This window comes from Pseudomonas sp. G1002 (genome assembly GCF_013385455.1).
Taxonomy (GTDB): domain Bacteria; phylum Pseudomonadota; class Gammaproteobacteria; order Pseudomonadales; family Pseudomonadaceae; genus Aquipseudomonas.
Genome location: NZ_JACAPY010000028.1, coordinates 157,119 through 272,461, shown reverse-complemented (window position 1 = coordinate 272,461; position 115,343 = coordinate 157,119). Strand labels below are relative to the sequence as shown.

Genomic DNA, 115,343 nt, shown 5'->3' with positions numbered 1-115,343 from the left:
TGATTGCGCACGTCAAAAGACTCAAGGGTCTTTTGCTGGACGTCAGGCTCGCGGTTGGTCAGCAGGCGATACGACAGCACCCGCAGGCGCAGGGTCAGTTGAGTGAACTCGTCCAGGGCGCGAATGCTCGGCACGCTGCTAAGGGTGATGTCTTCCGTCGCCGCACGGATCTTGCTCATCTGGTTCAGGGCGAACACACCGAGAAACAACATCAGCGCGCCAATCAACGCGAAGCCGAGAAAGGCCCGCGGCGCGATATTCATATTACGAAGAGACATGTTGTGATCCTGGGGAGAAGCGCGATCCATGCGGGGTTTGAGCGGGGTGTCCATGACCTATCGGTCATACGACTAAAGTCTTGAGGGGGTGCGCGCTTTTGTCGCAGATCGGGGCGGGCCGACGGGATTCAGGAACCAGATGCCATAAATGCAGTCACTAAGGCTCGAAAGCGTGGCCTGCCCTGTAAAATCAAGGCCCCGCGCCAGGGATAACCCTGGCATCCGAGGTGAATTTTCTTTATCGTCACCGCCCTTTGAAAAAGCCCGAGAAATCAAAATGTTAGAAGCATCCCTCAGCCAATTGGAACAACTGGTCAGCGACCTGGTACAGCAGAACCAGGATCTACTGGGCACCAACGAATCCCTCAAGGCCGAACTGGCTCGCGCCAAGGATGAAAACGACAGCTTGCAGCTGAACCTGATGGAACAGGAAGAAAAGCAGGGCGCCACCGCTGCCCGTATCCAGGCGTTGGTTGAGCGTGTGAGCGCAGGTCCTGTCAGCGCATGAATGAAGGGATAAAGGTCGTTTCGATTCTCGGTGAGGATTACTCGATCAAGGCACCGGAGGGGGAAGACAACACCCTGATGAGCGCCGTGACGATGCTCAAGGCATCCTTGGCCACCACCAAGAAAAAGTACCCGACGCTGATCGGTGACAAGCTATTGGTGCTGGCGGCGCTGAACCTGTGCGCCGAGCAGATCGAAATGCAAAAGCACCACCAGCAGGAACTCGACCGTTACCAAGAGCAAGTCAGCGCCACGGTCGAGGTGATTTCCAAGGCAATCGGAACGCCTTAGAACCACTCATCCTGCATCCCCAGGCACGTGTCATCGCGTGCCTCGAGAATCGCCAGTTCATGATGGCAGCCCGGTATTTCCCACGTCAGGAAGTACCGGGCGGCCTGGAGCTTGCCCTTATAGAAGGCGACATCGGCAGCATTGCCCCTGGCCAGCCCTTCCTCGGCGCGAATTGCCTGTTCCAGCCAGCGCCAGCCGATCACCGTATGCCCGAACACCTTCAGGTACAGCGCCGAATTCGCCAGGCTGCTGTTGACCTTGCCCTGGGCGAGATCCGTCAACAGGCCGAGGGTGACCTCTTGCAGGCGCACCACCAGTTGTTCCAGCGGTTCCCGCAAGGCATTCAGCGACGGATACTCCTGTGCCCGTGCGCCGGTCTCGGCGATCAGGCGGATCAGTTGCTTCAAGCCCGCACCGCCGTTCTGCGCCAGCTTGCGCCCGAGCAAGTCCAGCGACTGAATGCCGTGGGTGCCTTCATGGATCGGGTTCAGACGGTTGTCGCGGTAGTACTGCTCCACCGGGTATTCGCGGGTATAGCCGTGGCCGCCGAGTATCTGGATCGCCAGTTCGTTGGCCTTCAGGCAAAACTCCGATGGCCAGGATTTGACGATCGGCGTCAGCAGGTCCAGCAGTTCGTGGGCCTGTTTGCGCGCAGCTTCGGTTTCCAGGGTGGTGGTGTCGTCGAACAGGCGCGCGGCGTACAAGCCAAGGTCGAAGGCGCCTTCCACGTAGGCTTTTTGGGTCAACAGCATGCGTTTGATATCGGCGTGCTGGATGATCGACACCGGCGCGGTGTTGGGATTCTTGCTGTCGGGCAAGCGGCCTTGCGGACGTTCACGGGCATATTCCAGGGAATACAGGTAGCCGGCGTAACCCAGCATCACCGCGCCCATGCCCACGCCGATCCGCGCTTCGTTCATCATCTGGAACATGCAACTCAGGCCCTGATGCGGCTGGCCCACCAGGTAGCCGACGCACTCGCCGTTATCGCCGAAATTCAACGCGGTCGAGGTGGTGCCACGCCAGCCCATCTTGTGAAACAGCCCGGCCAGCAGCACATCGTTGCGCTTGCCCAGGCTGCCGTCGTCGTTGACCAGGAACTTGGGCACGATAAACAGCGAAATGCCCTTCACCCCGGCAGGTGCGTCCGGCAGCTTGGCCAGCACCATGTGCACGATGTTCTCCGACAGCGAGTGATCTCCGCCGGAGATGAAGATCTTGTTGCCCTTGAGGCGGTAGCTGCCGTCAGCCGCCGGCTCTGCGCGGGTACGAATATCCGACAGCGATGAGCCCGCGTGGGGCTCGGTCAGCGCCATGGTGCCAAAGAAGCGGCCTTCGATCATCGGTTGCAGGAAGCGTTGTTTCTGCTCCTCGGTGCCGAAGCTCTCGATCAGGTTGGCGGCGCCCATGGTCAGGAACGGGTAGGACGTGGATGCGGCGTTGGCCGACTGGAAGTGGGCGAAACACGCCTGGGAGAGCAGGGTGGGCAGTTGCATGCCACCGGCTTCGAAGCTGCGGGCGGCGTTGAGAAAACCGGCTTCGAGGAAGGCATCTACCGCCGGTTTCACCTCGGGAATCAGAATCGCCTGACCGTTTTCGTAGCGGGGCTCGTTCTCGTCGCCCTTGCGGTTATGCGGGGCGAAGAACTTCTCGGCAATGCTGCGGGCGGTGCCGATGGCGGCGTCGAAGGTTTCACGGTTGTGTTCGGCAAACCGCTCGCGCTGGGTCAGGCCCTCGGCATCGAGGACTTCGTACAGCTCGAAAGCCAGATTGCGGGAACTGAGCAGCGTCTCGGACATGGCGGCTTACCTGTGTGGGAATGGGCCTGAGTCTAAGTGCGCAAATAGAGGCTGGATAGCAAGATTGATCTGGGTGATGGAGGGGCAAAACAACAGCGGTGAGTTGCAAACACGGTCAGTGTGGGAGCGGGCTTGCTCGCGAATGCGGTGGATCAGTCAGTACATCTGGCGACTGACACTGCGCATTCGCGAGCAAGCCCGCTCCCACATTTTGACCGCGTTTCGTCAGTTAGCCGATAGTCATCAGGCTGGCGTTACCGCCCGCCGCAGCAGTGTTGACGCTCAACGCCCGCTCGATCACCAGGCGCTCCAGGGCAATCCCGGTTTCGCCCGAAGACAAACCGTGAACCCCGACAATCGCCCCGCCACGCTTGGCCACTTGCTGGCAAACCCCGCGCAGTTGGTCGGAATCACCGTGATGCAGCACGGCATCAAACACGGTTTCATCCTTGGTCCAGTCAGCCACCCGCGTGATCTTCGCCTGAATATCCTTCGGCAAGCGTGCGAACACGGCCTTGGTCAATTCAGTTTCCGGCCATACCGCCGAGCCGCCGACTGCCAGCACGGCCGCCAGTTGCGTCAGCAGGTCGCCTTCCACTTCCGCCAGGCACAACACGTGCTCGCGGGGCAGGATGGCATAGCTGTTGCGCTCGCCGGTCGGGCCGGCCAGTTGGCGGGTGATACCGCTTTGGGATTGCGCGGCGAACTGCACGCACAGGGCGCTCAAGTCGCTGAGCTTGCTGCTGTCGGCCCAGGCTTTCAGGGCGGTCAGCGGCTTGCTCATGGCATCCCGCAGGCGAACATCCGGTGCGGCCAGTGCATCACCACGAACGAAGGATTGCTCGATGGCGTCCGTAGGACGGGTCGACAGCAGACGGTACAGATACAGCGGGCCGCCAGCTTTCGGGCCAGTGCCCGACAAGCCTTCGCCACCGAACGGCTGCACGCCGACCACGGCGCCCACGATGTTGCGGTTAACGTAGACGTTACCGGCATGGACGTTGTCGATCACCTTGGCGATGGTCTCGTCGATGCGGGTGTGCACGCCCAGGGTCAGGCCATAGCCGGAGGCATTGATCTGGCCGATAAGCTGGTCGATCTCTTTGCGCTTGTAGCGCACCACGTGCAGCACCGGGCCGAAGATCTCCCGTTGCAGTTCGTCGAAGCTTTCCAGTTCGATCAGGGTTGGCATCACGAAGGTGCCGCGCTTGATCTCTTCGCTATCGGCAATGGCGACCTGGTAAACGTTGCGGCCTTTGTCGCGCATGGCCTGGATATGTTTCTCGATGCCAGCCTTGGCTTCGGCGTCGATCACCGGGCCGATATCCACCGACAGGCGCTCCGGGTTGCCGAGGCGGCATTCAGCCATGGCACCTTTAAGCATTTCGATGACGCGGTCAGCGGAATCTTCCTGCAAGCACAGTACGCGCAGGGCCGAGCAACGTTGGCCGGCACTGTCGAAGGCCGAGGACACTACGTCGATCACCACTTGTTCGGTGAGCGCCGAGGAGTCGACGATCATTGCGTTCTGGCCACCGGTTTCGGCGATCAGCGGAATCGGACGACCCTGTGCATCCAGACGGCCGGCGACACTGCGTTGCAGCAAGCGCGCAACCTCGGTGGAGCCGGTGAACATCACCCCCTTGACGCGATCATCACCCACCAGGCGCGCACCGACGGTTTCGCCCTGGCCCGGCAGCAGTTGCAGCACGCCTTCCGGAATCCCGGCTTCCAGCAGCAGGCGCACGGCTTGTGCGGCCACCAGCGGTGTTTGCTCGGCAGGCTTGGCCAGTACCGGGTTGCCGGCGGCCAGTGCAGCGGCGACCTGGCCACTGAAGATCGCCAGCGGGAAGTTCCACGGGCTGATGCACACCACCGGGCCCAGCGGGCGGTGAGCGTCGTTGGTGAAATCGTTGCGAGCCTGCACCGCGTAGTAACGCAGGAAGTCCACGGCTTCACGCACTTCGGCGATGGCGTTGGCGAAGGTCTTGCCGGCTTCGCGGGCCAGCAGGCCCATCAGCGGCTGGATCTCGCCTTCCATCAGGTCGGCGGCACGTTCCAGGATCGCGGCGCGTTCGGCGGGCGGGGTGGCCTGCCAGATTGGCGCAGCGTTCAGGGCGCACTGGATGGCGTTGTCGACGTCTTCGACAGTTGCTTCCTGTACGTGGCCGACGACGTCACGCAGATCCGACGGGTTCAACACCGGTGCAGCCGCTTCATTGCTGGAAGCGCAACCGAGCATCGGCGCGGCTTTCCAGTTGTTATGCGCGGTAGCCAGCAAGGCGCAGGACAGCGACGCCAGGCGGTGTTCGTTGGCCAGGTCGATACCGGCGGAGTTGGCGCGCTCGGCACCATACAGGTCACGCGGCAGCGGGATACGCGGGTGCGGCAGGCCGAAGCCGCCTTCCAGCGTCGCCATCTGCTCGATGCTGGCCACTGGATCGGCCACCAGCTCCTGGATCGAGATGGATTGGTCGGCAATACGGTTGACGAACGAGGTGTTGGCGCCGTTTTCCAGCAAGCGACGCACCAGGTAAGCCAGCAGTGTTTCGTGGGTGCCGACGGGTGCGTACACGCGGCACGGACGGTTCAGCTTGCCTTCGGAGACCTTGCCTACAACCTGCTCGTACAGAGGCTCGCCCATGCCGTGCAGGCATTGGAACTCGTACTGGCCGGGGTAATAGTTCTGACCGGCAATATGGTAAATCGCCGACAAGGTGTGAGCGTTGTGGGTGGCGAACTGCGGGTAGATAACTTCCGGTACCGAAAGCAGTTTGCGTGCACAGGCAATGTAGGAGACGTCGGTGTACACCTTGCGGGTGTACACCGGATAGCCTTCCAGGCCTTCGACCTGGGCGCGCTTGATTTCGCTGTCCCAGTACGCGCCTTTTACCAGGCGGATCATCAGGCGGTGGCGGCTGCGGCGTGCCAGGTCGATCACGTAGTCGATCACATACGGGCAACGCTTCTGGTAAGCCTGGATCACGAAACCGATGCCGTTCCAGCCGGTCAGTTGCGGCTCGAAGCACAGGCGTTCCAGCAGGTCGAGGGACAGCTCCAGGCGATCGGCTTCTTCGGCGTCGATGTTCAGGCCGATGTCGTACTGCTTGGCCAGCAGGGTCAGCGACAGCAGGCGCGGGTACAACTCGTCCATCACCCGCTCGTACTGCGCACGGCTGTAACGCGGGTGCAGCGCCGAGAGCTTGATGGAAATGCCCGGGCCTTCATAAATCCCGCGACCGTGGGACGCCTTGCCGATCGAGTGGATGGCTTGTTCGTACGAGGCCAGGTACTTCTGGGCGTCATGTTCGGTGAGTGCGGCTTCACCGAGCATGTCGTAGGAATAGCGGAAGCCCTTGGCTTCGAACTTGCTCGCATTGGCCAGGGCTTCGGCGATGGTTTCGCCGGTGACGAACTGCTCGCCCATCAGGCGCATGGCCATGTCGACGCCCTTGCGGATCATCGGCTCGCCGCTCTTGCCGATGATGCGGCTCAGGGATGAGGTCAGGCCGGCTTCGTTGTGGGTCGCGACCAGTTTGCCGGTCAGCAACAGGCCCCAGGTGGCGGCGTTGACGAACAGCGACGGGCTGTTGCCCAGGTGCGGGTGCCAGTTGCCGGTGCTGATCTTGTCGCGGATCAGTGCGTCGCGGGTGCCCTTGTCGGGGATGCGCAGCAGCGCTTCGGCGAGGCACATCAGCGCTACGCCTTCCTGGGACGACAGGGAGAATTCCTGCAGCAGGCCCTGGACGATGCCTGCACGGCCGCCGGCGCTTTTCTGATTGCGCAGTTTCTCGGCGATCGAAGAGGCGAGCTTGTTGGTGGCCTCGGCCATTGCCGCGGGCAGGCGAGCCTGCTCGATCAGCATCGGCACCACTTCCGGCTCCGGGCGACGGTAGGCGGCGGTGATCGAGGCGCGCAGTACCGATTGCGGCAGGATGCTTTCGGCAAATTCCAGGAAGCACTGGTGGGCGTGGTCGGTCTGGACCTCGCCGGCTTCTTCCGCGTCCTTGCTGCCCAGGCCGTTGAGCTCGGCCAGGGTTGCACCACCCTCGAGTTTCTCCAGGTAATTGAAAATCGCCTGCTTGATCAGCCAGTGCGGCGTGCGATCAATGGAGGTCGCGGCCGCCTTCAGGCGCTCGCGGGTCGGGTCGTCAAGTTTGACCCCAAGGGTGGTCGTAGCCATCTTTTTATCCTCATGGGTGCCACTACTGCGTGGCATCAGCTGGCGGCAAGATTAGCTTTGCGCCGAGAGAGGTGCAACCGGGTGCAACCCTTTTTATCCATGAATTTTTTGATGCTGATCGGGAAAAATTATCGCCGCAGCCGAATCGGCTGCGCCTTGGTGCATTTGCTTATGACTTTGGCTGCTCTTGCTCCGAAAAGGAGCAAAAACACGGTGTTTTCCACAAAAAACATCGAGGTGCAACTTATTCTCAAGAAACTGGTTGCACCTTATTTGCTTTGTTGAATAGCATTCGCGCCCAAGGTGCAACCTCTTACTGACGGTTCATCGGCTGATGGCTTTCCTGGGGAAACGTCAGTCATAAATGCGCGGCGCCAGGCTTCGTCTATCCACTAGCAAAGTGGATGGCCGTCCGGACAGACCGCCGCTACATAAAAACAAAGCCAGGGCGTAACTCAATGAGCGTAAGTAATCCTACCCTGATCACATTTGTGATCTATATCGCTGCCATGGTGCTGATCGGCTTCATGGCCTATCGCTCCACCAACAACCTTTCCGACTACATCCTCGGCGGTCGCAGCCTCGGCAGCGTGGTTACCGCGCTTTCGGCCGGTGCCTCGGACATGAGCGGCTGGTTGCTGATGGGCTTGCCCGGCGCGATCTACATGTCTGGCCTGTCGGAAAGCTGGATCGCCATCGGCCTGATCGTCGGTGCCTACCTGAACTGGCTGTTTGTAGCCGGCCGCCTGCGGGTGCAGACCGAGCACAACGGCGACGCCCTGACCCTGCCGGATTACTTCTCCAGCCGTTTCGAAGATAAAAGCGGCCTGCTGCGAATCATCTCTGCGGTGGTGATCCTGGTGTTCTTCACCATCTACTGCGCTTCCGGCATCGTGGCTGGCGCCCGTCTGTTTGAAAGCACCTTCGGCATGTCCTACGAGACCGCGCTGTGGGCCGGTGCTGCCGCGACCATTGCCTACACCTTCGTCGGTGGTTTCCTGGCCGTGAGCTGGACCGACACCGTGCAGGCCACGCTGATGATCTTCGCCTTGTTGCTGACCCCGATCATCGTGCTGCTGGCCACCGGTGGCGTCGACACCACCTTCCTGGCGATCGAAGCGCAGAACCCTGACAACTTCAACATGCTGAAAAACACCACCTTCATCGGCATCATTTCGCTGATGGGCTGGGGCCTGGGTTACTTCGGCCAGCCGCACATCCTCGCGCGCTTCATGGCGGCGGATTCGGTGAAATCGATTGCCAAGGCGCGCCGCATCTCCATGACCTGGATGATCCTGTGCCTGGGCGGCACCGTGGCGGTGGGCTTCTTCGGTATCGCCTACTTCTCGGCGCACCCGGAAGTCGCCGGTCCCGTGACCGAGAACCACGAGCGTGTGTTCATCGAGCTGGCCAAGCTGCTCTTCAACCCATGGATTGCCGGTGTGCTGCTGTCGGCCATCCTGGCGGCGGTAATGAGCACCCTGAGCTGCCAGTTGCTGGTGTGCTCCAGTGCCCTCACCGAAGACTTCTACAAAACCTTCCTGCGTAAAAACGCCTCCCAGGTCGAGCTGGTATGGGTCGGTCGCGCCATGGTGCTGTTGGTGGCGCTGATTGCCATCGCCATGGCCGCCAACCCGGAAAACCGTGTACTGGGCCTGGTGAGCTACGCCTGGGCCGGTTTCGGTGCTGCGTTCGGTCCTGTGGTACTGATCTCCGTACTGTGGAAAGGCATGACGCGTAATGGCGCATTGGCCGGCATCCTGGTGGGTGCGATCACCGTGATCGTGTGGAAGCACTTCAGCCTGTTTGGCCTGTACGAAATCATCCCGGGCTTCATCTTCGCCAGCCTGGCGATCTACTTCGTGAGCAAGCTGGGCGCTCCGACGGCTGGCATGCTTCAGCGGTTTGACGCAGCCGAGGCGGATTACAACCTCAACAAGTAATCGGCGGGGGCTTGAATGCCCGCTGAAGTGAAAACGGCCCGCATCTTTTGGATGACGGGCCGTTTTTTTTGCCTTCCAGATCTCGCAGTGTTGTTTTCACAGGTTCAGATGATCACTGAAGTAAACGGCCAATGTAAGCGCTCGCCTGGTGGCTGTGAGCGTTGAATGTGAGGCGGTTTTTATACTTTGGGAAAAGGGCTACAAACTACCGTCAGCTATCTGACAGTAGTTTGTGAAAGGGCATCCACCGATTTTGAATTCGTGGTTTTTCAGTCGTGGTCAGTGTCCGGCTGGTTGAGAAAAATCAGCACACCCAGGATCGCCATATAGAACTTGAACGCCGCTTCCTGGCCGTTCCACTGATGGGATTGCCACATCAGGAACCACTCGCCGCCGATCACCATAAAGCCGAAGAACCACACCACGAAACCCAGGGTCAGCCCGACGATTGCGCTTTTCTTGGCGCGATTGAAGTCGATACCTGTGGCACGACGAGCCCGCCACAAGGCCAGTGCTCCACGCGCCAGCAGCACGGCCGTCAGTGCTTCACCGGCGATGATCAGCCAATACGCACCGTGCCACAGCCATGGGGTGGTGATGGCGCGATACATCGCGGCGTTGCCGGGGAAGGTGGTGTCCATGCTCAGCACATGTTTGACGAAGGCAAAGTTGGAGCCGTAGTCGGTGATGTTGCTGAAGGCCACGAGTGTGGCGAAGGCTGCCAGGGCAAGGGTCAGGACGATTTTTGCGTAGCGGGTGGCCATGTTTTTTCCATTGTCATGGGGCGACGGGGGACGAATACGCTAGCACGCTGGTGGTAGGGCTTCGATGCCTGATACATGAAGATTAAAGCGCCTGCGATGTAGGGATTTACTGATTTGCCTGAAGCGCACTCAGCTCGGCAAACAGCTGGTGCAGAATCGGCCACCCACTACTCGCAGAGAAACACCGGATGTTCGCTCCTGCCAATCAAAGTGCCTTTAGCCTGACCCTCGACGGTGTGCCAAGTGTTCTCAAGGTACGTGAGTTCACTGGCGATGAATTCATCAGCCTGCCCTATCGTTTTGACCTTGAACTGGTCAGCGAGCAACCCGACCTTGACCTGGAAAGCTTGATGCATCGCCAGGCGTTCCTGGGGTTTGATGCGCATGGCCATGGTATTCATGGCCAGGTCTATCGGGTGGCGCAAGGCGACTCGGGCAAGCGCCTGACGCGTTATCAGATCACGCTGGTTCCGCAGTTGGCTTATCTTGAGCACAGCGCTCACCAGCGGATTTTCCAGAACCGGACGGTGCCGCAGATCATTGCACTGGTGCTGGAAGGGCAGGGTATCCAGGCGGATGCCTTCTCGTTTCAACTGAGCGGGGTGTACCCCGAGCGTGAGTACTGCGTTCAGTTTGGCGAAACCGATCTGGCGTTCATCCAGCGCTTGTGCGCCGAGTCGGGCATTCACTACCACTTCCAGCATCACCCCGAGCGCCACCTTTTGGTGTTCGGCGATGACCAGAGCGTGTTCGCCCAGCCTGAGCAAGCCACTCAATACGCGGCGGGTTCGGGGATGGTTGCCGACACGCCGGTGATCAAGCGTTTTACCCTGCGGTTGAAGACCCGTACCACCGATGTGAATCTGCGGGACTACGACTTCAGAAAGCCACGCCTGAGCTTGGAAAGCACGGTGTCCGGCGGCCAGCGTCCCATGCTGGAGGAACAGTGTTATCCCGGGAATTTTACGGATCGCGCTCATGGTAAATACCTGGCGCAACGTAGGTTGGAGCGCCATCGCGTTGACTTTCGCCAGGCCAGTGGCCATAGCGACCAGCCGTCCCTGGTCAGCGGGCAGTTCCTGAGGATGGAAGGGCATCCTCGCCAGGAATGGAATGATTTGTGGCTGGTCACCCAGGTGACGCATGCAGGGCGCCAGCCTCAGGTGCTGGAGGAGTCGGCCATCGACGCCTCAGGTGATGAATCGGCTCAGGGCTACAGCAATCACTTTGTCGTAACGCCATGGGAGGTGCCGTTTCGAACACCGCTGCTGGTATCGCGACCGCCGGTGTCTGGCTATCAAAACGCCGTGGTTACAGGGCCGGCAGGCAGCGAGATCCATTGTGACGAGTATGGCCGGGTCAAGGTGCAGATGGCCTGGGATCGCGCCGGGGAGCACGACGAACATTCCAGTTGCTGGCTGCGGGTGGCCAGTGGCTGGGCCCATGAGCACTACGGCTCGGTGTTGATCCCGCGGGTGGGCATGGAGGTGCTGGTGGGTTTCGTCGACGGCGACGCCGACACGCCGCTGGTGGTCGGTTGCCTGGCCAATGCCGCCACGCCGGTGCCGCTGGACCTGCCAGCCGACAAGACCCGCAGCATCTTCCGTAGCCAGACCAGCCCCGGCGGCGGTGGCTACAACGAGCTGCGCATCGAGGACCGCAAGGGTGCCGAGGAAATCTACCTGCGCGCCCAGCGCAACTGGACCCAGCATGTATTGCACGACCAGCACGTGCAGGTCGACAACCAGCGCGATGTGATCGTCAAAGGCCTTGATCGTCACGAGCTTCAGGGCGAAGAACAGCGCACCACCCACGGCAACCGCCTGACCGAACTCAAGCAGGACGATCACCTGATGGTCGCGGGCTCCCAGCAGGTACGTGCCGGGTTGACCATTCACATCGGTGCCGGGCAAAACGTCGTTATTGATGCGGGTGCCAGCGTGACCCTCCAGGCCGGTGGGCAGTGGATCAACGTTTCGGCGGGCGGGATTTTCAGCAGCACGCAAATCCAGCTTGGCGGCTCCCCGGCACCGGCGGGAGCGCCGCTGACGCCGGGGCTGCAGGAAAAGTTGCTGGCGGTAATACCTGCACCGTTGAGTGCCGTCCAGGTGTTAAGCCTGAAGCGCAGCGCACCCTTTTGCGAAGAGTGCGAGCGCTGCAGGAATGGCGTGTGCAATACGCCCCTGCATCGCAATACATCACTGCCCGCGGGTGCGCCATGATTTCTCCCGGGCAGTGGCTTGAGGCTGCGCCGTTGCAGGCGGGCGAGCAGTTGTTTGTGGTGATGGGCAATGCCAGCGACTGCAAGCCGCTCGATGCGTGGCGGCGTACCGACGGACGTGCACTTAGCCCCATCTGGGCGGGCAGCGAGTATGCAGCGTGGGAGGAGGTCATGCCCTACGTCGCGGTGGTCGCCGTCGACAGCGCTTTTTTGAAATGGGCCGCTGAATGTGAAGGTATCGACTGGGGTTGGCTGGCGGTGTCGTCCTGTTCCTTGCACACCGTCGTCGAGCATCTGCGCAGCCTGACCAAGGTACTGTTGCCGGAAGGGCCGGCGGTGTTCTTTCGCTTCTGGGACGGTGCTTATGTCCTGCCTGTGTTGCAGGCGCTGGGGCCACAGGCGAAGGAGTTGCTCCCGGTGTTCAGTCGCTACTGGATCAATGGTCGCCAGCATGAGGTAGCGGTTACGGCAGCGGGAGCGGCAAAGCCCGGCCCATGGTGGCAAGTGCCGCCGCATGTTCTCCAGCACCTGGGTGAGCAATCGAGCGTTACGCAGGTGGACAACCTGTTGCAATGGCTGGAAGAACAGCGCCCGGACCTATACAGCGCCTTTGTGCCAGCGACCTTGAAGCACAAGGTCGCCTACTTCGTGCGCCGGCCGGATGTCAGCCATCAGGCGCTGGCCGCCTGGCTGGCCTCAGAGCTGGGTTGAGGCCAGCGACTGCTGCAAGTCTTCGATCAGGTCCTCAATCGCCTCAATGCCCACCGACAGGCGAATCATCTCCGGCTTCACCCCGGCCTTCGCCTGCTCCTGTTCATTCATCTGGCGATGGGTGGTGGACGCCGGGTGGCAGGCCAGGGACTTGGCATCGCCAATGTTCACCAGGCGCTTGAAGATCTGCAGCGAATCGTAGAAACGCACGCCCGCCTCATAACCACCCTTCAGGCCGAAGGACAGAATCGCCGACGGTTTGCCCTGCATGTATTTCTGCGCCAGGTGATGGTGGGGGTGATCCGGCAGGCCGGCGTAGCTGACCCACTCCACCAGTGCGTGGTCTTGCAGGAAGTGGGCAATCTTCAAGGCGTTTTCGGTGTGGCGCTCCATGCGCAGGGCCAGGGTTTCCAGGCCTTGCAGCAGCAGGAATGCATTCATCGGCGCCAGGGCCGCGCCGGTGTTGCGCAGCGGCACGGTACGGGCGCGGGCAATGAACGCCGCCGGGCCGAATTTTTCGGTGTAGACCACACCGTGATAGGCCGGCTCCGGCTGGTTGAGTCCGGGGAATTTCTCCGGGTACTGGGTCCAGGGAAAGGTGCCGCTGTCGACGATCACGCCACCCAGCGAGTTGCCGTGGCCGCCCACGTATTTGGTCACCGAATGCACGACGATGTCCGCGCCGAACTGGATCGGCTTGCACAGGATTGGCGTGGCCACGGTGTTGTCCACCATCAGCGGCACGCCACGGGCGTGGGCGACGTTGGCCAGGGCTTCGATATCGATGATATTGCCTGCCGGGTTGCCGATGCTCTCGCAGTACACCAGTTTGGTGTTGTCATCGATCAGCTCGGCGATGGCTTCGGCGCAGTCGTCACGGGCGAAGCGCACGTCAACGCCGAAGCTCGGCAGCAAATGGGCGAACAGGGTGTAGGTGCCACCGTACAGCTGCGGGGTGGTGACGATGTTGTCACCGGCACGGGTCAGGGTCTGGATCGCGTAGTGGATCGCCGCGCTGCCGGCCGACACCGCCAGGGCCGCGATGCCGCCTTCCAGTGCTGCGATGCGTTGCTCCAGCACGTCGTTGGTGGGGTTCATGATGCGCGTGTAGATATTGCCGGGCACGTCGAGGTTGAACAGGTCGGCGCCGTGCTGGGCGTTATCGAATTCGAAAGCGACGTTCTGGTAGATCGGCACGGCGACGGCCTTGGTAGTCGGGTCCGACTTGAAGCCATGGTGCAAAGCGATGGTGGCGTCTTTCATGAGTTGTTATGACCTCCATGGATAATTGCTCGCCACAATAAATCCGCTTTCGCACCGCCAATTAGACTATTTTCGGCAGCGCCCCTGTGTTTGCGGCATAAGCGCCACCTGACGCGCAGCCCTGCACCTTTGCCTGCGTAAAAGGTAAACTTCGCCCCCTGCGCAGGAGCAACCATGAATTATCGTCACGCCTATCACGCCGGCAACCACGCCGATGTCTTCAAACACCTGACCTTGACCCGCCTCATCGCCCTGATGTCGCGCAAGGAGCAGCCGTTTGCCTATCTCGACACCCACGCCGGCATTGGTCTGTACGACCTGCAGGGCGACCAGGCGAACCGTACCGGTGAATACCTGGAAGGCATCGCCCGCCTGTGGGGCCAGGCCGACCTGCCGCCGCTGACCGCCGATTACATGCGTGTGCTGCACGAGATGAACCCGGATGGCGAATTGCGCTACTACCCGGGTTCGCCGGAGCTGGCGCGACGCCTGACTCGTCCTCAGGACCGCGTGCTGCTCAACGAAAAGCACCCGGAAGACGGCCTGCTGCTCAAGGACAACATGAAGGGTGATCGTCGGGTGAAAGTCCACCTTGGCGAAGGTTGGCACGTGCCGCGGGCATTGCTGCCGGTGCCGGAAAAGCGTGCGTTGATGTTGATAGACCCGCCGTTCGAGAAGCTCGACGAGATGCAGCGCTGCGCCGCGTCCCTCAAGGAAGCCGTGAGCCGGATGCGCCAGACAGTGGCTGCGATCTGGTACCCGGTGAAGGACCAGCGCATGCTGCGCCGCTTCTACCAGGACCTGGCCGGTACCGGTGCGCCGAAGTTGCTGCGGGTGGAATTGCTGGTGCATCCGCTGGACACGCCCAACACCCTGACCGGTTCGGGTCTGGCGATTGCCAATCCGCCGTGGGGGCTGGAGGAGGAGTTGCGTGAGCTGCTGCCGTGGTTGTCCAAGCAGCTTGGGCAAACCCAGGGTGGCTGGCAGATGGACTGGCTTATCGCCGAGTAAGCCAATCGCAAGGTATTGAAGACCCAATGTGGGAGCGGGCTTGCTCGCGAAAGCGGTGTATCAGAAACACATTCAGTGACTGACACTCCGCTTTCGCGAGCAAGCCCGCTCCCACATTTTTATCGGTGTCGCTCTTAGATCGGGCAGGTCACGCCGGTGCCGCCGATTCCGCAGTAACCCTGCGGATTCTTCGCCAGGTACTGCTGGTGATACGCCTCGGCGAAGTACACCGTCGGTGCTTCTTCGATTTCTGTGGTGATGGTGCCCAGGCCGGCCTTGGTCAGTTCAGTCTGATAAGCCTGTGCACTGGCCTTCGCCGCTTCCAGATGCTCCGGTTTGACCGCATAGATCACCGACCGGTACTGGCTGCCGATGTCATTGCCCTGGCGCATGCCCTGGGTCGGGTTGTGCAGTTCCCAGAACATTTTCAGCAGCTCTTCGTAGCTGATCTTGTCCTGGTCAAACACCACCAACACCACTTCGCTGTGGCCGGTCAGGCCCGAGCAGACTTCTTCATACGTCGGGTTCGGCGTATAGCCGCCGGCATAGCCCACCACCGTGCTGACCACACCGTCGCGCTGCCAGAAACGACGCTCTGCACCCCAGAAGCAACCCAGGCCGAAGATCGCAAACTCTACGTTGTCGACAAAGGGGCCCAGTAGCGGGTTGCCGTTGACGAAGTGCGTCTCGGGCAGCGACATCGGGGTTTCACGGCCAGGCAAAGCTTGTTCTTGAGTGGGAAGCACGTTTTTATTCACCAGGATTTCCGAGCGCAAGACCATGATCAGTCCTCTCAGTCAGATTGAGTTACAAGTAAGAGTTCAGACTGCCAGTGTGCCCGAGTGTTACCGCGCTGTCAGGCGATTGGCCCGCGAGGATAGCGTTTAAGCATCGTCATCAGCTCGGCCCCCGGGATTGGCCGGTCGAACAGGTAGCCCTGGCCGACGTCGCAACGGTGGCGGCGCAGGAACGCCAGCTGCTCGGCGGTCTCGATGCCTTCGGCCACCACCTTGAGCTTGAGGTTGTGGGCCATGGCGATCACCGCCGAGGTGATTTCCATGTCGTCCTGGTTGTCCGGGATTTCATGGATGAAGCTGCGATCAATCTTGATGATGTCGATCGGGAATTTTTTCAGGTAGCTCAGCGACGAGTAACCGGTACCGAAGTCATCCATCGCCAGGGTCAAGCCGAAGCTCTTCAGTTGGTCCAGTTGCAGGCGCGTGTCTTCGGTGGCTTCCAGCAGCAGGCCTTCGGTCAACTCCAGTTCCAGCAGGTTGGCCGGCAACTGTTCTTCCTTGAGGATCGTGGCAATCGAGGCCACCAGGTCCGGGTCGGAAAACTGCTTGGGCGACAGGTTGATCGCCACTTGCAGGTTGCCCATGCCGGCGGCGGTCAGCTGTCGGCTCATGCGGCAGGCCTGGCGGGCGATCCATTTGCCGATGGGGATGATCAGCCCAGTCTCTTCAGCCACGCTGATGAATTGATCGGGGCGGATCATGCCCTTTTCCGGATGGTTCCAGCGTAACAACGCTTCCATCCCCAGCAGACGACCGCTGCGCAGGCACAGCTTGGGCTGGTAGAACACGTCCAGTTCGTTCTGGGTCAGGGCGCGGCGCAGGTTGTTTTCCACGAACAGCTTGTAGCTGGCTTCGGCATTCAGCGCTTCGGTAAATACCTGCACCTGGTGTTTGCCGTTGGCCTTGGCCTTGTGCAGCGCCAGGCCGGCGTTGCGCATCAGGGTCTGCGGGTCGCGGCCATGCAGCGGCGCGCAGGCGAGGCCCACGGAGCCGGTGACGCTGATCAGCTGGTTGTCGACGAACATCGGCTTGTCGAGGGTCGCCAGCAACTGGCTGGCGACCTGCTGGCCGGTTTCAAGGTCGGTATCGTCCAGCAGCACGGCAAATTCGTTACTGGCAAACCGCGCCAGGCTGCCACTGGCGGTCAGGCTGTTGCGCAGGCGCCGGGCCAGGCTGATCAGCAGCTTGTCGCCGGTCTGGTGGCCGAGGCTGTCGTTGATCCGCTTGAAGTTGTCGATGTCCACCAGCAGCAGGCTGATGGGGCTGTCGCTGTCCCGGGCAAAGCGTTCGTCCAGGTTGCGGATGAACGCCGGGCGGTTGCCCAGGTTGGTCAGGTTGTCGGTGTAGGCCAGCCGCTCGATGCGCTGCTGGGCCAGCTTGGTCTGGGTGATGTCTTCGTAGATGCCGATGTAATGGGTCAGCTCACGGTTGTCGCCATAAACCTTGGAGATCGACAACTGGCCCCAGTAGGGTTCGAGGTTCTTGCGCCGGCTCTTGAACTCGCCTTGCCAACTGTTGCTCTTGGCCAGGCTTGAAGGCGCGTCGAACAGCAGCTCGCTGAGGTTCTCCAGTGCCGGCAGTTCCGACAGCTGGTGGCCGTGGACTTCTTCGGTGCTGTACTGGGTGATCGCGGTAAAGCTGGGGTTGACGTATTCCACCACGCCGTCGCAATTGACCAGCAGGAACGCATTGGCGCTTTGCTCCACGGCTCGCTGGAACAAGTGCAGGGCACTGGTGGCGGTGCGGCGGTTGTGGTTGTTGATCACCTGGGCGAACTGGTCGGCCAGCTCGCCGGCAAAGGCGATCTCGTCGGACTGCCAGACGCGGGTGCTGCCACTTTGCTCCAGGCACAACACGCCGACCACGTTGCCATCGACGCGGATGCTGGCGTCGAGCATGGCGTGGATGTCCCGCGGGCGCAGGCTCTCGGCCATTTCACGCGTGCGTGGGTCGCGCATGGCGTTGGTGGCGTCGATCGCACGGCTGGTTTGCAGGGCTTCCAGGTAATCCGGGAAGCCACTGGCATCGATAGACTCTGGCAGGTGGTGCTGCTGATCGGCGCGGTGATAAGCGGAAATCGGCACCAGATGCTGGTTTTCGAGGTTCCAGATGCTCGCGCAGTCGATCTGGTAGATATCGCAGGCACTGCGGGTGATCAGCTCGGCGGCTTCCTGCAGCGAGTTGTTGGTGCTGTAGCGCTGGCGGGCCAGCAGCAGGATCAATTCCTGCTGGGCGCGTACCCGCTCAAGGTGTTGCAGTTGTTCTTGCTGGGCGCGCTGGTTGAGTTCCAGGGCAATCTGCAAGCGGCTGTTCTGGCTCTCCAGGTCTGCCGCAGGGGCTGGTGGGAGATCACTGAACAGGCCGTCGACCACCATCAGGTAGCCGCGCAGCAGGTGACGATTGTGTTGTTTGTAGGCTTCACCCAGTTCCAGCAGGCTCAACGGGCCGTCGTTGGTGTGCAGGGTGTAGCGCACCAGGTAATGCGGGCTGATGGTCAGCTGTTCCTGGATCGCATCATGCAGCTGATAGCGCGCCTGGGGCTCCATCAGGCTGGCGTAGGGCGAGCCGATCAGGGCGCACAGTTCCATCGCGGGCAGGCCGAACTGGCGTTCGCAATTGGGGTCGAGGTACAGCAGGGCCCAGCTAGCCTCATTAAGCCGCTCGAAACGCAGCATACCGAGGCGCGAAGGCACCGGTAATTGCGTCACTACCTCGGCCGCCGTACGGGCGACATCGGGTTGGCTTTTCATGGGGAAACTCGCTTGGAAAAATGCGCATCGCGCCGGGCTCACGCCCTCTTTACTGTTGCCTGCGGCAAGGTTGCATCATGCAGCACAGGCTGACAAGAGAGGATGAAGGCTAAGTGCTATAAGTGGGTTATCGGCCAGCGAGCGGTTTTCTGCAACCGGGGTGATGGGCGGTGTACAACCTCGATTTCCGTGTCCAGGTTTTCCCTGGAAAGCAGGCAAAAAAAGCCCCGCCAATTGGCGGGGTTGAGGTACGAGCGTGGCGCTCGGAAATCGTTGAAGCCAGGTCTTCTGCATGGGCAGAAGACCTGTTGTGGCTTAAAGCAGGATGGTGCGGATGTCGTTCAGCAACTGGCTCAGGCGCTGGGTGAAGCGTGCGGCAGCCGCGCCGTTGATCACACGGTGATCGTAGGACAGCGACAGTGGCAGCATCAGCTTCGGCTGGAACGCTTTACCGTCCCACACAGGCTGGATAGTGGCCTTGGAAACACCCAGGATCGCCACTTCCGGCGCGTTGACGATTGGCGTGAAGCCAGTGCCGCCAATGTGCCCGAGGCTGGAGATGGTGAAGCACGCGCCCTGCATGTCGTCCGGGGTGAGCTTCTTGTCGCGGGCCTTGGCAGCCAGTGCAGCAGCCTCAGCGGCAAGCTGCAGCAGGCTCTTCTGGTCGACGTTCTTGATGACCGGTACCAGCAGGCCATCCGGAGTGTCGACGGCAAAGCCGATGTGCACGTACTTCTTGCGAATGATCGCCTTGCCGCTTGGCGCCAGCGAACTGTTGAAGTCCGGCAGCTCCTTGAGCAAATGTGCGCAAGCCTTGAGCAGCAGGGGCAGCACGGTCAGCTTCACGCCGGCCTTCTCGGCCACGGCTTTCTGCGCAACGCGGAATGCTTCCAGGTCGGTGATGTCGGCCTGGTCGAACTGGGTCACGTGCGGGATGTTCAGCCAGCTGGCGTGCAGGCCGGCCGCGCCGATTTGCATCAGGCGGGTCATCGGCACTTCTTCGATTTCGCCGAAGCGGCTGAAGTCGACGGTGCGGATCGGCGGAATGCCCGAGCCACCGGTAGCAGCGCCGGCAGCCGGAGCTTCCTTGGCCTTCTGCATCATGGATTTGACGTAAACCTGCACGTCTTCCTTGAGCACGCGACCGTGAGGACCGCTGGCGGTTACCGCGCTCAACTCGACGCCGAATTCACGGGCCAGTTGGCGCACGGCAGGGCCGGCATGAACCTTGGCACCGCTTGGCGCAGGTGCAGCCGCCGGAGCCGGTGCGGCCTCGGCTTTTGCAGCAGGCGCAGGTGCAGGCGCGGCGGCAGCCGGTGCGGCTTCAGCCTTGGCGGCCGGAGCAGCGGCGGCCGGAGCGGCAGCAGCAGGAGCCGAAGCGCCCGCTACTTTCAGCTTGAGGATGAAGTCACCAGTGCCGACTTCGTCTTCCAGCTTCACGGCAATGCTTTCTACCACGCCGGCTGCCGGCGAAGGGATTTCCATGGAGGCCTTGTCGGACTCCAGGGTGATCAGCGATTGATCGGCTTCGACGGTGTCGCCGACTTTAACCAGCAGTTCGATGATCTTGGCCTTGCCCGACGAACCGATGTCCGGAACATGAATGTCCTGGACTGTTTCGGCGGCAGGTGCAGCCGCCGGAGCCGCAGGGGCCTCGGCAGCAGCGGCAGGCTTCTCGGCGGCAGGAGCCGGGGCAGCAGCAGGAGCGGCCGCCGCAGGGGCCGCATCAGCGGCACCTTCGATTTCCAGCTCAAGCAGTTCGTCGCCTTCTTTCAGGCGGTCGCCCAGCTTCACTTTCAGGCTTTTGACCACGCCGGCCTTGGGAGCAGGGATTTCCATGCTCGCCTTGTCCGATTCCAGGGTCAGGATGCTCTGGTCGGCTTCGACGGTGTCGCCGACCTTCACAAACAGTTCAATTACTTCACCTTCACCGCTGCCGATGTCAGGTACGCGAATGAGTTCGCTCACAGAAAGTCTCCTCAGCAGTCCAGTGGGTTGCGTTTTTCCGGGTTGATCCCGAACTTGACGATAGCGTCTGCTACCACCTTGGGTTCGATTTCACCACGGTCAGCCAAGGCTTCCAGGGCTGCCAACACCACGAAGTGACGGTCGACTTCGAAGAAGTGACGCAGCTTCTTGCGGCTGTCACTACGGCCGAAACCGTCGGTGCCCAGGACTTTGAATTCCTTGGACGGTACCCACTGACGAATTTGTTCAGCAAACAGCTTCATGTAGTCGGTAGAGGCGATAACCGGACCCTTACGGCCAGCCAGGCACTCTTCGACGTAGGTGCGCGCAGGCTTCTGGCCTGGGTGCAGGCGGTTGCTGCGCTCTACGGCCAGGCCGTCGCGACGCAGTTCGTTGAAGCTGGTAACGCTCCATACGTCAGCACCGACGTTGAACTCTTCACGCAGGATTTTTGCAGCTTCACGCACTTCGCGCAGGATGGTGCCGGAGCCCATCAGTTGCACGTGGTGAGCGGCTTCCTTGGTGTCTTCTTCGAGCAGGTACATGCCCTTGATGATGCCTTCCTCGACACCGGCCGGCATGGCTGGCTGCTGGTAGGACTCGTTCATCACGGTGATGTAGTAGAAAACGTCCTGCTGCTCTTCGGTCATCTTCTTCATGCCGTCCTGGATGATCACCGCCAGCTCATAGCCGTAGGTTGGATCAAAGGTGCGGCAGTTCGGGATGGTGCCCGCCAGGATGTGGCTGTGACCGTCTTCGTGTTGCAGGCCTTCGCCGTTCAGCGTGGTCCGCCCGGCAGTACCGCCGATCAGGAAGCCACGGGTACGGCTGTCGCCTGCTGCCCAAGCCAGGTCGCCAATACGCTGGAAACCGAACATCGAGTAGAAGATGTAGAACGGCAGCATCGGCTGGTTGTGGCTGGAGTACGAAGTACCGGCAGCGATGAAGGAGCTCATGGCGCCCGCTTCGTTGATGCCTTCTTCGAGGATCTGGCCCTTCTTGTCTTCCTTGTAGAACATCACCTGGTCTTTATCGACTGGCTCGTAGAGCTGGCCGACGGAGGAGTAGATGCCCAACTGACGGAACATGCCTTCCATACCGAAGGTACGGGCTTCGTCCGGGATGATCGGCACGATACGCGAGCCGATTTCCTTGTCCTTGACCAACTGCGCGAGGATCCGCACGAAGGCCATGGTGGTGGAGATTTCACGGTCGCCCGAGCCGTCCAGGATCGCCTTGAGGGTATCCAGTGGCGGAGTCGGGATGTTGAAGCTCTTGGCGCGGCGCTGTGGCACGAAACCGCCCAGTGCAGTGCGACGCTCGCTGAGGTAGCGGGCTTCGGCGCTGTTTGGCTCCGGCTTGAAGAACGGCAGGTTCTCCAGCTCTTCGTCCTTGACCGGGATGTCGAAGCGGTCGCGGAACAACTTCAGGCTGTCGACATCGACTTTCTTGGTGTTGTGCGCAGTGTTCTTCGCTTCGCCGGCACCGGTGCCATAACCCTTGATGGTCTTGGCCAGGATGACGGTCGGTTGTTCTTTGTGGTTGACCGCTTCGTGGTACGCCGCGTAAACCTTGTACGGGTCGTGGCCGCCACGGTTGAGTTTCCAGATCTCGTCGTCGGACAGGTCTGCAACCATTGCCTTGAGTTCAGGCGTGTTGAAGAAGTGTTCACGTACGAACGCGCCGTCTTTGGCCTTGTAGTTCTGGTACTCGCCGTCGATGACTTCGTCCATGCGGCGTTGCAGGATGCCGTCGACGTCCTTGGCCAGCAGTGGGTCCCAGAAACGGCCCCAGATGACTTTGGTCACGTTCCACTGAGCACCACGGAACACGCCTTCGAGTTCCTGGATGATCTTGCCGTTGCCGCGAACCGGGCCGTCGAGGCGCTGCAGGTTGCAGTTGATGACGAAGATCAGGTTGTCCAGCTTCTCGCGGCCAGCCAGGGAAATGGCGCCCAGGGATTCCGGCTCGTCACACTCGCCGTCGCCCAGGAAGCACCAGACTTTCTGCTTGCCTTCAGGGATGAAGCCACGGGCTTCCAGGTACTTCATGAAGCGTGCCTGGTAGATCGCCTGGATCGGGCCCAGGCCCATGGATACCGTCGGGAACTGCCAGAAATCAGGCATCAGCCAAGGGTGCGGATAGGACGAGAGGCCCTGGCCGTCGACTTCCTGGCGGAAGTTGTTCATTTGTTCTTCCGTGATGCGGCCTTCCATGAACGCACGGGCGTAGACGCCTGGCGAGGTATGGCCCTGGAAGTAGATCAGGTCGCCGCCATGTTCTTCGGTCGGGGCCTGGAAGAAGTAGTTGAAGCCGATGTCATACAGGGTTGCGCTGGAAGCGAAGCTGGAGATGTGACCGCCCAGGTCAGAATCTTTCAAGTTCGTGCGCATTACCATCGCCATGGCGTTCCAGCGTACCAGCGAGCGAATGCGGCGTTCCATGAACAGGTCGCCAGGCATGCGTGCTTCGTGGGTTACCGGGATGGTGTTGCGATACGGCGTGGTGATGGCGTAGGGCAGTTGCGAGCCGCTGCGGGTCGCGAGTTCGCCCATACGGGTCATCAGGTAGTGAGCACGGTCTTCGCCTTCTTTGTCGAGAACCGATTCCAGGGCGTCCAGCCATTCCTGGGTTTCGACGGGATCGAGGTCTTGCATGGCTTGCTCCAGGGCGGAAAGGCTACCAGAATCGGTTGCCTGAAGTTTGCGACTGGCCTTGTGGGCAGACGACATAAATTCTTGGATGGCCGAAGGTTGCTTCGGCGTCCTGTAGTTTTACTACAAATCGTCGGCCATTTCAGCCTTTCGAATGTATATACGAGTAGTAAAACTACACAAGACTGAGCGGATTGCTCGGTCTAGCTGGCGAGCATAATCGTTATTGTTGATCTTTTGCGAACAAGAAAGGGTAGAGATTTGATGTTGACTGCCAAAAAAGAAAAATTTTCAGCTATTTCTAACCTTTGTTCGACAGTCCTTCACCGAGCGTGGTTCTTGCGTTCACAGCTACAAGCCCTTTACGCGCCGATCAAGGATAGACCATGAGCCTTCCAATGCAGGCCGAACTCCCGGCCATCCTGCTTCCATTTGCCAAGCGGGCCGAGCAGTCATTTCGTGACGCCGTGGCCGGATTGGACGGCGATAATGGCCTTTCTGAGTGGACGCCGCAACGTTGGGCTGACTTCGCCCGTGTGTGCGCCGCCAGTGATTTCGTCATTGAACAGAGTGTTCGTGACCCTTTGATGTTGCTCGAGCTGGTGGCCTGGGGCGAACTGGACCGCAGCTTTGCCCCCGGCGAGCTGTGCGGACAGATTGCAACGGCCGTGCAACAAGCCGAGACAGAAGACGAACTGGGCCGGGTTCTGCGCCGCCAGCGCACCCGCCAGCAGGTGCGGATCATCTGGCGCGACCTGACCCGACAGGCGGACCTGGTGCAAACCTGCCGCGACCTGTCGGACATGGCCGACGCCAGCATCGACCAGGCCTATCAGTGGTTGTACCAGCGCCACTGCGTGTTGTTCGGCACACCCACGGGCCGTCGCAGCGGCGAACCGCAGCACATGGTCATCCTCGGCATGGGCAAGCTCGGCGCAGTGGAGCTGAACCTGTCGTCCGACATCGACCTGATCTTCGCCTACCCCGAAGGCGGCGACACGGTTGGCGTGAAGCGCTCGCTGGACAACCAGGAGTTCTTCATCCGCCTTGGTCAAAAACTGATCAAGGCCCTGGACCCGATGACCGTCGACGGCTTTGTGTTCCGGGTCGACATGCGCCTGCGACCTTACGGCTCAGCCGGGGCGCTGGTGCTCAGTTTCAACGCGCTGGAGCAGTACTACCAGGACCAGGGCCGCGACTGGGAACGCTACGCCATGATCAAGGCGCGGGTAGTGGCCGGTGACCAGGTGGCCGGTGCGCAACTGCTCGACATGTTGCGACCGTTTGTCTACCGGCGTTACCTGGACTTTTCCGCCATCGAAGCGCTGCGCACCATGAAGCAGTTGATCCAGCAGGAAGTGCGGCGCAAGGGCATGGCCGAGAACATCAAGCTCGGCTCGGGCGGCATCCGTGAAGTCGAATTTATCGCCCAGGCGTTCCAGCTGATCCACGGTGGCCGTGACCTGAGCCTGCAGCAGCGCCCACTGTTAAAAGTGCTGGGTACCCTGGAAGGCCAGGGTTACCTGCCGCCGGCGGTGGTCGCCGAGCTGCGCGATGGCTATGAATTCCTGCGCTACACCGAGCACGCGATCCAGGCGATCGCCGATCGCCAGACGCAGATGCTCCCGGATGGCACCGAAGACCAGGCGCGGATTGCCTTCATGCTGGGCTTTCCGGACTGGACCGCGTTTCATGAGCGCCTGATGTACTGGCGTGGCCGGGTGGACTGGCATTTCCGCCAGGTGATTGCCGATCCGGATGAAGAAGAGGGCGAAGAGAGCGAGTTGGTGGTGGGCGGTGAGTGGTTGCCGTTGTGGGAAGAGTCCCAGGACGAGGAAGCCGCCTGCCGTCAGTTGCAGGAAGGCGGTTTTACCGACGCGCCCAAAGCCTTGAAAACCCTGGCCGGCCTGCGCAGCAGTCCGCAATTGCGTGCCATGCAGCGCCTGGGTCGCGAGCGTCTGGATGCATTTATCCCGCGCTTGCTGGCCCAGGCCGTCGAACATGCCAACCCGGACCTGGTACTGGAGCGCGTCCTGCCCTTGGTCGAAGCCGTCGCCCGGCGTTCCGCTTATCTGGTGTTGCTGACGGAAAACCCCGACGCCCTGCGTCGCCTTCTGACCCTGTGCGCCGCCAGCCCGTGGATTGCCGAGCAGATCACCCGCTTCCCGCTGCTGCTGGACGAACTGCTCAACGAAGGCCGCCTGTTCAAGCCGCCGCTGGCGCCGGAACTGGCCGCCGAATTGCGCGAGCGCCTGACGCGCATCCCCGAAGATGACCTTGAGCAGCAGATGGAGGCCCTACGGCACTTCAAGCTGGCCCACCGCCTGCGGGTGGCCGCCTCGGAAATCGCCGGCAGCCTGCCGCTGATGAAAGTCAGCGACTACCTGACCTGGCTCGCCGAAGCCATCCTCGAACAAGTGCTGGCCCTGGCCTGGCGCCAGACGGTTGCCCGCTACGGCTCGCCGCAACGGGTGGACGGCACCTTGTGCGATCCTGGCTTCATCATTGTCGGTTATGGGAAAGTCGGCGGCATCGAATTGGGGCATGGTTCGGACCTGGACCTGGTGTTTATCCATGACGGTGACCCCCAGGCCGAAACCGACGGTGCCAAGCCGATCGATGGCGCGCAGTTCTTTACCCGGCTGGGGCAGCGAATCATTCATCTGCTGACCACCCAGACCAACTCGGGCCAGTTGTATGAAGTGGACATGCGCCTGCGGCCTTCGGGCGCATCCGGTTTGCTGGTGAGTTCTCTGGGCGCATTTGCGCGTTATCAGGAAAACGAAGCCTGGACCTGGGAGCACCAGGCGCTGGTGCGTGCGCGAGTGCTGGTAGGCAGTCAGGATGTGGGCCGTGCTTTCGAGCAGGTACGGGCGCAAGTGCTGGGCCGCGCGCAGGACCTGGACAAGCTGCGCCAGGAGGTCAGCGAGATGCGCGCCAAGATGCGCGACAACCTCGGCACCAAGTCCACGGCGGCGGGAACGGCGGCGAATGCCTTCGAACCCACGGCGTCGTTCGACCTCAAGCAGGACGCCGGAGGTATCGTCGATATTGAATTTATGGTGCAATACGCGGCTCTGGCGTGGTCTGCGCAACATCCATCGTTGCTGCGCTACACCGACAATATCCGCATTCTGGAAGGCCTGGAGCAGGTCGGGCTGATGCCCGCCGCCGATGCCCATTTGCTGCGCGAGGTGTATAAAGCCTACCGTTCCGCCGCTCACCGCCAGGCCCTGCAGAACGAGGCCGGTACGGTGGCAGGGGACCAGTTCGCTGACGAACGGCGCCAGGTGCAGCGAATCTGGCATGAACTGGGGTTAAGCTGAAACACTATATAAGGCGGGGAGGCATGAGCCTCCCCGTATCGTTTGTGGAAACTACATGAATATTCTGATCGTTGGGCCCAGTTGGGTCGGTGACATGGTGATGGCGCAGACACTGTTCCAGTGCCTCAAGCAACGTCATCCCGACTGCCAAATCGACGTGCTCGCCCCCGAGTGGAGCCGGCCGATCCTTGAGCGCATGCCCGAGGTGCGTCAGGCCTTGAGCTTCCCGCTCGGCCACGGCGCGCTGGAGCTGGCGACCCGTCGACGCATCGGCAAGTCCCTGGCCGGCCAGTACGATCAGGCGATCCTGTTGCCCAACTCGATGAAGTCGGCACTGGTGCCGTTCTTCGCCGGTATTCCCAAACGCACCGGCTGGCGTGGCGAGTTTCGCTATGGCCTGCTCAACGATGTGCGCAAGCTCGACAAGGCCCGTTACCCGCTGATGATCGAGCGCTTCATGGCCCTGGCCTACGCGCCGGGAGCCGAGTTGCCGACGCCTTATCCGCGCCCGAGCCTGCAAATCGACCCGGTCACCCGCGACGCCGCCCTGGCCAAGTTCGGCCTGGAGCTGGACCGTCCGGTGCTGGCGCTGTGCCCTGGCGCGGAGTTTGGCGAGTCCAAGCGCTGGCCTTCGGAGCATTACGCCAAGGTTGCGGAGATGAAGATTCGCGAGGGCTGGCAGGTCTGGTTGTTCGGCTCGAAAAACGATCATTCGGTGGGCGAGGATATTCGCCAGCGCCTGATCCCGGGGCTGCGCGAAGAGGCGGTCAACCTGAGCGGCGACACGTCCCTGGCCGAGGCTATCGACTTGCTGTCCTGTGCCGACTCGGTGGTGTCCAACGACTCCGGCCTGATGCACGTGGCCGCGGCGCTGAACCGCCCGCTGGTGGCAGTGTATGGCTCGACGTCTCCCGGGTTTACCCCGCCGCTGGCCGACAAGGTCGAAGTGGTGCGCCTGGGCCTGGATTGCAGCCCGTGTTTTGATCGCACCTGCCGCTTCGGCCACTACAACTGCCTGCGCCAGTTGCTGCCGCAACCTGTCAGCGACGCGTTGCAGCGGTTGCAGGGCACTGTGGTCGAGGTTCGTTAAGTTGCGGGTTCTGGTAATCAAGACCTCATCCCTGGGCGATGTGATTCATGCCTTGCCGGCGTTGACCGACGCGGCGCGGGCGATCCCGGGCATCCGGTTTGACTGGGTGGTGGAGGAAGGCTTCGCCGAGATTCCCACCTGGCACCCGGCGGTGGACAAGGTGATCCCGGTGGCGATCCGCCGCTGGCGCAAGAACCTCTGGCAGACCTTCAAGAGTGGCGAATGGCGGCGCTTCAAGAAGAGCGTGCAGTCGACCAAATACGACCTGGTGATCGACGCCCAGGGCCTGCTGAAAAGTGCCTGGCTGACCCGCTACGTACGTGCCCCGGTGGCCGGTTTCGACAAACAGTCGGCTCGCGAGCCATTGGCGGCGCACTTCTATTCCCGGCGCCTGGCCGTGGCCCGTGGGCAGCACGCGGTGGAGCGCTTGCGCCAGCTGTTTGCCGTCGCCCTCGGTTATGACCTGCCAAAAGGCCTGGGCGACTACGGCCTCAGTGTCGACAAGTTGCTGGGCCTGCCGCCGAAAAAACCGTTTGTACTGCTGCTGCACGGCACCACCTGGGACACCAAGCACTGGCCGGAAGCCTACTGGCGCGACCTGGCCGAACGCATGGACCGCTTTGGCGTGGACGTGAAGTTGCCGTGGGGCAATGCCGCCGAAAAAGCCCGGGCTGAACGCCTGGCCCAGGGCCTGAAAAACGCTGAAGTGCTGCCCAGGCTGAACCTCGCGGGGGTGGCCCGAGTGCTGGCGGGGGCGAAGGCGTGTGTTGCGGTCGACACCGGCCTTGGCCACTTGGCCGCAGCGCTGGATGTGCCAACGATTTCTCTGTTCGGCCCTACCAATCCTGGCCTGACCGGGGCTTATGGCAAGGCGCAGATTCACCTGGCCAGCGACTTCCCGTGTGCGCCATGCCTGCAAAAGAAATGCACTTATCAACCGACTGCCGAAGACCAGCGTCGGTTCGATCTCAAGCGCGAGTGGCCCCTGTGCTTCACTCGCCTGAACCCTGAGCGTGTCGCAACGCGATTAAGCACGTTGTTATTGGCTGAGGAACACTGATGCAACTGGCTTTTGTCCTCTACAAATACTTCCCCTTTGGCGGCCTGCAGCGCGACTTCATGCGTATTGCCCTGGAGTGCCAGCAGCGCGGGCATCAGATTCGCGTCTATACGCTGATCTGGGAGGGTGACGTGCCGCCGGGCTTTGAAGTACTGGTGGCGCCGGTCAAGGCGCTGGTCAACCATCGGCGCAATGAAAAGCTCTACGCCTGGATCCAGGCCGACCTAGCCAAGCGCCCGGTCGACCGCGTGGTGGGCTTCAACAAGATGCCGGGGCTGGACCTGTACTTCGCCGCCGACGGCGTGTTCGAAGACAAGGCACAGAACCTGCGCAACCCGATGTATCGCTGGTTCGGCCGGTACAAGCACTTTGCCGAATACGAGCGTGCAGTGTTCGACAAAGACGCCAAGACGCAGATCATGGTGCTGTCCGAACACCAGCAGCAACTGTTCACCCAGTATTACGGGACCCAGGCCGAGCGTTTTCATTTGTTGCCGCCGGGCATCGCCCGCGACCGCCGCGCGCCGCCCAATGCTGCCGAGATCCGCGCCGAGTTTCGTCGCGAATTCGGCCTGGCCGACGATGATTTGCTGCTGGTGCAGATTGGCTCGGGCTTCAAGACCAAGGGCGTCGATCGCAGCCTCAAGGCCGTGGCCGCGCTGCCGTCGAGCCTGAAGAAACGCACCCGGCTATTTGTAATCGGCCAGGACGACCCCAAAGTATTCCAATTGCAGAGTGCTGCGCTGGGCCTGGGCGACCAGGTGCAGTTCTTCAAGGGCCGCAGCGACATCCCGCGCTTTCTGCTGGGCGCCGACCTGTTGATCCACCCCGCGTACAACGAGGCGGCCGGCATGGTGCTGATCGAAGCGGTGGTCGCCGGCCTCCCGGTGCTGGTGAGCAAGGTCTGCGGCTACGCGTTTTACATCGACAAGGCCCAGAGTGGGCGGGTGTTGGACGAACCGTTCGAGCAGGCCCAGCTCAACCAGTACCTGGTGGATATGCTCGACGATCCACAAGCGCGCGCGGCCTGGAGCCGCAATGGTCTGGCCTTCGCTGAGAAGGCCGACCTCTATAGCATGCCGCAGTACGCTGCGGACCTGATTCTGGCGGAGCCAAACCGATGAAGTTGATTCTTGCCGAACCGTTCAAGACCCTGTGGGCCGGACGCGATGCGTTCGCCGAAGTCGAGAAGCTGGACGGCCAGGTGTTTCGTGAGCTGGCCGCGCGCCGTACCCTGCGTACGGAAGTGGAAGGCCGCCATTATTTTGTAAAGATCCACCGGGGAATTGGCTGGGGTGAAATCCTCAAGAACCTGATCACGGCCAAGTTGCCTGTCTTGGGCGCGGGCCAGGAGTGGGACGCGATCCAGCGTCTGCAGGAACTCGGCGTGCCCACCATGACCGGCGTGGCCTTTGGTGAAAAGGGCAGCAACCCGGCCGACCAGCACTCGTTCATCGTCACTGAAGAGCTGGCGCCTATCGTCAGCCTTGAAGACCTGACCATGGACTGGGTCAAACAGCCGCCCGTGCCGGCGATTCGGCATGCCTTGACCGTTGAGCTTGCGCGCACCCTAGGCACGATGCACCGGGGGGGCGTGAACCATCGTGATTGCTACCTGTGCCACTTCCTGTTGCACACCGACCAACCGGTTACCGTGCACAACATCAAGCTCTCGGTGATCGACCTGCACCGTGCCCAGGTGCGTTCGAAGATTCCCCGGCGCTGGCGTGACAAGGACCTGGCGGGGCTTTACTACTCCGCCCTGGAGATCGGTTTGACCCGGCGCGACAAACTGCGGTTTCTCAAGGCGTACTTCCAGCAACCTTTGCGCCAGATCCTGGGCGAGCAAAGCGCGCTGCTGTCGGCGTTGGAACGTATGGCCGCCAAGCTTTACGCACGCAAGCAACGATACGGGGATGCGCTCTGATGGCGGGTTGGAACCTGGAACCCGCTTACGCCGCCCTGGCGGATGACTTTGGTAGCCTGGAAGCCGTGTTCGCCCTGCAAGGCGAGCGGCTGACCCGCGATCCGTTGTCCGAAGTGATTCGCGTGGAGCGCGGCGGGGTCAACTATTACGTCAAGCGCTACGTCGGTGCAGGCAAGGGGTTGCGCCGCTATCTGGGCAAGCCACGAGTCAAGTCCGAATGGCAGAACCTCAAGCGCTTCGCCAAGTGGGGCATACCCACCGCCGATGTGATCGCCTGGGGCCTGGAGCGTAAAGGCCTGGCGTATCACCGCGGGGCGATGATCACGCGCGAGCTGCCGAAGACTGAAGACTTGTCGGCATTGGCCGAGCGCAATGCCCCGCAACTGTCAGACCCGGTGTGGGTCAACAAGATCAGTCGCCAGCTCGCTGAATACACGCGGACCATGCACGACCACCGGTTTACCCACAACGATTTGAAGTGGCGCAACTTGTTGGTGGACGACCAGCAAACCCTGTACCTGATTGATTGCCCCAACGGCGATTTCTGGCGCGGGTTCTGGCTCAAATACCGCATCACCAAGGACCTGGCCTGCCTGGACAAGGTCGCCAAGTATCACTTGTCGGCCACCCAGCGCCTGCGCTTCTACATGCAATACCGTCAGCGCAAACACTTGAGCGCGGCGGACAAACAGCGAATTCGCCACGTGGTGAAGTTTTTCGAGGGGCGAGAATGAGTGATTTCCTGGCGGCCGAAGATCGAGCATTGCTTGAGCGCAACGGCCTCGGCACTTTCGACGCGCTGTGGGCCAAGCAACTGGATGCGGTGGACGAGCCCAATACCAGCCGCGGCGGCTGGAGCAGCGTGTTTCGCCTCGAACTCGAAGGCCAGGGCTACTACCTCAAGCGCCAGAGCAACTACCTGACGCGCACCTTGCACCGCCCGTTTGGCGAGCCGAGTTTTGCCCGCGAATTTCGTAATATCAGCCGCTATCGGCAATTGGGTATTCCGGCATTGCAGGCGGCGTTTTTCGGTGAGCGCAAAGTGGCCGGAGAGCATCGGGCGATGTTGCTGACCCGGGCGCTGGATGGTTGGAATGACCTGGATTCATTGCTGGAGCAATGGTCTGAGTTGAGCGACGTGCAGCAGCGGGCAATCCTGCTGGCCTGCGGTCAGCTTGCTCGTCAGTTGCACAGCGTGGGCCAGGTGCATGGCTGTTTTTATCCCAAGCATATTTTCCTGCAGGCCACCGGCGACGGGTACGCGGCGCAGTTGATCGACCTGGAGAAAACCCGCCCGCTGCTGTTCGGCTGGCGTGACCGGGTCAAGGACCTGGAACCGCTGTTGCGCCGTGCGCCGCAATGGTCGGACGATCAGGTTCGCCAGCTGTTGGCGGCCTACCTGGACCAGCCGCAGGACAGCGCATTGGTTGCCACCTGGCACCAGCGCCTGGCGGCCCGGCGCAGTCACAAGGAGAACCGCTGATGCGTTTGTCCGAACTGAAAAATGCCGGCCGCACGCCAAGCCTGCCCCTGAGCATCGAACTGGCAGACGCTGCCGGGCCTGGGCAGTTGCAACTGCTGAGCCTGCTGCGGGTATTGCCGGGCCAGCGTTATGTCGGCGCAGCTGTGTGGCGCGGGCGCCCGGTGCTGGCCAAATTGTTGGTGGGCAGCAAGGCGGCGCGGCATTTTCAGCGTGAACTCAAGGGCGTGCGGCTGTTGGCCGAGCAAGGCCTGACCACGCCGCTGTTGCTGGCCGATGGTCTGCAAGAGGGTGAGGGCGGTTGGCTGCTGTTCGAGTTTCTTGAAGGCGCCGATAGCCTGGCTGATGCGTGGCAGGCTGTTGAACACTTGCCGCCGCTGGCTGACCAGCAGCAAGCGGTGCTCGCCGAAGCGCTGGGTGCGATTGCGCAGATGCACGCCAAGGGCCTGTGGCAGGAAGACCTGCACCTGGACAACCTGCTGCGTCAGGACGGCAAACTGTATTTGATCGACGGCGCCGGGATCTGTGTCGAAGAGGCGGGCAAACCGCTGTCGCGTAACCGGGTCCTGGAAAACCTTGGGGTGTTTTTCGCGCAGTTGCCGAAAAACCTCGAGCCGTTTACCGAAGAGTTGCTGGTGTATTACCTGCTGAGCAATGGCGAACACGCGTTGCCGCTCGAAGCGTTGCAGAAGCAGGTACGCAAGGTCAGCGTCTGGCGCTTGAAGGATTTCCTGAGCAAGGTTGGCCGGGAGTGCACGCTGTTCAGCGTCGTGCGCGGGCCGTTCGCCTTGCGCGCGACTCGTCGTGAGGAAGAAGCGGCCATGCTGCCGGTGCTGGAGCAGGCTGACGCGCTGCTGGATCAGGGCCACCTGTATAAAACCGGCGGGGCGGCCAGTGTCGCCAAGGTCGAGGTGGGTGGTCGGCCGCTGGTGATCAAGCGCTACAACATCAAGGGGGTTGCCCATTGGCTCAAGCGCTTCTGGCGCCCGAGCCGGGCCTGGCATTCGTGGCGCGAAGGCAATCGCCTGGCGTTCCTCGGCATCGCCACGCCCAAGCCGCTGGCGTTGCTGGAAAAGCGCTTCCTGTGGCTGCGCAGCCGCGCGTATCTGGTGACCGAGTACCTGCCGGGGCCGGACATCATCGAGCGGTTCGCGCCGTATGTTGAGAGTGGCGAGGCACCCGAGGCCGAATTGCAGGCCCTGGATAATTTGTTCGCAGAGTTGATCCGCGAGCGCATCAGCCATGGGGATTTCAAGGGGCATAACCTGTTCTGGCACACGGATCGCTGGGCGCTGATCGACCTGGATTCGATGTGTCAGCACACGTCCTTGAGCAGCTTCGCTCCGGCATATGCCAGGGATCGGGCAAGGTTTATGCGTAACTGGCCTGAGAGCAGTGCGTTGTATCGGGTGATTGATCAGCGGTTGCCAAAGGCAGTGGGCTAGGGGTTTAGGGCCGCTGCGCGGCCCAACGGGAGCAAGCTCCCTCGCCACAAGTTCGATGGTCAGTTTCTAAAATGTGTACTCGGCGCCTGCGCCGGCGTACCAGGAGCGTCCCGGCGCTGCTTCGTAATAGCGGCCGTTGCCGTCTCCGACAATCACCGACCCCACATATTGGCGATCCAGCAAGTTATCCAGGCGCAGGGTCTGGTGGAACGTCCAGTGCTCCACCTTCTGCTCAAAGCGTGCACGCCAGTTGAACACGCTGTAGCCCGGTGCCGCGTGTTGCTGGTTGGTGTCTTCGACGTAGACCTTGCTGCGGTACATGCCTTCCACGGCGGTGCTGACCCAGTCCCGGGGTTTCCAGTTGAGCTCTGCGAACAGTGTGGTTTGCGGCACACCGGGGAGGTAGTTGCCTTTGTCCACCGGTTTGCCGCCGCCAATGAAGTCGCTGTCGTAGGTGGCTTGCAGGCGGGTGTAGGCGATGTTGGTGCTCCACTGCTCGCTGAGCTGGCTTTCGATGCCAAGTTCGAAGCCGCGGCGCAGGGTGCGGCCGGCGTTCTGGTAGCTGGTGCGGCCGCCGATCGATTGGTCCACCACCAGCTCGTCCTCGGTGGTGATCTGGAAGACAGCGGCGTTGACCCGGGTGTCGTTCAACTGTGCCTTCAAGCCCACTTCATACTGCGTGCTTTCCGACGGCTTCAGGCCGAAGTTGAACCCTTCGATGTTGCCCGGCGCGTACGCCAGTTCCGCCTGGGTTGGCGTCTCGAACCCCTTGCCGGCACTGACGTAGCCGTGCAGGTCGGGCGTGAAGGCGTACATCACGCTCACGGACGGTGTGTTCTTCTGATAGGTCTTGTTGCCGCTGGAGTCGCCGTTGCTCAGGAACTGGTCGTCGACATCCAGTTCCATGGTGCTGTGGCGTACCCCGGCTTGCAGGGTCCAGCGATTGATGGCCCAGTTGGCCTGGATGTAGGGGTCGAGGCTGCGGGCGGTGTCGATTTCATCCCGGCGCAACTGGCCTTTTACGCCAAGGGTGTTGCCGCTGTAGTTCTGGTAGCCGTGGCGGCTGTCTTCGCTCTGGTCGAAATCCAGGCCGGTGATGATCATCAGCTCGCCCGGCACGCTGTCGACCGGTTGCATCCAGCGCACGGAGCCGCCGTAGAACTTGCGGTCGAACTGCACCACGCCGCCGCCGCGTTCGTTGGCGGGCGTTCCCTTGGGAATCGACAGGTACTGAATCACGCTCCGTCGCCCGGTATAGGCATTCACCTGCAGTGTGGCGTCACCGAAATACCGCTCGTAATTCATCCCCAGTTGCTGGTGGTCGATGCTTTTGCGGGTGTTGTACAGCTCGGCGGCGCTGCTAACTGAGCGCGGGTCGGCCTTGTACGCATCCCACGCCTGCCCCAGCGGATCCTGCGTGCCGTTCTGTTCCAGGCTGCTGTAGATCAGCGCCAGTTTGCTGTCTTCATCGGGCTCGAAATTGAGCTTGGCAAAGGTCTGGTCGCGGCGGGCGCTGCTGTGGTCGCGATAACCGTCGGTGTCCATGCGCGAGGCGTCCAGCACGAAGCCTGCGCCGTCTGCCGCGCCTTCGGCGGTGAGGTGGTTCTTGCTCAGGCCGTCACTGCCCACCAGCGTCTCGGCACCGATGCGCGGCGGGCCTTCGCCGTTGCGGGAGAACATCTGGATCACGCCGCCGGCATTGCTGCCATACAGCGTGGCGGCCGGGCCGCGCAGGACTTCGATGCGCTCGGCGGTGTCGAGGTTGAACGTCGCCGCCTGGCCCTGACCGTCCGGGGTGCTGGCGGGTATGCCGTCGGCGATCAGCTTGATACCGCGCACACCAAATGCCGAGCGGGCACCGAAGCCACGGGAGGAAATCTGCAAGTCCTGGGCGTAGTTCTGGCGATTTTGAACCACCAGGCCGGGCACGCGGGACAGTGCCTCTGAAGCATTGATGCCCAGTTGGCCATCGCTGATTTGCTCGCGGCTGATGCTGTCCACCGAATACGGCAGGTCAAACGACGGGCTGGCACTGCGCGAACCGGTGACCACGCTGGGGTCGAGGACCAGTGGCGCTTCATCGGCCTGGGCGCTGCTGTACAGGCCAAGCAGTCCGGGAAGCAGCATCGCAAATCGAGTGGGTACAACAACTTTCATGAGTAAACCAGCATCCATGGCGCACAAAAGTGCGCGAGTTTAACGATTCAGCCAGCTTTTGCCATTTCGGAATCTTCTTACATGGCGCGGCGGTGCGTGGGGTCTGGGTCACCAACAGGGCCGATGTTAGCGTTGCTGGCCATTCAGAGGGCTTGCCATGACGCTAAAAATGACTGCTGCGCTAAGCATTGGAATCCTTGTGTTGAGCGGCTGCGGAACGGCCAATACGCTGTTGCGCGAAGACGCGGCGGCGGCACGTGAACTCAGGAAGCAAAAAACCTACTGCCAGTCGATTCCCCGTGTCTACAGCGGGGTTGCCTTTGATTTCTGCCTGCTGCACGCCGCGCCGGACCTCACTGGCGTGCTGATGCCATTCGTTCTATTGGATATAACGGTCTCGGGCATTGTTGATACAGTGGTCCTGCCCTATACGGTCTACAAGCAAGGTACCGATGGCAACATCAGTATCTATTGGCGCCCGGGTTCATAAACGGATCCGGCAAGGTTGTATGGGGCAGGGATGAATGCCCACACTTATGCCAAATGGAGTTGTCCGTGAGTCTTGCAACCAGAGTCCTTCTCGCCGCTGTACTGGTATCCACCACCGGTTGCGGCACCATCAACACGGTGTTTCGCCCGGACGCCGTTGCCAGCCAGAACCTCAAGGAATCGCGCAGTTATTGTGAAAACGTGCCGCGTATCTACAGTGGGGTGATCTACGGTTTCTGCACCTTGAACGGCGCGCCCGACACCACCAAAGAGCACACGCGCGATGCCTCCGGCTCCCTGCCGATCTTCGCCGCCGAGCTCGTGGCCTCCGGCTTGCTCGACACCCTTGTGCTGCCCTACACGGTCTACCGCCAGAACAGGGACGGCAGCATCGAGATTTTCCGCTAGGCCTGCAGTGACAACCGGTCGCCACAATCCCTAGATCATCCCGCGCCGTGTTTACGCTATAATCCCGCCCTTTAGCTGTTTCTCGCCCAGGCGGGGAGCACACTTTTTTCAGGCGTGACGCGCCTGCATGCAGACTAAAAGAGGCTAGACCCCTGTGGCATTGACGATTCTTGGCCTGTCCGGCGCCCTTAGCCATGATCCTTCCGCAGCCTTGTACATCGACGGCAAGCTGATCGCGGCCGCCGAAGAAGAGCGCTTCGTGCGCGACAAACATGCAAAGAACCGCATGCCCTACGAGTCGGCGAAGTTCTGCCTGGAACAAGCCGGTATCAAGCCTTCCGACGTTGATGTGGTGGCGATTCCGTTCGCCCCCATCAGCCTGTTCGGCGAGGCCCGCTGGCACTACGCCAAGCGTTACTGGTACGCCCCGGACCGCGCCCTCGACGCGATCCTGATGGGCAACCGTCGCTACAAGCGCTATCGCAACAAGATCGTCTGGTGCCTGGAGCAACTGGGCTTCGATCCGAAGAAAATCAAGATCGAACCGGTTGAACACCACCTGGCCCACGCCTCCAGTGCCTACCATTGCTCGGGCTTCCAGGAGAAGACCGCGATCCTCGGGATCGACGGCAAGGGCGAGTACGCCACCACCTTCTTCGGCTACGGCGAAAACGGCAAGATCCACAAGATCAAGGAATTCTACGATCCGGACTCCCTCGGCGGCCTGTATGGCGCGATCACCGAGTTCCTCGGTTTCGAGATGCTCGACGGTGAGTTCAAGGTCATGGGCATGGCGCCGTATGGCGATGCCAGCAAGTACGATTTCTCGCGCCTGGCCTCCTTTGAAAACGGCGAGCTGGTGATCAACACCGACTACGCCAACGTCATCGGCCTGCGCCGCTACAAAGAGAAGGGCAAGGGTTTCTACTTCTCGCCAAAACTGATCGAGTGGCTGGGTCCGAAGCGCGAAGGCGATATCGCCGACGAGCCGTACATCCACTACGCGGCCAGCATGCAGGCGCTGTTCGAGAAGCTGGCGTTGCAGATGATCGACCATTACCTGGGCGACATCCTCAAAGACACCGGCAAGCTGGCCTTCGCCGGCGGCTGTGCGCTGAACGTCAAGCTGAACCAGAAGATCATTGCCCGCGACGACGTCAAGGAGCTGTTCGTGCAGCCGGCGTCCGGCGATGCCGGTACTGCGGTGGGTGCAGCCGCCTACGTGTCTCACGCCCGTGGCGTACCGGTTGAGAAGATGGAACACGTCTATCTCGGCCCGTCCTACAGCAACGAAGACGTGATCGCGGCGTGCGCCAAGCACGAGAGCAAGCCGGTCTGGCGCAAGATTGAAAACATGCCCAAGCGCATCGCCAGGATCATGGTCGACGGCAACCCGGTGGCCTGGTTCCAGGGCCGCATGGAGTTTGGCCCGCGTGCCCTGGGCGGTCGTTCGATCATCGGTTGCCCAAGCGCCACCGGCGTGGCTGACCGGATCAACCACCAGATCAAGTTCCGCGAGCGCTGGAGGCCTTTCTGCCCGTCGATGCTCGACACCGTTGCGCCACAGATGATCAAGGTCGATCACCCGGCGCCGTTCATGACCTTCACCTTTGAAGTGTCGGAAGAGTGGAAAACCCGCGTGCCGGAAGTGGTCCATGAAGATGGTACCTCCCGTGCCCAGGTGCTCAAGCGCGAATACAACCCGCGCTACTACGACATGATGAAAGAACTGGAAGTACTGACCGGCAATGGTGTGTCGCTGAACACCTCGCTCAACCGTCGTGGCGAAGCGATGATCTGCTCGCCGACCGACGCGCTGAACATGTTCTTCGGTTCCGACCTGCAGTACCTGATCATGGAAGACATCCTCGTGGTCAAGGACGGCGTGGACCCTTATGACGCCGTGGTCTAAATGCTGAACCGCTTCCAGGGCTGGCGTGAACGTGGCTGGACGCCTGTCGAGGCCGAGGTTTACGCCCAGGCCTGGCAGCGTTTTGGCGGCAGCGTGGCGACTCATCCGCAGATCGTCGAGCGGCTGGCGCACCTGGCGCAGATTCCGGTGCGCTACCTGGGCTGGGAGCAGGACGGTGAGCTGAAGGGCGCAATTGCTACCTGGGGGCGCGACCTGGCCCTGTCCAAGGACGTGCTCAAGCGCAAAGGCAAAAAAGGCCTGTTTGATCTGGGTAACGCCGAGATCATCCTGCCGCTTGCCGCCGATGCGCAGGTGCCGTTGCGCCATCGCGCGCGCTATCTCTCTGCACTGAATGAAGGGCGCGTGAGCACCCTCAAGCCCCAGGCTGAGCAGTTGGCCATGGCGCGCACACCGGAAGAGCTGTCGAAGAAGTTTCGCTACAACCAGCGCCGCGAACTGCGTTTGCTGGAAGAGGCGGGCGGCGTGGTAAGGGCGGTCGGCGAGTTTTCCAGCAGCGAACTGGCGGCGATTTACTGCGACCTGTTCCAGCGGCGCTGGGGTTTCCCGGCGGCGGGTGCCGAGCGCTTGGCCGAGGTGCTGGAGTTGCTCAAGGAATTCCTGTTCGGCTCGGTGCTGTTTCTCAATGACGCTGCGATTGCCGTGCAACTGGTGTATCAGGTGCAGGCACCGCAGTGGGTCAGTGCCGAGTACGTCAACGGCGGTGTCGACCCTGAAACCAAGGCGTTCAGCCCCGGCAGCGTGCTGAGTTTCCTCAATACCCAAAGTGCCTGGGAGCAAGCGCGGGCGAGCGACAAGCCGCTGCGTTTCTCCTTCGGGCGTTCCGACCGTGAATACAAGGAGCGCTGGTGCAACCCGGTGCCGGTGTTCAGCGTATGAGTCGCAAACAGCAATTGCTCAAGCAGCACCGGCGTAACAAGCGTATTGCGCTGTTGGTGGGCCTGTTGCTATTGGTGGCTGTCGGTGTGCTGGTGGCCTGGTGGTTGCAACTGGTGCTGGCCGTGGTGCTGTGGGCCGCACATGAGGCCTGGTTTGCCGATCATCTGTTCTACTCGCCGAAAGACGATTATGAGTACGCGTTTCCTGAAGGGAGCGAGTGCGCGGGCCTGCGTCTTGAAGCCGGGCGCCTGCTGTTGGACACGCCTCTGGTGGGCGATGAAACCCTGATCGTCGGGGTTGAACTCAAAAGCTCTTGGCTCGGGCGTTTTCTCGATCCTGCGGTGGAGTTATCGGGCCTGGATGCACCAGACCGGCAAGTCTTCGAGCGGGGGGTTGCAGGACGGCGCTACCTCAACCTGACAGGCATGGGCGAAGCGCTGGCCAGCGGTAAGCTGCGCTTGCGCGGGCGCTTCTGCCGGATCAAGGGGCAGCCGACGCTCTGGTTGTTCCGCCAGCCGGACTACCGTCGCCAACGGGTGATGGTCATCGCGCCCCATGCCGACGATGCCGAATTGGCCGCTTTCAGCCTGTACAGCCAAGCCGACGAGAGCTGGATCGTCACCCTGACGGCGGGCGAAATCGAAGCCGATCACTATCAGCAGATGGGCATGCCCAAGGCCGATGCCGCACGACTCAAAGGCCGCCTGCGTGCCTGGGACAGCGTCACCGTGCCGCGTTGGGCGGGCGTTCCCGAAGCGCAGTGCGTGCAGTTGGGTTACTTCTGCATGCAACTGCCGGCGATGCAGGCCGCGCCAGATCAGCCCCAGGCTTCCCGGGAAGCCCAGTTGGACGATACGCGGCTGTTTCGCCAGTTCAATGCCCTGGCCTTGCCCGGGGATGTGGACGGCGCCCCGACCTGGAATAACCTGATTGCCGACCTGCGGGCATTGCTGCTCAAGGCGCGCCCGCAGGTGATCGTGTTGCCGACGCCGTTGCTGGATCCGCACCCGGATCACATCTGCGCCCACGCCGCGATTCTCGAAGCCTTGCAAGGCCTGGAGTGGCAACCGGGCACGTTGCTCGGCTACGCCAACCACCTGCATGATAACGATCGTTGGCCCATGGGTGATTCGGGCGCTGGCGTGGCCTTGCCGCCGCGTTTTGATGCCTCCGGTAAACTTGTGCCTTGCAGCTTGCCGCTGACGCTCAGCCAGCAGCAGGACAAGGCCATGGCCCTGGGCATGATGCACGACTTGCAGCCGCGGGCGCCGTTCAAGCGCCGCGTGCGCAGGTGGTTGCAGCAATTACTGGCGGGCCGTAGTCCATCGCCTTACGGAGAGAATGAGTTCTTCCGCAAGGCGGTGCGCCGTCATGAGTTGCTCTGGGTGTTGAAGCAGGATTGAGACCTTATTGAAGGCAGGCTTGCAGCGCCTGCCGCCCCTTTTCGCCGGGCTGCGCGCCCGCAGCCAGATTGCAGCATGGAGAGTTATGAAACCTCGTTTCAAGGTTTTGCAGTTACAGCCGGACTACAACGTCAAGACCCACGACTTCGCCGACCTCGGCGAGCAGATCGTCAAGGCCTTGCCGGCTGAACGTTTCGAGGTCACATCCGGGTTCCTCAGCGGCCGCCCGCTGCCCGGCCAGCCCCTGAGCGTGGCTGAGCACTCCCATTATTTCGAGTTGCCGGAAAAGTCCCTCAAGGGCATTCGTTTCGGCGCGATGTGGCAGATCTACAAATATTGCCGCGAGCAGAAATTCGACGTGGTCATCTGTAACCGCTTCAAGTCGGTGAACATGATGCTGTCGCTCAACCGCTGGTTGAAGATCCCCCTGTGCATCGGCATCTCCCACGGTTTTGGCGAGTACGCCCGGGGCTACCGCCGGCGCCAGACGCAGAAGTGGGTCAGCCCGGCGTGGCGATTCGTCGGGGTGTCGGCAGCGGTCAGGGATTACCTGGTGGACCTCAACTGCGGGTTCACCCGCGAAAACACCACCTTTGTCACCAATGCCATCGACATCCCCCAGGCCGAAGCCTTGCAGTTGCCACGGGATGAGGCGCGCAGGGCCCTGGGCTTGCCGCTGGATGCACGGATGATTGGCGCCCTGGGCCGCCTGGTGCCGATCAAGGGCCACACCCATTTGTTGCAAGCGTTCGCCACCCTCAAGGACAAATACCCTGAGGCCCAGGTGGGGATCATCGGCTCCGGCCGCGCCGAAGCAGACCTGCGCGCCGATATCGAGCGCCTGGGCCTGACCGGCCGTGCGCACCTGCTGGGCTTTCGCGAAGATGGCATGAAGTATGTGCGCGGTTTCGACATCTGGACCATGCCGTCGTTGTTCGAAGGCCTGGGCCTGGCGCTGCTGGAAGGCATGAGCGGCCATCTGCCGGTCATCGCCTCCAATGGCCCGGCGATGCTGCCGTTGGTGCAAGGTGCCGGCGGCCTCTCCCATGATCCGGGCAATGTCGAGCAGTTGGCGGCAGCACTGGACACTTACCTGGCGCTGAGCGACGAAGAGCTGCGTGCCAAGGGTGAGCAAGTGTTCCGCTACCTGGAAGAAAACCACACCTTGGACGAGTTCCGGCACAAGTATTTGAACCTGATCGAAACCGGTCTGCGTGAAGTAGGTAAAGCATGAGTCTGCAGCAACCCCTGGTCACTGTGATCATCGCCTCCTACAACCACGGGCCGTACATCGAGCAGAGCATTCTCAGTGTGCTCGGCCAGACCTACCCCAACATCGAGTTGCTGGTGGTAGACGATGGCTCCAGGGATGACAGCGTGGAGCGCATCCAGCGCTTGCAGGCCGAACACGGGTTTGATTTCCAGGTGCAGCAGAACCAGGGCCTGACCAATACCCTGAACGGTGCCATCGCTCGCGCCAAAGGCAGCCTGATCGCGCCATTCGGCTCCGATGACATCATGCTGCCCGAGCGCATCGCCACCCAGGTTGCCTACATGGAAGGCAAGCCGAAGGTGGGTATTTGCGCCGGCAATATCGAGTTGATTGATGGGGACGGCAAGCCATACCCGGAGAAGAAGCAGCGCCGCGACTTGCCGTTTCGCAGCCTGGATTTCGATGACCTGTTCCTCGATCGCAAGCCCTTTCCGCCGGCACCGACGCTGATGATCCGTCGGCAGGCGCTGGAAGAGGTCGGAGGGTTCGATCCGCTGATTCCGCTGGAAGACTTGCTGATCGAATTGAAGATCACCCACGCCGGGTACACCATCGACGTGTTGAACGTGGTGATGGCGCGCTATCGCCAGCACGCGACCAACACCTACAAGAATCACCGCTACATGATCCAGAACATCCTCAAGACCTACGGGTTGTTCAGCGATCATCCAGCCTACGATCAGGTTCGCTACAACTTCCTGAACTCGATGTTCCTCAAGACTGCCGACCGTGACCGCCCACTGGCGCGGGAGATCCTCAAGCAGATTCCGTTGAAGTTCTGGGGTCGCAAGACCTTGCGTGGGTTGGTGCGGCTGTACCTGGCGCCGCAGCGCAGCTCATAGGGCTTCGGCCGGGCCATTGCGTTCATCGCAATGGCCCGGGGCCTGCAACCCCGGCGCTTCAAACCATCACTTGGCCGGGTTCGCTACCTGCGCAACCGGACGATTGAGCCTGGACACCTGGTCACGGATCTTCGCCGTGGCGCTTGGCGATGCAGCCGAAGCGTAGCCAGCGGCGAGTTGTTCAAAGTGGGTTTCGAACAACCAGTTGCGGTCCTGGGGATAACGCTGCATGTGCCGCAGGTTGCGCTGGCGCAGGGCGTTACGCAGCGGCGATGGGTAGATGCGCATGTCTGCCACGTCAATCAGGCCGAACTCGCCATCATCCATCAAAAGTACGTTGCCCAGGTGCAGGGAGCGGAAGTACACGCCGCGCTCGTGGAGCTGGGCCATGAACCGGCCGAAACGTTCGATCAGCGATTCCCGCAGGCTGCTGTCCAGGCTTTGCAGGGCCTGGCGCAGGGTCAGGCCGGGCAGCGGCTGATAACGTACGGCGCTGCTCGCATCCTTTAACTGATAGAGATTGAGGATGACCGGTGATGGAATCCCCAATGCACGCAGTTGCTCGCTGTTGCTGGCAAAGCGCTCTGAATAGGGATTGAAGCTGCCTGAGGTGTACCAGCGACGAGGGCGGAACAGCTTGAGGAAGCTGCCATCCTCCAGGCGCAGGACCTTGGGCCCCAGGCCATCGGCTTCGATCACGTGGGCGTTGGCGCACAGCTGTTCGAAGTCTTGCGATTTCAGGCGTTGAACCGGCATGCGCAGCAGGCTGCGGCGACGCTGGGCGATGCTCAGGCCGGCGATCAGTGCCAGCGGGATCCACAGCAGGAACCAGTGCTCTTTTGGTCGCGAGAGAATGCCGCCGCCTTCGGTCAGGCCGGCACCGATGCCATAGGCCAGCAGGGAGGAGGCCAGGATGAACAATGGCTGCGCACGTTCCTTGAGGCTTTTGTACAGGCCCCAGCCGAGCATGAATATCCACGGGATGAAGCCGATGATGCCGACGTAATAGAGCACGCCGAGGGCAAAGCTGTGGGGTTCGCGCAGTTGATTGCCGTCGGCGAGTGTCAGGTACAACTCTGAGTCGTAGCTGTGGCCGATCCAGGGGTGTTCGGCAATACGCTCAAGCGACATGCTCCAGAGTTCGAAGCGGGACGAGCTGCCACGATTGGTGATCAGTTCGGGATAGAGCAGCAGCAGCGCCGCGGCCCCCAGCGCCATACAGGCGATCAGCAGGGCCGAGCGCCGATTGCGAGTGATGAAACTTAGCCAGAGCACGGCAAGGAGCAGGGCAACCAGCGGCGTTCTCGAGCCGGTGGCCATCACTGCAGCGCCCATGATTGCCAGTGCCGGAACGCTGAACCAGAGTACGTGCGCACGCTTGGTGGTCATGCATACGTACAGCCAGTAAATGCAGAAAAAACCGAATACGTGAGAGCTCAACAGCGGATTATCAAGAGCGCCACGCCCGCCGATCATTCGCGAGCCATCCGAGAGGTGGGGAGCAAAAGCCACCAGGCTGCAGGCGCTCGATATCAGCGCAATCAGCGCGGCACAGAAGAAGATCGGCTTGAACAGTTCGCTGCGGTAATGCAGCAACAGTCCTAAGCCGACAAACAACGTGAAGGTATTCGGTGGCCGCTTGAACAGGTCGGAGTCTGTCGTGGCCTCAGGGCTCCAGAGCAGGCTGGTGAGCGCCCAGCCCGAGAAAACCAGGAAGGCAATCGCCAGCGGCTCGCGCAATACCTGCTTGAATTCCGTCGGGCGCAGGCACAGCAGCAACAGTGTCGGCGCTGCGAACAGCAGGTAGTAGAACCTGTGCAGCACGTTTCGATTGGTGACGAAGAACAGCGAACTCAGGAGCAACAACAAGCCGATGGGCAGAATCCACAAACAGAGGAAGTCGAAAACGCGATTTGAGCCATAGGTAAGGCGCTTGGAGTGCATACAGAAAAGCCGTTCCAGAATAAAGAAAGCCGACCATACTAAAGTAGTGGCTATATAATGTCGTCCGTTGGATCCAACGGGGCTGCGGTTGTGCCGCGTGCAAGTACAACAGAGAAGCTGTGCTAAAGTCAGCCTCCTTTTTCAAAACCGCCGCGTGATATGACCGACTCCAGTCCGAGCGCAAGCCCTTCGAGCTTGAAAATATACTTCCGCCTGCTCAGCTACGTTAAGCCCTATGCCGGCTTGTTCGCGTTGAGTATCGTCGGCTTTCTGATTTTCGCTTCGACCCAGCCGATGCTGGGCTACATCCTCAAGTACTTTGTCGATGGCCTGTCCAACCCTGAAGCGGTGTTGTTTCCCACGGTGCCTTTCCTGCGTGACCTGCAACTGCTGCAGGCCGTGCCGTTGCTGATCATCCTGATCGCCGCGTGGCAGGGCCTCGGTTCGTTCCTGGGCAACTACCTGCTGGCCAAGGTTTCCCTGGGCCTGGTCCACGACCTGCGGGTGCAGTTGTTCAACAACCTGCTGACCCTGCCGAACCGCTATTTCGACAATCACAACTCCGGGCACCTGATCTCCCGCATCACCTTCAACGTGACCATGGTCACCGGTGCTGCGACCGATGCCATCAAGGTGGTGATTCGCGAAGGCATGACGGTGATCTTCCTGTTCGCCTCGCTGCTGTTCATGAACTGGCGGCTGACCCTGGTGATGATCGCCATCCTGCCGTTGATTGCCGTGATGGTCAGCACCGCAAGCAAGAAATTCCGCAAGCAGAGCAAGAAGATCCAGGTTGCGATGGGCGATGTGACCCACGTTGCCTCGGAAACCATCCAGGGCTACCGCGTGGTGCGCAGCTTCGGCGGTGAGGTGTATGAGCAGAAGCGCTTCCTCAAGGCCAGCCTTAGCAACACCAACAAACAACTGCGCATGACCCGCACCGGCGCGATCTATACGCCGGCGCTGCAACTGGTGATCTACAGCGCCATGGCAGTGTTGATGTTCCTGGTCCTGTACCTTCGCGGTGATGCGTCGGCGGGTGACATGGTGGCCTACATCACGTTGGCCGGCCTGTTGCCCAAGCCAATCCGCCAGCTGTCCGAAGTCAGCTCGACCATCCAGAAAGGCGTGGCCGGTGCCGAAAGTATTTTCGAGCAGTTGGACGAAGACGTGGAAATCGATCGCGGCACCATCGAGCGCGACAAGGTCAGCGGCCGCCTGGAAGTGCGCAACCTGAACTTCACCTACCCGGGCACCGAGCGTCATGTGCTCAAGGACATCACTTTTACCGCAGAGCCCGGGCAGATGGTTGCCCTGGTGGGGCGTTCGGGTAGCGGCAAGTCGACACTGGCCAGCCTGATCCCGCGTTTCTACCACCATGAGAGCGGTGAGATCCTGCTCGACGGCGTGGAAATCGAAGACTATCGCCTGCTCAACCTGCGTCGGCACATCGCCCAGGTGACCCAGCACGTGACCCTGTTCAGCGACACGGTGACCAACAACATCGCCTACGGTGACCTGGCCGGCGCACCGCGGGCCGATGTCGAGGCGGCAGCGGCCGATGCCTATGCCAAGGACTTCATCGACCAGTTGCCCAAGGGCTTCGACACCCAGGTCGGCGAAAACGGCGTGCTGCTGTCCGGCGGCCAGCGCCAGCGCCTGGCAATCGCCCGGGCCTTGCTCAAGAACGCGCCATTGCTGATCCTCGACGAGGCCACCTCGGCGCTGGACACCGAATCGGAGCGCCATATCCAGGCCGCCCTGGACAAGGTCATGCAAGGCCGCACGACCCTGGTGATCGCTCACCGCCTGTCGACCATCGAGAAAGCCGACCTGATCCTGGTGATGGACGATGGCCGGATAGTCGAGCGCGGTACCCACGGCGAATTGCTGGCGCAAAACGGTTACTACGCCCGGCTGCATGCCATGGGCCTGGACGCGCCGATCCCGGCCGACATCACCTGATCTGCAGGAGCCGGCTTGTCGGCGATGGCTACCGCGGTTGCACTGAAAAACCGCGGTGGCCGCATCGCCTGCAAGCCGGCTCCTACATTGCACAAGCCTTTGACAACCCTGTGGTAATATCGCGCCCCTGTTCATTTTGTATGTGGGTTGCTCCATGAAGTTGTCCATGCCGCGATTCGATCAAGCCCCTGTCTTGGTGGTCGGCGATGTCATGCTCGACCGTTACTGGCATGGCGGTACCTCACGGATTTCCCCTGAGGCACCGGTACCGGTAGTCAAGGTCGAGCAAATCGAAGACCGTCCAGGTGGCGCTGCCAACGTTGCCCTCAATATTGCCGCCCTCGGCGCCCCGGCATCCCTCGTGGGTGTGACCGGCGACGACGAGGCTGCCGACAGCCTGGCCAACAGCCTGAAGGGTGCGGGTGTGCGTGCGCTGTTCCAGCGTATTCCCCACCAGCCGACCATCGTCAAGCTGCGGGTCATGAGTCGGCACCAGCAATTGCTGCGTATCGATTTTGAAGAACCCTTCGCCACCGACGCCCTGGTGCTCAGCGCCCAGGTCGACGAGATGCTCGAAGGCATCAAGGTGCTGGTGCTGTCCGACTACGGGAAAGGCGCCTTGAAAAACCATCAGGTACTGATCCAGGCCGCCAAGGCCCGGGGCATTCCGGTGCTGGCAGATCCCAAGGGCAAGGACTTCTCGATTTATCGGGGCGCCAGCCTGATCACGCCGAACCTCAGCGAATTTGAAACCATCGTCGGCGGTTGCGTCGATGAGCACGAGCTGGTGACCAAGGGCGCCCAACTCATGGCCGACCTCGACCTGGGTGCCTTGCTGGTGACCCGTGGCGAACACGGCATGACCTTGCTGCGTCCTGATCACCCGGCCATGCACCTGCCGGCGCGGGCTCGTGAAGTGTTCGACGTGACCGGTGCCGGTGATACCGTGATTTCCACCCTGGCCGCGGCAATTGCGGCGGGCGAGGAACTTCCCCATGCGGTGGCCCTGGCCAACCTGGCAGCAGGTATCGTGGTCGGCAAGCTCGGTACGGCGGCCATCAGTGCCCCTGAGCTGCGCCGCGCCATCCAGCGATCCGAAGGCTCGGAGCGCGGTGTGTTGAGCCTTGAGCAACTGTTGCTGGCGATTGACGATGCCCGTGCCCATAACGAGAGCATTGTCTTTACCAACGGTTGCTTCGACATCCTCCACGCCGGTCACGTGACCTACCTGGAGCAGGCGCGGGCCCAGGGCGATCGCTTGATCGTGGCAGTCAACGATGATGCGTCGGTCAGCCGCCTCAAGGGGCCAGGCCGGCCGATCAACAGTGTCGACCGTCGCATGGCGGTGCTGGCAGGTTTGGGTGCGGTGGACTGGGTGATCAGCTTTGCCGAGGCGACCCCGGAAAACCTGCTGGCCCAGGTCAAGCCGGACGTGCTGGTCAAGGGCGGTGATTATTCCGTCGACCAGGTGGTGGGTGCCGATATCGTCAGTGCCTACGGTGGCAAGGTCAAAGTGCTGGGGTTGGTGGAAAACAGCTCGACCACGGCGATTGTCGAGAAGATCCGCAATAACTGATGGTGGGAGCGGGCTTGTGTGGGAGCGGGCTTGCTCGCGAAAGCGGTGGGTCAGCTGGCTGATGCAGTGACTGATACACCGCATTCGCGAGCAAGCCCGCTCCCACACAAGCCCGCTCCCACATTTGACCGCCGCGACCTGATGTCCGGTTACGGGTTGGCTTTTTTCTTCGGCACGATCTTGCGCAAGATCTGCCGCGCCTTACCCGTCAAGCGCTTCAATTTCGATTCTTTCTCCGGCGCACTCAGCCCTTGCTGGCGCAGCCAGTCCTTCCAGCGGATCCGCTCATCCCGCACGATCCAGCCTTCCTGCTGGGCAAAGCTTTCAGCCAGATACAACCCTCGCGTACTCGCCGGATACAGCTGATCCTTCTTCAAGGTATACAGCTCCGCACACGGCTGCCCGTCCTTCAGCGGCATCAGGTACAGGTCCGGGCGCTGGCGGTCCAGGCGGGCCACCAATTGGTCGCCCTCCAGGCGCTCGTCCACATGAAACAGGCTCAGGGACTTCGCCTCCTTGGGCACTTCCAGGCGCAAGTCATAAATCAACTGCAACGAAGCCGTGGGCAGGTGCACGTAGGCGCGTGGTCGTTCAATCAATTGCATGGTGGCGCAGCGCACCGGGCGCGCGGCCCCGGACAGCGGTGAGAGGCGGAACGGCAACGCTTCGCGGTAGTGCAGGGCCGACGAGTAGGGCGCCGGCAGCCAGGTGTCATTGAAACGACCGCCCAGCCAGCCTTCCGGGGTTTCCAGCAGGCATTCCTCGGCGATTTCCTGGATGGCGGTGTGCAGTGGCAGGTTCAGTTCGTGGGCCGGCACATAGCCGGAGATCAGCTTGAGCACGACGTCGCCACGGTCTTGTCGGCGCTGGCGCACCAGCACCCAGTAATCGCGGTTCTGCCAGTGCAGCGTCAGGCGCACCGAGACCCCAAGGTTGGCCAGCTCCAGCACGAAACGCTCGGTGTCTTTCACCTCCACCGGCTTGCGCCGTTGCAGGGTCTGGGCGAAGTTGAGCGGCATGCCGACGCTCTGGTAGCTCAAGCCTTCGGGGGTTGCTTCGACGTGCAGCGGCAGTGTCTTGAAGTTGCTGGGGTTCTTTCTTATGAGCGTTCGCGGCATGTCGGCTCCTTCTTGCGTCGGGGTCGGCCGCGTCGGCGGCATCAGAGTTGGCGAATGACCTTGGCAGCGGTCGCCACGTTGTGGGCGAGGTGCAGCGGATTAATGGTCCCGACAATAGCACTGGCAACGCCAGTTTGCGCAAACAACAGCATGAAACTGGCGTGAATTGGATCCACTCCGGATTCCAGGCAGACATGGCCACTGGCTAGTGCCTTTTTCACCAGGATGCCCTTGCCGTGTGCGGCGGCATAATCAATGACGGCTTTCTCGGCCTGTTCGTTCAAATTGTAGGTGACCATGGCGCAATCACCTTGCTCCAGAGCCTTTACACCGCCCTCGACGGTTTTGCCGGAGAAGCCGAAACCACGGATCTTGCCCTCGCGCTTGAGGTCTTCCAGGGTCTGGTAAACCTCGCAATCATTGAGGATATGCAGGTCGTTGCCGTCGGAGTGCACCAGCACCAGATCGATAAAATCCGTTTCCAGTCGTTTCAGGCTGCGCTCCACCGAAAGCCGGGTGTGGGCTGCGCTGAAGTCGTGATGGGATACGCCTTCGGCAAATTCTTCGCCCACCTTGCTGACAATTACCCATTCCTGGCGCTGGCCGCGCAACAGCGGGCCCAGGCGCTCTTCGCTGCGGCCATAGGCGGGCGCAGTGTCGATCAGGTTGATGCCCAATTGCCGGGCCTGGCGTAACAGCATCCGCGCCGCATCGTCATCGGGAATCTGGAAGCCACTGGGGTATTTCACCCCTTGGTCGCGGCCCAGCTTGACGGTGCCCAGGCCCAGCGGCGAGACCAGCAGGCCGGTGCTGCCCAGTGGGCGGTGGAGGTCGTGCAGAGTCGGCAGGGTCATGGCAGCAGTTGCTCCCAGGCAGGTTGGGCGATAGCGGGTTTCGGCAGCTCGGGCAGTTTTTCGGTAGTTCCGGGCTTGATGCCGTCACGTTCCAGTGCGTTGATCACTCGATCGGCGAAATCCGGTGCCAATGCCAGCTTGGTCGGCCAGCCCACCAACAGGCGATCCTGTTCGGCGAGGAACGCGTTGTCCGGGCGGGTCAGGCCTGACTGCAATGGTTCGGCGCGGTCGACGCGCAAGGTGGCCCATTGGGTCTGGCTCATGTCGATCCAGGGCAGCAACTGCCCCAGCTCTTTTTGGGCGGTGGCGATCTGTTGCTCCGGGGTACGGGCCACACCTTCGGCTTCGGCGATATCGCCGCCCAGGTACCACACCCAATTGCCGTCGGCGGCGGGATGCGTGGTCACGGTGATGCGCGGCTTGGTGCCGCCCCCCAGGCAGTGGGCGTACAGCGGCTTCAGGCCGGGGCCCTTGGCGATGATCATGTGCAGAGGTCGGCGTTGCATGGCGGGCTGGCTCAGGCCCAGGGCGCCGAGAAGGTCAGCGGTGCCGCCGCCGGCGCTGATGACGATACGCTGGGCGCGGATCTCACGGCCATCGACCTTCAGGCCGACCAGTGTGCCTTGTTCCAGCAAGGGTTCGATCTGTTTACCCGCGAGCAAACCGTCGCCGGCCAGTTGGGCCAGGCGTTCGATAAGGCTTGGGACGTCGATCACCAGTTCGGCCAGGCGATAGACCTTGCCCTTGAAGCGGCGATCTTGCAGGGCCGGTGGCAGGTCATCGCCCTTCACTTGATCCACGCGGCCACGCACGGCCTTGCTCGCGAAGAAACTGGTGAGGTTGCCGGCGATGGTGCCCGGCGACCACAAATAGTGGGCTTCGGACAGCAGGCGCACGCCGGAGAGATCCAGTTCACCGTTGCCCGCCAGGGCTTCGCGCCAGCGGCGGGGCATGTCGGCGATGGCTTCGGAGGCACCGGTCAGGGCGCCGTGCAGTGCGTATTTGGCGCCGCCGTGGATGATCCCCTGGGACTTCACGCTTTGCCCGCCACCGAGGGTGGCGCTTTCCACCAATACCGTGGAAAAGCCCTGGCGGCGCAGGCGCGCATTGAGCCAGAGGCCGGCAACCCCGGCGCCGACAATCAGAACGTCGGTGGAAATAACGGATGGCATGCAGCGACCTCAGTGTTCAAGACAGGCTGCGCAGTATACAGGCTCATGAAGTGAATCTTCGCCCCAACGCTCCCGGATGACAGACGCACCGCGGGAGCTGTCGAGTGGAACGAGGCTGCGAGTTTCAGCCTCAATTGAATCTCACGTGAACGCTCAGTGCCCGGCCGTTTTCGAGAACAACTGAATCACCACCACGCCCAGCACAATCAGGCCCATGCCCAGCATCGCCGGGATATCCAGTTTCTGCCCGTAGATAAACAGCGCGGCGATGCTGACCATCACGATGCCCATCCCGGCCCACACTGCATACGCGACACCCACCGGCACGGTGCGCACCACCAGCGTGAGCATCCAGAAGGCCACGCCGTAGCCGACGATCACCAGCAATAACGGGATTGGCGTGCTGAAACCCTTGATCGCTTTCATGGAAACGGTGGCGATCACTTCCGAGCAGATGGCAATGGCCAGGTAATAGTAGGCGGCGTTCATGGGGTAAATCCTCGGTACAGGGTCGCTTGATAAGGTTGGCATTTTAGAGACTTGTCAGATGCGGTAAAGTCATTACCTATCCGAATTGAAGATGGGTTGAGCCATGAGCGTGCAGTGGAGTCTTGAGCAAATGCGCCTGTTTGTCAGCGTCGCCGAGCAGCGTTCATTTTCGGCGGTGTCGCGGGACCAGCGTCGGGCACAATCGGCAGTCAGCAATGGGATTGCCCTGTTGGAGGCGGACCTGGGCGTATCCCTGTTTGACCGCAGCAGCGGCCGCCAGCCCCGTTTGACCGAGGCGGGCACGGCACTGCTCGAGGAGGCGCGGGAAGTCTTGCGCCAGTGCGAGCGCCTGAATGGCCGTGCCTTGTCATTGATGCGCGGTGAAGAGGCGCGCCTGCGCCTGGCCCAGGATGAAGCCATGCTCTATCAGCCGGTGCTCGATAGCCTCGAAGCGCTGGCGGGAAAATTTCCCAGCCTGGAAGTGCAGTTGTCCAGCGCCGCCCAAGGCGATGTCGCGCGCAAGCTGGTGGAGCGCAAGGCGGATCTGGGCCTGCTGTTCTATCACGATCAGATCCCCGAAGCGTTGGAGCGCCGCGTGCTGGGCAGTGTGGAGATGGTGACCGTGTGCGGTATCGGGCATCCCATGGCTAAGGAACAGTTCGTGGATTGCCAGCGCCTGGCGCAGTTTCGCCAATTGCTGATGGCGACCCAGACCAGTGTGTATCCCGGCAGCGAGGCCGCCAGCCCGCAAGTGTGGCGGGCTGACAGTTTCTACGTGCTGGCCGAATGGCTTGCGCGCGGCCTGGGTTGGGCCTGGTTGCCGCGGCATGTGGTGCAGTATCCGGCCTATCAGAACCAGATGGTCGAACTGAACAGCGAATGGACCCCGCCGGCGCTGGTGGTGGAGCTGGTCTGGCGCCGCGACGAGCCCCTCGGCCCGGCCGCGCGTTTCCTCGCCGAACGTTTTGCCGAGTGCTTGCAGGCGATCGACTGAAAAAGCCGATAAACTCCGCCGCCATGAATAGAACTCTCTACAGCTGTCTGTTTTACCTGGCGCTGCCGTTGGTGGCTTTACGTCTGTGGCTGCGGGCCCGCAAAGCGCCTGCTTACGCGAAGCGCGTGGGTGAACGCTTCTCCTGGGGCTTGCCGGTGATGCAGCCCGGCGGGATCTGGGTGCATGCGGTGTCGGTGGGCGAAAGCATCGCCGCTGCGCCGATGATTCGCGGGCTGCTGGAACGTTATCCACAGCTGCCGATCACCGTCACCTGCATGACGCCCACCGGTTCCGAGCGCATCCAGGCGTTGTTCGCCAATGAGCCGCGCATCCAGCACTGCTACCTGCCGTACGATTTGCCCTGTGCGGCCAAGCGTTTTCTCGATCGCGTGCAGCCGAAACTGGCGGTGATCATGGAGACTGAACTGTGGCCCAACCATATTCACCAGTGCGCCAAACGCGGGATTCCCGTGGCATTGGCCAACGCGCGGCTGTCGGCTCGCTCGGCCAAGGGCTACGGGCGTTTCGCCAGGCTGACCGCGCCGATGCTGGCGGAAATGAGCCTGTTCGCCGTCCAGACCGAAACCGAGGCCGAGCGTTTTCGCAGCCTGGGTGCACGGCCCGAGACTGTCGAAGTCACCGGCTCGATCAAGTTCGACCTGGCCATCGACCCGCAACTGCTGGCGCGCGCCGCCGCGTTGCGTGAACAGTGGCACGCCAGTGAACGCCCGGTGTGGATCGCCGCCAGCACCCACGAAGGCGAAGACGAAGTGGTGCTCGCTGCCCATCGCCAGTTGCTTGCCAGTTATCCCAATGCGTTGCTGATCCTGGTGCCGCGCCATCAGGAGCGCTTCAACCCGATGTTCGAGCTGTGCCAGCAACAGGGTTTCGCCACGGTGCGTCGCTCCAGCGGCGAGGCGGTGACGGCGCAAACCTCGGTGCTGCTGGGCGACACCATGGGCGAGTTGCTGTTTCTGTATGCCCTGGCCGACAGCGCTTTTGTCGGCGGTAGCCTGGTTGCCACGGGCGGGCATAACCCGTTGGAGCCGGCGGCCTTGGCCAAGCCGGTGATCTGCGGGCCCCACGTGTTCAACTTCCTGGAAATCAGCGCAATGATGCGCGACGCCGGCGCGTTGCAGGAAGTGGACGATGCCGAGGGTTTGGCGGTGGCGGTGCAGCGTTTGTTCGAGCTGCCGCAGGACGCGCAGAAGATGGGGCAGGCGGGGCTGGCGGTGATGCGCGCCAATCAGGGGGCATTGAAGCGTTTGCTGGACGGATTGGGCAGACTGCTTAACGTCTAACAACACAAATCAAATGTGGGAGCGGGCTTGCTCGCGAATGCGCAGTGTCAGTCAGCGAATAAGTCGACTGATACACCGCTTTCGCGAGCAAGCCCGCTCCCACATTGGGTTAACGGGCGGTCTTAGTAACCCGGGTTAGCCTTCAGCTGCGCCGCGGCGGCCTTGGCCAGGTCCGGCGGCAGGAAGTCCTTGTCCGGGTTGTAGTCGGCCTTCAGGTAACGCGCCAGATCCTGCAAGTCCCCCGGGTTCAACGTGCCCGCCGCCTGCTTCAAGCGCAGGTTGTCGAGGATGTAGTCGTAGCGGCTGTTGTTGTAGTTGCGCACCGAGGTGTACAGCTGGCGCTGGGCGTCCAGCACATCGACGATATTGCGCGTGCCCACCTGGTAACCGATTTCCGTGGCTTCCACCGCGCTCTGGTTGGAGATGATCGACTGGCGGCGCGCCTGTACCTGCTCCACATCGGTGTTCACCGCGCGGTGCAGGTTGCGGGTGTTTTCCACCACCTGGCGACGCAGGCCTTCGCGTTGCTGCTCGGTCTGGCCCAGGCGGGAATAGGATTCGCGCACTTGCGAGCTGGTCAGGCCGCCGCTGTACAGCGGGATGCTCAACTGCAAGCCTACGGTGCGTTGCGACACGTCACCGTGATACGGCTGGCCAAAGGCGCTCGGGTTGCTGAAGCCCAGGGCGTCGTTGTCACCTTTTTCATATTGCGCCACGGCATCCAGGGTCGGCGCGTGGCCGGCCTTGCGTTGCTTGAGGGTTTCTTCGGCGGCGGTGACGGCATAGTTGCTGGCCAGCAGGTTCAGGTTCTGGCGGCCGGCGGTTTCGACCCAGGCCTTGGCGTCGTTCGGCGCCGGTGGCAGCACCGGCAGCGTGTGGACGATGCCCTGGATCGAGTTGTACTGGCGGTTGGTCAGGGTGATCAGCGCTTCGAAGGCGTCGTCCACCTGGCGCTGGGCCAGGATGCGATTGGCCCGTGCGGTGTCGTAGCTGGCCTGGGATTGCAGCACGTCGGTCTTGTCCGACAGGCCGACGTCAAAGCGTTCGTTGGACTGGTCCAGCTGGCGCTTGAACGCGGCTTCTTCGGCCTTGGTGGACGCCAGGTTGTCCTGGGCTCGCAGCACGGCGAAGTAGTTTTCGGCGCTTTGCAGGATCAGGTTCTGTTCGGTGGCCGAGAGTTGCAGCGCGGCCTGCTCGTTGATGGCTTCAGCGGCTTGCAGCTGGAACCAGCGATCAGCGCGGAACAGCGGCTGGCTCAAGGTCGCGCGCCAGGAATGGGCGTCGCGGTTGACCGTGGCGGCGGGCTGGTCCAGCTGGGTGCGCACATTGTTGATGTCGGCACCGGCCGACAGGTTCGGCAGCAACCCGGCGCGGGCCTGGGGCACCACTTCTTTCTGCGCGCCGTATTGGGCGCGGGCGGCGGCCAGGTCGGCGTTGTTGTCCACCGCTTCCTGGTAGACGCTGACCAGGTCGGTTTTGGTCGTCAGGGGCGCTTCAGCTGCCCAGACCAGTCCGTTGGTCGCACAAGACACGGCGAGAGCCAGTGAAAGTTTGCGCAGCATGAGGCGATCCCTAGATTAAATATTACGGCGATAATTTGGTGCCCAAGGCTAAGGCGGCCCATTCCTGGCGTCAAGACCTCAGGCAGTCACCGAGTGTAGTGGCGCTATCACGGCACAACAATCCTGTAATTACGCCATTCATCACGATGAATGCACCGCCGTTGGCAATTTGCCTGCTCCATGGTCTAGACTGGCCGCGTTCTTGTCGGGGTGCCTTGTTGGAAGGCTGAGATCGGTAAATACCGGATCCCGTTGAACCTGATCAGGTTAGCGCCTGCGTAGGGAACAAGATTTCTCGTCACCCGGCGAGTCCTCTTGTGCTTCGTCCGGGATGTTGTTCGACAATCGAACAGCCCGTGCGCCAAGCACAGCACTGTCACAGTGCGTCCATCCGTCACAGGTTCACTCCGACAAAAATCCACCGCCTGGATAGTTGGAGAGCCCGTGATGAGCATCGAATTAAAAAGCCAAAAATTAAAAAACACCGTGCACTTGAGTGAATCGGCCAAGGTCGACTCCGGTTCCGTGCAGCCGTTTACCCGCTCGCAAAAAATCTACGTTCAGGGCACCCGTCCGGATATCCGCGTGCCGATGCGCGAAGTCAGTCTCGACGTGACCCCCACCGACTTCGGCGGCGAAATCAATGCGCCCGTAGTGGTCTACGACACCTCAGGCCCCTACACCGACCCGAACGTGATCATCGACGTGCGCAAAGGCCTGGGCGATGTGCGCTCGCCGTGGATCGAATCCCGCGGCGACACTGAGCGCCTGTCGGGCTTGAGCTCGCACTTCGGCCAACAGCGCCTGAGCGATGCCGAGCTGACCGCGCTGCGTTTTGCCCACGTGAAAAACCCGCGCCGTGCCAAGGCCGGGGCCAACGTCACCCAGATGCACTACGCCCGCAAGGGCATCATCACCGCCGAGATGGAATACGTCGCCATCCGCGAAAACATGAAGCTGGAAGAGGCCCGCGCCGCCGGCCTGCTGGACCAGCAACACGCCGGCCACAGCTTCGGCGCCAGCGTGCCGAAAATCATCACCCCGGAATTTGTCCGCGAAGAAATCGCCCGTGGCCGCGCGATCATCCCGGCCAACATCAACCACACCGAACTGGAACCGATGATCATCGGCCGTAACTTCCTGGTGAAGATCAACGGCAACATCGGCAACAGCGCCCTGGGTTCGTCCATCGAAGAAGAAGTGGCGAAACTGACGTGGGGCATTCGCTGGGGGTCGGACACGGTGATGGACCTGTCCACCGGCAAGCACATCCATGAAACCCGCGAGTGGATCATCCGCAACTCGCCGGTGCCGATCGGTACCGTGCCGATCTACCAGGCCCTGGAAAAAGTCGGCGGCGCCGCTGAAGACCTGACCTGGGAGCTGTTCCGCGACACCCTGATCGAACAGGCCGAGCAGGGCGTCGACTACTTCACCATCCACGCCGGCGTATTGCTGCGCTATGTACCGCTGACCGCCAAGCGCGTCACCGGCATCGTGTCCCGTGGTGGTTCGATCATGGCCAAGTGGTGCCTGGCGCACCACAAAGAGAACTTCACCTACACCCATTTCGACGAAATCTGCGAAATCATGAAGGCCTACGACGTCAGCTTCTCCCTGGGAGACGGCCTGCGCCCGGGCTCGATTGCCGACGCCAACGACGCCGCGCAATTCGGCGAGCTGGAAACCCTCGGCGAGTTGACCAAGATTGCCTGGAAGCACGACGTGCAAACCATGATCGAAGGCCCGGGCCACGTGCCGATGCAGTTGATCAAGGAGAACATGGACAAGCAGCTGGAGTGCTGCGACGAAGCGCCGTTCTACACCCTCGGTCCGCTGACCACCGACATCGCCCCGGGTTATGACCACATCACCTCGGGCATCGGGGCGGCGATGATCGGCTGGTTCGGTTGCGCGATGCTCTGCTACGTCACGCCGAAGGAGCATTTGGGCCTGCCGAACAAGGACGATGTGAAGACCGGGATCATCACCTACAAGATCGCGGCCCATGCGGCGGACTTGGCCAAGGGGCATCCGGGGGCGCAGATTCGTGACAACGCGTTGAGCAAGGCGCGCTTTGAATTCCGTTGGGAGGACCAGTTCAACCTGGGCCTGGACCCGGACACGGCGCGTTCTTACCACGATGAAACCTTGCCGAAGGACTCGGCCAAGGTCGCGCATTTCTGCTCGATGTGCGGGCCGAAATTCTGCTCGATGAAGATCACCCAGGAAGTGCGTGAGTACGCGGCCAACCAGCGCATTGAAGCGGTGGATGTGGACGTGGCCAAGGGACTGGCGGAGCAGGCGGAGCGGTTCAAGCAGGAAGGTAGCCAGCTGTACAAAAAGGTCTGAATCAGAACCTGTGGCGAGGGAGCTTGCTCCCGCTGGAGTGCGCAGCGCTCCCGGAATCTGGATCGGTGTCTTGACTGACACTCATCGGTTGCAGGTTTTGGGGCGGCTTCGCCGCCCAGCGGGAGCAAGCTCCCTCGCCCCAGGGGACTTTGCTGATTCAAATAATAGTGTCCTTCTGAGATAACACCCTTGAGCATTCAACCCAGCACCTATTCCCCAGACATCGCAGTCCCCTTGGACAAACGCGTCTTCGGCGCCCGCGATCTCTTTTCCCTGTGGTTCTCCCTGGGCATCGGCCTGATGGTCCTGCAAACCGGTGCACTGTTGGCGCCGGGCCTGGGCCTCTCCGGTTCCTTACTGGCAATTTTCCTCGGCACTTTGGTCGGCGTGCTGTTGCTGGCCGCCGTCGGCGTGATCGGCAGCGATACCGGCCTGTCATCCATGGCCGCCCTGAAACTCAGCCTCGGCACCAAGGGCGCAAGCCTGCCGGCGCTGCTGAACCTGCTGCAGCTGATCGGCTGGGGCTCATTCGAAATCATCGTGATGCGCGACGCCGCCAGCCTGTTGGGCGCCCGCGCGTTCAGCGAAGGCAGCCTGCTGACCAGCCCATTGTTCTGGACCCTGGTATTCGGCGCCCTCGCGACCTTGCTTGCCGTCAGCGGTCCGCTGACCTTCGTGCGGCAGATCCTGCGCAAGTGGGGCATCTGGCTGCTGCTGGCCGCCTGCCTGTGGCTGACCTGGAACCTGTTCGCCAAAGCCGACCTGGCCGCTCTCTGGGCCCAGGCTGGTGACGGTTCGATGCCGTTTGCCGTTGGCTTCGATATCGCGATTGCCATGCCGCTGTCCTGGCTGCCACTGATTGCCGACTACTCACGTTTCGGCAAACGCGCGAAAAACGTGTTCGGCGGCACGGCACTGGGTTTCTTCATCGGTAACTTCTGGCTGATGAGCCTGGGCGTGGCCTACACCCTGGCGTTTGCGCCGAGCGGTGAAGTGAATGCGTTGCTGCTGGCATTGGCCGGAGCCGGCCTGGGGATTCCTCTGCTGCTGATCCTGTTGGATGAATCAGAAAACGCGTTCGCCGATATTCACTCGGCGGCGGTGTCCAGCGGGATTCTGTTGCGCTTGAAAGTCGAGCACCTGGCATTGGCCATTGGCGTTATCTGCACGCTGATCGCCTGCTTTGCACCGTTGGCGCAGTACCAGAACTTCCTGCTGCTGATCGGCTCGGTGTTCGCGCCGCTGTTCGGCGTGGTGCTGGTGGATCACTTCATCCTGCGCCGTCGTGGCCATGGTGTTGCCGCCAACCTGCGCTGGCCGGCACTGCTGGCGTGGCTTGGAGGGATCAGCACCTATCACTTGTTGGCGAATCTGTACCCGGATGTCGGCGCGACCCTGCCGGCGCTGGTGCTGGCAGGGCTGTTGCACTTTATCCTGGGCCGGGCCTTCAGTGGCGTGCGGGCACCAGCTCAGGCTTGATCACGCCGGTCAGGCGCGCATAGGGGATGGTCATTTCGATCAGCCCCAATGCGTACGGCGCGATGGTGGTCACGTTGTACTTGAGCACCACGCCATTGCTGGTCAGCGCCACATTCGGGGTTTTCTGGAACGGCCAGTTCTTCACGAACTCCGGGTCACGGTCCATCTGCGAGTTGATCAGCCAGTTGTTGTGGGCGACTTTCGCGGTCTTCCAGAATGCATCTTCCTGGCCCGGCAACAGCATGTCGGTCAGGCTCAGCTCTTTGTGCAGCAGGCGTGAATAGTTGATGAAGCCGCGGCCCGGCTCGCCGTGGGCGGTGCCGGTGTCCAGGTAGCTGGACACTTCGATGATCACCAGTCCGTCATGCTGCTCACGTACCTTGGCCTGCAAGTACATGCTGTTGCGGTCCGGGGACTCACGCAAGAACTTGTCGCGGTAGGCGTTCAGGGTGGCGGGCATGGCCTGGCCAGGTGAAGTGCGGGCCATCTGCAGCAGGCGCTGTTCGATGATCTGGTCCAACTGCGGCTCGGACGGGAAGTGCACGGTATCGATGTTTACCAGCGGGCAATCCGGACTGCTGCAGCCGGGTTTGATCTGCTCGGAGGCGTCGGCGGTGGTGTCCAGCGGCTTCAGATAGGCCGGTTGGAACAGGCTCTGGCAAGCACCCAGGGTCAAGGCGATACAGGCCACGGAGGCGATTTTTAAAAGCGACATGTGTGTCCTTCATAAATCGAGGAAAGGTGAAAATGTGGAGCTTCGACTCCCGACAAGGCAGTCAGTTCGCCACTAAGCTGATTAGAGTGAGTTTGACGCCCGCCGTCTATCCCGGCAACCGGAAAGGGGCTGCATCAAGGGGCACGAGCGCGTTAGGATGGCGCGATGTCGAGGCCGCCTCGACACCGCAAGGCAATAAACGAGGGTTGATATGACGGACACAGCGAAATCGACGCCGAGCAAGGTCGAGATTGTTCAGCGCGACAATGCCTACAAGGGCTTCTACAAACTGGATCGGCTGAAACTGCGGCACGAGAAGTTTGATGGCGGCATGAGCCGTGAGCTCAATCGCGAAGTCTTTGTGCGTCATGACGCCGTGTGTGTACTGCCCTACGACCCGCAGCGCGATGAAGTGGTGCTGATCGAGCAGTTTCGCGTCGGCGCCATGGGGCGTACCGACAACCCGTGGCTGATCGAAATGGTCGCTGGCCTGATCGACAAGGATGAGCAACCGGAGGAGGTTGCACACCGCGAAGCCGAGGAGGAAGCTGGCCTTACATTCTCCGCACTCTGGCCGATCACCAAGTACTTTCCGTCGCCGGGTGGCAGCACCGAATTTGTCCACTTGTTCCTGGGCCGTTGCGAAAGCGCCGGGGCCGGTGGCGTCCATGGACTGGAAGAGGAAGCCGAAGATATCCGCGTCACCGTCTGGGCCTTTGAAGACGCTCTGCAGGCGGTACGTGACGGTAAAATTTCCAACGCAGCGAGCATTATTGCCCTGCAATGGCTTGCGCTTAATCGCGCGGAAGTGAGGGGGTTATGGCAGTAAAGGCACGGGAGCGATATCGGGTTGACCTGATCGGGCTGCAAGCAGCCTGCGAGGCCAACTATGCACGGCTGATGCGGCTGCTGCCGGACATGCGCCACACCCCCGAGGCGCGGCGCATTGCCGTGACCCACGGCGACCAGATGCTCGGCGTGCTGACCCTGGAAGTGATCGTGAACTGCCCGTACACCACCACTTTGCGGGTGCGTCAGGAGCACAGCCTGCCGTGGCTGCCGGTGCCGCAGCTGGAAGTGCAGGTGTACCACGACGCACGCATGGCCGAAGTGATCAGCGCCGAACATGCACGACGCTTTCGCAGCATCTATCCTTACCCCAACGTGTTCATGCACCAACCCGATGAGAAAGCACAGCTCAATGTGTTCCTCGGTGAATGGTTGAGTCACTGCCTGGCCCTGGGCCACGAGTTCGAAGTCGTTCGATAGATGTGAACTGCGTCCGCTTCACGGGTTTCCTCTTTGTGTCCTGCCCCAGCATAATCGCCTCAAATGTCCATTCCTGTGATCACGCCCTGGGAGAACGCCTTGCCGAGCGTATCCACCTTGAACCCTGACGCTTCGGCGTTGCTGGTGCAGTTGTCCGACAGTCACCTGTTTGCCGAGGCGGACGGCGGCCTGCTGGGCATGAATACCCGCGAGAGCCTGCAACGGGTGATCGACACGGTGCTGGTGCAGCAGCCGCAGATTGATCTGGTGCTGGCCACCGGGGATTTGTCCCAGGACGGTACGCTGGAGTCGTATCAGGCGTTTCGTGACATGACGCGGCAGATTCAGGCGCCGGCGCGCTGGATCCCGGGGAATCACGATGAGCCGCAGGTGATGCTGCAAGCGGCGATCAACAGTGCGTTGCTGGAACCGGTGGTGGATGTGGGTAACTGGCGGATTACCCTGCTGGACTCGGCGGTGCCGGGCTCGGTGCCGGGGTATTTGCAGGACCAGCAACTGCAACTGTTGGCGCAATCGTTGAGTGAGGCGCCGGCTCGGCATCATCTGGTGTGTTTTCACCATCATCCGGTGTCGATTGGGTGCGCTTGGATGGAGCCCATCGGTTTGCGCAATCCTGAGGCGTTGTTTGCGGTGCTGGATCGGTTTCCGCAGGTGCGGGCGGTGCTTTGGGGGCATGTGCATCAGGAAATTGACCGGGAGCGCAATGGGGTGCGTTTGTTGGCTTCGCCTTCTACCTGTATTCAGTTCGCTCCCGGGAGTGAGGATTTCAGCGTGAGTGAGCAGGCACCCGGGTATCGCTGGCTGCGGTTGCATGCCGACGGGCGGTTGGAAACCGGTGTGGAGCGGGTGCAGGGCTTCGCGTTTCAGGTGGATTACGGTAGCAACGGCTACTGAGATTTCCCTGTAAACTGCGCCTCTTTGGCAGACCCACAGAGGACCCGGAATGTCCGCATCGATCTTGTATATCCACGGTTTCAACAGCGCACCAGCCTCCAACAAGGCCAGCCAGTTGATCACCGTGATGGACAGCCTCGGTCTGGCCGACCAACTGCGCGTGCCGGCCCTGCATCACCACCCCCGCCAGGCGATCCCCCAGTTGGAGGCGGCTATCCGTGACCTCGGAAGGCCACTGCTGGTAGGCAGCTCACTCGGCGGCTACTATGCAACCCATCTTGCCGAACGCCATGGCCTCAACGCCTTGCTGGTCAACCCGGCAGTCAGCCCTCATCGGATGTTCGACGGTTACCTGGGCACCCAGAAGAACCTCTACACCGATGAGACCTGGGAGCTGACCCACGACCACGTCGCGGCCCTGGCCGAGCTGGAAGTGCCGGCGCCCCAGGACGCCCAGCGTTATCAGGTGTGGTTGCAGACCGGCGATGAAACACTGGATTATCGCCTCGCCCAGCAGTATTACCGGGCCTGTGCCTTGCGCATCCAGGCCGGTGGCGATCACGGTTACCAGGGCTTCGCCCAACAGTTACCGGCGCTGTTGAGTTTTGCCGGCATAGGCTCCGATCAGTACCAATCCTTCGATTTCACCGCATTGTGAAACCGCAGGTTACTTTTTAATCGAACGACTCACGACGAGACCCCATGGCCACTCCCAGCGCTAGCTCTTATAACGCCGACGCCATCGAAGTCCTCTCGGGCCTCGACCCGGTGCGCAAACGCCCCGGCATGTACACCGACACCAGTCGGCCGAACCACCTTGCCCAGGAAGTCATCGACAACAGCGTCGACGAAGCCTTGGCCGGGCACGCCAAGTCGGTACAAGTCATCCTTCACGCCGACCATTCCCTGGAAGTGTCCGACGACGGTCGTGGCATGCCGGTGGACATTCACCCGGAAGAGGGTGTGTCGGGCGTCGAGCTGATCCTCACCAAGCTGCACGCCGGCGGCAAGTTCTCCAACAAGAACTACCAGTTCTCCGGTGGCTTGCACGGTGTGGGTATTTCCGTGGTCAACGCCCTGTCGAACCACGTACGGGTCAAGGTCAAGCGCGACGGCAACGAGTATCAGATGACTTTCGCCGATGGCTACAAGGCCACCGACCTGGAAGTGATCGGCACCGTCGGCAAGCGCAACACCGGCACCAGCGTGTACTTCGCGCCGGACCCGAAATACTTCGATTCACCCAAATTCTCCATCAGCCGCCTCAAGCATGTGCTCAAGGCCAAGGCTGTGCTGTGCCCGGGCCTGCTGGTCAGCTTTGAAGACAAAGGCACCGGCGAAAAGGTCGAGTGGCATTACGAAGACGGCCTGCGTTCCTACCTGGAAGACTCTGTCAGCGAATTCGAGCGCCTGCCGAACGAGCCGTTCTGCGGCAGCCTGGCGGGTAATAAAGAAGCCGTGGACTGGGCCTTGTTGTGGCTGCCGGAAGGTGGCGACAGCGTCCAGGAAAGCTACGTCAACCTGATCCCGACGGCCCAGGGCGGTACCCACGTCAACGGTTTGCGCCAGGGCCTGCTGGATGCCATGCGCGAATTCTGCGAATACCGCAGCCTGCTGCCGCGCGGCGTGAAGCTGGCGCCGGAAGACGTCTGGGAGCGGATCGCGTTCGTCCTGTCGATGAAAATGCAGGAGCCGCAATTCTCCGGCCAGACCAAGGAGCGCCTGTCGTCCCGTGAGGCAGCGGCGTTTGTCTCCGGGGTGGTCAAGGATGCCTTCAGCCTGTGGCTCAACGAACACCCTGAATTGGGCCTGGCCCTGGCGGAGTTGGCGATCAACAACGCCGGCCGTCGCCTGAAGGCCAGCAAGAAAGTCGAACGCAAGCGCATTACCCAGGGGCCGGCACTGCCTGGCAAGCTGGCGGACTGCGCCGGGCAAGACCCGATGCGCTCCGAGCTGTTCCTGGTGGAAGGTGATTCTGCCGGCGGTTCCGCCAAGCAAGCGCGGGACAAGGAATTCCAGGCGATCCTGCCCCTGCGGGGCAAGATCCTAAACACCTGGGAAGTCGATGGCAGCGAAGTACTGGCCAGCCAGGAAGTGCACAACATTGCCGTGGCCATCGGTGTCGACCCGGGCGCGGCGGACATGAGTCAGCTGCGCTACGGCAAGATCTGCATCCTCGCCGACGCCGACTCCGACGGCTTGCACATTGCGACCTTGCTCTGTGCACTGTTCGTCCAGCACTTCCGCCCATTGGTGGATGCCGGTCACGTCTATGTCGCCATGCCGCCGCTGTACCGCATCGACCTGGGCAAAGAGATTTTCTACGCCCTGGACGAAGCCGAGCGCGATGGCATTCTCGACCGCCTGGTGGCCGAGAAGAAACGCGGCAAGCCACAGGTCACCCGATTCAAGGGCCTGGGTGAGATGAACCCGCCGCAGCTGCGGGAAACCACCATGGACCCGAACACTCGGCGCCTGGTGCAGTTGACCCTGGAAGATTTCGCCGCCACCTCGGAAATGATGGACATGTTGCTGGCGAAGAAACGCGCGCCGGATCGCAAGAACTGGCTGGAGTCCAAGGGCAACCTGGCCGAGGTTCTGGGCTGATGCGCAGCGGTTTCGCCCTGGCGATACTGTTGTTGAGCGGGTTGGCGGCCACCTCGGTGGTCGCAGCGCCCGTGGCTGAGCTGAAGCTGTTGTCGGAACACCCGGTGGAAGGCATGCGCGGCGGTAACCTGTCGGGCCTGGCCTTATGCGGTAGCGAATTGTGGACAGTCTCCGATCGCGATGACGACCAGATCTACCGGCTCGATACCGCCGGTGACGTCTGGAAAGCAGAGACATACGGGATTGATGTGCCGCCGGTGCCGGCGTCGGGTTTGCCCTTTGGCCTGCGCTCACGCACCAGGGCAGCTGCGTTGATTCGTGGTGGTGATCTGGATTTTGAAGGCATCAGCTGCGATGCGGCGGGTAACCGTTACATTGTCAGCGAAGCCCACGCGGCGGTTCTCAGGGTGCCTTTCTCCTCAGAACACGGTGAAACGGAGTGGCTGAAGATCGCCCCGGGCATGGTTCGCGAAGCTCGGGCCAGTGGCATGTTGCTGCACTTCAACGCGCTGTTTGAAGGCATCGTGGTGAACCCGGAAGGCAATCAAATCTGGCTCGCAGCAGAGCGTGAGCGGCGCGGGTTGATCTCCATCAAGCGCCCGCAAACCCTCTGGGATTGTGACGGCCCTTGTGTATTGCTGAGCGAGGCCGGCCAGGAGATGCAGCCGGCGCAGTTTCCGGGCGCCAAGGCGGTGTCCAAGGACTTTGCCGACCTGGCGCTGTTCAATGGCAAGCTGTTTACCCTGGAGCGCAATGCGTTTCAGGTGTGTCGCCGGGATGCGGTCACGGCCCAGGTGGAGTTGTGCTGGTCGTTTGCCGATGAAGCGCTGACGCCGAATCGGCGTTATGCCCAGGCCTATGGATTGGCCGAAGCCTTGGTGGTGGACGCTGACGGTGCCTGGATCGGCATCGACAACAACTTCGGCGCCCGCGCCGATGGCGAAAAGCGGCCGGTGGTCTATCGTTTCGCCGCCCCTGCGGGTGGCTGGAGCGCCAAGCCATGAGTGCGCAACCACCCGGCAAGCGCGCCGGGCGTGTGTTGATGTTCGTCGCGTGGGGCGCCGGCCTGTTTTTGGCGACACGATTTTTTGGGCAGTGGGAAGCGCGACAGGAAAACCCCAATGCCGTGGTGACCTCGGAGCAGCACGAGGGTTATATCGAAGTAAAACTGCTGGGCAACGGCCAAGGGCATTTTGTCGCCACTGGCCAGATCAACGGCAAGCCGGTGCAGTTCATGCTCGACACCGGGGCCACCGACGTGGCGGTTCCGGCTGAATTGGCCGACCGTCTCGGGCTTGAACGCGGCATGCCGGTTGGCGTGAGTACGGCCAACGGGCGAACCCAGGGCTTTCGGACCGAGTTGGGCCGCCTGCAACTGGGCGATATCGTCCTTCGGGACGTGCGCGCCATCGTGGTACCGGGTTTGGGCGATGAACAGGTATTGCTGGGCATGAGTGCATTGAAACAACTTGAATTTACCCAGCGCAGCGGCACTTTGCTGCTGCGCCAGACCAAACAATGATGAGGCCCGCATGAGTGACATCCTTGCAGACAGCTTAGATGGCGTTGAACGCCGGTCGCTGGCTGACTTCACCGAAAATGCCTACCTCAACTACTCCATGTACGTGATCATGGACCGTGCCTTGCCGCATATCGGCGACGGCCTGAAGCCCGTACAGCGGCGCATTATCTATGCGATGAGTGAGTTGGGCCTGGACGCTGACTCCAAGCACAAGAAGTCGGCGCGTACCGTCGGTGACGTGCTCGGTAAATTCCACCCTCACGGCGACTCGGCGTGCTACGAAGCCATGGTGCTGATGGCCCAGCCGTTCAGCTACCGCTACACGCTGGTGGACGGCCAGGGTAACTGGGGTGCGCCGGATGATCCGAAGTCCTTCGCCGCCATGCGTTACACCGAAGCGCGTCTGTCGCGATATTCGGAAGTGCTGCTCAGCGAACTGGGCCAGGGCACGGCCAACTGGGGCCCGAACTTTGACGGCACCCTCGACGAGCCGCTGGTGTTGCCGGCACGTTTGCCGAATATCCTGCTCAATGGCACCACGGGTATCGCCGTGGGCATGGCCACTGACGTACCGCCCCACAACCTGCGGGAAGTGGCCAGCGCCTGCGTGCGCCTGCTGGATGAGCCGAAGGCTACGGTCGAACAGCTCTGCGAGCATATCCAGGGCCCGGATTACCCGACCGAAGCAGAAATCATCACGCCTCGCGCCGACCTGCTGAAAATCTACCAGACCGGTAAAGGCTCGGTGCGCATGCGCGCCGTGTACCACATCGAAGACGGCGACATCATCGTCACCGCGCTGCCGCATCAGGTATCCGGGGCCAAGGTGCTGGAGCAGATTGCCGCGCTGATGCAGGCCAAGCCGTCGAAGCTGCCGCAAGTCGCCGACCTGCGTGACGAGTCCGACCACGAAAACCCGTGCCGCATCGTGATCATCCCGACCAACAGCCGGGTCGACCATGAAGTGCTGATGCAGCATCTGTTCGCCAGCACCGAGCTGGAGTCCAGCTATCGGGTCAACATCAACATCATTGGCCTGGACGGCAAGCCGCAGTTGAAGAACCTGCGGGCTTTGCTGGTGGAATGGCTGGAATTCCGGGTGCAGACCGTGCGTCGCCGCCTGCAATTCCGCCTGGACAAGGTCGAACGCCGCCTGCACCTGTTGGACGGCTTGCTGATCGCTTACCTCAACCTGGATGAAGTGATCCATATCATCCGTACCGCCGAGCACCCGAAGGCCGAGCTGATCGCGCGCTTCGAACTCAGCGAAATCCAGGCCGACTACATCCTCGACACCCGTCTGCGTCAGTTGGCGCGACTGGAAGAGATGAAGCTGCGGGACGAACAGGACGCGCTGCTCAAGGAACAAGCCAAGCTCCAGGCCCTGCTGGGCAGCGAGGCCAAGCTGAAGAAGCTGGTGCGCACCGAGCTGATCAAGGACGCCGAAACCTATGGCGACGACCGCCGCTCGCCGATTGTCGAGCGCGCCGAAGCCAAGGCCCTGACCGAAACCGAGCTGCTGCCCAACGAGAAAATTACCGTCGTTCTGTCGGAAAAGGGTTGGGTTCGCTCAGCCAAAGGGCATGATATTGACGCCACCGGCCTGTCTTACAAGGCTGGCGACGGTTTCAAAACCGCGGCGGCGGGGCGTTCCAACCAGTTTGCGGTGTTTATCGACTCCACCGGTCGCAGTTACTCGGTGCCGGCGCACACCTTGCCATCGGCGCGGGGGCAGGGCGAGCCGTTGACCGGGCGCCTGACACCGCCGCCGGGTGCGAATTTTGAGTGCGTGCTGCTGCCGGACGATGACTCGTTGTACGTCATCGCTTCCGATGCGGGCTATGGGTTCGTGGTCAAGGGTGAAGACCTGCAGGCCAAGAACAAGGCGGGCAAGGCGTTGTTGAGCCTGCCGAACAACGCCAAGGTGATCCTGCCGCGTCCGGTGGAAGACCGTGAAGGCAACTGGCTGGCGTCGGTGACCACCGAAGGGCGCCTGCTGGTGTTCAAGATCAGCGATTTGCCGCAGTTGGGCAAAGGCAAGGGCAACAAGATCATTGGTATTCCCGGGGAGCGGGTGGCCAGTCGCGAAGAGTACGTGACCGACATCGCCGTGATCGCGGAAGGCTCGACCCTGGTGTTGCAGGCCGGCAAGCGCACGTTGTCACTGCGCCCTGACGACCTCGAGCACTACAAGGGTGAGCGGGGTCGTCGTGGCAATAAACTGCCGCGCGGCTTCCAGCGAGTGGACGCTTTACTGGTGGAAACGCCCGTTTAAGGCGATATAGAGCGCCCGATCTACGATTTAACCCGTAGATCGACGCTTTCGCGCTGGAGTCATGGCGCATATTCACGGATGATATGGCCTTTCCAGCGCCGGCGTGGCTGAGCGCGTACAGGTTATTTTTGAGTATTACATTGTGGTTCGCCTTGTGGCAGCCACCTGGATGGGATGATGACTGCTCCGCGCCTTCCTTTATTTTTGTTGCTCGCTGGCCTTTTGGGCCTGGCGGGTTGCAGCACACACCAACCGGTGTCGCTGTATCAGCTGGACAGTGGAAGTCCGGCTCAGCCTGCACAAAGTGCCGGCATGGCTGTATTGCTTGGCCCTGTTGTGGTGGCCGACTATCTGCAACGTGAAACCCTGCTGCAACGTCAGAACGACGGCAGCCTGCAAGGTTCCACCGATGGCCGCTGGGCCGGTAGCCTTTCGTCCGACATCAATCAGTTGATGTTGCGCCAGGTGGCTGGCCACCTGGACAGCCAGCGTGTGGTATTGGCGCCGGCGCCGTTGGGTTTTGCCCCGGACGTACAGGTGCTGCTGACCATTACGCGACTGGACTCGGGCGTTTCGCAGCCCGCTATCCTCGACGCGCAATGGCGCCTGATCGACCGTCGTGGCCAGGTGCGGGATAACCGCATCGTGCACTTGCAGGAAGAGCACAGCGGCAGCACCGCGTCCCAGGTCCAGGCCCAGGGTGTGTTGCTGCAACGTTTGGCTGACCAGCTGTCGGTGGCCCTCAAGCCATTGGCCAATCAGCCAGCGGTGGCAGAAGCGCCACGCAAACAAGCCCCGGCGCAGCCCAAGGCTGCGGCACCGGAGAAGCCGAAGATGCCGATGGCCGTGCCGATTCGCACCGATATGGAAGTGTTCAGGTTCTGACCTGAATACAGACCAACAAAAAGGCCCGCTGATGAGCGGGCCTTTTGTTTGTGCGGGATTTGAGCGGTACGCAGATCTAATGTGGGAGCGGGCTTGCTCGCGAAGGCGGCGGATCAGTCGATACATAGGCTGACTGACAGGCCGCTTTCGCGAGCAAGCCCGCTCCCACATTGATTTGCGTTGTTCTTTAGTTCTTCGCCCGCGTCTCATGCATCCGCGCCAGCTGGCGCTCCAGCATCGACGGGTAAGGCTCCATCAACCGCTCCACACAGCACGCACCTTCAGGGCTGGCAATCGGGCGGATCCGCGCACGCTGGCGAATCAGCACGTCGTCACTGATCTTGCGTTCCACCAGCAGCAGGTTGCGGCTGTGTTGCGACAAGGCCAGCGCATCCTGGGCAATCTCGGTCAGGAGCAGATCGATCTGGCTCATGCCATACAGATCGTCGCCCACCGTCAGGCCCAATTGCAGTTGCAGGGTGATGCCGCTGTCGGCCACTTCGATTTGCAGCGCATGGCCCAGGGCCCGCAGCAGTTCACCGCAGCAGATGGCGTTGGTCAGGTAGTCTTCGCCGCTGTCTTCGCTGTGGAACAGCATCAAGGTGCTGCCGTCGTTCAGGGTGTGCAGTTCGCTCTGATACAGCGAGGCCGCCTGGTCGAGGCAGTCACGATAACGTTCCAGCAGCTCGGTCAGGCGTGCCCGCGGCAAGCGACGCAGTTGATCCTGTGCGCCCAGTTGCACGGCCAATACGGCGCTGTGCTGGGGCTGGGTGCTGCGCACCGGAGCAGGCTGCACAGCAGGAGCGGTTGGCACTGAAGTATCGCGAAGATCGGCGAACGGGTCTTCTTCGTCCAGTTCGTCTTCTTCTGCCTTGATCACATGACGGGTCGCCGGCTTTTGGGCCGCTACCGGCGCAGACTCGTCGAAGCTCGGGTCCCGCAGGTTGCGCACTTCAAACTCGGGCTCGTCGTCTTCGTAGTCGGTGTCGTCGAACTCGGGCTCGGGTTCAACCTCGGGCACTACGGGCTCCGGCGCGAAGCTGGTGTGCAGTTGGCGGGCGAGGTCGCCGATTTCGTCCTGGCGGTCGGTGGCCGGGGTGTGTTCATCGATATCCCGCAGCCAGATGCGCAGTTGCATCAGTGGCGTGGAGATATGCCGGCCCAGGCGCAGGCTCAAGGCCAGGGACAGTGCCAGCAGGATCGCACTCAAGATACCCATGCTTTGCAGGCTGATGGTCATCGGCTGCTGGAACTGTTGCATGTCCAGGCTGATGCGCAGTTGGCCGGCCTTCACGTCCTGAAACGTGATATTGCTCTGGTACAGGCCTTCGGCTTCACCCAGCAGGCCGTTTTTCGGGCGTTGCCCGGCTTCGGCCATGATCCGGTTGTCCACGCTATAGATAGCGGCGTGGGCCACCAGCGGGTTCTTGGTCAGGTTGTTGAGCAGCACGTTGAGGCTGAGGATGTCGTTGGACACCAACAACTCAGTCGCCGAGGTGGCGGTCTGGGTGGTCAGGCTCTCGCCCAAAGCGTCGGCTTGCTCGTGCATGGCCTGCTTGAACTGCAAACCCATCACGCAGGCGTAGATGACCAGGGCCAGGGCGACCAGGATCACGTTATGGCTGGCGATGCGTAATGCGATCGGTACACGGCGGTGGCGCAGTGCCCGGAAGATCAGCAGGAAGAAGTTATCGGTTTTTACTGGCGTGGGCCGGTTCACTTAAGCTCGGCTCTTTAGTCCGTGAAGTTGACGCGCAGTATAGCGACAGGCCCAAGACCGGCAAAGCGCTGGCTGTGCCCGATGGTCACTGAAAGTGGGTAGAATGCGGTTTTTTTCCAGCTCGGGGGTGCGCTTTGCGCGAAATTGTCCTGATTAACATCACAGGTGAGGACCGTCCGGGTCTCACTGCAGCCATTACCGGTGTTCTGGCCCAGGGTGGTGTGAACATTCTCGACATCGGCCAGGCGGTGATTCACGACACGCTGTCGTTCGGCATCCTGGTGGAAATTCCCAGCACCGAGCAGGCCTCGTCCGTGCTCAAGGACATCCTGTTTACGGCGTATAAGCTCGATCAGCAGGTGCGTTTCACCCCGGTGTCCGAAGAGGATTACCAGAGCTGGGTGGCCGGCCAGGGCAAAAAACGCCACATCGTGACGCTGTTGACTCGCAAGGTGACGGCCGAGCAACTGCAGCGTGTCAGTTCGATCACGGCTCAGTACGGTTTGAATATCGACCATATTGACCGTCTGTCGGGTCGTATGCCGTTGGACACGCCGGCGGACAAGGGCAAGGGCTGCATTGAGTTCTCCGTACGCGGTGAGCCGGCAGATCCCCAGGCCCTGCGTGCCGAATTCCTGAGCGTTGCCCAGGAGCTGAATGTCGATATCGCCTTCCAGGAAGACTCGCTGTTCCGCCGCAATCGCCGCCTGGCGGTGTTCGACATGGACTCGACGCTGATCGAAGCCGAAGTCATCGACGAATTGGCCAAGGCTGCCGGTGTAGGTGAGCAAGTCTCGGAAATCACCGAGCGTGCCATGGCCGGTGAGCTGGATTTCCGTGCCAGCTTCAAGGAGCGCCTGGCGCTGCTCAAGGGCCTGGATGTGAGCGTACTGGACTCCATCGGCGCCTCGCTGCGCCTGACCGAAGGCGCCGAAACCCTGTTCGCCGAACTCAAGCGCCTGGGCTACAAGACCGCGATCCTGTCGGGCGGTTTCACCTACTTCGCCAAGCAATTGCAGGCCAAGCTGGGTATCGACTATGTGTTCGCCAACGAGCTGGAAGTGGTGGACGGCAAGGTGACGGGTGTGGCCGTGGAGCCGATTGTCGACGCACAGCGTAAGGCTGACCTGTTGCGGGAATTGGCACACAAGGAAGGGTTGCGTCTGGAGCAGACCATTGCGGTCGGCGACGGGGCAAATGACTTGCCGATGCTGGCGATTGCCGGGTTGGGTGTGGCGTTCCGGGCCAAGCCGCTGGTCAAGCAATCGGCCAAGCAGGCGATTTCGACTTTAGGGCTGGATGGCGTGTTGTACCTGTTGGGCTTTCGCGACCGCGACGGTCAACTTTAAACGACACAAAGCTTAAGGTCTGAACCGGATCAATGTGGGAGTCGGGCTTGCCCGCGATGCAGGCGCCTCGTTCTTTCAGAGGGACCGCGCCGATGCTATCGCAGGCAAGCCAGCTCCCACATTTTGATCTTCAATCGCCTTGAGTCAGGCTTTCGGCAAACCCATGCCCTGGCCCATCTGCACCGGCGTCCCCGCCTGCAGTGCTTCCGACCATTGAACCTGGTCCGGCCCAAACAGCACGATTGCCGTCGAACCCAGCTTGAAGCGCCCCAGTTCCGCACCTTTTTCCAGGTGGATCGGCCCACGGGCAGCTTCGTCATAACGGAAGGTTTTCAGCTCGCGTTTTGGCGGCGTTACCAAGCCTGCCCAAACCGTTTCAATCGATGCCACGATCATCGCGCCAACCAGAACCACGGCCATCGGGCCGCGTTCGGTGTCGAAAATGCAGGCAACACGCTCGTTACGCGCAAACAGTTCCGGCACATTTTCGGCGGTGGTCTGGTTCACCGAGAAGATTCGGCCAGGGATATAAACCATTTCCCGCAGGGTGCCGGCCAATGGCATATGCACCCGGTGGTAGTCCTTCGGCGACAGGTAAACAGTGGCGAAATCGCCGCCCATGAACGGCGCAGCCACCGCCGCATCGCCGCCCAGCAATTCCAGCACGCTGAAGCTGTGGCCCTTGGCCTGGAACACCCGGCCATGTTCAATCGGGCCCAACTGGCTGACCGCGCCATCGGCCGGGCTCAACACCGCGCCTGGGGTCTGATCCAGCGGCCGTGCACCGTCTTTCAACGCGCGGGTGAAGAAGGCGTTGAAGTGCTCGTAAGCGGTCACGTCTTCAACCAGGGCCTGGGACATGTCCACTTGATAACGCTTGGCAAACCAGCTGGTGAACGCATTCTTGAACCAGCGCACGCGGCATTCGGCAATGCAACCGGCCAGACGCGACAGCAGGTGGTGGGGCAGCAAGTACTGGCTGAGGATGAACAACTGCTTTTTCATTAACTGTCCTTAAACCTTAAATCTCAACGGGGGTGTCGGGGTGGTTGCCCCATTCGCCCCAGGAACCGGCATAACCTTTGACTCGCGGATAACCGAGCGCCTTGGCCACCAGGTAGGTGAAGCCAGAACGATGGTGAGTCTGGCAGTGGGTGATGATTTCTTTGTCGCGGGTCAGCCCGAGGTCTTCGAGGATCTGCGGCATGTCGCGGCGGATGCGCAGTTGGCGTGCCTTGTCCATGCCGGCGGTCCATTCGAAGTTCACCGCGCCCGGGATGTGTCCACCCTTGGCCGCGAGGACTTTCTCGCCGGAGTATTCCAGCGGGCCACGGGCGTCCCAGATGCCGAGGTCGGCAGCGCCGAGACGGCTTTGCAGGTATTCGCGGGTGGCGGTGGGTTCTTCATGCAACGTCAGGCTGACCGGGCCGCCGGCGCTGGCCGGTACCTCGGTGGACACTGGGTGTTTCTCTTCCAGCCACGCCAGCAGGCCGCCGTCGAGGTAGTGGTATTTCTTGTGGCCGATGACGTCGAGCATCCAGATGAATCGCCCGGCCCAGCCACCGCCTTCGTCGTCATACACCACGTAAGTGGCATCAGGGGTGTGACCCAGTTCGCCGAACAGCTTTTCAAGATCGGCCTTGCCCGGCAGCAGGCCCGGCGCTGGTGGCTGGCCCAGTTGAGTGCGTTTTGGATCAACGAAACGTGCGCCGGGGATATGCCCTTCGGCGTAACGCGCAGCGCTGGTGAGGTCCACCAGGATCAGGTGTTCGGCATCGAGGCGACCGAGCAGGTCACTGGCCTCGATGACCAGCGGCAAGCCAGAGAAGTCAGGCATGTGAGGTCTCCTGGGCATAAAAATTGGGCGCTAAGGGAGGGCGATTGTAGCGCAAGCGTCAGGCACTGCGGTTGGTAAAGCTGTGCAGGGCCTTTTCGATGCATTGGGCGGTTTTGCCGAAGGCCTGCACGGTGGTTTCCGAGAACGGCCCGCCGCCCTGGTCGGCCACCATCAGCATCACCACCCGGCCATTGCAGCTCAGGGAGCGCAGCAGCAGGTGTTCGCCCTTGAACAGGCGGCGCAGTTCCGGCGGCAGCAGTGCCGAGAACTGGGCGTGGTTGTCGGGGTTGAGGCGCACCTGGGCGGACTTGGCCAGCAGGCGTTGCAGCAGGGTGCTTTGCGCCACGTCGAGGCTCATGTGGTCGGCGTCCTTCGGCAGGCCGTCGACTTGATGCACACGTAGCGTGCTCAAGGTTTTGTCCGCCATCAGCAGCATCACCCGTTGCATGCCGCAGGCCACGAGGGCTTCCTTGGCGCAGGTGGTCAGGTGCATGGCATTGGCAAAGCGGCTCGGCTCTACGAGCAATTCGGTGCAGCGCTTGCGCCAGATCGCCAGGGACTCGGCGGTGGGCGGGGGGGCCGGCAGCAAACCGTGGTGAACGCGCTGCACATCCCATGGCCAGATCAACGACAGCGCCGGGTGCCACAGGTCGCGCATCAGGGTGCTGCGGGCGCTGATCGCCGCGTGTTGGTGGGACTGTTGCTGCACTTCGGCCAACGGTTGCTGCAGGTAAAGCGCAGTGAGGTATTGCCAGCGCTGGGTGTGCGGGCAGGTCCAGGACTCCTGCGCCGCCAGCGCCAGGCCGTTGGCCAACAGCACAGTGTTGGCCGGCTGGTTCAGCCAGCGACGCAGGTTCGGGTCGGCATCCAGCAACTGCTGTTGGCGCAACGGCTCGTCTTCACGGGCAATGCTCAGCGCCTTGACCAGCAAGCGTTGTTCGGTCAGCAGCAACGTATAACCCTGGGATACCCAGATCGGCAGGCGCCAGGTGTTGGTCAACCCCAGGCACAGGTCCAGCAGGCGTACGCCGAACAGCTCCTGTTCGACCGTACGGGCCGATTCGCCCTTGTGAATCACCCGCAGCTCCCATTCTTCCAGCAGCTTGGGATAGGCAATCGCCATCGGCCACAGCGGCGAAAGGAACAGCAGGCTGCCCCAGTGAATGTCTTGCCACAACCGCGCCAGGCGGCTGGCGAACAGGCCGCTGGCTTGTTGCGACGCGTGCTGGCTGATCATCTGCAGCTGGCGCAGGGCCACGGGGATCTCATTCAGCGGCACGGAAGGCAGGCGCCGCAGCAACTCCTCGGTGCGCTTGAGGCCGAGGCGATTGATCGCCACTTCGAGGTTTTCTGCCGGCTCCGCGAGGCTGCCGTGGGCCTGGTTGTTGGCCTCGCGCATCACGCTCAGCACCAGCGCCGGGCTGTTCTGCATCAGCTCTGCAATATCCCGCAACGAACTGCGGTTGTCGCCGATGGCCTTGCAAACCCGGTCGTGGCTCGCCTGTGGAACAGGCAACAGCACATCGTCCAGGCGCTTTATCCAAGCGGCGAGGGTGGCGGGTTTTTGAGTTGGGACTGTCGTTTCATTTGCCATGATTGGGGCGCGATCATCACTTGCGGTCAACACGCCCGGGACGGGCCGAACTGGTTTTTCGCCATAACGGGCTATAGTCTGGCGCAGATTTGCCGATAAGTAGAACAAGAGTTTTCAACTCTTGCGAATATGACCCTGAACCCGACGGCGCAAGTACTCATCCCCTATGGCTAAAATTATCGGCATCATCGTCGTCATCGCGAGCGTGCTCGGCGGATACGTCCTTTCCCACGGCAAGATTGCGGCGCTGATCCAGCCTTTCGAAGTGCTGATTATCGGCGGTGCGGCGTTCGGCGCATTCCTGCAGGCCAACCCCGGCTACATGACGATGCACGTGATCAAGAAGTCGCTGGGCATGTTCAGCTCGCGCTTCTCCCACACCTTCTACCTGGAAGTGCTGGGGCTGATCTACGAGATCCTCAACAAGAGCCGCCGCGAAGGCATGATGGCCATCGAAGGCGACATCGAGGACGCCGCGGCGAGCCCGATTTTCGCCAAGTACCCGGCCGTGCTCAAAGACGAGCGCATGACCGCCTACATCTGTGATTACCTGCGCATCATGTCGTCCGGCAACATGGCGCCCCATGAGCTGGAAGGCCTGTTCGACATGGAACTGTTCAGCCTCAAGGAAGAGCTGGAGCACCCATCCCACGCCGTGACCGGCATCGCCGACGGCATGCCCGGTTTCGGTATTGTTGCCGCGGTGCTTGGGATCGTGGTGACCATGGCCTCCCTCGGTGAAGGCGACCAGAAAGCCATCGGCATGCACGTAGGTGCGGCACTGGTAGGTACCTTCTTCGGTATTCTCGCGGCCTACGGTTTCTTCGGCCCGCTGGCCACGTCCCTGGCCCACGATGCCAAGGAAGAAGTGAATCTGTACGAAGCCATCAAGGCCTGCCTGGTGGCTTCGGCTTCCGGCATGCCGCCATCGTTGGCAGTGGAGTTCGGGCGCAAGGTTCTGTATCCGAAGCACCGTCCAAGCTTCGCTGAGCTGGAACAAGCGGTTCGCGGTCGCTAAGCCATGGAAAACAACCAGCCGATCATCATCAAGCGCGTCAAGCGCTTCGCTGCGGGGCACCATGGCGGCGCCTGGAAAATCGCCTTCGCCGACTTTGCGACGGCGATGATGGCGTTCTTCCTGGTGCTGTGGCTGATGTCCACTGCCACGCCGGAACAGAAGATCGCCATCGCCGGTTACTTCAAGGACCCCATCGGTTTCTCCGAGAGCGGCACGCCTTTTGTGATCGACCTCGGTGGTTCGCCGCAACTGGCGCCCGAGCGCACCATCAACCCGGAAATCAAGACCGACTCGCCCCAGGAAAAGATCCCGATCGAGCGCGACACCGTCGAGAGCATGGCCGAACAGGTCGAGCAGGAACGCCTGGAATTGCTGCTGCAGGAACTGCAAACCAAGGTTGAGGAAAACCCGCAACTGCTGAAGTTCAAGGACCAGATTTCCTTCGAGATCACCCCGGATGGCTTGCGCATCCAGATCACGGACGCCGCCAACCGGCCGATGTTCGATTCCGGCAGTGCACGCTTGAAGCCGTACTTTGAAGACATCCTGCTGGCCATGGCCGACACCATCAAGGCGGTGCCGAACAAGATCAGCATCAGCGGCCACACCGACGCCAAGCCGTATGCAGGCCAGGGCGACTTCGGCAACTGGGAGCTCTCGGCCAACCGGGCCAATGCCGCGCGTCGTGCACTGGTGGCCGGCAGCTATCCGGACCCGCAAGTGGCACGGGTGGTGGGGTTTGCTTCCTCGCAGCTGTTTGATCCCAAGGATCCGTTCAATCCGATCAACCGACGCATCGATATCGTCGTGCTGACCAAAAAGGCCCAGCGTGCAATTGAAGGTGACCCGCCTGCGACGCCACCGGTACCGACCCAGGGTGAAGGCGCGCCGGGCGAGGTGCCGGCAGACCCGAACGCACTGCCGCCGGAGCAGGAGCCGTTGCCGGCCCATGAGCTGCGGCAGAAGCTGAACCTGTTTGATGACGGCGGGATGAAAGACCCGACTCTGCCCGCCACGGGTTCATGAGGCCGTCAGACTCAATCGGTTGCTTCGACGATTAAAAAAGCCCCGGGTTCTCGGGGCTTTTTTCTGTCGGTTGTATCAGAGCGGGAGGTAGGCCTTCACACCGTCAATCACGCCTCGCATATCTTCCGCGCCCAAGCGCGGCACGAAATACTCTCGCCCAGTGGTCCTGGTCTTTCTGTGCAGTTTGTCCAGTCGTTCGAAACTGACCGTGTAGATCATGTCGCATTTCACCCACAGCGCTTTATAGCCATCGGTATGCAGCGGATTGGTTCGCAATAAATGGTGCCAGTCGTGCTGGATGTCAGGCGCTGTGGAGGAAATCGGGACCACTGTGCACAGTTTTCGGCTGTGGGTGACAGTCGGCGAGATCACAACGACTTTGCGGATCTTCAGCATTTCGGGCGCTACAAAGCCCCGAGTGAAGTCGCACAGAAGAACATCGCCTTGTTTGGGATGGTAGTAGAGAGGCAATCGTTGATTCCCCGGAAAAAGCAAAGCCGCCCGAAGGCGGCTTCATTCGACACGCAGTGGAGCTTGCTTCGCCCCTTCTGCGCCGCTGGATCAACCCCGAAAAGGATCCAGACTCCTGCCAGCTTGCGCTGGTGACGGAGCGAGTATGAGCATTGGGAAAATCGAATTCAAGCTGGCTTGCGTCATGGGCCGCCCAGTTGCAGCGGATTCTTGATGGCTGACTCGATTTAATCAATGGGGTCGGGGGTTCCGTGCCGTGCCTTATGTGTATCAAGGCATGGCACGGCACCGGTTTGCTGCTTAGTAACTGGTCTCGGGCAAGCTGGCGATGATCGAGCGATAGCTGTTCATTCGCTGCTGCTGCACGCGGCCGTCTTCCAGTGCCTTGAGCAGGGCGCAACCCGGCTCGCGGTCATGTTTGCAGTCGCGGAAGCGGCAGGTGCCGATCAAGTCGTTGAACTCGATAAAGCCCGCTTCAACATCGGCACGGCTCACATGGCCCAGGCCGAATTCACGAATGCCTGGGGAGTCGATCAGTTCACCGCCGCCCGGGAAGTGGAACAATCGCGCGGTGGTGGTGGTGTGGGTGCCCTGGCCGGACAGCTCCGACAGCGGGCCAACACGGGTTTCGACTTCCGGCAACAGGCTGTTGACCAGGGACGACTTGCCCACGCCCGACTGGCCGACGAACACGCTGATGCGCCCGTCCAGTTCAGTCTGTAACTGTTCCATGCCATTGCCGTGATGCGCCGAGACTTCCAGCACCGGGTAGCCGAGGGTGCGGTACACCGCCAGCAACGCGTTGAGCGCCGGGGCGTTCTGTTCGTCGATCAGGTCGAATTTGTTCAGCAGCAACAGCGGGCGAATGCCGGCGTGTTCGGCGGCTACCAGGTAGCGGTCGATCAGGTTGGCATGGGGTTCGGGCAGTGGCGCGAAGACAATGACGATCATGTCGACGTTGGCCGCTACCGGCTTGAGCTGGCCACGGCTGTCGGGGCGACGCAGTTCGGTGGTACGTGGCAGTTGGGCGACGATGACGCCGATGCCCTGGTTGCCGGCACGCCACACCACCCGGTCGCCGGTCACCAGCGCAGGCAGGTTGGCGCGCAGGTGGCAACGGAACACCTGGCCGGCGTGATCGCCTTCGGTGGCCTCGACTTCGACCTGCACACCGAAGTGCGCGATCACCAGGCCCGTTTGCTCTGGGCCCAGGTCGCCGCCCTCAAGCGCTTCCACGGCGGAGGATTCACGTTTGGCGGCGCGGGCAGCGCGTTCGCCCTGAATCTTTTCGATGCGCCAGTTTTGGCGACGGTTGAGCTGGCGTTTGGCCATTGGTGTTCCGTGTCGATAATGCAAAGGTTAGGTGAAACGGTCGCGAGTCTAGCACGCCCTGCCTGCTAAACTGCGCAGCTACGCCAAGGTGCCAAGGAACCACGACATGCAAAACCCACAGAACCTGATTTGGATCGATCTGGAAATGACCGGTCTGAACCCTGACACCGACGTCATCATCGAGATGGCGACCATTGTCACCGACAGCAACCTCAACACCTTGGCCGAAGGTCCGGTGATCGCCATTCACCACAGCGACGCGGTGCTGGCCACCATGGACGAGTGGAACACCCGCACCCACGGCAACTCGGGCCTGACCCAGCGTGTGCGCGACAGCCGCGTGAGCATGGCCGAGGCTGAAGCCGAAACCATCGCCTTCCTGGAAAAGTGGGTGCCCAAGGGCAAGTCGCCGATCTGCGGCAACAGCATTTGCCAGGACCGCCGCTTTCTCTATACCCACATGAAGGCGCTGGAAAGCTACTTCCACTACCGCAACCTGGACGTCTCGACCTTGAAGGAACTGGCCGCGCGCTGGGCGCCGGAAGTCAAAGACAGCTTCCACAAGGGCAGCACCCACCTGGCGCTGGACGATATTCGCGAGTCGATTGCCGAGCTGCAGCATTACCGCAAGCATTTCATCAAGTTCTAAAGCGGTAATACCTGAGCCCAGCGGGCTTTTGTGGCGAGGGGCTTGTCTGTGGCGAGGGGGCTTGTCCCCCGTTGGGCTGCGAAGCGGCCCTAAAATCTGACATCCCGATCTACCTGAAAACTCTATTGCCTTTAAAGGGGCTGCTTCGCACCCCAACGGGGGACAAGCCCCCTCGCCACAACTTTGCAAGGATCGCCATCATGCTGCTGATGCTCTACCTCATCGCCATCACCGCCGAAGCCATGACGGGTGCCTTGTCCGCCGGGCGGCGCGGGATGGACTGGTTCGGTGTGGTGCTGATCGCCTGCGTGACGGCGCTGGGCGGCGGTTCGGTGCGTGACGTGTTGCTCGGCCACTACCCGCTGACCTGGGTCAAACACCCGGAGTACCTGGTGCTGACCTCCGTCGCGGCCCTGGTGACCATCTTCATCGCTCCATTGATGCGCCACCTGCGCTCGCTGTTCCTCGCGCTGGACGCCGTGGGCCTGGTGGCCTTCACCCTGATCGGCAGCATGACCGCCCTGGAAATGGGCCACGGCATGCTGGTGGCGTCAGTCAGCGGTGTGATCACCGGGGTATTCGGCGGCATCCTGCGGGATATCTTCTGCAACGACATTCCGTTGATCTTCCGCCGCGAGCTGTACGCCAGCGTGTCGTTCCTGGCCGCCTGGTTCTACATGCTGTGCATCTACCTTGAGCTGCCAAGTGAGCAATCGATCCTGCTGACGCTGTTCAGCGGCTTTCTATTGCGCCTGCTGGCGATCCGTTTTCACTGGGAAATGCCCAAGTTCGTCTACAACGACGACGTGCACTGACGTTCGGCGTGCTGGTTCAGCGCCCATTCCACATGTTCGCGCACCAGTTCCGAGGGGTATTCCCGACGCGCCTTCAGCGCTTCCAGCACCGGAATGCTTGATGGCGCATTGCCCAGGCCCACCGCCAGGTTGCGCAGCCAGCGCTCATAGCCGGCGCGGCGCAGGGGAGAACCTTCGGTGCTGCTGAGGAATTTGTCCTCGTCCCACATAAACAACTCGGCGAGCTCTGCGTTATCCAGATTGTGCCGTGGCTTGAAATCGCCTTCGTCGGTAGGCCGCGCGAAACGATTCCACGGGCAAACGATCTGACAGTCATCGCAGCCGAATACCCGATTGCCGATCAGTGGGCGCAGTTCTTCGGGGATCGCGCTTTTCAGCTCGATGGTCAGGTAGGAAATGCAGCGCCGGGCGTCCAGCACGTAGGGCCCGACGAAGGCATTGGTAGGGCAGATATCCAGGCAGGCGGTGCAGCGGCCACAATGTTCGGTGGCGTGGGGGGGGTCGACCGGCAACGGCAGGTCGACAAACAGCTCGCTCAGGAAGAAGTAACTGCCCGCCTTGCGATTGAGTACCAGGGTGTTCTTGCCGATCCAGCCCAGCCCGGCCTGCTCGGCGATGGCTTTTTCCAGCACGGGGGCGCTGTCGACAAAGGCGCGGAAGCCGAACGGGCCGATTTGCGCCTGGATGCGGTCGGCCAGTTGCTGCACGCGCTTGCGGATCAGCTTGTGGTAGTCGCGGCCCAGGGCGTAGCGGGAGATGTAGGCTTTTTCGGGTTTGGCCAGCAGTTGGGCCATTTGGGTGTCGCCCGGCAAGTAGTCCATGCGCAGTGAGACCACGCGCAAGGTGCCGGGTACCAGCTCTTCCGGGTGTGAGCGCTTGCTGCCGTGGGCGCCCATGTAGTCCATTTCGCCGTGGTAGCCGGCGTCGAGCCAGCGTTGCAGGTGCTGTTCATGCTCGGCGAGGTCGAGGCCGCTGATGCCCACTTGTTGAAAGCCCAGCTCGCGGCCCCAGTCTTTGATCGATTGGGCGAGGGCGGGCAGGTCGTAGGTAATAGCAGGCATGAACAAGAGAAACCGCAGGTTAGATGCGTATAATTCTGCCAGACATCGGAGCTTGAAGACGCATGCCGCAGACAAAACACGAAATACCCGACGTTCAGCACCTGTTGCCCGGCCAATTGCCGCAACTCGCTGCGCGTTCCCCGGACGCCCATAAAGGCCAGTTCGGCCATGTATTGCTGATCGGCGGCGACCGGGGTTTTGGCGGCGCCGCCTTGCTCAGTGCTGAAAGTGCCCTGCGCAGTGGTGCCGGCATGGTTTCCCTGGCGACCCGTAGCGAACACGTCGGTGCGGCGCTGGCGCGGTTGCCGGAAGTGATGACGGTGGGCGTGCACTCGGCCAATCAATTGATGGGCCTGCTGGAAAAGATTTCCGTGATCGTCATCGGCCCGGGCCTGGGCGAGGTCTCCTGGGGCAAAAGCCTGCTGTCGGTAGCGGCCAATGCCAGGCAGCCGCAAGTCTGGGACGCCGATGCCTTGAACCTGCTGGCGGCGGGCAGCGTCAGCCTGCCGGCCAATTGCGTGATCACTCCGCATCCTGGCGAAGCGGCCCGCTTGATGGGTATTTCGACAGCCGAGGTTCAGGCCGACCGCCTTAACGTGGCGCGCGCCTTGAGTCAGAAATTCAATGCGGTGGCGATCCTCAAGGGCGCCGGCAGCTTGATCGCCAGCCCGGACGGTCGGGTTGCCCGCTGCGATCAGGGCCATCCTGCGATGGCGACCGCTGGCCTGGGCGATGTGTTGGCCGGCCTGGTCGGTGCTTTACTGGCGCAAGGCATGCCGGCATTTGATGCCGCCTGCCTGGCGGTCTGGCTGCATGCCACTGCCGGAGATCGCCAGGGTACCTACGGTCGCGGGCTGGCCGCCAGTGACCTGATTCCTGCCATTCGTCAGTTGCTGGAGGAGCAATCGCCGTGTCTGAAGTAGTTCTTTTCCTGCCTGATGAAGACGCCATGGTCGCCTTGGGCAACCGTATTGCCCGGGTCACTCAAGGCTCAGGGCTGATCTTTCTGGAAGGCGATCTCGGCGCCGGAAAAACCACCTTGTCCCGGGGCATCATTCGCGGGTTGGGACACGCGGGTGCTGTGAAAAGCCCTACGTTCACCTTGGTAGAACCCTACGAAATCGGTGACGTACGAGCGTTCCACTTCGACCTGTATCGCCTGGTGGACCCGGAAGAACTGGAATACATGGGCATTCGTGATTACTTCGATGAGGACGCCTTGTGCCTGATCGAGTGGCCAGATAAAGGCACAGGCTTTTTGCCAAAGCCGGACCTGACCATTACCATTACCCCGCATAAGCAAGGACGTCAGCTGAAGTTGTTGTCCCAGAGCGCGCGCGGCGAGTCGTGGTGCGCCGCCTTGGCATTGGAATTCAAATAATTGATGGGGTTAGGTATGCGCTTTCGCGCGTTGGTTACTGTCGTAGGGGTGTTGCTTGCGGCAATGACTTTCAATGCACTGGCGGCCTCACAGGTGAAAAGTGTTCGCCTGTGGCGGGCACCGGATAACACGCGACTGGTATTCGACCTGTCTGGCCCGGTTCAGCACAGCGTCTTCACCCTCACGGCGCCTGATCGCCTGGTGATTGATATCAACGGTGCGACCCTGGCCGCGCCGTTGAAAGTCGCCATGGCCAATACCCCGATTACCGCGATGCGCTCGGCCCAGCGTACGCCGACCGACCTGCGGGTGGTCATCGACCTGAAAAAGGCCGTGACCCCGAAAAGCTTCGTGCTGGCGCCCAACGCGCAGTATGGCAACCGGCTGGTGGTCGACCTGTTCGACAACGCCGCCGATGCCGCGCCGCCGCCTGCGCCAACTCCAAGCGTCGCGACGATACCTGCGGTGCCGGTCAACCAGTCGCAACCCCAGGTCAAATTGCCGCCGCTGCCACCGGCTCCGGCGGGCAAACGTGACATTATCGTGGTCATCGATGCCGGTCACGGCGGCGAAGACCCGGGTGCCTCGGGCTCGCGCGGCCAGCATGAAAAAGACGTGGTACTGGCCATCGCCCGTGAACTGCAGCGCCAGATCAATGGCATGAAAGGCTACCGCGCCGAGCTGACCCGGACCGGCGACTACTTTATTCCGCTGCGTGGCCGTACCGAAATCGCCCGCAAGAAGGGCGCCGACCTGTTCGTCTCGATCCACGCCGACGCCGCACCTTCGGCCGCGGCGTTTGGTGCCTCGGTGTTTGCCCTGTCTGATCGCGGCGCTACGTCCGAGACCGCCCGCTGGCTGGCGGACAGTGAAAACCGTTCCGACTTGATCGGCGGGGCTGGCAACGTATCCCTCGACGACAAGGACAAGATGCTCGCTGGCGTATTGCTCGATCTGTCGATGACTGCCTCGCTGACCTCCAGCCTGAACGTGGGGCAGAAAGTCCTGAGCAACATTGGTCGCGTCACCTCGCTGCACAAACAGCGCGTGGAACAGGCCGGGTTCATGGTGCTCAAGTCGCCGGATATTCCGTCGATCCTGGTGGAAACCGGGTTTATCTCCAACTCCAACGAAGCCTCGAAACTGGCCTCGGCCAGCCACCAGCAGGCGTTGGCGCGCTCCATCAGCGCCGGTGTTCGCCAGTTCTTCCAGCAGAACCCGCCGCCGGGCACTTATATAGCCTGGCTGCGTGACTCCGGGAAAATCGCCCAGGGCCCGCGTGACCATCGCGTGCAGCCGGGCGACACCCTGGCGATGCTGGCGGTGCGCTTCCAGGTGTCAGCGGCAACCTTGCGCAGTGCCAACAACCTCAAGACCGATGAATTGAAGGTCGGCCAGGTGTTGACCATCCCGGGCACTGAACTGGCGGCGCAATAATGAGCGAAACAGTCTTGAGCAATACCTCGCGCATCGAGCTGCTAAGCCCGCGTCTCGCCAACCAGATCGCGGCGGGTGAGGTGGTCGAGCGGCCAGCGTCGGTGATCAAGGAGTTGCTGGAAAACAGTATCGACTCCGGTGCCAGGCGCATTGATGTCGATGTTGAGCAGGGCGGCGTCAAGCTGCTGCGGGTGCGCGACGACGGCAGCGGGATTTCCTCCGATGACCTGCCGCTGGCCCTGGCCCGTCACGCCACCAGCAAGATTCGTGACCTGGAAGACCTGGAGCGGGTGATGAGCCTCGGGTTTCGTGGTGAGGCCCTGGCCTCCATCAGCTCCGTGGCTCGCCTGACCCTGACTTCCCGCACCCGCGACGCCGACCAGGCCTGGCAGGTTGAAACCGAAGGCCGCGACATGGCGCCCCGGGTCCAGCCGGCGGCACATCCGGTGGGCACCTCGGTGGAAGTACGCGACCTGTTCTTCAATACCCCGGCCCGGCGTAAATTCCTCAAGGCCGAAAAAACCGAATTCGATCACCTGCAGGAAGTCATCAAGCGCCTGGCCCTGGCTCGGTTTGATGTGGCTTTCCACCTGCGCCACAACGGCAAGACCATCCTCAGCCTGCACGAGGCCCATGATGATGCGGCCCGTGCGCGGCGTGTCTCGGCCATCTGCGGCGCGGGGTTCCTGGAGCAGGCGCTGCCGATCGAGATCGAGCGCAATGGCCTGCGGCTGTGGGGTTGGGTGGGTTTGCCGACTTTCTCCCGTAGCCAGGCGGACATGCAGTATTTCTTCGTGAATGGCCGGGCGGTGCGCGACAAGCTGGTGGCCCACGCGGTGCGCCAGGCGTATCGCGACGTGCTGTTCAACGGGCGGCATCCGACGTTTGTGCTGTTTTTCGAGGTCGATCCGTCGGTGGTCGACGTCAACGTGCACCCGACCAAGCACGAAGTGCGCTTCCGTGACGGTCGCATGGTCCACGACTTTCTTTACGGCACCCTGCACCGCGCCTTGGGCGATGTGCGGCCGGATGATCACCTGGCGGCGCCGATTGTCACGGCTGTTGTCCGTCCTTCAGGGCCGGAAGCCGGCGAGTTCGGGCCCCAGGGCGAAATGAGCCTGGCGGCCAACCTGCTGCAATCGCCGCAAGCCCAGCCGAGCTTTACCGCACCTGGTTCAGGCGCCGGCGCCGGTTATCAATACCAGTACACCCCGCGTCCGCAATCGGCGGTGCCGGTGGCCGAGGCCCAGGCGGCCTATCGCGAGTTTTTCGCGCCGCTGCCCGGCGCCGAGCCAGGCGCTGCCGCGTTGCCGGAAGGCCAGGGCGACGTGCCGCCGTTGGGTTACGCGCTGGCACAGCTCAAGGGTATCTATATTCTTGCGGAAAACGCCCATGGCCTGGTGCTGGTGGACATGCACGCCGCCCACGAGCGGATCATGTACGAGCGCCTGAAGATCGCCATGGCCAGCGAAGGCCTGAGCGGCCAGCCGCTGCTGGTGCCGGAATCCCTGGCGGTCAGCCAGCGGGAAGCGGATTGCGCCGAAGAGCACATCAGCGTGTTCCAGAAGCTGGGCTTTGAGCTGCAACGCCTGGGGCCGGAAACCCTGGCTATCCGCCAGATTCCGGCTTTGCTCAAGCAGGCAGAGGCCAACCGGCTGGTGGCCGACGTACTGGCAGACCTGATGGAATACGGCACCAGTGACCGGATCCAGGCCCACATCAATGAACTGCTCGGCACCATGGCCTGTCACGGCGCCATCCGCGCCAACCGCCGGCTGGCCTTGCCGGAAATGAACGGCCTGCTGCGGGACATGGAAAACACCGAGCGCAGCGGCCAGTGCAACCATGGCCGCCCGACCTGGACCCAGATGGGCCTGGACGACCTCGACAAACTGTTCTTGCGCGGCCGTTGATGAGTGCCTTGCCCCCCGCCATCTTCCTGATGGGCCCGACGGCCGCCGGCAAGACCGACCTGGCCATCGAGCTGACCAAGGTCTTGCCGTGCGAGTTGATCAGTGTCGACTCTGCACTGGTTTACCGGGACATGGACATCGGCACTGCCAAACCTTCAAAAGAGCTGCTGGCCCAGTATCCGCACCGGTTGATCGACATTATTGATCCCAGCGAGAGCTATTCGGCGGCGGATTTTCGCATCGATGCGCTGGCCGCCATGGCCGATATCACCGCGCGGGGCAAGATTCCGCTGCTGGTCGGCGGCACGATGCTCTACTACAAGGCCTTGCAGGAAGGTCTGGCTGATATGCCGCCAGCTGATCCACAGGTGCGCGCCGAACTTGAAGAAGAGGCTGCGCGCCTTGGCTGGCAGGCCTTGCACGATCAGTTGGCCATTGTGGATCCGGTTTCCGCCGCGCGAATTCATCCCAATGACCCCCAGCGCCTGACGCGAGCGTTGGAAGTCTGGCGGGTCAGTGGCCAGACCATGACTGAACACAGGCTGAAACAAACTGCGCAAAGTGCTGAAGCAGGCGCCTCGGGACACTCACAATTGCCCTATACTGTGGCGAATCTGGCCATCGCTCCGACGGATCGCCAGGTGCTGCATGAACGAATTGCACAAAGATTCACAATTATGTTGGAACAGGGGTTTGTGGAGGAGGTCGTAGCACTGCGTTCAAGAGGTGACCTGCATCCAGGGCTGCCTTCGATACGTGCTGTAGGCTACCGCCAAGTCTGGGATCATCTGGATGGCAAGCTGACGTCAGCCGAAATGCAGGAGCGCGGCATCATTGCCACGCGCCAATTGGCGAAGCGTCAGTTCACCTGGTTGCGCAGTTGGAGCGATTTGCACTGGCTGGACAGCCTGGACAGCGACAATCTGTCACGCGCCTTGAAATACTTGGGAACGGTCTCCATATTGAGCTGAGTCCTTGCAATTGCCGTCTATCCTTGGGGGTGTGACGGCCATGAGCTATCTATTTTCCGATTTTTATTATTGATCCTTAAAGGAGTGCGGCACATGTCAAAAGGGCATTCGCTACAAGACCCTTACTTGAATACTTTACGTAAAGAGAAAGTTGGGGTTTCCATCTATCTGGTCAACGGTATCAAGCTGCAAGGTACGATCGAGTCGTTCGACCAGTTCGTGATCCTGCTGAAAAACACCGTAAGCCAAATGGTTTACAAGCACGCTATCTCGACCGTAGTGCCGGTTCGTCCAATTCGTCTGCCTAGCGCAACCGAAGAACAGGGTGACGCCGAGCCTGCACCAGGTAACGCCTGATAGGAGTCTCCTTTGTTCTTTGAGCGCCACGGTGGTGGTGAGCGAGTAATCCTCGTTCACTTGGATGGACAGGACCCTGAGGCGCGCGAAGATCCGCAGGAGTTTCAGGAGTTGGCAAATTCGGCCGGCGCCGAGACCGTCGCGTTTTTTAACGTGCCGCGTCATCGGCCAACCGCCAAATTCCTGATCGGCAGCGGCAAGGTCGAGGAACTGCGCGACCTGGTCCACGCCGAAAAGGCCGATCTGGTGATTTTCAATCACATCCTCACGCCCAGTCAGGAACGTAACCTCGAACGAGTTTTCGAGTGTCGCGTGATCGACCGCACGGGTCTGATTCTCGATATTTTCGCTCAACGCGCCCGTACCCATGAAGGCAAGCTCCAGGTAGAACTGGCCCAGCTTGACCACATGAGCACCCGGCTGGTTCGTGGCTGGACTCACCTTGAGCGCCAGGGTGGCGGCATCGGCATGCGCGGCCCGGGTGAAACCCAGCTGGAAACCGACCGGCGTCTGCTGCGGGTGCGCCTGCGACAGATCAAGGGCCGCCTGGAGAAGGTGCGCAGCCAGCGCGAACAATCGCGACGTGGCCGTATGCGTGCGGATATCCCGACCGTTTCCCTGGTGGGCTATACCAACGCCGGCAAATCCACACTCTTCAACAACGTGACGAAATCGGACGTGTACGCGGCCGACCAACTGTTCGCGACCCTCGACCCGACCTTGCGCCGTCTGGAACTGGACGACCTGGGGCCGATTGTCCTGGCCGATACCGTGGGTTTCATTCGTCACTTGCCCCACAAGCTGGTCGAGGCATTTCGGTCTACGCTCGAAGAGTCGAGCAATTCCGACCTGCTGTTGCACGTGATCGATGCGGCCGAACCGGATCGCATGTTGCAGATTGAACAGGTCATGGTGGTGCTGGGCGAGATTGGTGCCCAGGACTTGCCGATCCTCGAGGTCTATAACAAACTCGATTTGCTTGAAGGCGTTGAGCCACAAATCCAGCGCGACGAAAACGGCAAGCCCCAGCGGGTCTGGCTGTCGGCGCGTGATGGCAGTGGCCTGGAATTGCTTGAACAAGCCATTGCCGAGCTGTTGGGCAGCGATTTGTTCGTCGGCACCTTGCGCTTGCCGCAGCGTTTTGCTCGACTGCGTGCACAGTTTTTCGAGCTGGGCGCGGTACAGAAAGAAGAACACGACGAAGAAGGTGTCAGCTTGCTGGCCGTTCGATTGCCGCGCTCGGAGCTGAATCGGCTGGTCAGCCGTGAAGGCGTTGTGCCGACAGAGTTCATCGAACAACACACTTTGCAATAAAAGCCTGAGAAAGCGGTTGTGCCGCTGTGACAGGCATTCTGTAGCATTGGTCGGCGCGCCGTGGGTGCGTCTTTGCTTTATCAGATGGAGAGCGCTATGGCTTGGAATGAGCCGGGTGGCAACTCGAATAATCAGGATCCTTGGGGTGGTAAACGCCGCAATAATGGCGACCGCAAGGGGCCACCAGATCTCGACGAGGCCTTCCGAAAGCTGCAGGAAAGCCTGAATGGGTTGTTCGGTGGTGGAAAAAAACGTGGTGGTGACGAAGGCGGTCGTACGAGCAAGGGCGGTGGTTACGGCCTGCTCGGCATCGGCCTCGTCGTGCTGGCGGCCGTCTGGCTGTACAGCGCCGTCTATGTGGTGGACGAGCAGGAGCAAGCCGTGGTGCTGCGCTTCGGCAAGTACTACGAGACTGTCGGCCCTGGCCTGAACATCTACTTCCCGCCGATCGACAAGAAGTACATGGAAAACGTCACGCGTGAGCGTGCCTACACCAAGCAGGGCCAGATGCTGACCGAAGACGAGAACATCGTCGAAGTGCCGCTGACCGTGCAGTACAAGATCAGCAACCTGCAGGACTTCGTGCTGAACGTCGACCAGCCGGAGATCAGCCTGCAACATGCGACCGAAAGCGCCCTGCGCCACGTGGTGGGTTCCACCGCAATGGACCAGGTGCTGACTGAAGGCCGTGAATTGATGGCCAGCGAAATCAAGGAGCGCCTGCAACGGTTCCTCGACACGTACCGCACCGGTATCACCGTGACCCAGGTCAACGTACAGAGCGCAGCGGCACCGCGTGAAGTGCAGGAAGCCTTCGATGACGTGATCCGTGCCCGTGAAGACGAGCAGCGTTCGCGCAACCAGGCTGAAACCTACGCCAACGGCGTGGTGCCGGAAGCCCGTGGCCAGGCCCAGCGCATCCTTGAGGATGCCAACGGTTACCGCGACGAAGTGGTCTCCCGCGCCAAGGGTGAGGCAGATCGTTTCACCAAGCTGGTGGCCGAGTACCGCAAGGCACCGGAAGTCACCCGTGAGCGTCTGTACCTGGACACCATGCAGGAAGTCTTCAGCAACACCAGCAAGGTTCTCGTGACCGGCAGCAAGGGCGGGCAGAACAATCTGCTGTACCTGCCGCTGGACAAGATGATCGAAGGTGGTCGTAGCAGCACCAGCGCACCGGCTACCGGTTCCAATGCTGCTGCCAACGAAGCGAGCGCCCGTGCGGCCGCTGACCTGCTGCAACAGCAAACACGTACCAGGGAGAGTCGTTGATGAGCAATAAATCGCTGACCGCCCTGATTGTGGGCGTCGTCGTGGTCATCGCTGCCTGGAACTGCTTCTATATCGTGTCTCAGACCGAGCGCGCGGTGTTGCTGCAATTCGGTCGCGTGGTCCAGGCGGATGTCCAGCCGGGCCTGCATGTGAAAGTCCCCTACGTCAACCAGGTGCGCAAGTTCGACGGCCGCCTGATGACCCTGGATGCACCGACACAACGCTTCCTGACCCTGGAAAAGAAAGCCGTGATGGTTGACGCCTACGCCAAGTGGCGCGTCAAGGATGCCGAGCGTTTCTATACCGCGACCTCCGGCCTCAAGCAGATTGCCGACGAGCGTTTGTCGCGCCGTCTGGAATCGGGCCTGCGTGACCAGTTTGGTAAGCGCACCCTGCACGAGGTGGTATCCGGTGAACGTGACGCGCTGATGGCGGACATCACGCGTTCGTTGAATGCGATGGCGGAAAAAGAGCTGGGCATCGAGGTGATCGATGTTCGGGTCAAGGCCATCGACCTTCCGAAGGAAGTGAACCGCAGCGTGTTCGAACGTATGAGCACCGAGCGTGAGCGCGAGGCTCGTGAGCACCGCGCCAAGGGTAACGAACTGGCAGAAGGGATCCGCGCGGATGCCGACCGTCAGCGTCGCGTACTGTTGGCTGAAGCCTATCGCGAGTCTGAAGAGGCCCGTGGTGATGGTGATGCTCAAGCCGCTTCGATCTACGCCAAGGCCTATGGCCAGGACCAGGAGTTCTACGCGTTCTACCGTAGCCTGCGCGCCTACCGTGAAAGCTTTGCGAACAAAACCGACGTCATGGTGCTGGACCCAAGTAGCGATTTCTTCCGCTACCTGGAAAAGTCCAAGTAACCCGCATGTAGTCTGAGAATCGCTCCGTCGGGCGGCTAAAATGCCGGGCGGGGTGATCCTTTCAGAAAACGGGTGTATGATGCGGCAGCCGGGAAATTCCCGGCTTTTTTGCGTCTGCATGTTTGATTGTGGTTTTGCTCCGCAGGCGCCACAGGTTTTTCGAGGAAAGTGCCCGACGAGGCCGGTTGTTGGTCGTTCGTCCCGTCGCTCTTGCGCGTGGTTTATGCAGGGGCCGGGTATTTTCTGCTTCACTCAAGGCTCGCCCGAGGGCTGGCCGCCCGGATCATAGGGGAATGGCGTAATGGCAACGGTAGACCGCTGGCTGCTGCCAGATGGCATCGAAGAAGTACTGCCACCAGAAGCTGCGCGCATTGAAATCGCGCGCCGCCAGGTGTTGGATCTGTTCCAGAGCTGGGGTTACGAGTTTGTCGTGACTCCGCATATCGAGTACCTGGAATCCCTGCTGACCGGCGCGGGCCAGGACCTGGATCTGCGCACCTTCAAGGTCATCGACCCGCAATCGGGCCGGCAAATGGGCTTTCGTGCCGACATCACGCCGCAAGTAGCGCGCATTGATGCGCACACCCTGCGTCGCGAAGGGCCAAGCCGCCTGTGCTACGCCGGCAGCGTGCTGCATGCGCAACCGCGTGCGTTGTCGTCGTCCCGCAGCCCGATCCAGTTGGGCGCCGAGTTGTACGGTGATGCGAGCCCGAGCAGCGACGTGGAAGTCATCAGCCTGATGCTGGCCATGCTGCAATTGGCCGATGTGCCGGATGTGCACATGGACCTTGGGCATGTCGGTATCTACCGCGGCCTGGCCCGTGCGGCCGGCTTGTCGGGTGAAGTGGAACAACAGTTGTTCGATGCCTTGCAGCGCAAGGCCATCGATGAAGTGATTGCCCTGACGGCGGGCGTGCCTGCCGACCTGGCCGGCATGCTGCGTGCGCTGGTGGATCTGTGTGGCGGCCGTGAAGTACTGACCGCCGCCCGTGATCGCCTGGCGAATGCGCCGGCTGATGTATTGGCGGCACTGGACGATGTGCTGGCGATTGCCGAGCAGTTGTCTGCGCGCTTCCCGCAGTTGCCGCTGTACTTTGATTTGGGTGAGTTGCGCGGCTACCACTACCACACCGGTGTGGTGTTCGCGGTGTTTGTCCCGGGTGTTGGCCAGGCCATCGCCCAGGGCGGTCGTTACGACGATATCGGCGCCGACTTCGGTCGCGCTCGTCCGGCGACCGGTTTTTCCACCGATTTGAAAACCCTGGTGACCCTGGGGCGTGCTGAGGTCGAACTGCCGTCTGGCGGTATCTGGATGCCCGACAGTACGGACGCAGCACTCTGGCAGCAGGTTTGCCAGTTGCGCAGTGAGGGTCAGCGTGTGGTCCAGGCCTTGCCTGGGCAGCCATTGGCCGCCGCCCGTGAAGCGGACTGCGACCGGCAATTGATTCAGCAGAACGGGCTTTGGCAAGTATCGCCACTGGCTTCTTGAGTTTTCCTGCCGGCCACTGCCGGCACCAAGTTTGCGCGAATGAGGACAAGTGTTATGGGTAAGAATGTCGTAGTCCTGGGCACCCAATGGGGTGATGAGGGCAAAGGCAAGATCGTTGATCTGCTGACCGAACATGCTGCCGCCGTAGTGCGCTACCAAGGTGGCCACAACGCTGGCCACACCCTGGTCATCGATGGCGAAAAAACCGTCTTGCACCTGATCCCGTCGGGTGTACTGCGCGAAGGCGTGCAGTGCCTGATCGGCAACGGCGTGGTGGTTGCACCTGACGCCCTGCTGCGCGAGATCACCAAGCTGGAAGAGAAAGGCGTGCCAGTGCGCGAGCGCCTGCGTATCAGCCCTTCCTGCCCGCTGATCCTGTCCTTCCACGTTGCGCTGGACCAGGCCCGTGAAAAGGCCCGTGGCGAGCTGAAGATCGGCACGACCGGTCGCGGCATCGGCCCAGCCTACGAAGACAAGGTTGCACGTCGTGGCCTGCGTGTGGGCGACCTGCTCAACATGCCGCGCTTTGAAGACAAGCTGCGTGAACTGGTGGATTACCACAACTTCATGCTGGTGGGTTACTACAAAGAGCCGGCCATCGAGTTTGAAAAGACCCTGGCCGAGTGCAAGGAATACGCCGAGCTGCTCAAGCCGCTGATGCTGGACGTGACTGCCGAGCTGCACGACCTGCGTCGCGCCGGCAAAGACATCATGTTCGAAGGCGCCCAGGGCTCGTTGCTGGACATCGACCACGGCACCTACCCTTACGTCACCAGTTCCAACACCACCGCTGGCGGCGTTGCGACGGGTTCGGGCGTTGGCCCGATGTTCCTGGACTACATCCTCGGCATCACCAAGGCATACACCACGCGTGTAGGTTCGGGTCCATTCCCGACTGAACTGTTCGACGACGTCGGCGCGCACCTGGCCAAACAAGGCCACGAGTTCGGCGCGACGACCGGCCGTGCGCGCCGTTGTGGCTGGTTCGACGCCGTTATCCTGCGTCGCGCTATCGATGTGAACAGCATCTCGGGCATCTGCCTGACCAAGCTGGACGTACTCGACGGCCTGGAAACCATCAACATCTGCATCGGCTACAAGGATGCGGAAGGCAAGGACGTTGCCCCGACTGACGCGGACAGCTACGTAGGCCTGCAGCCTGTGTACGAAGAAGTGCCAGGCTGGACCGAATCGACCGTGGGCGCCAAGACCCTGGAAGAACTGCCAGCCAACGCCCGCGCTTACATCAAGCGCGTCGAAGAGCTGATCGGTGCGCCGATCGACATTATTTCGACGGGCCCGGACCGCAACGAGACCATCGTTCTGCGTCACCCGTTCGCTTAATAAGCTGTTGATGTAAAAAGCAAAGGGCTCCTTCGGGAGCCCTTTGTCGTTTCCGCCTGGTAAACGGCACGACCCTTGCTATGGTTCTTTCTTTCGCGGTGCTATCAAATTAATGGCACCCGTGGTGGAGGGATTCCCAGTGTCTGCCGTTCTCTCATTGTTACAAAGCCGGCTGTTGCGGCCGGTGTTCGTTACCCTAGGTATCGCTCTTTTGGTGCAGGTACTGGTGGCCGTCGCCCTGACGCGAAGCACCGTCACTGCATTGGAAGCTGATTTGGGCAATCGCCTGGGCGTCGACAGCCAGAAACTGTCCGGCGAGTTGGCGCAAGCCGGCAAGGAAGTGACATCCAGCCTGGACAGTCTGTCTTCCAGCACGCGCCAGCGTCTGACGGCGGGGCTTTCCACGCGCCTGCAGGAAGAGCAGAAGCAACTGCGTGCGACCCTGGAAAAAGACCTGCAGGACTCTGCCAATGACATGGCGCAACTGCTCGCCTCGGTGGCGCCGCGCGCCATGTGGGACAGCGACGTGCCGACGCTGTCTGAGTTTGCCCGCAGAGCCCAGCGCAATCCCAACGTGTTGTTTGTGGTGTATGACGACGCGGCTGGTGAGCACCTGACCCGTTACCTCAATCGTGAAAACCCGATCAACCAGGCGCTGCTGGAAAAGGGCAAGGGCGAACGTGCCCTGGATAAAGTGCTGGATGCGGCGAAGAATGATCCCTCGGTGTTCTACGTCGAAGCGTCCATCAGCCCCAATGGCGTAGAGATCGGCAAGGTCCGCATGGGGGTTTCGACTGCCTCGGTCGAGGCTGACCTGGCCGCGCTGGACAAGCGTTTTGCTGTACTGATTGCCAGCGGTGACCAGTTGGTGGGCGACAGCCTCAAGGGTGCCGCGGCTGACAGCGCGGCGGCCATGGGCGCGCGTTTGCAGTCGGCGCAAGCCACCGCCACCCAGATGACCGCCAATACCACCAGCGCCGTGCAAGAGGCGGCGGGCACGTTGCGCTGGCGCATCGGCATGGGCCTGGCGGTGGTAGGTTTTGGTGTATTGCTGTTGATTGCTGTAGTGCTCGGCCGTCGGGTGGTCAATCGCCTGAAGCTGCTGATTGCAGCGATGGACGATCTGGCGGCAGGCGAGGGCGACCTGACCAAGCGTGTGCAGATCAACAGCCGGGACGAAATCGGCGACATGGCCTCGGCGGTCAATCGCTTTGTGGATAAGTTGCAGCCGATCGTGCGTGAAGCCGGTGATGTGGCCCAGCGTACCGGTGTGGAAATCGGCGCGATGACCCTGCGCAATGCGGGTGCCGATGCGGCCGCCGGCTTGCAGCGTGATGAGGTTGCCGAAAGCCTGCGGGCGCTGTCGCAAATGGCGGATGAGGCCCAGGCGGAAAGCCATGCGATGCAGGCGGCCTTGCAGCAGGTGGTGGATATTCGCCAGGCGACTGATGAAAATTCCCGCACTTCAGCCGAAGTCGGCAGCTTGATCGAGGCGTTGGCGGGGCAGGTGCAGGCCGGTTCCAAGGTGATCGAGCGGCTGGCGCAGCAGAGCGAGCAGATCGAGGTGGTGTTGACGGTGATCCACGGGATTGCCGAGCAAACCAACCTGCTGGCGCTCAACGCGGCTATTGAGGCGGCGCGAGCCGGTGAGACCGGGCGCGGCTTTGCGGTGGTGGCGGACGAGGTTCGCGCCCTGGCCAGTAAAACCCAGAGTTCTACCGGCGACATCCAGGCCCACATCGTGGCCTTGCAGCAAGGCGCCCGTGAGGCCGTGGAAACCATCGGCAAGGCCGGGCGCCAGGCCAGCGAGGGTTTGCTGGTATTACGCGACAGCGTGCGCCTGCAGCAGTCGGTGCAGGCCTCGGTGGAGCAGGTGCATGCAGCGATTGGCCTGGCGACGCGGGCGGCTGAGCATCAGGCGCAGGGTGCGCATGCGGTGCGTGGGCGGGTGGAAATCATCCATGCCCAGGCAGAGCGGGCCGCTCAGGCGGTGGTAGAGACTACAGCCAGTGGCAAAGTGCTGGATGGGTTGGCGGCGCAGTTGAAGGCGAGCCTGGGGCAGTTCCGGGCTTGATATCGCCTGTTTCGGCCCTTTCGCGAGCAAGCCCGCTCCCACATTCGACCGAGTTCCACTTCTGGAATGCGAGCAAATGTGGGAGCGGGCTTGCTCGCGAAAGCTATTTCAGCGGCTCAGGTACATCCGCGTCGTAAGCAAATACACCGGCAGTCCCGACACCAAAATCAACAATGCCGCATAGGGCGCCGCTGCCGCGAATTCCACATTCGAGGTGTGCGCCCACACGGCAGTTGCCAAGGTGTTCAGCCCGGTAGGACTAAGCAGCAACGTCGCCGTCAATTCCTTCATCGCATCCAGGAATACCAGCGCAAACGCCGCCCCCAATGCCGGGAAAATAATCGGCAGCGTCACCCGGCAAAACGCACTGAACGACGACGCGCCCAGCGTTCTCGCCGCCTCTTCCAGCTGGGGTGCTGCCTTGTTCAGCGCCGTGCGGATCGGCGCCTGGGCCAGGGGCAAAAACAGCAGCGCATAAGCGATCAGCAGCAATGCCGACGTTTGATACAGCGCCGGCACGTAATGCAGGGCGAAATACACCAGTGTCAGCGCAATCACCAGGCCGGGCAGGGCGTGCAGCAGGTACGGCAGGCGCTCGGCCCACAGTGCGAGCTGGCCCTTGTAGCGCACCACCAGCAAGCCCACCGGCACGGCAAACAACAGGCAAAGCGCGGCGCCACCCAGGGACAGCGCCAACGAAGAAAGCAGCGCCTCGCTGATCTCGGCTATCGGAAATGCCGCCGAACTGCCCACTGCCAGCCAATAACCGAGCATGCCCAGTGGAATGCCGCTGCCGATGATCGCCAGGAGCAGGCAATACAGCTGCCCCAGCGCCGCCCATTTGCCGAGTCGAACCTGTTCGGCATGCCGCGCCGCGCCCTGGCCGGTACGCACGTGCCGGCCCTTGCCGCGCACCCGCAGCTCCAGCCAGAGCAGCGTCAGGCACATCACCAGCAGCACCGCCGAAAGCATCGCCGCATTGGCGTTGCTGAACTCCAGCTCGAATTGCTGGTAGATCGCGGTGGTAAACGTCTGCAAGCCGATGATCGACAGCGCGCCGAACTCCACCAGCATATGCAGGGCAATCAACAGTGCCCCGGCCAGCAGTGACGGCCACAGTAAAGGCAAGGTGATGCGAAAGAACACGCCCCAGCGATTCAGGCCAAGGGTGCGGGCCGATTCTTCCAGGGATGGATCAAGATTGCGCAGGGTTGCCGCCACCGGCAGAAACACCAGTGGGTATTTGGACAGGGTCATCACCAGGATCGCTCCGCCCAACCCTTCAAAGTTGGCGCTTAACGAAACCCAGGTAAAGCTGCTGACAAACGCCGGCACCGCGAACGGCAGGCACAGGATCACTCCCCAGATCCGCCGCCCCGGCAGGTTGCTGCGTTCCAGCAGCCAGGCCAGGGACAAGCCGATCACGCCGCAGGCCACGGTGACGCCGACCATCAGCGCCAGGGTGTTGCGCAGCAACCCGAATACATAGGGCCGCCACAGCAAATGCACCGCCTCGGCCCATCCTGCCTGCCAGGCCTTGAGGCCGACATACGCCAGCGGCAACAGGCTCAGGCCTACCAGCAGCAGGACTGGTAGCAGCAACCAGATCGAAGGGCGTTTGCGTCTCGGCGTAAAACCCCCGCGCAAGGCGGGGGCGGGGAGCGATGGGTTCATCAGTTCAAGCCAACGTCACGTTCCAGTTCCAGGGCTTCTTCGGCGTTGCCCAGGTCGGCAGGGGTGACTTTCGGCGGTTGCAGCTCGCTGAAAGGCTTGAGGCCGCGGTTGGATTCCATGCCCTTGCGCAGCGGGTATTCGGCGGAAGTGTTGGTGATCACCCGCTGGCCTTCTTCGCTGGCCATGAATGCCAGCAGTTGCTGGGCTTCCTTTGGATGCTTGCTGGATTTTAGTGCAGCCGCGGCAGACACGGTGATCAGGCCACCGGCATCGCCGTTGGTGAAGTAGTGCAGCTGCGAATCCAGGTTGGTTTTTTCTTTCTTCAGGGCGAACCAGTAGTAGTTGTTCACCAAGACAGTGGCGACTTCGCCATTTTCCACGGCCTTGAGCGCAACCATGTTGTTGCTGTAGACCTTGCCGAAAGCGCGCAGGCCGGTCAGCCACTCTTCAGCCGCTTCGCGACCGTGCAGCTTGATGATCGCTACGGCTTGTTCCTGGAACGCGCCGCTGGTGGGCACGAAACCGACCTTGCCTTGCCACTCGGGCCCGGCGAAATCCAGTACCGACTTGGGCAGGTCTTTTTCGGCGATCAGTTTCGGGTTGAAGGCCACGACGCGGGTGCGTGCGGTCACGCCCATCCAGGCGCCGTTGGCGGCCACGTATTCCTTCGGCAGGACGTCGAGGGTGCTGGCGTCGATGGTTGCCAGCAGGCCTTGCTCGCCGAGTTTATTCAGCGGCGGCGATTCTTCGGTGTAGATCACGTCGGCAGGGGAGCGGTCACCTTCTTCGACGACCTGGCTGGCCAGCTGGTTGCTGCTGCCCTTGCGCACATTGACGTGGATGCCGGTCTTGGCTTCGAAGGCCTTGGCAAGTTCATCGCCGACCTCCTTGTGTTGGCCGTTGTACAAGGTCAGTGCAACCTTGTCGGCAGAATAGGCAGCGGGCGAGAGCAGGGTCAGGCCGAGCAGAGTGATGGTCAGGCCACGCAGAAGGGATGTCTTGAGACGGGTATCGCGGATCATCATCCGGGGTTTTCCTCACTTGAGTGCAACAAATCCTTACAAGGATAAACGATAAAACTTCTCAAGTGCGGACGAGGGGGGAAATCACCGGTCAGGTTTTCAAACCCCGGAAACGAAAAAACCCGCTTTCGCGGGTTTGATCTGAATTTGGTGCCCAGGAGAAGACTCGAACTTCCACGACCTTGCGATCACCAGCACCTGAAGCTGGCGTGTCTACCAATTTCACCACCTGGGCATTATCAACGCTTGCGCTGTTGATGGAGCGAACTATACGGAGGGCTTTTTGATCTGTAAACCCCTGATTCAAAAATATAAATCAAGATTCTTGTTAAAAATCAAAGGCCTGAAACGCAAAAACCCGCTTTCGCGGGTTTTTGGATACTCAAGGCATAACCTTGAGTTTGAAATTGGTGCCCAGGAGAAGACTCGAACTTCCACGACCTTGCGATCACCAGCACCTGAAGCTGGCGTGTCTACCAATTTCACCACCTGGGCAGCATCAACAACGTTGCCGTCGTCGATGGCGCGCACTATACGGAGGCTATTTTGAGCTGTAAAGCCCTGCCATGAAAAAAGTCTGGAATATTTCGCCGACGGTCGCGCAAGGTGCATTCCAAGGGCTACAAAGTGCTTTTACGGGCTTGTTGACACCTGAAATTTCCCGTTTCAATACGCGTATGCCAAACTAACCCGCATATAGACAAGGTGAAAACTCTCTAATGGCCGATTGGCAGTCCCTCGATCCCGAGGCCGCTCGTGAAGCGGAAAAATATGAAAACCCCATTCCTAGCCGCGAACTGATCCTGGCGCACCTCGCCGATCGGGGTTCGCCTGCTAGCCGCGAGCAGCTGGTTGAAGAATTCGGTCTGACCACCGAAGACCAACTCGAAGCCCTGCGTCGCCGCCTGCGCGCCATGGAGCGCGATGCCCAGTTGATCTACACCCGCCGCGGCACCTACGCGCCGGTGGACAAGCTCGACCTGATCCTCGGCCGCATCGCCGGCCACCGTGACGGTTTCGGCTTCCTGATCCCGGACGATGGCAGCGACGACCTGTTCATGAGCCCTGCGCAAATGCGCCTGGTGTTCGATGGCGACCGTGCCCTGGCCCGCGTTTCCGGCCTCGACCGTCGCGGTCGCCGTGAAGGCGTGATCGTCGAAGTGGTGTCCCGTGCCCACGAGTCCATCGTCGGCCGTTACTTCGAAGAAGGCGGCATCGGCTTCGTGGTGCCGGATAACCCCAAGGTTCAGCAGGAAGTGCTGATCACTCCGGGGCGCAATGGCGCCGCCAAAGTGGGCCAGTTCGTCGAGGTGAAAATCACCCACTGGCCCACTGCGCGCTTCCAGCCACAGGGCGATATCGTTGAAGTGGTCGGCAACTACATGGCGCCGGGCATGGAAATCGATGTTGCGCTGCGCACCTACGATATCCCTCACGTCTGGCCTGAGGCTGTGCTCAAAGAAGCTGCCAAGCTCAAGCCGGAAGTTGAAGAAAAAGACAAAGAGAAGCGCATCGACCTGCGTCATCTGCCGTTCGTCACCATTGACGGCGAAGATGCCCGCGACTTCGACGATGCGGTCTACTGCGAAGCCAAGCCTGGCAAGCTGCGTCTGTTCTCCGGCGGCTGGAAGTTGTTCGTCGCGATTGCCGACGTGTCCAGCTACGTGAAGATCGGTTCGGCCCTGGACAACGAAGCCCAGGTGCGCGGCAACTCGGTGTATTTCCCCGAGCGCGTTATCCCGATGCTGCCTGAGCAGCTGTCCAACGGCCTGTGCTCCCTGAACCCGAAAGTCGACCGTTTGGCCATGGTGTGCGAGATGACCATCTCGAAAACCGGCGAAATGACCGACTACCAGTTCTATGAAGCGGTGATCCACTCCCAGGCGCGCCTGACCTACAACAAGGTCAGCACCATCCTGGAACAGCCGAAAACCAGCGAAGCCAAGGCCCTGCGCGGTGAGTACGGGCATGTCGTGCCGCACCTCAAGCAGCTCTACGCGCTGTACAAGGTGCTGTTGGGCGCTCGTCACGTGCGTGGCGCGATCGACTTTGAAACTCAGGAAACCCGGATTGTCTTCGGTTCCGAGCGCAAGATCGCCGCAATCACCCCGACCACGCGCAACGATGCTCACAAGCTGATCGAGGAATGCATGCTGGCGGCCAACGTGGCCACCGCAGAGTTCCTCAAAAAGCACGAGATTCCTGCGTTGTACCGGGTGCACGACGGCCCGCCGCCGGAGCGTCTGGAGAAGCTGCGCGCGTTCCTCGGTGAGCTCGGCCTGTCCCTGCACAAAGGCAAGGACGGCCCGACGCCGAAGGACTACCAGGCTCTGCTCGCGAGCATCAAGGACCGTCCGGATTACCACGTGATCCAGACCGTCATGCTGCGCTCCCTGAGCCAGGCGGTGTACAGCGCTGATAACCAGGGCCACTTCGGCCTGAATTACGAGGCGTACACCCACTTCACCTCGCCGATTCGCCGTTACCCGGACTTGCTCACGCACCGGGCGATCCGCAGCGTGATCCATTCCAAGCAGAACACCCCGCACGTCAAGCGTGCTGGTGCCATGACCATTCCGAAGGCACGGATCTATCCGTACGACGAAGCGGCCCTGGAACAGTTGGGCGAGCAGTGCTCCATGAGCGAGCGCCGTGCCGACGAAGCCACCCGCGACGTAGTGAACTGGCTCAAGTGCGAGTTCATGAAAGACCGCGTGGGCGAGTCGTTCCCGGGTGTGATCACTGCCGTGACCGGTTTTGGTTTGTTCGTCGAGCTGACCGACATCTACGTCGAGGGCCTGGTGCACGTCACCGCCTTGCCGGGTGACTACTACCACTTCGACCCTGTGCATCACCGCCTGGCGGGCGAGCGCACCGGTCGCAGCTTCCGTCTGGGCGATACCGTTGAAGTGCAGGTCATGCGCGTCGACCTCGACGAGCGCAAGATCGATTTCGGTATGCCTGACAAGCCGGCTGAACCGACTGGCCGTAAAAAACGTGGCAGCGAAACTGCAGCCCCGGCCAGCAAAGGCAAAGGTGCTCCTGCGAAAGCAGCGGTCGCCGAGCCTGCGCCAGCCAAGCCTGCGCGTCGTTCGTCTGCCAAGGACAAGGCCCCCGAAGCCTACCGCCCTAGCGATGCCGCGGCGAAAAACGCCGAGCTGCGCAAGAGCCGCGAGTTGAAGCAGCAGTTGCTCAACGAAGCCAAAAGCGGTGGTAAAGCGGCGTCTGGGGGAAAGTCCCGCGAGGCGGAAAAGCCGTCGAGCAAGCCGAGTAAACACCGTAAAGGCCCGCCAAAAGCGGGTTCGGCCCCCGCGAAAAGCGGCGGGTCGCGCAAACCTAAGGCCAAGTCATGAGTCTGGAAAAAATCTACGGCGTACACGCCGTAGAAGCATTGCTGCGTCACCACCCGAAACGCGTCAAGCAGGTGTGGTTGGCAGAAGGCCGCAGTGAGCCGCGTGTTCAAGCGCTGGTCGAACTGGCCAATCAGAACAAAGTTGCCATCGGCCAGGCCGAGCGGCGCGAGATGGACGTCTGGGTCGAAGGCGTTCACCAGGGCGTGGTAGCCGACGTCAGTCCAAGCCAGGTCTGGGGCGAAGCGATGCTCGACGAGCTGCTCGACCGCACCGAAGGCGCACCGCTGTTGCTGGTGCTCGACGGCGTGACCGATCCGCACAACCTCGGCGCCTGCCTGCGTTCGGCGGATGCCGCCGGTGCGTTGGCGGTGATCGTGCCTAAAGACAAGTCGGCAACCTTGACGCCTGTCGTGCGTAAAGTCGCCTGCGGTGCGGCGGAAGTGATTCCGTTGGTGGCCGTGACCAACCTGGCGCGCACCCTGGAGAAACTCCAGCAGCGCGGCCTGTGGGTTGTGGGTACGGCGGGGGAGGCTGAGGTCAGCATTTATGACCAGGACCTCACCGGCCCGACCATCCTGATCATGGGGGCCGAAGGCAAGGGCATGCGCCGCCTGACCCGCGAGCATTGCGATTACCTGGTGCACCTGCCGATGGCCGGTAGCGTCAGCAGCCTCAACGTTTCAGTCGCAACGGGCGTCTGCCTGTTCGAAGCCCAGCGCCAGCGCGGCGCCAAGGCTAAAGCCAAGAAATAACCAAGTCTGGCGCAGGTCAAAATGTGGGAGGGGGCTTGCTCCCGAATACGGTGTATCAGTCAGTGCATTTGGTGACTGGCACATCGCTTTCGGGAGCAAGCCCCCTCCCACATTTGTTTTTGTGGTGTATGGGGGCTGTTCAAATAATCACCAATCACCTTGCACCCTTTCTCCCCCTTCTCTACAATTGCGCCCCTTGCCTTCATGGCAGGCACGCATGTGCCTCCCTTCGGCAAGATCCATAAGTGTCATTCACTCCTTGTCTGACCGTTTTTGAGCGGCAGGCTACAACCCGTAAGGAGCATTCATGCGTCATTACGAAATCATCTTTTTGGTCCACCCGGATCAAAGCGAGCAAGTCGGCGGCATGGTAGAGCGTTACACCAAGCTGATCGAAGAAGACGGCGGCAAAATCCACCGTCTGGAAGATTGGGGCCGTCGTCAACTGGCCTACGCAATCAACAATGTTCACAAGGCTCACTACGTGATGCTGAACGTTGAGTGCACTGGCAAGGCCCTGGCCGAGCTGGAAGACAACTTCCGCTACAACGATGCAGTGATCCGTAACCTGGTCATCCGTCGCGAAGAAGCCGTTACCGGCCAATCCGAGATGCTCAAGGCTGAAGAAAACCGCAGTGAGCGCCGTGAGCGTCGCGACCGTCCTGAGCACGAAGGCGCTGAAAGCGCTGATAGTGATGACAGCGACAACAGCGATAACGCTGACGAGTAATCCACGGACCTTTTAAGGAGCCTATCAAATGGCACGTTTCTTCCGTCGTCGTAAATTCTGCCGCTTCACCGCTGAAGACGTGAAGGAGATCGATTACAAAGATCTCAACACTCTGAAAGCCTACGTATCCGAGACCGGCAAAATTGTTCCAAGCCGCATCACCGGTACCAAAGCTCGATATCAGCGTCAGCTGGCCACCGCTATCAAGCGCGCCCGCTTCCTGGCCCTGCTGGCCTACACCGACAGCCACGGCCGCTGAGACCGGGCAGTCGACAAGTAGTAAGGGATTGAATGCATGCGCGCCTTAGCTGAGTTCATCATGCGCGGTCGTGTGCAGGCCACTCTGGTAGTGGCTGGATGTGCAGCATTGCCGTTGTTGTATTGGTTGGGTGCTGCCGCGGGTTGCCTTGTGCTTCTGCGGCGCGGTTTGAAGGACGCCCTTGGCGTTCTTGCCCTGGGAATACTGCCGGCTTTGGTCTGGTGGTTGAAATTCGATGATCCACGGGTACTTCTGGTACTGCTCGGTTCATCGACCCTTGCGTTGGTTTTGCGCGCAAGTGAGTCCTGGGTCCGTACGCTGCTGGTCAGCGTGGCATTGGGGTTGGTGTATTCACTGGCGCTTGGCGCGGCTTTCCGCCCGCAAATCGAGGCGCTGGCGCAGGAGATCATCAAGATCCTGCCGCTGGCCCTCGGGGATCTCTACCAGCAGTTATCGGTAGAGGAGCGAGCGCGCTTTGCGTCAGTGGTTGCACCGATGCTTACCGGCCTGATAGCGGCACTGTTGCAGATTGTCAGCTTGCTGAGCCTGATTCTTGGGCGTTACTGGCAGGCGTTGTTGTATAACCCGGGTGGTTTTGGTCGCGAATTTCGCAGTATCAGAATCCCCGCTGGACCGGCGATGTTGCTGCTGGCGTTCATGGTGGTCGGGCCGACTTTTGGCCTGGCGCTGTTGGTGCCGTTGTGCAGCGTACCGCTGGTATTCGCCGGCCTGTCCCTGATTCATGGGCTGGTGGCGCAAAAGCGACTGGGCAGATTCTGGCTGGTGGGGTTGTACGTGACGCTGTTGCTGTTCATGCAGCTGATCTATCCGTTACTCGTGGTCTTGGCCATTGTCGACGGCCTGATTGATTTTCGCGGTCGTCTGGCGCCGAAAGACGCCGATAACGCGAACGGTGAAGGTTAAAAGTTAGAGGATTTTCACATGCAACTGATCCTTCTGGAAAAAGTCGCCAACCTGGGCAACCTGGGCGACAAAGTGAACGTTAAGGCCGGCTACGGTCGTAACTACCTGCTGCCATACGGCAAAGCCACCGCTGCAACCGCTGCCAACCTGGCTGCGTTTGAAGAGCGTCGTGCCGAGCTGGAAAAAGCAGCAGCAGACAAAAAAGCTTCGGCCGAAACTCGCGCTGCCCAACTGGCTGAGCTGGAAGTGACTATCACTGCCACCGCCGGTGACGAAGGCAAGCTGTTCGGTTCGATCGGCACCCACGACATCGCTGATGCACTGACCGCCTCCGGCGTTGAAGTGCAGAAGAGCGAAGTTCGTCTGCCGAACGGCACCATCCGCAACGTTGGCGAATTCGATGTAGCCGTGCACCTGCACGCTGAAGTCGAAGCAACCGTACGCGTTGTTGTGGTAGCAGCTTAAGCAACACCTAACTGACTGGCACCTCGCGTGCCAGGCAGTTAACATCGGGCACGATCCTGTTCACAGGTCGTGCCTTTTGTTTTTCTGTAGCCCCAGATTCTCCAACTATTCCAAGTGGCCATGAACGATATCTCCGCTCCTGAGCAATATGACCTGCAAACCGCTGCCCTGAAGGTGCCGCCGCATTCCATCGAGGCCGAACAGGCCGTGCTCGGTGGCTTGATGCTGGACAACAACGCCTGGGAACGCGTGCTGGATCAAGTCTCGGACGGCGATTTCTACCGTCATGACCACCGCCTGATCTTCCGTGCCATTGCCAAGCTGGCCGACCAGAACTCACCGATCGACGTGGTGACCCTGGCCGAGCAGTTGGACAAGGAAGGCCAGACGTCCCAAGTGGGCGGCCTGGGTTACCTGGGCGAGCTGGCGAAAAACACGCCATCGGTCGCCAACATCAAGGCGTATGCGCAGATCGTCCGTGCGCGGGCCACGTTGCGCCAGTTGATCGGCATCGCCACCGAGATCGCCGACAGCGCGTTCAACCCGGAAGGCCGCACTGCCGAAGAGATTCTCGACGAAGCCGAACGGCAGATCTTCCAGATCGCCGAGGCCCGGCCTAAAACCGGCGGCCCGGTCAGCGTCAACGACTTGCTGACCAAGGCCATCGACCGTATCGACACCTTGTTCAACACCGACAACGCCATCACCGGCCTGTCCACCGGCTACACCGACCTCGACGGCATGACCAGCGGCCTGCAGCCAGCCGACTTGATCATCGTCGCCGGCCGTCCGTCCATGGGTAAAACCACCTTCGCCATGAACCTGGTGGAAAACGCCGTGTTGCGCAGCGACAAGGCCGTACTGGTTTACTCCCTGGAGATGCCAGGCGAATCGCTGATCATGCGTATGTTGTCGTCCCTGGGCCGCATCGACCAGACCAAGGTGCGTGCCGGCCGCCTGGAAGACGACGACTGGCCGCGGCTGACCTCGGCGGTCAACCTGCTCAACGATCGCAAGCTGTTTATCGATGACACCGCGGGCATCAGCCCGTCGGAAATGCGCGCGCGTACCCGACGCCTGGTGCGTGAGCACGGCGATATTGCCCTGATCATGATCGACTACCTGCAGTTGATGCAGATCCCGGGCTCCAGCGGTGACAGCCGGACCAACGAGATTTCCGAGATTTCCCGCTCGTTGAAAGCCCTGGCCAAGGAATTCAACTGCCCGGTGGTTGCCCTGTCGCAGCTCAACCGATCTCTTGAGCAGCGTCCGAACAAACGCCCGATCAACTCCGACTTGCGGGAATCCGGAGCGATCGAGCAGGATGCTGACGTGATCATGTTCGTATACCGGGACGAGGTGTATCACCCGGAGACCGAGCATAAAGGCATCGCTGAAATCATTATCGGTAAACAGCGTAACGGGCCAATCGGCACCACGCGCCTGGCCTTCATCGGTAAATACACCCGCTTCGAGAACCTGGCGCCGGGCAGCTATAACTTCGAAGACGAGTAAAAGCGCTGCCCGCCAATTCCGACTGCAAAGGTCGGAATTGGTCAAATTTTGTGCTATATTCCGCGCCCGCGATTTTTCATCTCAACACCGGTCACCGTCATGCAAACAGCCAAGCCGTTATTTGACTATCCCAAGTACTGGGCCGAATGTTTCGGTCCTGCGCCATTCCTGCCGATGAGCAGGGAGGAGATGGATCAGCTTGGCTGGGATTCATGCGACATCATCATCGTCACCGGTGACGCGTACGTGGACCATCCGTCGTTCGGCATGGCAATCATCGGCCGGCTGCTGGAGTCCCAGGGCTTTCGCGTCGGGATCATTGCCCAGCCCAACTGGCAGTCCAAAGACGACTTCATGAAGCTCGGCGAGCCGAACCTGTTCTTCGGCGTCGCGGCCGGCAACATGGACTCGATGATCAACCGCTACACCGCCGACAAGAAAATCCGCTCCGATGACGCCTACACCCCAGGCGGCATGGCCGGCAAACGTCCGGACCGCGCGAGCCTGGTCTACAGCCAGCGCTGCAAGGAAGCCTACAAGCACGTGCCGATCGTGCTCGGCGGCATCGAAGCCTCCCTGCGCCGCATCGCCCACTACGACTACTGGCAGGACCGTGTACGCAACTCGATCCTGATCGACGCCTGCGCCGATATCCTGCTGTACGGCAACGCCGAGCGGGCCATCGTCGAAGTCGCCCAGCGCCTGTCGTGGGGCCACAAGATCGAAGACATCACCGACGTGCGCGGCACTGCGTTCATTCGCCGTGACACGCCCGAAGGCTGGTACGAGGTGGACTCCACCCGTATCGACCGTCCGGGCAAGATCGACAAGATCATCAACCCGTACGTGAACACCCAGGACACCCAGGCCTGCGCCATCGAGCAGGAAAAGGGCCCGGTGGAAGACCCGGAAGAGGCCAAGGTGGTACAGATCCTGGCCAGCCCACGCATGACCCGTGACAAGACCGTGATCCGTCTGCCGTCCGTGGAAAAAGTCCGTGGCGACTCGGTGCTGTATGCCCACGCCAACCGCGTGCTCCACCTGGAAACCAACCCGGGCAACGCCCGCGCGCTGGTACAGAAGCACGGCGAAGTGGATGTGTGGTTCAACCCGCCGCCCATTCCCATGACTACCGAAGAAATGGACTACGTGTTCGGCATGCCTTACGCCCGTGTTCCACACCCGGCGTACGGCAAGGAAAAGATCCCGGCCTACGACATGATCCGCTTCTCGGTGAACATCATGCGTGGCTGCTTCGGCGGCTGCACCTTCTGCTCGATCACCGAGCACGAAGGCCGGATCATCCAGAACCGTTCCGAAGAGTCGATCATTCGCGAAATCGAAGAGATCCGCGACAAGGTGCCAGGCTTCACCGGCGTCATTTCCGACCTCGGCGGCCCGACCGCGAACATGTACCGCATCGCCTGCAAGAGCCCGGAGATCGAATCCGCGTGCCGCAAGCCATCCTGCGTGTTCCCGGGCATCTGCCCGAACCTGAACACCGACCACTCGTCGTTGATCCAGCTGTACCGCAGCGCCCGTGCGTTGCCGGGTGTGAAGAAGATCCTGATCGCTTCCGGCCTGCGCTACGACCTCGCGGTCGAGTCGCCGGAGTATGTGAAGGAGCTGGTGACCCACCACGTCGGTGGTTACCTGAAGATCGCCCCGGAACACACCGAGGAAGGTCCGCTCAACCAGATGATGAAACCGGGCATCGGCAGCTATGACAAGTTCAAGCGCATGTTCGAGAAGTACACCAAGGAAGCGGGCAAGGAGCAGTACCTGATTCCTTACTTCATCGCCGCCCACCCGGGCACCACCGATGAAGACATGATGAACCTGGCCCTGTGGCTCAAGGGCAACGGCTTCCGCGCCGACCAGGTGCAGGCGTTCTACCCGTCGCCAATGGCCACCGCCACGGCGATGTACCACTCGGGCAAGAACCCGCTGCGCAAGGTCACCTACAAGAGCGACGCGGTGACCATCGTCAAGAGCGAAGAACAGCGCCGCCTGCACAAGGCCTTCCTGCGCTACCACGACCCGAAGGGCTGGCCGATGCTGCGTGAAGCCTTGACTCGCATGGGCCGTGCCGACCTGATCGGGCCGGGCAAGGAGCAACTGATCCCGTTGCACCAACCGTCCACCGACAGCTACCAGAGCGCCCGTCGCAAAAACTCGACGCCGGCTGGCAGCCACAAGGTTGCGAAGGAAACCACCACCAGGATCCTCACCCAGCACACCGGCCTGCCGCCCCGTGGCAGTGATGGCAGCAACCCTTGGGACAAGCGCGAGCAAGCCAAGGCCGCGGCCATGGCGCGCAACAAGCAGGCCGCCAAGGAGCGCACCGACGCCGCCAAGGGCAAAGGCAAGAAGCCAGCCCGCAAGCCGGTGGTGCCGCGTTGATCGCAGCCTGAAACGCAAAACGCCAGCCTCGTGCTGGCGTTTTGCTTTCTAGCGGGTGGGTAGCCTGTTTGTTAAGGTGGCGCCCATTCGAGCGCCGTCGCAGGCAAGCCAGCTCCCACATGTGACCGGGTTTCAGCATGAGAATGCGGTCGAATGTGGGAGCGGGCTTGCTCGCGAAAGCGCCAGTTCAGACACCACCCATTTCAAGGAAGAACACCCCCATGAGCAGCCCCCTGCTTGGCATCGGCATGGACTCCAACCGCTCCCAGTTCATGGCCCGCCAGCGCATCGAAAGCCAGATCAACCTGCCACGCCTGTTTGCCGCCATCGACGCCGACCCCGGCATCGTGGGGGCGGGTGTGGTGTATATCGATGCCGACTTCAACGTCGTCACCCTGCGCGAATTCCAACCCATTTGCAGCATTGCGCCCAAACGCGTGATCCTGCGGGAAGCGCAGCGGTACATAGCGCCGGCGCAGTTCGCCCAGCAGGTGCAAGACAATCCCCGTGAATCGCGGCTGGTGGGTGAAGCGATCAACACCACGCTGTCGTGTGCCGGTGCAGTCATCGGCTGGGTAGTGGTGCTCAGCGGCTCTGTCGCGATACCGTTTTCGGCGGGTGCCAGTACGGTGGTCGCAGCCCTCGGCTACACCGCTGCGGCAGCCAGTACCGTTCAGTGTTTTGCCGGTGGCTACCGGACCGTCAACGAAATAAGAAATCCGTCGCGCAACGACGAGCTCGACGGCGAGGAATGGTATCAATACACGATGATCGCGTTGGACGCCGCATCGTTGGTCGGAGTCGGTGCATCGTCACTCACCACCCTCAAGCTGGTCCGGCTGAATAAGGCGACCACCGGCAAAAGTGTTCGGGAGGTACTGAAAGGCTTGAATCGACAAGAGCGCGCCAAACTGACCAAGGAGTTGCTGAGCATTAACGACCCTCGCTTGAGCTCGAAGATGCTCAAGTTGCGACAGTTGTCAGGTGAGCTGCCCAAGCGCTTCACGCCCACACAGGTCAAGCACGCAACGGTCACGCAAATACAGGATGCGTTGGGCGCCTCGATTGGCTTCACGGGCAGTGCGCTCTCCGGGAATGTCCGAACCATTGCCGTAGGTCTATACGAGGAGATTGAGCAATGAACCAAGCACCGAGCATTCGTGCCTTTCTATCCCGGTACTTTCCGGTTTTCATGGGGGCGATATTTGCGGCGGTATTTTCCCTGGTCTTCGCGGTGCCTTTGTTTTTTGACAGCTATTTCCGGGACCTTCCCCTGGCGGATAACGCCAAGTACTCCTTTCTCGGCGGAATCGCTCTGACGTTGGTCATCGTGCACTGCAACTTCATGATCGCCCGCGGACGCCCGCAATGGGTGTGGCCGCTGGTGGCGTTGCTGGGGCTTTGTCTTGTGTGTGTGCTGCCCACGATCGAGTACCGACCGCATCCATTTATTTATGGCATGAGCGTGCTGTTGCCGTTGCTGGCGCTGCTGGTGCTTAACAGCAAGCGCCACCGCGAAATGCGCCAGAAACTGGTCGAAGTTCGCCACCTGCGTGAAGCCGTGATCGCCAGGCACAAAGCCCGTTGACTGGGTAGATTCACCACCCACCCTCACACTCCCGCCACAAATATGTGCAACCCTCGCACCACGACGGCAGCCATCGCGCCGTTTTGGTGCTGTACTGCACCGGGTCCCACGATAAAGCGCAATGACCACTGCTCTGGCATAAGTCTTGCGCGCTTTGTTTCCATGCCCTGGCTCGCAGGAGGCCGCCGTGTCGATTCATGTCGCGTTGCACCACGTTACGCATTACCGCTACGACCGCGCGGTCGAACTCGGCCCACAGATTGTTCGTCTGCGTCCGGCGGCCCATAGCCGCACGCGGATTCTTTCCTACGCGCTGAAGGTGCTGCCGGAACAGCACTTCATCAATTGGCAGCAAGATCCCCAGGGCAATTACCTGGCGCGTCTGGTGTTCCCGGAAAAAACTGACGAGCTGCGCATCGAAGTCGACCTGGTCGCGGAGATGGCGGTATTCAATCCGTTCGATTTCTTCCTGGAACCCTACGCCGAAAAAATCCCTTTCAGCTACGCCGCCGATGAGCAGCGCGAGCTGGCGCCGTACCTGGAAACATTGCCGCTGACCCCGCGATTCGCCGCGTATCTGGCGGGTATCGACCGCACGCCGTTGCCGGCGGTGGATTTCCTGGTGGGCCTGAATCAGCGTCTGGCCGCCGACATCGGCTACCTGATCCGCATGGAGCCGGGGGTACAAACACCGGAATTCACCCTGGAAAACGCCTCCGGTTCCTGCCGGGATTCGGCGTGGTTGCTGGTGCAACTGCTGCGCAACCTAGGGTTGGCGGCACGGTTTGTGTCGGGCTACCTGATCCAGCTGACCGCCGACGTCAAAGCCCTCGACGGCCCATCCGGCACCGAGGTGGATTTCACCGACCTGCACGCCTGGTGCGAAGTGTATTTGCCCGGCGCCGGCTGGATCGGCCTCGATGCCACCTCCGGTTTGTTCGCCGGTGAAGGTCATATCCCGTTGGCCTGTAGTCCTGATCCTTCTTCCGCGGCGCCCATCAGCGGCCTGGTGGAACCCTGCGAGTGCGAATTTACCCACGAGATGTCCGTGGAACGGATTTGGGAAGCCCCCAGGGTTACCAAGCCCTACACCGAAGAGCAGTGGCTGGCGATCCAGGCCCTGGGCCGGCAGATCGACGGTGACCTGCACAAGGACGACGTACGCCTGACCATGGGCGGCGAACCCACCTTCGTTTCCATCGACGACCCCGACGGCGCCGAATGGAACACCGCCGCCCTGGGCCCGGACAAACGCCGGCTGTCCGCCGAGCTGTTCCAGCGCATGCGCAAGCACTACGCACCCAAGGGCCTGGTGCATTTCGGCCAGGGCAAGTGGTACCCCGGCGAGCAACTGCCGCGCTGGTCCCTCAACTGCTACTGGCGCCGCGACGGCGTGCCGATCTGGCACAACAGCGCGCTGATCGCCGATGAGCAGCAAAGCTATGGCGCCGACGGCGTGATGGCCGGGCGTTTTCTGGCCAGCGTTGCCGAGCGCCTGAAACTGCCCGCGCAGTTTGTATTCCCGGCCTACGAAGACAATTTCTATTACCTGTGGCGCGAAGGCGCCTTGCCGCAAAACGTCAGCGCCGAAGATCCGCGCCTTGAGGACAAGCTTGAGCGCGAGCGCCTGCGCAAGGTCTTCAGCCAGGGCCTGGATAAAGTCATCGGCCAGGTGCTGCCGCTGGCACGCACGGCGGCCAATGACCGCTGGCAGAGCGGGCGCTGGTACCTGCGGGACAACCATTGCCGCCTGGTGCCGGGCGATTCACCGTTGGGTTATCGCCTGCCACTGGCCTCGCAACCGTGGGTAACGGCGGCGGACTATCCGTTCGTGCACCCCACCGATCCCAATCAGGACCTGGCAGACCTGCCGACCACCTCGCAACTGCAAAGCCATGGCGAGGCAGCTGCCAGCCAAGACCGTATCCCGAAGATCGACGAGTCTGCCGACTGGCTGACCCGCACCGCCCTGTGCGCCGAGGCACGGGACGGCCGCTTGTACCTGTTCATGCCGCCGCTGGAACGGGTCGAGGATTACCTGGAACTGGTGGCCGCCATCGAAGCCACCGCCGAAGAACTGCATTGCCCGGTGTTGCTGGAAGGTTATGAGCCGCCGAGCGACCCACGCCTGAGCAACTTCCGGGTGACGCCGGATCCGGGTGTGATCGAGGTCAACGTGCAGCCGTCCGCCACCTGGGACGAGTTGGTGGAACGCACCGAGTTTCTCTACGAAGAAGCCCGGCAAACCCGCCTCACCACAGAAAAATTCATGATCGACGGGCGCCACACCGGCACCGGCGGCGGTAACCACTTTGTGCTCGGTGGCGCTACGCCCAAGGATTCGCCGTTCCTGCGGCGTCCCGATCTGCTGCGCAGCCTGATCAGCTATTGGCATAACCATCCGTCATTGTCCTACCTGTTTTCCGGCCTGTTCATCGGCCCGACTTCCCAGGCACCACGGGTCGACGAAGCGCGCAACGATGCGCTGTATGAGCTGGAAATCGCCTTCGCGCAGATGCCCGAAGCGGGCGAAGAATGCCCGCCATGGTTGGTGGACCGCCTGCTGCGCAACCTGCTGATCGACGTCACTGGCAACACCCACCGCGCCGAGTTCTGCATCGATAAGCTCTACTCGCCGGACGGTGCCACCGGCCGCCTGGGCCTGTTGGAATTGCGTGCCTTTGAAATGCCGCCCCACGCCCGCATGAGCCTGACCCAGCAGTTGCTGCTGCGGGCACTGGTCGCGCGGTTCTGGCGTGAACCCTATGCGCCGCCGAAGCTGGCGCGCTGGGGCACAGAGCTGCATGACCGCTTCCTGCTGCCGCACTTTATCGAGCAGGATTTTGCCGACGTGATCGTCGAGCTGAACGCTGCCGGTTATCCGCTGCGGGCCGAATGGTTTGCCGCGCACCTGGAGTTCCGTTTTCCCAAGGTCGGTGACTACGCCGTCAGCGGCATCGAACTGGAATTGCGCCAGGCCCTTGAGCCCTGGCATGTGCTGGGCGAAGAGGGTGCGGTGGGCGGTACGGTGCGTTACGTGGATTCGTCCCTGGAGCGCCTGCAGGTCAAGTTGAGTGGCCTGCCGCCCCAGCGTTACCTGCTGACCTGCAATGGCATCCCGGTGCCGCTGCAACCCACCGGGCGCGTCGGCGAGTTTGTGGCTGGCGTGCGTTATCGCGCCTGGCAACCGGCCAACTGCCTGCAGCCAACCATCCCGGTGCATGCGCCACTGGTGTTCGATCTTTTGGACACATGGATGCAGCGCTCGCTGGGCGGTTGCCAGTACCATGTCGCCCATCCGGGCGGGCGCAATTACGACAGCCTGCCGGTGAATGCCAATGAAGCTGAAAGCCGGCGGATGGCGCGGTTTTTCCGCTTGGGACACAGCCCCGGGAAATTGCCGGTGCCGAGTGTGGTGATCAATGATGAATTGCCGATGACCCTGGATTTGCGGCGCTTCCCCAATAAGAATGACTAAACGCGATTCAAAATGTGGGAGCAGGGTTTGTGTGGGAGCTGGCTTGC

The 115,343-nt window shown here is 61.4% G+C and carries 91 protein-coding genes, 2 tRNA genes and 1 riboswitch (1 of these 94 only partly in view); of the genes, 65 read left to right on the top strand and 28 right to left on the bottom strand.

Annotated elements, in window-relative coordinates; all coding sequences use genetic code 11:
* Positions 1-278: the start of a methyl-accepting chemotaxis protein gene (locus HX801_RS18990; protein ID WP_023659353.1), read on the bottom strand. The gene continues 1,348 nt to the left of window position 1, outside the view; the window shows 278 of its 1,626 coding nt (coding positions 1-278); the start codon lies at positions 276-278; its stop codon lies beyond the left edge, outside the window.
* 277 nt (positions 279-555) lie between these two features.
* On the opposite strand from HX801_RS18990, the gene HX801_RS18985 reads away from it, so the two are divergent.
* The gene (locus HX801_RS18985) at positions 556-786 is read left to right on the top strand and encodes a hypothetical protein (protein WP_003209413.1); all 231 of its coding nucleotides are present in this window, start codon (positions 556-558) and stop codon (positions 784-786) included.
* Complete coding sequence (locus HX801_RS18980) at positions 783-1,076, top strand: cell division protein ZapA (protein WP_003209415.1); 294 nt, start codon at positions 783-785, stop codon at positions 1,074-1,076. Before HX801_RS18985 ends, HX801_RS18980 begins: the two co-directional genes overlap by 4 nt.
* On the opposite strand, the gene HX801_RS18975 is transcribed toward HX801_RS18980, so the two are convergent.
* Together HX801_RS18975 and putA are read right to left on the bottom strand one after the other, a co-directional pair.
* The gene (locus HX801_RS18975; RefSeq protein WP_177022511.1) at positions 1,073-2,875 is read right to left on the bottom strand and encodes an acyl-CoA dehydrogenase; all 1,803 of its coding nucleotides are present in this window, start codon (positions 2,873-2,875) and stop codon (positions 1,073-1,075) included. The two genes, HX801_RS18980 and HX801_RS18975, sit on opposite strands and share 4 nt — an antisense overlap.
* Positions 2,876-3,104: 229 nt before the next feature.
* Positions 3,105-7,058, bottom strand: coding sequence for a trifunctional transcriptional regulator/proline dehydrogenase/L-glutamate gamma-semialdehyde dehydrogenase (gene putA, locus HX801_RS18970; RefSeq protein ID WP_134325624.1), 3,954 nt, complete (start codon positions 7,056-7,058; stop codon positions 3,105-3,107).
* A gap of 29 nt (positions 7,059-7,087) precedes the next feature.
* On the opposite strand from putA, the gene HX801_RS18965 reads away from it, so the two are divergent.
* Together HX801_RS18965 and putP are read left to right on the top strand one after the other, a co-directional pair.
* Entirely contained in the window at positions 7,088-7,378 is a 291-nt protein-coding gene (locus tag HX801_RS18965) for a hypothetical protein (RefSeq protein ID WP_157222894.1), read from the top strand.
* A 138-nt stretch (positions 7,379-7,516) separates the two neighbouring features.
* Positions 7,517-9,001: a sodium/proline symporter PutP gene (putP, locus tag HX801_RS18960; protein ID WP_177022510.1), complete on the top strand. Its 1,485-nt coding sequence runs from the start codon at positions 7,517-7,519 to the stop codon at positions 8,999-9,001.
* 269 nt (positions 9,002-9,270) lie between these two features.
* On the opposite strand, the gene HX801_RS18955 is transcribed toward putP, so the two are convergent.
* Positions 9,271-9,765: a DUF2165 family protein gene (locus HX801_RS18955; RefSeq protein ID WP_008439179.1), complete on the bottom strand. Its 495-nt coding sequence runs from the start codon at positions 9,763-9,765 to the stop codon at positions 9,271-9,273.
* Positions 9,766-9,953: 188 nt separating this feature from the next.
* Here HX801_RS18955 and HX801_RS18950 point away from each other — a divergent pair, with 188 nt between their 5' ends.
* On the top strand, positions 9,954-11,987 hold the full coding sequence (locus tag HX801_RS18950) for a type VI secretion system tip protein VgrG (RefSeq protein ID WP_177022509.1): 2,034 nt from the start codon (positions 9,954-9,956) through the stop codon (positions 11,985-11,987).
* A complete protein-coding gene (locus tag HX801_RS18945; RefSeq protein WP_023659354.1) occupies positions 11,984-12,697 on the top strand; it encodes a DUF4123 domain-containing protein in 714 nt (237 codons plus the stop codon). The genes HX801_RS18950 and HX801_RS18945 overlap by 4 nt, the downstream gene beginning before the upstream one ends.
* Here the strand turns inward: HX801_RS18945 and HX801_RS18940 are convergent.
* Entirely contained in the window at positions 12,683-13,960 is a 1,278-nt protein-coding gene (locus HX801_RS18940) for an O-acetylhomoserine aminocarboxypropyltransferase/cysteine synthase family protein (protein ID WP_008439168.1), read from the bottom strand. The genes HX801_RS18945 and HX801_RS18940 overlap by 15 nt on opposite strands.
* A 174-nt stretch (positions 13,961-14,134) precedes the next feature.
* On the opposite strand from HX801_RS18940, the gene HX801_RS18935 reads away from it, so the two are divergent.
* Positions 14,135-14,971 carry a 23S rRNA (adenine(2030)-N(6))-methyltransferase RlmJ gene (locus HX801_RS18935; protein WP_003209435.1) on the top strand — a complete coding sequence of 279 codons (837 nt, stop codon included), beginning with the start codon at positions 14,135-14,137 and terminating at the stop codon, positions 14,969-14,971.
* A gap of 134 nt (positions 14,972-15,105) precedes the next feature.
* On the opposite strand, the gene msrA is transcribed toward HX801_RS18935, so the two are convergent.
* From msrA to aceE, 4 genes are all read right to left on the bottom strand, one after another.
* Positions 15,106-15,753 carry a peptide-methionine (S)-S-oxide reductase MsrA gene (gene msrA, locus HX801_RS18930; protein ID WP_102367962.1) on the bottom strand — a complete coding sequence of 216 codons (648 nt, stop codon included), beginning with the start codon at positions 15,751-15,753 and terminating at the stop codon, positions 15,106-15,108.
* 74 nt (positions 15,754-15,827) lie between these two features.
* Positions 15,828-18,518: a bifunctional diguanylate cyclase/phosphodiesterase gene (locus HX801_RS18925; RefSeq protein ID WP_003209437.1), complete on the bottom strand. Its 2,691-nt coding sequence runs from the start codon at positions 18,516-18,518 to the stop codon at positions 15,828-15,830.
* 315 nt (positions 18,519-18,833) lie between these two features.
* Complete coding sequence (gene aceF / locus HX801_RS18920) at positions 18,834-20,486, bottom strand: dihydrolipoyllysine-residue acetyltransferase (protein ID WP_003209438.1); 1,653 nt, start codon at positions 20,484-20,486, stop codon at positions 18,834-18,836.
* Positions 20,487-20,497: 11 nt separating this feature from the next.
* Positions 20,498-23,143, bottom strand: coding sequence for a pyruvate dehydrogenase (acetyl-transferring), homodimeric type (gene aceE / locus HX801_RS18915; protein WP_003209439.1), 2,646 nt, complete (start codon positions 23,141-23,143; stop codon positions 20,498-20,500).
* Positions 23,144-23,526: 383 nt separating this feature from the next.
* Here aceE and glnE point away from each other — a divergent pair, with 383 nt between their 5' ends.
* The 8 genes from glnE to HX801_RS18875 are packed head-to-tail and all read left to right on the top strand — an operon-like array spanning position 23,527 to position 33,468.
* Positions 23,527-26,466 (top strand): bifunctional [glutamate--ammonia ligase]-adenylyl-L-tyrosine phosphorylase/[glutamate--ammonia-ligase] adenylyltransferase, encoded by a 2,940-nt coding sequence (glnE, locus tag HX801_RS18910; protein ID WP_102367964.1) that lies wholly within the window; start codon positions 23,527-23,529, stop codon positions 26,464-26,466.
* A gap of 55 nt (positions 26,467-26,521) precedes the next feature.
* Positions 26,522-27,556, top strand: a complete 1,035-nt coding sequence (waaF, locus tag HX801_RS18905; protein WP_087692498.1) for a lipopolysaccharide heptosyltransferase II — start codon at positions 26,522-26,524, stop codon at positions 27,554-27,556.
* A gap of 1 nt (position 27,557) precedes the next feature.
* Positions 27,558-28,616, top strand: a complete 1,059-nt coding sequence (gene waaC / locus HX801_RS18900) for a lipopolysaccharide heptosyltransferase I (protein ID WP_003209442.1) — start codon at positions 27,558-27,560, stop codon at positions 28,614-28,616.
* On the top strand, positions 28,616-29,740 hold the full coding sequence (locus HX801_RS18895; RefSeq protein WP_177022508.1) for a glycosyltransferase family 4 protein: 1,125 nt from the start codon (positions 28,616-28,618) through the stop codon (positions 29,738-29,740). Before waaC ends, HX801_RS18895 begins: the two co-directional genes overlap by 1 nt.
* Positions 29,737-30,543, top strand: a complete 807-nt coding sequence (gene rfaP, locus HX801_RS18890) for a lipopolysaccharide core heptose(I) kinase RfaP (RefSeq protein WP_134325629.1) — start codon at positions 29,737-29,739, stop codon at positions 30,541-30,543. Before HX801_RS18895 ends, rfaP begins: the two co-directional genes overlap by 4 nt.
* On the top strand, positions 30,543-31,277 hold the full coding sequence (locus HX801_RS18885) for a lipopolysaccharide kinase InaA family protein (protein ID WP_177022507.1): 735 nt from the start codon (positions 30,543-30,545) through the stop codon (positions 31,275-31,277). The genes rfaP and HX801_RS18885 overlap by 1 nt, the downstream gene beginning before the upstream one ends.
* A complete protein-coding gene (locus HX801_RS18880) occupies positions 31,274-32,026 on the top strand; it encodes a lipopolysaccharide kinase InaA family protein (protein ID WP_008439156.1) in 753 nt (250 codons plus the stop codon). The genes HX801_RS18885 and HX801_RS18880 overlap by 4 nt, the downstream gene beginning before the upstream one ends.
* The gene (locus tag HX801_RS18875; protein ID WP_177022506.1) at positions 32,026-33,468 is read left to right on the top strand and encodes a lipopolysaccharide kinase InaA family protein; all 1,443 of its coding nucleotides are present in this window, start codon (positions 32,026-32,028) and stop codon (positions 33,466-33,468) included. The genes HX801_RS18880 and HX801_RS18875 overlap by 1 nt, the downstream gene beginning before the upstream one ends.
* 66 nt (positions 33,469-33,534) lie before the next feature.
* On the opposite strand, the gene HX801_RS18870 is transcribed toward HX801_RS18875, so the two are convergent.
* Positions 33,535-35,625, bottom strand: a complete 2,091-nt coding sequence (locus tag HX801_RS18870) for a TonB-dependent receptor (RefSeq protein ID WP_174717770.1) — start codon at positions 35,623-35,625, stop codon at positions 33,535-33,537.
* Positions 35,626-35,782: 157 nt separating this feature from the next.
* On the opposite strand from HX801_RS18870, the gene HX801_RS18865 reads away from it, so the two are divergent.
* The 7 genes from HX801_RS18865 to HX801_RS18835 all read left to right on the top strand — a co-directional run bounded on the left by HX801_RS18865 (position 35,783) and on the right by HX801_RS18835 (position 42,849).
* Positions 35,783-36,115 (top strand): YceK/YidQ family lipoprotein, encoded by a 333-nt coding sequence (locus tag HX801_RS18865; RefSeq protein WP_010169294.1) that lies wholly within the window; start codon positions 35,783-35,785, stop codon positions 36,113-36,115.
* Between the two features lie 53 nt (positions 36,116-36,168).
* Positions 36,169-36,522, top strand: a complete 354-nt coding sequence (locus tag HX801_RS18860) for a YceK/YidQ family lipoprotein (protein WP_008439144.1) — start codon at positions 36,169-36,171, stop codon at positions 36,520-36,522.
* 154 nt (positions 36,523-36,676) lie between these two features.
* Positions 36,677-38,434: a carbamoyltransferase gene (locus tag HX801_RS18855; RefSeq protein ID WP_008439143.1), complete on the top strand. Its 1,758-nt coding sequence runs from the start codon at positions 36,677-36,679 to the stop codon at positions 38,432-38,434.
* Positions 38,435-39,331, top strand: a complete 897-nt coding sequence (locus HX801_RS18850) for a GNAT family N-acetyltransferase (RefSeq protein ID WP_003209464.1) — start codon at positions 38,435-38,437, stop codon at positions 39,329-39,331.
* Positions 39,328-40,734: a PIG-L deacetylase family protein gene (locus HX801_RS18845; RefSeq protein WP_177022505.1), complete on the top strand. Its 1,407-nt coding sequence runs from the start codon at positions 39,328-39,330 to the stop codon at positions 40,732-40,734. Before HX801_RS18850 ends, HX801_RS18845 begins: the two co-directional genes overlap by 4 nt.
* Before the next feature lie 85 nt (positions 40,735-40,819).
* Positions 40,820-41,968, top strand: a complete 1,149-nt coding sequence (locus tag HX801_RS18840; RefSeq protein WP_177022504.1) for a glycosyltransferase family 4 protein — start codon at positions 40,820-40,822, stop codon at positions 41,966-41,968.
* Positions 41,965-42,849 (top strand): glycosyltransferase, encoded by an 885-nt coding sequence (locus HX801_RS18835; RefSeq protein WP_102604281.1) that lies wholly within the window; start codon positions 41,965-41,967, stop codon positions 42,847-42,849. The genes HX801_RS18840 and HX801_RS18835 overlap by 4 nt, the downstream gene beginning before the upstream one ends.
* Before the next feature lie 66 nt (positions 42,850-42,915).
* On the opposite strand, the gene HX801_RS18830 is transcribed toward HX801_RS18835, so the two are convergent.
* Complete coding sequence (locus HX801_RS18830) at positions 42,916-44,793, bottom strand: O-antigen ligase family protein (protein ID WP_008439137.1); 1,878 nt, start codon at positions 44,791-44,793, stop codon at positions 42,916-42,918.
* Between the two features lie 159 nt (positions 44,794-44,952).
* On the opposite strand from HX801_RS18830, the gene msbA reads away from it, so the two are divergent.
* Together msbA and hldE are read left to right on the top strand one after the other, a co-directional pair.
* The gene (gene msbA / locus HX801_RS18825) at positions 44,953-46,758 is read left to right on the top strand and encodes a lipid A export permease/ATP-binding protein MsbA (protein WP_003209481.1); all 1,806 of its coding nucleotides are present in this window, start codon (positions 44,953-44,955) and stop codon (positions 46,756-46,758) included.
* Positions 46,759-46,912: 154 nt separating this feature from the next.
* Positions 46,913-48,334: a bifunctional D-glycero-beta-D-manno-heptose-7-phosphate kinase/D-glycero-beta-D-manno-heptose 1-phosphate adenylyltransferase HldE gene (gene hldE / locus HX801_RS18820; RefSeq protein ID WP_003209486.1), complete on the top strand. Its 1,422-nt coding sequence runs from the start codon at positions 46,913-46,915 to the stop codon at positions 48,332-48,334.
* Between the two features lie 149 nt (positions 48,335-48,483).
* Here the strand turns inward: hldE and HX801_RS18815 are convergent, their stop codons facing one another.
* The 4 genes from HX801_RS18815 to HX801_RS18800 form a co-directional block, all read right to left on the bottom strand.
* Positions 48,484-49,452, bottom strand: coding sequence for a hypothetical protein (locus HX801_RS18815; RefSeq protein ID WP_003209488.1), 969 nt, complete (start codon positions 49,450-49,452; stop codon positions 48,484-48,486).
* 41 nt (positions 49,453-49,493) lie between these two features.
* A complete protein-coding gene (locus tag HX801_RS18810) occupies positions 49,494-50,306 on the bottom strand; it encodes an aldo/keto reductase (protein WP_003209490.1) in 813 nt (270 codons plus the stop codon).
* Positions 50,303-51,478, bottom strand: a complete 1,176-nt coding sequence (locus HX801_RS18805) for an FAD-binding oxidoreductase (RefSeq protein ID WP_003209491.1) — start codon at positions 51,476-51,478, stop codon at positions 50,303-50,305. The genes HX801_RS18810 and HX801_RS18805 overlap by 4 nt, the downstream gene beginning before the upstream one ends.
* Before the next feature lie 153 nt (positions 51,479-51,631).
* The gene (locus tag HX801_RS18800) at positions 51,632-51,967 is read right to left on the bottom strand and encodes a multidrug efflux SMR transporter (protein ID WP_003209492.1); all 336 of its coding nucleotides are present in this window, start codon (positions 51,965-51,967) and stop codon (positions 51,632-51,634) included.
* Positions 51,968-52,070: 103 nt separating this feature from the next.
* Between HX801_RS18800 and HX801_RS18795 the strand changes: the two genes are divergently transcribed.
* Complete coding sequence (locus HX801_RS18795) at positions 52,071-52,961, top strand: LysR family transcriptional regulator (RefSeq protein WP_177022503.1); 891 nt, start codon at positions 52,071-52,073, stop codon at positions 52,959-52,961.
* Positions 52,962-52,984: 23 nt separating this feature from the next.
* A complete protein-coding gene (waaA, locus tag HX801_RS18790) occupies positions 52,985-54,262 on the top strand; it encodes a lipid IV(A) 3-deoxy-D-manno-octulosonic acid transferase (RefSeq protein WP_177020761.1) in 1,278 nt (425 codons plus the stop codon).
* 122 nt (positions 54,263-54,384) lie between these two features.
* Here the strand turns inward: waaA and HX801_RS18785 are convergent, their stop codons facing one another.
* Positions 54,385-55,824, bottom strand: coding sequence for a TolC family outer membrane protein (locus tag HX801_RS18785; RefSeq protein WP_177022502.1), 1,440 nt, complete (start codon positions 55,822-55,824; stop codon positions 54,385-54,387).
* 196 nt (positions 55,825-56,020) lie between these two features.
* Positions 56,021-56,126: riboswitch (TPP riboswitch) on the top strand.
* A 145-nt stretch (positions 56,127-56,271) separates the two neighbouring features.
* On the opposite strand from HX801_RS18785, the gene thiC reads away from it, so the two are divergent.
* Together thiC and cytX are read left to right on the top strand one after the other, a co-directional pair.
* Positions 56,272-58,176 carry a phosphomethylpyrimidine synthase ThiC gene (gene thiC, locus HX801_RS18780; protein WP_177022501.1) on the top strand — a complete coding sequence of 635 codons (1,905 nt, stop codon included), beginning with the start codon at positions 56,272-56,274 and terminating at the stop codon, positions 58,174-58,176.
* 189 nt (positions 58,177-58,365) lie between these two features.
* Positions 58,366-59,655, top strand: a complete 1,290-nt coding sequence (gene cytX / locus HX801_RS18775; protein ID WP_087692489.1) for a putative hydroxymethylpyrimidine transporter CytX — start codon at positions 58,366-58,368, stop codon at positions 59,653-59,655.
* Here the strand turns inward: cytX and HX801_RS18770 are convergent.
* On the bottom strand, positions 59,624-60,370 hold the full coding sequence (locus tag HX801_RS18770) for an RsiV family protein (protein WP_087692488.1): 747 nt from the start codon (positions 60,368-60,370) through the stop codon (positions 59,624-59,626). The genes cytX and HX801_RS18770 overlap by 32 nt on opposite strands.
* A gap of 211 nt (positions 60,371-60,581) precedes the next feature.
* Here HX801_RS18770 and HX801_RS18765 point away from each other — a divergent pair, with 211 nt between their 5' ends.
* The 9 genes from HX801_RS18765 to HX801_RS18725 all read left to right on the top strand — a co-directional run bounded on the left by HX801_RS18765 (position 60,582) and on the right by HX801_RS18725 (position 69,843).
* Positions 60,582-61,199, top strand: coding sequence for an NUDIX domain-containing protein (locus HX801_RS18765; RefSeq protein ID WP_003209505.1), 618 nt, complete (start codon positions 60,582-60,584; stop codon positions 61,197-61,199).
* Positions 61,190-61,639, top strand: a complete 450-nt coding sequence (locus HX801_RS18760) for a DUF1249 domain-containing protein (protein ID WP_003209507.1) — start codon at positions 61,190-61,192, stop codon at positions 61,637-61,639. The genes HX801_RS18765 and HX801_RS18760 overlap by 10 nt, the downstream gene beginning before the upstream one ends.
* A 99-nt stretch (positions 61,640-61,738) precedes the next feature.
* Entirely contained in the window at positions 61,739-62,554 is an 816-nt protein-coding gene (cpdA, locus tag HX801_RS18755; protein WP_177022537.1) for a 3',5'-cyclic-AMP phosphodiesterase, read from the top strand.
* A 49-nt stretch (positions 62,555-62,603) separates the two neighbouring features.
* Positions 62,604-63,212, top strand: a complete 609-nt coding sequence (locus HX801_RS18750; protein WP_003209516.1) for a YqiA/YcfP family alpha/beta fold hydrolase — start codon at positions 62,604-62,606, stop codon at positions 63,210-63,212.
* Positions 63,213-63,256: 44 nt separating this feature from the next.
* Positions 63,257-65,161, top strand: a complete 1,905-nt coding sequence (gene parE, locus HX801_RS18745; protein WP_003209518.1) for a DNA topoisomerase IV subunit B — start codon at positions 63,257-63,259, stop codon at positions 65,159-65,161.
* Positions 65,161-66,165, top strand: a complete 1,005-nt coding sequence (locus HX801_RS18740; RefSeq protein ID WP_177022500.1) for an esterase-like activity of phytase family protein — start codon at positions 65,161-65,163, stop codon at positions 66,163-66,165. Before parE ends, HX801_RS18740 begins: the two co-directional genes overlap by 1 nt.
* Positions 66,162-66,683, top strand: coding sequence for a TIGR02281 family clan AA aspartic protease (locus tag HX801_RS18735; protein WP_008439113.1), 522 nt, complete (start codon positions 66,162-66,164; stop codon positions 66,681-66,683). Before HX801_RS18740 ends, HX801_RS18735 begins: the two co-directional genes overlap by 4 nt.
* Positions 66,684-66,693: 10 nt before the next feature.
* The gene (gene parC / locus HX801_RS18730; RefSeq protein ID WP_177022499.1) at positions 66,694-68,958 is read left to right on the top strand and encodes a DNA topoisomerase IV subunit A; all 2,265 of its coding nucleotides are present in this window, start codon (positions 66,694-66,696) and stop codon (positions 68,956-68,958) included.
* Positions 68,959-69,135: 177 nt separating this feature from the next.
* Positions 69,136-69,843 (top strand): membrane integrity-associated transporter subunit PqiC, encoded by a 708-nt coding sequence (locus HX801_RS18725; protein ID WP_003217538.1) that lies wholly within the window; start codon positions 69,136-69,138, stop codon positions 69,841-69,843.
* A 187-nt stretch (positions 69,844-70,030) separates the two neighbouring features.
* On the opposite strand, the gene HX801_RS18720 is transcribed toward HX801_RS18725, so the two are convergent.
* Positions 70,031-71,563: an AhpA/YtjB family protein gene (locus HX801_RS18720; RefSeq protein WP_008439111.1), complete on the bottom strand. Its 1,533-nt coding sequence runs from the start codon at positions 71,561-71,563 to the stop codon at positions 70,031-70,033.
* 134 nt (positions 71,564-71,697) lie between these two features.
* Between HX801_RS18720 and serB the strand changes: the two genes are divergently transcribed.
* Complete coding sequence (gene serB, locus HX801_RS18715) at positions 71,698-72,912, top strand: phosphoserine phosphatase SerB (protein ID WP_003217536.1); 1,215 nt, start codon at positions 71,698-71,700, stop codon at positions 72,910-72,912.
* 144 nt (positions 72,913-73,056) lie between these two features.
* On the opposite strand, the gene asd is transcribed toward serB, so the two are convergent.
* The 3 genes from asd to HX801_RS18700 are packed head-to-tail and all read right to left on the bottom strand — an operon-like array spanning position 73,057 to position 76,343.
* Positions 73,057-73,917, bottom strand: a complete 861-nt coding sequence (gene asd, locus HX801_RS18710) for an archaetidylserine decarboxylase (RefSeq protein ID WP_003217535.1) — start codon at positions 73,915-73,917, stop codon at positions 73,057-73,059.
* Positions 73,918-73,933: 16 nt separating this feature from the next.
* On the bottom strand, positions 73,934-74,749 hold the full coding sequence (locus tag HX801_RS18705; RefSeq protein ID WP_102367974.1) for a rhodanese-like domain-containing protein: 816 nt from the start codon (positions 74,747-74,749) through the stop codon (positions 73,934-73,936).
* A gap of 58 nt (positions 74,750-74,807) precedes the next feature.
* Positions 74,808-76,343: an HDOD domain-containing protein gene (locus HX801_RS18700; RefSeq protein ID WP_003217533.1), complete on the bottom strand. Its 1,536-nt coding sequence runs from the start codon at positions 76,341-76,343 to the stop codon at positions 74,808-74,810.
* A gap of 166 nt (positions 76,344-76,509) precedes the next feature.
* Between HX801_RS18700 and motA the strand changes: the two genes are divergently transcribed.
* On the top strand, positions 76,510-77,361 hold the full coding sequence (gene motA / locus HX801_RS18695) for a flagellar motor stator protein MotA (RefSeq protein ID WP_003217532.1): 852 nt from the start codon (positions 76,510-76,512) through the stop codon (positions 77,359-77,361).
* A gap of 3 nt (positions 77,362-77,364) precedes the next feature.
* Positions 77,365-78,387 (top strand): flagellar motor protein MotB, encoded by a 1,023-nt coding sequence (gene motB, locus HX801_RS18690; RefSeq protein WP_102367976.1) that lies wholly within the window; start codon positions 77,365-77,367, stop codon positions 78,385-78,387.
* 75 nt (positions 78,388-78,462) lie between these two features.
* Here motB and HX801_RS18685 read toward each other — a convergent pair whose 3' ends face one another.
* Complete coding sequence (locus HX801_RS18685; RefSeq protein ID WP_102370214.1) at positions 78,463-78,858, bottom strand: type II toxin-antitoxin system PemK/MazF family toxin; 396 nt, start codon at positions 78,856-78,858, stop codon at positions 78,463-78,465.
* Positions 78,859-79,158: 300 nt separating this feature from the next.
* On the bottom strand, positions 79,159-80,190 hold the full coding sequence (gene rsgA / locus HX801_RS18680) for a small ribosomal subunit biogenesis GTPase RsgA (protein ID WP_076018064.1): 1,032 nt from the start codon (positions 80,188-80,190) through the stop codon (positions 79,159-79,161).
* A gap of 106 nt (positions 80,191-80,296) precedes the next feature.
* Between rsgA and orn the strand changes: the two genes are divergently transcribed.
* Complete coding sequence (gene orn, locus HX801_RS18675; RefSeq protein WP_003217529.1) at positions 80,297-80,839, top strand: oligoribonuclease; 543 nt, start codon at positions 80,297-80,299, stop codon at positions 80,837-80,839.
* Between the two features lie 197 nt (positions 80,840-81,036).
* Positions 81,037-81,654 carry a trimeric intracellular cation channel family protein gene (locus HX801_RS18670; protein WP_172834585.1) on the top strand — a complete coding sequence of 206 codons (618 nt, stop codon included), beginning with the start codon at positions 81,037-81,039 and terminating at the stop codon, positions 81,652-81,654.
* Here the strand turns inward: HX801_RS18670 and queG are convergent.
* Complete coding sequence (queG, locus tag HX801_RS18665) at positions 81,633-82,715, bottom strand: tRNA epoxyqueuosine(34) reductase QueG (protein WP_003217527.1); 1,083 nt, start codon at positions 82,713-82,715, stop codon at positions 81,633-81,635. The two genes, HX801_RS18670 and queG, sit on opposite strands and share 22 nt — an antisense overlap.
* Positions 82,716-82,777: 62 nt before the next feature.
* On the opposite strand from queG, the gene HX801_RS18660 reads away from it, so the two are divergent.
* The 12 genes from HX801_RS18660 to HX801_RS18605 all read left to right on the top strand — a co-directional run bounded on the left by HX801_RS18660 (position 82,778) and on the right by HX801_RS18605 (position 97,133).
* Positions 82,778-83,638, top strand: coding sequence for an NAD(P)H-hydrate dehydratase (locus HX801_RS18660; RefSeq protein ID WP_003217526.1), 861 nt, complete (start codon positions 82,778-82,780; stop codon positions 83,636-83,638).
* Positions 83,626-84,096, top strand: a complete 471-nt coding sequence (tsaE, locus tag HX801_RS18655) for a tRNA (adenosine(37)-N6)-threonylcarbamoyltransferase complex ATPase subunit type 1 TsaE (protein WP_003217524.1) — start codon at positions 83,626-83,628, stop codon at positions 84,094-84,096. The genes HX801_RS18660 and tsaE overlap by 13 nt, the downstream gene beginning before the upstream one ends.
* 3 nt (positions 84,097-84,099) lie before the next feature.
* Complete coding sequence (locus HX801_RS18650; RefSeq protein WP_202948682.1) at positions 84,100-85,533, top strand: N-acetylmuramoyl-L-alanine amidase; 1,434 nt, start codon at positions 84,100-84,102, stop codon at positions 85,531-85,533.
* Positions 85,534-85,547: 14 nt separating this feature from the next.
* On the top strand, positions 85,548-87,446 hold the full coding sequence (gene mutL, locus HX801_RS18645) for a DNA mismatch repair endonuclease MutL (RefSeq protein WP_008439101.1): 1,899 nt from the start codon (positions 85,548-85,550) through the stop codon (positions 87,444-87,446).
* Positions 87,446-88,417: a tRNA (adenosine(37)-N6)-dimethylallyltransferase MiaA gene (gene miaA / locus HX801_RS18640; protein WP_003217518.1), complete on the top strand. Its 972-nt coding sequence runs from the start codon at positions 87,446-87,448 to the stop codon at positions 88,415-88,417. The genes mutL and miaA overlap by 1 nt, the downstream gene beginning before the upstream one ends.
* A gap of 93 nt (positions 88,418-88,510) precedes the next feature.
* Complete coding sequence (gene hfq, locus HX801_RS18635; RefSeq protein ID WP_003217515.1) at positions 88,511-88,774, top strand: RNA chaperone Hfq; 264 nt, start codon at positions 88,511-88,513, stop codon at positions 88,772-88,774.
* Positions 88,775-88,786: 12 nt separating this feature from the next.
* Positions 88,787-90,088: a ribosome rescue GTPase HflX gene (gene hflX / locus HX801_RS18630; protein WP_003217514.1), complete on the top strand. Its 1,302-nt coding sequence runs from the start codon at positions 88,787-88,789 to the stop codon at positions 90,086-90,088.
* 96 nt (positions 90,089-90,184) lie between these two features.
* Entirely contained in the window at positions 90,185-91,360 is a 1,176-nt protein-coding gene (hflK, locus tag HX801_RS18625) for an FtsH protease activity modulator HflK (protein ID WP_087692480.1), read from the top strand.
* Positions 91,360-92,226 carry a protease modulator HflC gene (gene hflC / locus HX801_RS18620; protein ID WP_003217510.1) on the top strand — a complete coding sequence of 289 codons (867 nt, stop codon included), beginning with the start codon at positions 91,360-91,362 and terminating at the stop codon, positions 92,224-92,226. Before hflK ends, hflC begins: the two co-directional genes overlap by 1 nt.
* Before the next feature lie 301 nt (positions 92,227-92,527).
* The gene (locus HX801_RS18615) at positions 92,528-93,715 is read left to right on the top strand and encodes an ATP phosphoribosyltransferase regulatory subunit (protein WP_003217507.1); all 1,188 of its coding nucleotides are present in this window, start codon (positions 92,528-92,530) and stop codon (positions 93,713-93,715) included.
* Between the two features lie 54 nt (positions 93,716-93,769).
* Complete coding sequence (locus tag HX801_RS18610; RefSeq protein WP_003217505.1) at positions 93,770-95,059, top strand: adenylosuccinate synthase; 1,290 nt, start codon at positions 93,770-93,772, stop codon at positions 95,057-95,059.
* Positions 95,060-95,198: 139 nt separating this feature from the next.
* Positions 95,199-97,133, top strand: a complete 1,935-nt coding sequence (locus tag HX801_RS18605; RefSeq protein WP_177022498.1) for a methyl-accepting chemotaxis protein — start codon at positions 95,199-95,201, stop codon at positions 97,131-97,133.
* 108 nt (positions 97,134-97,241) lie between these two features.
* On the opposite strand, the gene HX801_RS18600 is transcribed toward HX801_RS18605, so the two are convergent.
* The 4 genes from HX801_RS18600 to HX801_RS18585 all read right to left on the bottom strand — a co-directional run bounded on the left by HX801_RS18600 (position 97,242) and on the right by HX801_RS18585 (position 100,324).
* Positions 97,242-98,807, bottom strand: a complete 1,566-nt coding sequence (locus HX801_RS18600) for an iron ABC transporter permease (RefSeq protein ID WP_003217500.1) — start codon at positions 98,805-98,807, stop codon at positions 97,242-97,244.
* On the bottom strand, positions 98,807-99,832 hold the full coding sequence (locus HX801_RS18595) for an extracellular solute-binding protein (RefSeq protein ID WP_008439094.1): 1,026 nt from the start codon (positions 99,830-99,832) through the stop codon (positions 98,807-98,809). The genes HX801_RS18600 and HX801_RS18595 overlap by 1 nt, the downstream gene beginning before the upstream one ends.
* A 145-nt stretch (positions 99,833-99,977) precedes the next feature.
* Positions 99,978-100,064, bottom strand: a tRNA-Leu gene (locus tag HX801_RS18590).
* A 173-nt stretch (positions 100,065-100,237) separates the two neighbouring features.
* Positions 100,238-100,324, bottom strand: a tRNA-Leu gene (locus HX801_RS18585).
* A gap of 224 nt (positions 100,325-100,548) precedes the next feature.
* Between HX801_RS18585 and rnr the strand changes: the two genes are divergently transcribed.
* The 11 genes from rnr (at position 100,549) to HX801_RS18530 (ending at position 115,296) form a co-directional block, all read left to right on the top strand.
* Positions 100,549-103,182, top strand: coding sequence for a ribonuclease R (rnr, locus tag HX801_RS18580; RefSeq protein WP_003217496.1), 2,634 nt, complete (start codon positions 100,549-100,551; stop codon positions 103,180-103,182).
* The gene (rlmB, locus tag HX801_RS18575) at positions 103,179-103,934 is read left to right on the top strand and encodes a 23S rRNA (guanosine(2251)-2'-O)-methyltransferase RlmB (RefSeq protein ID WP_003217493.1); all 756 of its coding nucleotides are present in this window, start codon (positions 103,179-103,181) and stop codon (positions 103,932-103,934) included. Before rnr ends, rlmB begins: the two co-directional genes overlap by 4 nt.
* A 307-nt stretch (positions 103,935-104,241) precedes the next feature.
* A complete protein-coding gene (rpsF, locus tag HX801_RS18570) occupies positions 104,242-104,664 on the top strand; it encodes a 30S ribosomal protein S6 (protein ID WP_003217491.1) in 423 nt (140 codons plus the stop codon).
* 28 nt (positions 104,665-104,692) lie between these two features.
* A complete protein-coding gene (gene rpsR / locus HX801_RS18565; RefSeq protein ID WP_002551829.1) occupies positions 104,693-104,923 on the top strand; it encodes a 30S ribosomal protein S18 in 231 nt (76 codons plus the stop codon).
* Positions 104,924-104,959: 36 nt separating this feature from the next.
* Positions 104,960-105,847 carry a hypothetical protein gene (locus tag HX801_RS18560; protein WP_003217488.1) on the top strand — a complete coding sequence of 296 codons (888 nt, stop codon included), beginning with the start codon at positions 104,960-104,962 and terminating at the stop codon, positions 105,845-105,847.
* An 18-nt stretch (positions 105,848-105,865) separates the two neighbouring features.
* Positions 105,866-106,312, top strand: a complete 447-nt coding sequence (rplI, locus tag HX801_RS18555; RefSeq protein ID WP_003171376.1) for a 50S ribosomal protein L9 — start codon at positions 105,866-105,868, stop codon at positions 106,310-106,312.
* 120 nt (positions 106,313-106,432) lie between these two features.
* On the top strand, positions 106,433-107,827 hold the full coding sequence (gene dnaB, locus HX801_RS18550; protein WP_003217484.1) for a replicative DNA helicase: 1,395 nt from the start codon (positions 106,433-106,435) through the stop codon (positions 107,825-107,827).
* A gap of 99 nt (positions 107,828-107,926) precedes the next feature.
* A complete protein-coding gene (locus HX801_RS18545; protein WP_008439091.1) occupies positions 107,927-110,230 on the top strand; it encodes a YgiQ family radical SAM protein in 2,304 nt (767 codons plus the stop codon).
* Between the two features lie 221 nt (positions 110,231-110,451).
* Positions 110,452-111,372 (top strand): NAD synthetase, encoded by a 921-nt coding sequence (locus HX801_RS18540; RefSeq protein ID WP_177022497.1) that lies wholly within the window; start codon positions 110,452-110,454, stop codon positions 111,370-111,372.
* On the top strand, positions 111,369-111,818 hold the full coding sequence (locus HX801_RS18535; protein WP_177022496.1) for a hypothetical protein: 450 nt from the start codon (positions 111,369-111,371) through the stop codon (positions 111,816-111,818). Before HX801_RS18540 ends, HX801_RS18535 begins: the two co-directional genes overlap by 4 nt.
* A gap of 187 nt (positions 111,819-112,005) precedes the next feature.
* Positions 112,006-115,296 carry a DUF2126 domain-containing protein gene (locus tag HX801_RS18530; RefSeq protein WP_003217475.1) on the top strand — a complete coding sequence of 1,097 codons (3,291 nt, stop codon included), beginning with the start codon at positions 112,006-112,008 and terminating at the stop codon, positions 115,294-115,296.
* Positions 115,297-115,343 lie beyond the last annotated feature (47 nt).

Coding starts and splice junctions, on each gene's coding strand:
- HX801_RS18985 (WP_003209413.1), top strand. CDS start 556: ATGTTAGAAGCATCCCTCAGCCAATTGGAACAACTGGTCAGCGACCTG.
- HX801_RS18980 (WP_003209415.1), top strand. CDS start 783: ATGAATGAAGGGATAAAGGTCGTTTCGATTCTCGGTGAGGATTACTCG.
- HX801_RS18975 (WP_177022511.1), bottom strand. CDS start 2,875: ATGTCCGAGACGCTGCTCAGTTCCCGCAATCTGGCTTTCGAGCTGTAC.
- putA (WP_134325624.1), bottom strand. CDS start 7,058: ATGGCTACGACCACCCTTGGGGTCAAACTTGACGACCCGACCCGCGAG.
- putP (WP_177022510.1), top strand. CDS start 7,517: ATGAGCGTAAGTAATCCTACCCTGATCACATTTGTGATCTATATCGCT.
- HX801_RS18955 (WP_008439179.1), bottom strand. CDS start 9,765: ATGGCCACCCGCTACGCAAAAATCGTCCTGACCCTTGCCCTGGCAGCC.
- HX801_RS18950 (WP_177022509.1), top strand. CDS start 9,954: ATGTTCGCTCCTGCCAATCAAAGTGCCTTTAGCCTGACCCTCGACGGT.
- HX801_RS18945 (WP_023659354.1), top strand. CDS start 11,984: ATGATTTCTCCCGGGCAGTGGCTTGAGGCTGCGCCGTTGCAGGCGGGC.
- HX801_RS18940 (WP_008439168.1), bottom strand. CDS start 13,960: ATGAAAGACGCCACCATCGCTTTGCACCATGGCTTCAAGTCGGACCCG.
- HX801_RS18935 (WP_003209435.1), top strand. CDS start 14,135: ATGAATTATCGTCACGCCTATCACGCCGGCAACCACGCCGATGTCTTC.
- msrA (WP_102367962.1), bottom strand. CDS start 15,753: ATGGTCTTGCGCTCGGAAATCCTGGTGAATAAAAACGTGCTTCCCACT.
- HX801_RS18925 (WP_003209437.1), bottom strand. CDS start 18,518: ATGAAAAGCCAACCCGATGTCGCCCGTACGGCGGCCGAGGTAGTGACG.
- aceE (WP_003209439.1), bottom strand. CDS start 23,143: ATGCAAGACCTCGATCCCGTCGAAACCCAGGAATGGCTGGACGCCCTG.
- glnE (WP_102367964.1), top strand. CDS start 23,527: ATGAGCCTTCCAATGCAGGCCGAACTCCCGGCCATCCTGCTTCCATTT.
- waaF (WP_087692498.1), top strand. CDS start 26,522: ATGAATATTCTGATCGTTGGGCCCAGTTGGGTCGGTGACATGGTGATG.
- HX801_RS18895 (WP_177022508.1), top strand. CDS start 28,616: ATGCAACTGGCTTTTGTCCTCTACAAATACTTCCCCTTTGGCGGCCTG.
- rfaP (WP_134325629.1), top strand. CDS start 29,737: ATGAAGTTGATTCTTGCCGAACCGTTCAAGACCCTGTGGGCCGGACGC.
- HX801_RS18885 (WP_177022507.1), top strand. CDS start 30,543: ATGGCGGGTTGGAACCTGGAACCCGCTTACGCCGCCCTGGCGGATGAC.
- HX801_RS18880 (WP_008439156.1), top strand. CDS start 31,274: ATGAGTGATTTCCTGGCGGCCGAAGATCGAGCATTGCTTGAGCGCAAC.
- HX801_RS18875 (WP_177022506.1), top strand. CDS start 32,026: ATGCGTTTGTCCGAACTGAAAAATGCCGGCCGCACGCCAAGCCTGCCC.
- HX801_RS18870 (WP_174717770.1), bottom strand. CDS start 35,625: ATGAAAGTTGTTGTACCCACTCGATTTGCGATGCTGCTTCCCGGACTG.
- HX801_RS18865 (WP_010169294.1), top strand. CDS start 35,783: ATGACGCTAAAAATGACTGCTGCGCTAAGCATTGGAATCCTTGTGTTG.
- HX801_RS18860 (WP_008439144.1), top strand. CDS start 36,169: ATGGAGTTGTCCGTGAGTCTTGCAACCAGAGTCCTTCTCGCCGCTGTA.
- HX801_RS18850 (WP_003209464.1), top strand. CDS start 38,435: ATGCTGAACCGCTTCCAGGGCTGGCGTGAACGTGGCTGGACGCCTGTC.
- HX801_RS18845 (WP_177022505.1), top strand. CDS start 39,328: ATGAGTCGCAAACAGCAATTGCTCAAGCAGCACCGGCGTAACAAGCGT.
- HX801_RS18840 (WP_177022504.1), top strand. CDS start 40,820: ATGAAACCTCGTTTCAAGGTTTTGCAGTTACAGCCGGACTACAACGTC.
- HX801_RS18835 (WP_102604281.1), top strand. CDS start 41,965: ATGAGTCTGCAGCAACCCCTGGTCACTGTGATCATCGCCTCCTACAAC.
- HX801_RS18830 (WP_008439137.1), bottom strand. CDS start 44,793: ATGCACTCCAAGCGCCTTACCTATGGCTCAAATCGCGTTTTCGACTTC.
- msbA (WP_003209481.1), top strand. CDS start 44,953: ATGACCGACTCCAGTCCGAGCGCAAGCCCTTCGAGCTTGAAAATATAC.
- hldE (WP_003209486.1), top strand. CDS start 46,913: ATGAAGTTGTCCATGCCGCGATTCGATCAAGCCCCTGTCTTGGTGGTC.
- HX801_RS18815 (WP_003209488.1), bottom strand. CDS start 49,452: ATGCCGCGAACGCTCATAAGAAAGAACCCCAGCAACTTCAAGACACTG.
- HX801_RS18810 (WP_003209490.1), bottom strand. CDS start 50,306: ATGACCCTGCCGACTCTGCACGACCTCCACCGCCCACTGGGCAGCACC.
- HX801_RS18805 (WP_003209491.1), bottom strand. CDS start 51,478: ATGCCATCCGTTATTTCCACCGACGTTCTGATTGTCGGCGCCGGGGTT.
- HX801_RS18800 (WP_003209492.1), bottom strand. CDS start 51,967: ATGAACGCCGCCTACTATTACCTGGCCATTGCCATCTGCTCGGAAGTG.
- HX801_RS18795 (WP_177022503.1), top strand. CDS start 52,071: ATGAGCGTGCAGTGGAGTCTTGAGCAAATGCGCCTGTTTGTCAGCGTC.
- waaA (WP_177020761.1), top strand. CDS start 52,985: ATGAATAGAACTCTCTACAGCTGTCTGTTTTACCTGGCGCTGCCGTTG.
- HX801_RS18785 (WP_177022502.1), bottom strand. CDS start 55,824: ATGCTGCGCAAACTTTCACTGGCTCTCGCCGTGTCTTGTGCGACCAAC.
- thiC (WP_177022501.1), top strand. CDS start 56,272: ATGAGCATCGAATTAAAAAGCCAAAAATTAAAAAACACCGTGCACTTG.
- HX801_RS18770 (WP_087692488.1), bottom strand. CDS start 60,370: ATGTCGCTTTTAAAAATCGCCTCCGTGGCCTGTATCGCCTTGACCCTG.
- HX801_RS18765 (WP_003209505.1), top strand. CDS start 60,582: ATGACGGACACAGCGAAATCGACGCCGAGCAAGGTCGAGATTGTTCAG.
- HX801_RS18760 (WP_003209507.1), top strand. CDS start 61,190: ATGGCAGTAAAGGCACGGGAGCGATATCGGGTTGACCTGATCGGGCTG.
- HX801_RS18750 (WP_003209516.1), top strand. CDS start 62,604: ATGTCCGCATCGATCTTGTATATCCACGGTTTCAACAGCGCACCAGCC.
- parE (WP_003209518.1), top strand. CDS start 63,257: ATGGCCACTCCCAGCGCTAGCTCTTATAACGCCGACGCCATCGAAGTC.
- HX801_RS18740 (WP_177022500.1), top strand. CDS start 65,161: ATGCGCAGCGGTTTCGCCCTGGCGATACTGTTGTTGAGCGGGTTGGCG.
- HX801_RS18735 (WP_008439113.1), top strand. CDS start 66,162: ATGAGTGCGCAACCACCCGGCAAGCGCGCCGGGCGTGTGTTGATGTTC.
- parC (WP_177022499.1), top strand. CDS start 66,694: ATGAGTGACATCCTTGCAGACAGCTTAGATGGCGTTGAACGCCGGTCG.
- HX801_RS18725 (WP_003217538.1), top strand. CDS start 69,136: ATGACTGCTCCGCGCCTTCCTTTATTTTTGTTGCTCGCTGGCCTTTTG.
- asd (WP_003217535.1), bottom strand. CDS start 73,917: ATGAAAAAGCAGTTGTTCATCCTCAGCCAGTACTTGCTGCCCCACCAC.
- HX801_RS18705 (WP_102367974.1), bottom strand. CDS start 74,749: ATGCCTGACTTCTCTGGCTTGCCGCTGGTCATCGAGGCCAGTGACCTG.
- HX801_RS18700 (WP_003217533.1), bottom strand. CDS start 76,343: ATGGCAAATGAAACGACAGTCCCAACTCAAAAACCCGCCACCCTCGCC.
- motA (WP_003217532.1), top strand. CDS start 76,510: ATGGCTAAAATTATCGGCATCATCGTCGTCATCGCGAGCGTGCTCGGC.
- motB (WP_102367976.1), top strand. CDS start 77,365: ATGGAAAACAACCAGCCGATCATCATCAAGCGCGTCAAGCGCTTCGCT.
- rsgA (WP_076018064.1), bottom strand. CDS start 80,190: ATGGCCAAACGCCAGCTCAACCGTCGCCAAAACTGGCGCATCGAAAAG.
- orn (WP_003217529.1), top strand. CDS start 80,297: ATGCAAAACCCACAGAACCTGATTTGGATCGATCTGGAAATGACCGGT.
- queG (WP_003217527.1), bottom strand. CDS start 82,715: ATGCCTGCTATTACCTACGACCTGCCCGCCCTCGCCCAATCGATCAAA.
- HX801_RS18660 (WP_003217526.1), top strand. CDS start 82,778: ATGCCGCAGACAAAACACGAAATACCCGACGTTCAGCACCTGTTGCCC.
- HX801_RS18650 (WP_202948682.1), top strand. CDS start 84,100: ATGGGGTTAGGTATGCGCTTTCGCGCGTTGGTTACTGTCGTAGGGGTG.
- miaA (WP_003217518.1), top strand. CDS start 87,446: ATGAGTGCCTTGCCCCCCGCCATCTTCCTGATGGGCCCGACGGCCGCC.
- hfq (WP_003217515.1), top strand. CDS start 88,511: ATGTCAAAAGGGCATTCGCTACAAGACCCTTACTTGAATACTTTACGT.
- hflK (WP_087692480.1), top strand. CDS start 90,185: ATGGCTTGGAATGAGCCGGGTGGCAACTCGAATAATCAGGATCCTTGG.
- hflC (WP_003217510.1), top strand. CDS start 91,360: ATGAGCAATAAATCGCTGACCGCCCTGATTGTGGGCGTCGTCGTGGTC.
- HX801_RS18615 (WP_003217507.1), top strand. CDS start 92,528: ATGGCAACGGTAGACCGCTGGCTGCTGCCAGATGGCATCGAAGAAGTA.
- HX801_RS18610 (WP_003217505.1), top strand. CDS start 93,770: ATGGGTAAGAATGTCGTAGTCCTGGGCACCCAATGGGGTGATGAGGGC.
- HX801_RS18600 (WP_003217500.1), bottom strand. CDS start 98,807: ATGAACCCATCGCTCCCCGCCCCCGCCTTGCGCGGGGGTTTTACGCCG.
- HX801_RS18595 (WP_008439094.1), bottom strand. CDS start 99,832: ATGATGATCCGCGATACCCGTCTCAAGACATCCCTTCTGCGTGGCCTG.
- rnr (WP_003217496.1), top strand. CDS start 100,549: ATGGCCGATTGGCAGTCCCTCGATCCCGAGGCCGCTCGTGAAGCGGAA.
- rlmB (WP_003217493.1), top strand. CDS start 103,179: ATGAGTCTGGAAAAAATCTACGGCGTACACGCCGTAGAAGCATTGCTG.
- rpsF (WP_003217491.1), top strand. CDS start 104,242: ATGCGTCATTACGAAATCATCTTTTTGGTCCACCCGGATCAAAGCGAG.
- rpsR (WP_002551829.1), top strand. CDS start 104,693: ATGGCACGTTTCTTCCGTCGTCGTAAATTCTGCCGCTTCACCGCTGAA.
- HX801_RS18560 (WP_003217488.1), top strand. CDS start 104,960: ATGCGCGCCTTAGCTGAGTTCATCATGCGCGGTCGTGTGCAGGCCACT.
- rplI (WP_003171376.1), top strand. CDS start 105,866: ATGCAACTGATCCTTCTGGAAAAAGTCGCCAACCTGGGCAACCTGGGC.
- dnaB (WP_003217484.1), top strand. CDS start 106,433: ATGAACGATATCTCCGCTCCTGAGCAATATGACCTGCAAACCGCTGCC.
- HX801_RS18545 (WP_008439091.1), top strand. CDS start 107,927: ATGCAAACAGCCAAGCCGTTATTTGACTATCCCAAGTACTGGGCCGAA.
- HX801_RS18540 (WP_177022497.1), top strand. CDS start 110,452: ATGAGCAGCCCCCTGCTTGGCATCGGCATGGACTCCAACCGCTCCCAG.
- HX801_RS18535 (WP_177022496.1), top strand. CDS start 111,369: ATGAACCAAGCACCGAGCATTCGTGCCTTTCTATCCCGGTACTTTCCG.